Origin of the sequence: Nocardioides pocheonensis (assembly GCF_003725535.1) — a bacterium.
Lineage (GTDB): Bacteria > Actinomycetota > Actinomycetes > Propionibacteriales > Nocardioidaceae > Marmoricola > Marmoricola pocheonensis.
Genome location: NZ_RJSF01000040.1, coordinates 901,178 through 999,069, shown reverse-complemented (window position 1 = coordinate 999,069; position 97,892 = coordinate 901,178). Strand labels below are relative to the sequence as shown.

Genomic DNA, 97,892 nt, shown 5'->3' with positions numbered 1-97,892 from the left:
CCAGACGGACCCGGCGCGCCGGCCTTGTGGTCGGCTGCGCTCGCATCGCTCGTCAGTCCAGACGGACCCGGCGCGCCGGCGGTTGCCGCTCTCGAAACCACTACTCCCCCTCGAGGATCTCGGTGGCCGGGTTGTAGTAGCCCGAGGCCTTGCGGGCCACCCCGTCCAGGCCGCGGCCGGCGTCGGCCGGGCGCTTCATCAGGCCGAAGGTGCCGTCGGCGATCGCGTCGAGGAGGCCGCGCTCGTGGTCGAGGATCTGCTCGAGCAGGTCGATGGTCTCGCGCAGCACCTGCTCGGCCCGCTGGTGGATGAACCCACCGGGCGCGGGCCGGAAGTCCTCGTGCAGGTTGCCGGCGGCGTTCATCACGTAGCGGACGTTCTGCAGGGCCAGGTCGCGGTCGGAGAGCCACGGGGTGACCACGGCCTCCGTCATCATGCCGACCAGCAGGATCCCCTGGCCGGTGAGCGCCCCGACCAGGTTGAAGAAACCGTCGAGCAGGTAGCCACGGAAGACGTCACCGGTCATGTGCCGGGTCGGGGGCATCCACTTGAGCGGCGCGTCGGGGAAGAGCTCGCGGGCCAGCATGGCGTGGGCCAGCTCGAGCCGGAACGAGTCCGGGATCTCGGGGTCGATCTCGAAGGCGTGGCCGAGGCCGAGCTGCCAGTCCTCGAGCCCCGCCTCCTTGGCGAAGTACTCGTTGAGCAGCTGGCTCGTGGTGACCGTGTGCGCGGCCTCCACGGCGTCGTCGGTGGTGAGGTAGTTGTCCTCACCGGTGTTGATGATGATGCCGGCGCGGGCGTGGATCTGGCGGCTGAAGCGCTGGTCGACGAACGTGCGCACCGGGTTGATGTCGCGGAAGAGGATCCCGTACATCGAGTCGTTCAGCATCATGTCGAGCCGCTCGAGGCCCGCGAGCGTCGCGATCTCCGGCATGCACAGTCCGGACGCGTAGTTGGTGAGCCGGACGTAGCGACCGAGCTCGCGGCTGGTCTCGTCCAGCGCAGCGCGCATCAGCCGGAAGTTCTCCTGCGTCGCGTACGTGCCGGCGAAGCCCTCGCGGGTGGCGCCCTCGGGCACGTAGTCGAGCAGGGACTGACCCGTCGACCGGATCACCGCGATCACGTCCGCGCCCTCACGGGCGGCGGCCTGGGCCTGCGGGATGTCCTCGTGGATGTCGCCCGTGGCCACGATCAGGTAGATCCACGGCTTGCTGGGCGCGTCGCCGATCCGCGCGACGAGGCGCTCGCGTTCCTTGCGGCGCGCGTCGATCCGGCGTACGCCGGCCCCGACCTGCTTGCGGGCCGCGGCCCGGGCCCGGACCGCGTCGCGTCCCTCGGGCAGCCGGAAGACGACCGAGCCTGCCGCCGCCTTCTGGGCGAGCGTGAGCAGGTCCTCGCCCTCTCCCCTGACCAGGGCATCCCACACCGGCAGCGCGACGCCGTGCTCGAGCCCCACGTCCGCGCGCACGACGTCGAGCAGCCGGTTGACCCACGGCGTGCCCTCGGAGTCGGCGCCGGCGAGTCCGGCCAGCCGCAGCGTGGCGCGCTCGACGGAGACGGTGGTGTGCTGCCGGGCGAGCTTCACGATCGGTCGCCCGACCTTGCGGGCCAGGCTGCGGGCATGACGGACGTCGGCCGCGGCCAGGCCGAGCTTGTTGTGCGCCGAGCGCGGCATCACAGCCTCCGCTCGAACAGGCCGCGGACACCGGCGTTGCCCCGGACGAGCTCCAGCGCGTAGTCCGCGTGGCCCGGGACGTAGCCGTTGCCGATCAGCATCTGCACGTCGGCAGCCAGGCCCTCGGCGCCGAGAGCCGCAGCGCTGAAGGAGGTCGCCATCGAGAAGAACACGACGGTCCCGCGGGCGGCGGTCGCGAGGATCGCCCCCGGCTCGCACCCGGGCACGTCGACGCACACCACCGTGACGTCCGCGGGCCCGCCGGCCGCCCGGACGGCGTCGTGCAGCGCCAGCGGGTCCCGGGCGTCGGCGACCACGACCTCGTCGGCGAGGCCGGCGTCGCGGAGCAGCGCGGCCTCGGCCTCGTGGGGCACCACTCCGATCGTGCGTGCGGCACCGGCCCTCCGGGCGGCAGCGAGGCTGAGCGCCCCGGACTTGCCGGCGCCGCCGATCACGGCCACGACCGGCTGGGCGTACCCGTCGACCACCCGCCGGGTCAGGGCCGGTGCGCCGCACACGTCCATGACCGCCAGGCCGAGCTCGGCCGGAAGGTCGGCCGGGAGCGGCGCGGCGATGCTGCGCCCGAAGAGGATCGCGTAGCCGTCGGCGGGCACCTGCTCGGAGCCGCCGTCCCAGCTCTGGAGGCCGTCCTCGATCACCAGGGGCGTGAGCGTGAGGGAGACCAGCGTCGCGACGCGGTCGCCGACCCGGAGGCCCAGCGGGGAGGCCGGGCCGACCTCCTCCACGGTGCCGATCAGCATGCCGCCCGAGCCGGTCACCGGGTTGTGCATCTTGCCGCGCTCGCGGACGATCGCGAGCACCTCGGCGCGCACGGCAGCACCGTCGCCGTGGTGCTTCTCGGCCAGCTGGCGGTACGACGCGGCGTCCAGGTTGAGCCGCTCGACCCGGACCCGCACCTCGTCGGGCCAGAGGTCGGCCCGCGTGTCCAGCCGCTCGGCGGTCTGCGGCAGCGCTCCGGCCGGGGCGAGCACCCGGTGGGAGCCCACAGGATCAGCGGCGGTCTGCACGGACGTCACGGGTATTCCTTCCACAAAAGCACCTCTCTGACAGGAAATCGTTTCGTGTCAAGGTGGCATTGCCGAACGGCTTCTCCTACTCTGGCACCAGAGCCGCGGGTCACACAACCGAGACGCGCACGCGACGTACGCCGCCGACCGCGGCCAGGAGGACCAGATGAGCATCGAGACGTCGATCGGCCTCGCGCTGTCGGATCCGGGGGCCTCGGAGGCCTATGCCCAGTCCCACGCGCAGCCGTACCCCTACCGGCGCACCGAGCTGGTCGAGCCCGACTGGCGTCGTTTCCCGGGGTGGCGCGACGTCACCGAGGCGGACTGGGCCAGCGCCCAGTGGCAGCGGGCGCACTGCGTGAAGAACGTCAAGCAGCTGCGCGAGCTGCTCGGCGACCTCGTGGACGACCGCTTCTACGCCGACCTCGAGCGCGACCAGGCCGAGCGGGCGACCATGTCGATGCTGGTGCCGCCGCAGATGCTGAACACCATGGTGCCGACCGCGCCCGCCGGCGGCGCCGGCTCCCTGACCGAGGCGCTGTACGCCGACCCGGTGCGCCGCTACATGCTGCCGGTCTTCTCCGACCGACGCACCGACTGGCCCTCGCACCCGCACGCGACCCGCGACTCCCTGCACGAGCACGACATGTGGGCCGCGGAGGGCCTCACCCACCGCTACCCCACCAAGGTCCTCGCCGAGCTGCTGCCGACCTGCCCGCAGTACTGCGGGCACTGCACCCGGATGGACCTCGTCGGCAACTCGACGCCCCAGGTCGAGAAGCTCAAGTTCGAGCTGAAGCCGGTCGACCGGCTGGACGCCATGCTCGACTACCTGCGCCGCACGCCGCAGGTGCGCGACGTGGTCGTCTCCGGAGGCGACGTCGCCAACATGCCGATCGCGCGGCTCGAGGACTTCCTGACCAAGCTGCTGGAGATCGAGAACATCCGCGACATCCGGCTGGCCACCAAGGCCCTGATGGGGCTGCCGCAGCACTGGCTGCAGGACGACGTCCGCGCCGGCGTCGGACGGGTCGCCCGCCTCGCGCGCTCGCGCGGGGTGTCGCTGGCCATCCACACGCACGTCAACCACGCCAACTCGGTCACCCCGATGGTCGCGAAGGCAACGGCCGCGATGTTCGAGGAGGGTGTCCGCGACGTGCGCAACCAGGGCGTGATCCTCAACGGCGTCAACGCCGACCCGCACGCGCTGCTCGACCTGTGCTTCCGGCTCCTCGACGGCGCGCAGATCATGCCCTACTACTTCTACATGTGCGACCTGATCCCCTACTCCGAGCACTGGCGGATCTCGGTGCGTGACGCGCAGCGGCTGCAGCACCACATCATGGGCTACCTGCCCGGCTTCGCGACGCCGCGGATCGTCTGCGACGTGCCCTTCGTCGGCAAGCGGTGGGTGCACCAGGTCGCGTCGTACGACACCGAGCGTGGCATCTCGTACTGGACGAAGAACTACCGCACCTCGATCGAGGCCGAAGACCCGGACGCGCTGAGCCGGCTCTACGAGTACTACGACCCGATCCACACCCTGCCCGAGGAAGGTCAGGCGTGGTGGCGCGAGCACGGCGCACTCGACGAGTCCGCCCTCAAGGCGGCCGAGATGGCCGAGGCGTCCCGGCGTACGGCGGCCCTGCAGGCGCACTGATCCGCTTGCGCGCGGCGACCGTGGCCGCGCACCACGCCGTGCGCTGACCGCGGGCCGACCCCTCAGGCGTGCAGGTCGGTGAGGGTCTCGACCAGGCGCGCGATCGGGCTGGAGAGCCCCCACTTCGCGGCCAGCGCCTGGAGCGCCTCGGGGTCGACGGGCGTCCGCGGCAGGCGCAGGTCGGGGTCGTCCAGGTCGAGGTCGCGGGCCACCGCGACGACGGTGGGTGCGACCTCGAGGTACTCCGCAGCGTCGAGCAGCTTGCGACGCGGGCCCGGCGCGAGGTCGGCCTCCGGGTCCAGCGCCGCCTCGCGCAGCGCGGCCACCGAGCCGAACCGACCGAGCAGCGTCGCGGCGGTCTTCTCCCCGACGCCGGCCACTCCGGGCAGGCCGTCGGACGTGTCGCCGCGCAGGGTCGCGAAGTCGGCGTACTGGTGGGCCTCGACGCCGTACTTGTCGCGCACCACCTGCTCGGTCACGCGCTCGTGCCGCCCCACGCCGCGCGCGGTGTAGAGCACCCGCACGCCGGCGGCGTCGTCGACGAGCTGGAAGAGGTCACGGTCGCCCGTCACGATCTCCACCGGCATGCCCGCACCGGTCGCGAGCGTGCCGATCACGTCGTCGGCCTCGTAGCCGTCGGCGCCGACGATCGCGATGCCGAAGGCGTCGAGCACGTCGACGATCACCGGGATCTGCGCCTCGAGCGGATCGGGGACGACCTCGACGTCCGGGCCGCCGGGCACGACGTACTCGACCCGGTGCGCCTTGTAGCTCGGGATCAGGTCGACCCGCCACTGCGGCCGCCAGTCGTTGTCCCAGCAGCAGGCGAGGTGGGTGGGGCGGTACTCCTCGGCCAGACGGCTGATGAAGTCCAGCAGGCCGCGCACCGCGTTGACCGGCGTGCCGTCGGGCGCCGTGATCGAGTCGGGGACGCCGTAGTACGCACGGAAGTACAGCGACGCGGTGTCGAGGAGCATCAGGCGGTCCGGGGTCACGGCGCAAGGCTAGTGCGCCGCTCCCCCGGACCCGGGTCACGCGCCGTCGGGCGTCAGTGGCTGAGGTACGTCGCCGCCATGTCGAGGTCGCCGTGCCCGTCGACCATGGCGCGCTCGAAGTGCCGGCGGGCGGCCTCGATGATCGCGAGGTCCACACCGGCCGCACGTCCGGCCTCCTGGATCAGGCGGGCGTCCTTGGCCGCACCCCAGAGCGGGAACTGCGGGTCGAGGTCGCCGCTGAGCATCGCGGCCCCCTTGAGCTGGACGTAGGGAGCATCCATCGCCCCGCCCTTGACCACGTCGAGGAACGACTGCGGGTCCAGGCCGAGCGCCCTGGCGAGCGTGAGCGCCTCGGCGACACCCTCGACGACCGTCAGCACCCACGAGTTGGCGACCAGCTTCAGGCGCGAGCCCTGGCCGGCAGCACCGAGCCACAGCGTGCGGGCGCCGATCGCGTCCAGCACCGGCTGCACGGTCTCGCGCGCGTCGGCGGGCCCGGAGGCGAGGACCGTCAGCTGCCCGGCCTCTGCGGGCCCCTTGGTGCCCAGCACGGGCGCGTCGACGTACACCAGGCCCAGTTCGGCGGCCAGGGCCGCCAGGCGCTCACACCCCTCGACACCGACCGTGGACTGCTGCAGCCACACCGTGCCGCGCGCCGGCTCGGCCTCGCGCACGACCTCCTCCACGACGTGCGCGTCGGAGAGGATCGTGACCACGACGTCTGCGCCCTTCGCGGCCTCCGCCGGGCTCTGCGCGACGTCGGCGCCCAGGTCCGCGGCCTTCTCCGGGCTCCGGTTCCAGACGGTCAGCGGGATGCCGGCCGCGACGATGTTGCGGGCCATCCCGCGACCCATGATCCCGGTGCCGAGCAGAGCGACGTGTGGTGTGTTCATGGCGACCACCCTGCCGCATGGTTCGATGGGATTCAAACCGAGTGCTTCGGGTCTCTCCTCGGGCGGCAGGTCGTCGACGGGCGGCCCTGCGGAACACTGGCTGCATGGACGTTCGCCTGGCCGGCCGACAGGACGTGGAAGACCTCGCCCACCTGCTCTGGCTGCACGCCGCACCCGAGGAGCGGGCCCGCCAGACCGTCGCGGCCTTCGCGGTCGACCTGGCCGCGTGGTGGAGCGAGCACGGCGACTCGCACCATGCCTTCGTCGCCGTGGACGGCGGCTCCGAGGTGGTCGGCATGGCGTGGCTGGCACTCCTGCCACGCGTGCCGAGGCCGGGCGCGCCAGACCGTCGCTTCGGGGACGTCCAGAGCGTCTTCGTGGTGCCGGAGCACCGCGGGAGGGGCCTCGGCTCCACGCTCGTGGAGACCGCGGCGGAGCACGCGGTGCGTCTCGGTGCGGCGCGGGTGACGGTGCACTCGAGCCGCCAGGCCGTGCCCCTCTACGAGAGACTCGGCTTCGCCTCTTCTCAACGGCTCCTGCAGCGACCAGCCGAGTAGCCGGCGGTCGCGGACCGGCTCCGAGTCCCAGGGGTGAGCGTCCGGCCCCTGAATGCTCTCTGCGGCTGGGCGCCGTGGCACTAGGCTCAGCGCCGTGGAGAAGATCGACCGACAGATCCTGAGCCTGCTGGCCGGCGACGGACGGATGTCGTACACGGATCTCGGGAAGGCCACCGGCCTGTCCACCTCCGCGGTGCACCAGCGGGTCAAGCGCCTCGAGGAACGTGGCCTGATCACGGGGTACGGCGCGTCCATCGACCACGCCAAGGCCGGCCGTCCCCTGACCGCGTTCATCTCGATCACCCCGATCGACGCTGCCGCCGCCGACGACTACCCGGAGCGTCTCGCCCCGATCGAGGAGATCGAGAGCTGCTGGTCGGTCGCCGGCGAGGAGTCCTACATCCTGAAGGTCCGGGTCGCGGTGCCGGCCGACCTGGAGGAGCTGCTGTCGCGGATCCGGGCTGCGGCGAACGTCTCGACGCGGACCACGATCGTGCTGTCCACGCCGTACGAGCACCGGCCGATGCCCTGAGCCGACGCGGCAGCAGCACTCAGTCGGTCACCGACGAGTAGGCCACCACGCCCCGGCGGAGGCGGTTCACGGCCTCACGGGCGGTCTCGCGCAGCGGTCCACCCGCGACGTCACCGACCTGGCCGGCGAGGTCGAGGAGCTGCTTCATCCAGCGGACGAAGTCTCCGGCGGCGAGGTCGGTCTCCTCGAGCAGGTCGTCGAGGTCGTCGCCCTCGGCCCACCGGTACGCCGCCCAGCAGAACCCGAGGTCCGGCTCGCGCAGCTGCTCGAGCCGGTGCTCCTTCTCGAGCGCGTCCAGGTCGGCCCACAGCGAGGTCATCGCGCCGAGCACGTCCCGGACCCGGCCCCCGGGGATCCGCGGTGCCGCGGCATCGTCGGCGCGCCGGGTCTCGAAGACCAGGGCGGAGAGCACGCACGCGAGCTGGCTGGCGTCGAGGTCGTCCCACAGCCCGACCCGCAGCGACTCGGCGGTCACCAGGTCCATCTCGTTGTAGATCCGCATGAGCGCGCGCCCGCGCGAGGTGACGGTGTCCCCGTCGAGGTACTCCAGGGTGTCGAGGACCTCGCAGACCCGGTCGAACTGTCGGGCGATGGTGTTCGTGCGCTGCTCGATCCGGCGCCGCAGCGTGCGTGCGTCGCGGTCGAGCTTGAACCAGCGCTCGGCCCAGCGGGCGTGGTCCTCGCGGTCAGGGCACCGGTGGCAGGGGTGGTCGCGCAGCTCGCGACGCAGCTGCTCGATCCGGTCGGAGCCGGACGGCTCGGGCGTGCCGGCCCCGCGGGCGCCCCGCGTCGGGGGCGGCGTCAGGCCGTGCGTGCGCTCGCGCAGGGTGGACGCCAGGTCGCGCCGGGACTGCGGGTTGCGTCCGTTGAAGGTCTTCGGGATCCGGATCCGCGTGATCGAGGCGACCGGGGTCGGGAAGTCCACCAGGCTGAGCCGCCGGGCCTGGCGGTCGGCGGTCAGGACGTAGGGCCGCGGGCCGTCGCGGTCGGCCTTGCCGCCGGGGTCGATCACCACCGCCATCCCGGAGAACCGGCCGGCCGGCACCTCGATCACGTCACCGGGCCGGAGCTGCTCGAGCGAGGTGATCACCTCGGCCCGTCGGTCGACGCGCCGCGCCTTCGCGAGCGCGGTCTCGGTGTCGCTCAGCGTGCGGCGCAGCGCGGCGTACTCCATGAAGTCGCCCAGGTGGCAGGCCGCGGCCTCGGCGTACCCCTGGAGGGCGTCCTCGCTCTTGCGGAGCTGCCGCGCGAGGCCGACGACCGCCTTGTCGGCCTGGAACTGCGCGAACGACGACTCCAGCAGCTCGCGCGCACGTTCGCGGCCGAACTCGTGGACCAGGTTCACCGCCATGTTGTACGTCGGCCGGAAGGACGACTTGAGCGGGTAGGTCCGGGTCGAGGCGAGGCCGGCGACCGACTTCGGGTCGAGCCCGGGCTGCCAGAGCACCACGCCGTGGCCCTCGACGTCGATGCCTCGACGACCCGCCCGGCCGGTCAGCTGGGTGTACTCCCCCGGCGTGATGTCGGCGTGGGTCTCGCCGTTCCACTTGGTGAGCTTCTCGATCACCACCGACCGGGCCGGCATGTTGATGCCGAGCGCCAGCGTCTCGGTGGCGAAGACGACGCGGCACAGGCCCCGCAGGAAGAGCTCCTCCACGCACTCCTTGAAGGTGGGCAGCATCCCGGCGTGGTGCGCGGCGATGCCGCGGGTGAGCCCGTCGAGGAACTCGTGGTAGCCGAGGACCTGCAGGTCCTCGTCCGGGAGGTTGGAGCAGCGCTCCTGGACGAAGGCGAAGATCTCGTCGCGCTCGGCGGGCGTGGTCAGCCGCAGGTTGGCGTTCAGGCACTGCTGGACCGCGGCGTCGCAGCCGACGCGGCTGAAGATGAAGACGATCGCCGGCAGCAGCCCGGCAGCGTCCAGCTGCTCGACGACGTCGGCACGGCTGGGGATCCAGACCCGACGGCCGTTGCCGACCTGGCGGTGCTTGGAGGTCGACCGGGCGTTGCGGTCACGGGGCGAGCGCCGGTCGCGCATCCGGCTGCTGGCGAAGTCGTCGCGGGCGACCCGCAGCAGCTGCGGGTTGACCTTCGCCTCCTGCGGCGCAGCCGGGTCGTCGGCGAACAGGTCGTACATCCGGCGCCCGACCAGCACGTGCTGGTAGAGCGGCACGGGCCGGCGCTCCTCCACGATCGTCACGGTCTCCCCGCGGACGGTCCCGAGCCACTCGCCGAACTCCTCGGCGTTGCTCACCGTGGCCGAGAGGGACACCACCGCGACCGACTCGGGCAGGTGGATGATCACCTCCTCCCAGACCGCGCCGCGGGAGCGGTCGGCGAGGTAGTGGACCTCGTCCATCACGACGAAGCCGAGACCGGAGAGGGTGCGCGACCCGGCGTACAGCATGTTGCGGAGGACCTCGGTGGTCATCACCACGACCGGCGCCTCGCCGTTGATCGTGTTGTCCCCGGTGAGCAGGCCGACCTGCTCCGCGCCGTGGCGGGCCACGAGGTCGTTGAACTTCTGGTTGGAGAGTGCCTTGATCGGCGTGGTGTAGAAGCACTTGCGACCCGTGGTGAGCGCCAGGTGCACGGCGAACTCGCCCACCAGCGTCTTGCCGGACCCGGTCGGTGCCGCCACCAGGACGGAGTGACCGTCCTCGAGCTGCTCGCACGCCCGGACCTGGAAGTCGTCGAGCGGGAAGTCGTAGTGGGAGGTGAACTCCGCGAGGGCAGGGTGGCGACGGCTCCGCTGGAAGCGGGCGTACTGGTCGGCCGGCCCGGTACCGGAGGAGGCGTTCACGGCACCAGCACGCGCAGCGCCTGCGGGACGACCTCGACGGTCAGCGGCAGCGCCCCGATCCGCTCCCCGTCCGCGTAGGCGACGACTCCCGGCGCTGCGATGGTCACGGTGCGGGCCGGGTAGTGGCGGTACTCCGGGTGCAGCACGTGGGTGCCCTTGAACAGCTTCGGGTAGGTCCGCACCAGGGAGGTCTTGCTCATCGGCCGGATCACCACCACGTCGAGCAGCCCGTCGTCGAGCAGGGCGCCCTCGGTGATCCGCAGGCCGCCACCGAAGGACGGACCGTTGCCCACCGCGACCATCATCGCCTCGAACCGCTGCTCGTCGCCGTCGATCTCGAGGACGTACGGGATCGGCCGGAACGTGCGCAGCTCGGCGATCGTCGCCAGGTTGTAGCGCATCTGACCGCGTGGCCAGGTCATCTGGTTGGCGCGCTCGTTGACCTTCGCGTCGAAGCCTGCCGCCAGCACCGTGACGTAGTACCGCGTGCCCACGCGCGCCAGGTCGATCGTGCGCTCCTTGCCCCCGATCAGCACGTCGGTCGCGGCGTGCGCGCTCTTGCGAGGCAGGTCCAGGTAGCGGGCCACGTCGTTGCCGGTGCCGGCCGGGACGAGCCCCAGGCGCGTCTGTGATCCGGCCAGCGCCTGCACCGCGAGGTGCACCATGCCGTCACCACCGACGACGGCGAGCGTCTCGACGCCGTCCTCGACGCACCCGCGGGCGAGGTCCAGGGCCTCGTCGGCGTCCCGACCGGTGAGCTCGCGCACGCTGAACCCGGCGTGGCGCAGCCGCGGGGCCACCTCGCCGGCGACCCGGGCGCCCTTCCCCTTCCCCGAGGTCGGGTTGGTGAGGAGGGCGATCTGCTCGGGCACGTCGCGAGCATATTGCCCCGGCGGGCGAATCCGGCTACCGGACGTTGCGCGCCGCCGAGCACGCGACGGCGCCGTGACAGTCGCGGAGGTCGACCAGCTCGCCGTGGAGCCGGGCGAGCCGTTGCGGAGCGACCCGGTCGGCGATGTTGTCCAGCTCGAGCGGATCACGCCGGAGGTCGTAGAGCTCGACCGCCCCGTCGGCGTACTCGACGTAGGTGTACCGCGTGGTCCGCAGCGCCGTGTACGACGGGGGGTTGGCTCCGCGTGGACCGGGGTAGTCGGGATCGTTGACGTCGGTGTCCGGCCCGTGGTGCTCGACGAGGGCCGCGTTGTTCCAGCCGGGCACCGGCCCATGGAGCAGGTCGACGACGCTGACGCCGTCCATCAGCGGACTCGGCCGCAGGCCGGCGAGCTCCTCGAAGGTGGGCGCGAGGTCGATGTTCTGCACGGCGTCGGCGTTGCTGGCGCCCGCGCGGACGCCCGGACCGGTCACGACGAGCGGGACCAGGATGTCGGTGTCGAACGCGGTCATCTTGCCTGCCTGGAGGCGGTACTCGCCCAGGTGGTAGCCGTTGTCGGAGCTGAAGACTACGACCGTGTCGTCGGCCGCGCCGGTCGCCGCGAGAGCACGCTCGATGCCGCCGAGGAGCCGGTCGATGGACAGGACGTCCTGCGCCCGGCGACGGTACCGGCGGTCGATGTCGCGGATCTCCGTGGAGGTGAGCGGCGGTCGGCCCGCGAGCCACGGGGGCGGGTTGCTCGGCAGCGCGTTGAACGCCACCGTCCTCGGTGCCTGCAGTCCCGGGAAGGCCGCGGCGTCGCGAGGGGCCGGGACCGACGGTGTGTGCGGCGTGAAGGTGGCCACCTCGAGGAGGAACGGGTGGCCGGAGCTCGCGGCCGAGGTGATGAAGCCGCTCGCGCGGTGCCGCAGCACCGTGGTCAGGTAATCACCGGGATCGTGCCCGTAGAACGTCGAGATGCCGTCGTGCGACAGGTGGTAGTCGTACTCCGAGTAGCCGTAGCCGACCCCGTCCCACTCGTCCCATCCGGGTGGCGTCGGGCTGGCGCGACGCGACGGGCTGCCCGGCTGGTAGCCGTTGAGGTACTTGCCCAGGAACGCGGTGCGGTAGCCCGCGTCGTGCAGCGCCGTGGCGAAGGTCGCCTGCTCCTCACCGCGAGCGTGGAAGACGCCGTAGCCACCCCACGGCGGGCTGTTGGTGAAGACCCGGGTGTCATGCGGGTAGTTGCCGCTGAAGATCGAGGACCGCGACGGGCAGCACTGGGAGTCGGTGACGGTGTAGTTCGTGAAGGTCGTGCCGTGCCGCTCCATGGCGAGCACGTGCGGCATGTGCCGGACCAGGTCGGCGGTCAGGTCGTCGGTGAGCACGAAGACGATGTTGGGCCGGTGGGTCTCCTGGGCCGCAGCGGTGGGCGGCGGCTGCTCGGGTGCGCCCGAGACGCCGCAGCCGCTCGCTGCCACGAGGAGCCACGCCAGCATCGGGACGACCGCGCGCACGCGCCGGGGTGACCGCGGCTTCGACGGGCCGCCGCCGGTCGCGGGTTTCTTCATCGTTCGGTCTCCATCGTCTCCAGAGCGCCATCGATCGGGCGGACCGGCCAGAGGCCAACGACCCGAGGAGGCAGGACTACAGGGGTGAGAGCTCGTCGTCGGCGAGTCCGTCCTCGGCCGTGCGCGCGCGGCGGCGGTCGACGAGCCGCGCAATCATCTCGGAGAGCAGGAACAGCAGCGACATCGGTACGGCGAGCATCGTCATCGAGAACGGGTCGGTCGACGGTGTGGCGACGGCGGCGAACACGAACGTGCCGACGATGATCCAGGCCCGGTGCTGCCCGAGCGTCTTGCCGGAGACCACGCCGGCGAGGCTGAGCAGGACGACGAAGAGCGGGATCTCGAAGGACAGGCCGAAGATCAGCAGGGTGCGGAGGATGAACGTGTAGAAGTGGTCGAAGTCGTTCAGGTTCCGGAAGCCGCCGGGGGTGTTCATCGAGATGAGGAACTGCAGGCCCTTCGGCATGATGTAGTACCCGACGGCCACGCCGGCGAAGAACAGCGGCCCGGCGACCGCGACGAACACCCGGGTCCACTTGCGCTCGTGCGCGTGCAGGCCGGGGAGGATGAACGCCCAGATCTGGTACAGCCAGTAGGGGCTGCTGACCACCACCCCCGCAGTGGTGCACAGCTTGAGCTGGAGCATCAGACCGGACGCGATCCCCGACAGCACGATCTCGGAGTTGACCCGCTTCTTGCCGCCGAGAAGCTGGACGGCGTGGTTGTACGGCCCGACGATCAGGTCGATCAGCTGGTGGTAGAAGAAGAACGCCGCGATCGTCGTGACGAGGAGGACGAGCAGAGACCTGAGCAGCCGTCCCCGGAGCTCTCGGAAGTGGTCGCCGAGCGACATCCGGCCCTCGTCACCGACCGGGTGCTCGGGCTTGATCCGGAAGAGCTGGACGACCCCGGCGAGGGACATCGACCCCTGTCCGCGACTAGTCGGCGCTGTCGGGCTTGCGCTCGGCCGGCGGCACCTCGTGGGCGGCGACCGGGCCGGGCGCTGCCTCACCCGGGGGGATGGCGCGAGGTGCAGCGGGCGGTGCGGTCGTCTCGTCGTCGTCGTCGACCAGGCCCTTGGTCTCGGCCTTGAAGATGCGCAGCGCACGCCCGGAGCCCCGGGCGAGCTCGGGAAGCTTCTTGGCGCCGAAGAGCAGCACGACGACCGCGAGGATCAAGATGATCTCGGGTGCTCCGATTTGCCTGAACACTGTGCTCCCCATTCGTCCGGGTTCTCACCGCCGGCCCTCGCCGACCCAGCCATGCTACGCGGTGGCGGTGTGCAGGCGTTGCGCATCCGCCGCGATGGTCGCCACACGGGCGCGCAGGTCGACCGGCTCGAGCACGGTCAGCCCGTGCCCGAACCGGAGGGCCAGGCGCAGCAGCCAGCGCTCGTCGCTCACCGCGAGGGTGACCTCCAGCCCGCCGTCCGCCGTGTCCTGGGTGGTGAGGACGGGGTAGTACTCGGCGAACCAGCGCATCTCCGGGCTCAGCAGCACCCGGGCCCGCAGGTCGGCGGGACCGGGCTCGAACAGCCCCGCCGAGAGGTCCCGCGGCTCGAGGTCGTGGGCGACCCGCGGTGCGTCCAGCACCTCGAGGCCGGTGATCCGGTCGACGCGGAAGAGCCGGCGGTCCTCGGCCAGGTGGCACCAGGCATCCAGGTAGGCCCTGCCGTCGGCCACGGTCACCGCGATCGGGTCGACGACCCGCTGGGTGGTCTCGTCCCGCGTCGGCACGTAGTACTCGAGCCGGACCTGCCGGTTGCGGGAGATCGCGTCGTCCAGGGCCGCCCGGGCGCCCTCGACCGCCGGCCGCAGGCGCGGGAGGTGCACGTCCACCAACGGGGTCGAGCCCGCGGCGGCGGCCTCCTCCAGCTTGGCGAGCGTGCGCTCGACCACGTCGCGCGAGCCTGCGGGGCTGGCGTCGAGGAGCGCGTGCAGCGCGACGATCAGCGCGGACGCCTCGTTGCTGCCCAGCCGGAGGGGGCGGGCCAGGAACTCGGCGTTGTCGACCCGGACGAGGCCGTCGGGGTCGTCCTCGAGCGCCTCCACGTTGATGTCGATCAGGTCGCCGGGCCCGTAGCCGGGCAGCCCGCACATGAACAGCACGCGCAGGTCCTTGAGCATCTGCGCCGGCGTGACCCCGAAGTCGGCCGCCACCTCCTGGAGCGGCACCTCGCCCCGGGTCTGCAGGTAGGGCGCGAGCGCGAGGAGCCGGGTCACCTGCTCCTTGGATCCACCGCTCACGCAGGCACCCCGCTCAGCTGGCTGAGCCGCTCGACCACGAGGTCGCGCAGCTCGGTCGGGTCGATCGCCACGACGTCGCCGAGGTGGGCCAGGACGTCCTCCGCGAGCTCGTCGACCGCGTAGGTGGTGAGGGTGAGACGGTCCCACTCGGTGCGCTCGTCGGGCCCGTCGACCGACTCCGCGACCTCCGAGGCGAGCCGCCGGAGCAGCGCCGCCCTGCCCTTGCGGGCCAGCACGGTCGCGGTGGTCGGCGTACGGCGGGGCTCGAGGCTGGCCGTCAGAGCGCGGACGTCGGTGCCCTCGGGGACCTCGAAGGACCCGGGTCGCCCGTCCGGGAGCACCTCGCCCACGATCCGGCTGAGCCGGAACATCCGGGGCTTCCCGCGGTCGCGGTCGTGGCCGACGACGTACCAGCGATCGCGCGAGGTCACGACGCCCCAGGGCTCGAGGTGGCGCTCGACGACCTCCGAGGCGCCCGCGCGGCGGTAGCCGAAGCGCACCGGGGTGCGGCTGATCGTCATCTCCCACATGTCGTTGAACGCCGGCTCGTCGGCGACCACGCGCGGTTGCAGGGCGTCGATCGCCTCCCGGTCGACGTCGTGGCCCGCGGCGCGGAGCTTCACCAGGGCCGCGGACGTCGCCGAGGCCAGCCCGGCGTGCTGCCACACGCGCGCGGCCAGGCCGAGCACGGCGGCCTCGTCGGGCGTGAAGTCGATGTCCGGCAGCTCGAAGGCGTCCCGGGCGATGCGATAGCCCTGCTCGTCCTCGAAGAACTTGTCGACGTGACCGAGCTCGATCGGGATGCCGAGCGCGCGCAGCTCTTCCTTGTCGCGCTCGAACATCTTCTCGAAGGCCTCGTCGTTGGTCTTGTCGTAGCCCTCGATCACCTCGCGGATGCGGTCCTTGGTCACGTAGGTGCGCGAGACGAGCAGCATGATCACGAGGTTGAGCAGGCGCTCGGACTTCCAGGCCGTCACGGGTCGAGTCTCACATGCCCTCGATCAGGCGCTCCACGCGTTCGTCGTGGGAGCGGAACGGGTCCTTGCACAGCACGGTGCGCTGGGCCTGGTCGTTGAGCTTCAGGTGCACCCAGTCGACGGTGAAGTCGCGGCGGCGCTCCTGCGCCCGCTTGATGAAGTTGCCCCGGAGCCGCGCACGGGTGGTCTGCGGCGGGATCGACTTGGCCTGGAAGATGGCGAGATCGTTGGTGACCCGGGCCACGGCGCCGCGCTTCTCGAGCAGGTAGTAGAGGCCCCGGTCGCGGTGGATGTCGTGGTAGGCCAGGTCGAGCTGGGCGATCCTGGGATGGCCCAGGGACAGGTCGTGCTGGGCGCGGTAGCGCTCGATCAGCTTCCACTTGATCACCCAGTCGATCTCGCGCTCGACCAGGGAGAAGTCCTCGGACTCGACTGCCTTCAGGCCTCGCTCCCACAGGTCGAGCGAGCGGTCGATGATCGGGGTGCGCAGCCCGCGCCGGTCGACGAAGTCGCGGACCCGGCCGAGGTACTCACCCTGGATGTCGAGCACGCTGGCCTCGCGGCCGTTGGCCAGTCGCACCTTGCGACGACCGGTGAGGTCGTGCGCGATCTCGCGGATGGCCCGGATGGGGTTCTCCATCGTGAGGTCGCGCATCACCACGCCCTCCTCGATCATCTGGAGGACGAGGTCGCAGGTGGCCACCTTGAGCATCGTGGTGGTCTCGCTCATGTTCGAGTCGCCGACGATCACGTGCAGGCGGCGGAACCGCTCCGCGTCGGCGTGCGGCTCGTCGCGGGTGTTGATGATCGGCCGCGACCGCGTGGTGGCGCTCGACACGCCCTCCCAGATGTGCTCCGCCCGCTGGCTCAGGGAGTACGACGCACCGCGCGGCGTCTGGATCACCTTGCCGGCCCCGCAGATCACCTGGCGGGTGACCAGGAACGGGATGAGCACGTCGGCGAGCTTGCTGAACTCGCCGTTGCGGCTGACCAGGTAGTTCTCGTGGCAGCCGTAGGAGTTGCCCGCGGAGTCGGTGTTGTTCTTGAACAGGTAGACGTCCCCGGAGATGCCTTCGTCGTGGAGCCGGCGCTCCGCGTCGATCAGCAGGCCCTCGAGGATCCGCTCCCCCGCCTTGTCGTGGGTGACCAGGTCGACGATGTCGTCGCACTCCGGGGTGGCGTACTCCGGGTGGCTGCCGACGTCGAGGTAGAGCCGGGCGCCGTTGCGCAGGAACACGTTGCTGCTGCGGCCCCAGCTGACCACCTTGCGGAACAGGTAGCGGGCGACCTCGTCCGGCGAGAGACGGCGCTGCCCCTTGAAGGTGCACGTGACGCCGTACTCGTTCTCGATCCCGAAGATCCGCCGGTCCACGGACCCACCCTATGACCCGGCGAGAATCCCGGAGAGCGAATCGCTGTCGAGTCGGCGGAACTTCCGCTGCTGCGGGCGCGTGCGGTCCAGCCACGCCACCTCCAGCTCGGTGACCGGAATGGTCCGGTCGCCGCTCTCGGAGTGACCGAGCGCCTGGACTGCGAGCCTGATCGCCTCGTCCCGAGTGAGCTCGGGCCGGTAGTGCTCCTTGAGGTACGTCGCGACCGACTCGGCGTCGCCGCCCATTGCGGCGAACCCGTGCTCGTCGGCCACCTGGCCGTCGTAGGTCAGCCGGTAGATCTGGTCCTCCTCGGACGTGTCACCGACCTCCGCCACGAAGATCTCCACCTCGTAGGGCTTCTCGCCGCCCGAGGAGAAGATCGTGCCGAGGGTCTGCGCGTAGGCGTTGGCCAGGCCGCGCCCCGTGACGTCCCGGCGGTCGTAGGAGTAGCCGCGCAGGTCCGCCAGGCGGACGCCGGCGATCCGCAGGTTCTCGAACTCGTTGTAGCGACCGACGGCGGCGAAGGCGATCCGGTCGTAGATCTCGCTGACCTTGTGCAGCGCCTGGGAGGCGTTCTCGGAGACGAACAGCACCCCGTCGGCGTACTGGACGACGACCACGGAGCGTCCGCGCGCGATCCCCTTGCGCGCGAAGTCCGCCCGGTCCTTCATCAGCTGTTCGGGGCTGACGTAGAACGGCATAGACATCTTGGGTGGGCCCTTTCTAGTTCAGGGCCGCGTGCGGGCCGTCGGGACGCTGCATCCGGCCGCCGATGACCCGGTCGGCGATCTCCGCGACGTCGGACTCGGTCATCCGCCGATGTCCGTCGGCGGTGATCACGCTGACCACGGGGAAGATCCTGCGGGTCAGGTCGGGGCCGCCGGTGGCGGAGTCGTCGTCGGCGGCGTCGTACAGCGCCTGGATGACCACGGTCACGCAGTCGAGCTCGGAGAGGTCCTCGCGGTAGAGCTTCTTCAGCGCCCCCTTGGCGAACATCGAGCCGGAGCCCACCGAGTGGAACGCGGTCTCCTCGTAGCGTCCGCCGGTGACGTCGTAGCTGAAGATCCGGCCCTGGTCGGCGGTGAGGTCGTAGCCCGCGAAGAGCGGGACGACCGCGAGGCCCTGCATCGCCAGGCCGAGGTTGCCCCGGATCAGCGCCGAGAGCCGGTTGGCCTTGCCGTCCATGGACAGCGTGGAGCCCTCGATCTTCTCGTAGTGCTCGAGCTCGGTCTGGAACAGCCGGACCATCTCCACGGCCAGCCCGGCGGTGCCGGCGATCCCGACCGCGGAGTACTCGTCGGCGGGGAAGACCTTCTCGATGTCGCGCTGGGCGATGATGTTGCCCATGGTCGCCCGGCGGTCGCCGGCCATGACCACGCCTCCCGGGAAGGTCGCCGCCACGATCGTGGTGGCGTGCGGGGCGAGCTCGGCGGCAGTGCCCTGCGGCAGGGTGCGGCGGGCAGGCAGGAGCTCCGGTGAGACGGCACCCAGGAAGTCGCTGAACGACGAGGTGCCGGGCGTCAGGAAGACGTCGGGCAGGCGGGCGTCACCGGACGAGCCGCGAGCCTGGCTCACTGTCCACCCTTCTGGATGAACGACTTGACGAAGTCCTCGGCGTTGGTCTCCAGGACGTCGTCGATCTCGTCCAGGATCGCGTCGATGTCCTCGTCGAGCTGCTCCTTGCGCTCGGTCACGGCGTCGGTGGACGCGGTGGCCTCCTCGACCTGCTCCTCGGACTCAGAGGACTTCCGCGGCTGCTTGTGCTCTTGCGCCATCAGCCTCTCCTTCCACTCCCCCAAAGACTTGGGATACCCCGACCCTATCGAGTCAGCGCAGAGAACAAGGCCAGAGCCGTGTCACTCGAGTCGATCAATTCGCCGACGTGCGCCTTGGTGCCCCGGCGGGGGTCGATCGTGGGCACCCGCTGGAGCGAGTCGTGGCCCGGCAGGTCGAAGATCACCGAGTCCCAGGAGGCCGCGGCGATGCTGTCGGGGTACTTGTCCAGGCAGCGCCCGCGGAAGTACGCCCGGGTGTCCTCCGGGGGCTCGTGCATCGCGGCCGTGATGGTCGTCTCGTCGAGGAGTCGCTCCATCCGGCCGAGACGGACGAGCCGGTGGTAGAGGCCCTTCTCGGGACGGAGGTCGGCGTACTGCAGGTCGATCAGGTGGAGCTTGGCGTCGTCCCAGTCGAGCCCGTCGCGGTCGCGGTAGGACTGCAGCAGCTTGAGCTTGGCGACCCAGTCGAGCTCCTGGGCACACTCCATCGGGTCGCGCTCGAGCCGGTTGAGCACGGACTCCCACCGGGCCATGACCTGGAGGGTCTGGTCGTCGGCGTCGTCGCCGTACTTCTGGTCGACGTACTTCTTGGCCAGGTTGAAGTACTCCCACTGCAGCTCGACGGCCGTGAGGGTCTGGCCGTCGGGGCGCTCCAGCAGGTGGGTGAGCGTCGGGTCGTGGGACACCGCCCGCAGCGACGCGACCGCACGCGTCACGGTGAGGTCGCTCTGGATGAACCGGTCCTCGATCATGTCGAGCACCAGGGCCGTCGTGCCGACCTTGAGGAACGTCGAGACCTCCGAGAGGTTGGCGTCGCCGATGATCACGTGCAGGCGGCGGTACTTCTCGGGGTCGGCGTGGGGCTCGTCGCGGGTGTTGATGATCGGCCGCTTCAGGGTCGTCTCGAGCCCGACCTCGACCTCGAAGTAGTCGGCACGCTGCGAGACCTGGAAGCCGTGCTCGCGACCGTCCTGGCCGATGCCGACGCGGCCCGCGCCGCAGACCACCTGGCGGGACACGAAGAACGGCGTCAGGTGGCGGACGATCTCGCCGAACGGCGTCGACCGCTTCATCAGGTAGTTCTCGTGCGCGCCGTACGACGCGCCCTTGTTGTCGGTGTTGTTCTTGTAGAGCACGATGTCCGGCTCTCCGGACACCGAGGCGAACCGGCAGGCGTCCAGGGCGACCTGCTCCCCCGCCTTGTCCCACCGCACCACGTCGAGGGGGTTGGTGCACTCGGGCGTGGAGTACTCGGGGTGGGCGTGGTCGACGTACAAGCGGGCGCCGTTGGTGAGGATCACGTTGGCCAGGCCCATGTCCTCGTCGGTCAGCTGGCTGGCGTCGGCCACGTCGCGGCTCATGTCGAAGCCGCGGGCGTCCCGCAGCGGCGACTCCTCCTCGAAGTCCCAGCGAGCCCGCCGGACGTGGAGGGCCGCGCTGGCGTAGGCGTTGACCAGCCGGGTGCTCGCCACCATGGGGTTCGCGTGGGGCTGACCCTGCACGGAGATACCGAACTCCGTCTCGGTGCCCATGATCCGCCGAACGCTCATGTGGTGAGCGTACGGCGGCTGGCAACGGCGCGTTCCGGCGCGGCCCGGATCCACCCGATGTGCTCAGATCCGCGTGTTATCGTCCTTGCGCTTTCGGGAGGGAACCGCGACCGTTCCAAGGGGGACTCAACTTTGCTGCGCACGCACAAGACTCGGCCTGTCGGCGGAGCGCTTGTCCTCGTCCTGACCCTGGTCGCCTCGCTCTGCGCCGGCGGGCTCGTCACGGCTGCCCAGGCCGACGACTCCACGACCCCCGCGGCGACGACCACGGCCTCGGGTGACCCGACGCCGCAGCACGCCTCGCTGCTGGGCTCCACGGGCACCGAGGCCAGGCAGGGGCTCGGTGCGCAGCTGGTCACGGCGCTCGGAGGGCCCGCGGTCGGCCCGGACGCGACCTGGGTGATCAAGCGCGGTCTCACCGAGTCGACGAACGTCGCGGTGAACGACTCCTGCGGAGGCGGTCCGACCCCCGCACCGTGCACCTACTCCTCGGCGACGCTGCCGGCCGGGTGGGGTGGCGGGATCGACGGCAACGGCGTCCTCACCGTCTGGGTGCCCGGTCGCACCGTGCCCGGCGCCTACACGATCACCTACAACGTCAGCGACCCGAGCGGGCCTCCGACCCCGGTCCAGGCGCAGCTGACCGTGGCCGTGACCCAGGACGACTACAACCCGCCGGCCGGCATGATCTTCAGCCACCCGTACCGCAAGGGCTTCCGCACCCTGATCCGCAACCACGTCCTGCGCACGATCAACAGCGTGCCGTCGGGCGCCTCGATCCAGGTCGCCTCCTGGTCGTTCGCGAGCAGGGACTACCGCCTCGCGCTCAAGTCGGCCATGTCTCGCGGGGTCAAGGTCCAGATCGTGCTCTCGCAGCGCAACACCCGGCGGAACTCCGACTACAAGCTCCTCGCCCGCATCTTCGGCACGTCCGTCACGCCGGACGGCTCCTGGGTCCGTCGCTGCTCGCTGTCCTGCCGCGGCACCAGCGGCACGATGCACTCGAAGATCTTCCTGTTCAGCCAGGCCTACCGCACGCCGTACGTCGACATCAGCGGCTCCGCCAACCTCACCGACTTCGCCGTGACCAACCAGTGGAACCAGATGAACACGGTGACCGGCGACCAGGCGGTGTACGCCGAGGCGGTCCGGATCTTCAACGAGATGGCCGCGGACCGCCCGGCGCCGTACGTCGAGACCCACTACCCGAACCTGTGGACCTACTACTACCCGCGGGGCAGGGCCACGCCGGCGAACGACTTCATGCTCCAGGCGCTCGCGCCGGTCCGCTGCACGGGCGCGGTCAACGCCGGCAAGGGCGGGCGGACGATCATCAAGATCGCGATGTACGCCTGGTACCAGGCGCGTGGTCAGTGGCTGGCCAAGCGCGTCCGGCAGCTGTGGAACCAGGGCTGCCAGGTCCAGATCGTGTTCGCGATCTCCAGCAACCCGGTGAAGACGATCCTCTACTCGCCGTCGGGTCGTGGACGCATCCCGATGCGACAGATCCTGCTGACCAACAAGAAGCACGTCCCGATCTACTACCTGCACGACAAGTGGGTCTCGATCACCGGCAACTACGGTGGCGTGCCGAACAACTCCGTCTCGTTCCAGGGGTCGTTCAACTTCTCCGACCTCGGGTTCGCCTCCGACGAGCAGTTCCAGATGATCCGCGGCCGCGACGCCTACAACCGGTTCTCCCGGGACTTCACGCTGCTGTGGACCGACCGGCAGGCTCGGGCCCCCTCGCCGATCAGCAAGATCCCGACGATCGAGGGTCGCTACAGCCAGAACGACCTTCGCCTCGGCACCGGCGTCTACCGGTACATGGAGGCCGACTGATGCACCCCGGCTCTGCGCCCGTCCGGCGGGCGCACGCGACGCGTGCGCTCGTGGCGGTCGTGCTGCTCGCTCTCGCCGTGACGCTGGTCGCGGCGCAGCCCTCGGGTGCCGCGCGGTCCCACGCGGTGACCTCGACGACGGAGGCGACGGCCGGCGGGGCCGCGAGGCCCGCGCTGCTGCCCCTGCGCGCGCCCGAGCACTACACCCCTCCCCAGGGCGCGAAGTTCAACCACTGGAACATCGCCCGCTACCGCAACGTGATTCGGCGGCACATGCTGCACACGATCAACTCGGTCCCGCGTGGCGCCACGATCCGCTGGATGGTCTTCTCCTTCGGCGACTGGGCCATCGAGAGGGCGCTCGTGCGGGCCCGCAACCGGGGGGTCAGCGTGCAGGTCCTCGGCAACTACAAGAACCGCCAGACCTGGGCGCCGTGGCGCAAGTTCCAGGCGACGCTGGGCACGGCGACCACGAAGAAGGGCCGCGACCCCGAGACCCTCAGCTGGGCGCGCCAGTGCAGGTTCTCCTGCCGCGGCTGGGGCGGCAACCTGCACATGAAGCTGTACCTGTTCAGCCAGGTGGCCAACGTGCCCACGGTGACGATGTACGGGTCCTGGAACCCCACCTGGGTGGCCAACCAGCGCCAGTGGAACCACCTGGATACCCGCTGGGACCCGGACACATACAACCACTGGCTGGGCGTCTTCGCCCAGGCCAAGCGGGATCGCCCGGTGGGCTACGCGCACTGGGAGTCCGGCGGCATGGAGAACTTCGCGTTCCCCAAGCCCGGCACCCACGCCGACACCGACCCGATCTACGCCGAGCTCGGCAAGATCTCGTGCGTGAGCCCTCCGGACGCCACGGGCGCCACGCACGCCACGGTGGTCCGGATCGGGATGTACGTCTTCGGGGGCGGCCGCGGCACCTGGATGGCCCACCGGATCCGCTCGCTGTGGAACCAGGGCTGCGACGTCGCCATCGTCTACGGCTTCACCAGTCCCCGTGCCCTCTCCATCCTGTACTCCCCCTCCGGGCGCGGCCGCATCCCGATGAAGCAGTGCATGAAGATCGAGAACGGCATCCCCTACCGCTACCTGCACGACAAGTACGTCGCGGTGAGTGGCGTGTACGACGGCGTACCGGGCTCCAACGTCGTCTGGGCCGGCTCGACGAACTTCTCGATGCTCGGGTTCTCCGCCGACGACCTGACGGTGCGGACCATGGACGCCGGCAACACCCAGCAGTACTTCCAGGACTTCAAGATCACCTGGAACGGTCCGAACGCCCACAAGCCGCACGCCGGGCTGGCCAACCCCGAGGCCCGCACCGCCGGCGGCAAGCTGTCGCAGCAGCTGCGCGCGCCACTGGGACAGGGCTACTACTCGGCTCTCGAGGCCGACTGACCCACACCCCGGCTGGTTGAGCCTGCCGAAACCACCGTGACGGCTCGACGCACCGGGTTTCGAGGCGGTTGCTGCCGCAACCGCACCTCAACCAGCAACGGTTCGCCAGCCGAAGCCAGGCCGCACCACGGCTGGTTGAGCCTGCCGAAACCACCCGTCGCCCCCCGCCGGAGCTGCAGGTCAGGACGGAGACGCATGAGGTTTCGGCCCGCCGTTGCGGGTTCGCAAGCTCACCCGCAGGCTCGCTCAACCTCTTCGGGTCGAGACCTCGCTCGTTCCTCGCGAGGTCTCGCCTCAGAGGTACTGGCCCGTGTTGGACACCGTGTCGATCGAGCGGCCCGGCTCGGTGCCCTGCTTGCCCGTGATGAGCGTGCGGATGAAGACGATCCGCTCGCCCTTCTTGCCGGAGATGCGAGCCCAGTCGTCGGGGTTCGTGGTGTTCGGGAGGTCCTCGTTCTCCTTGAACTCGTCCACGCAGGCCTGCAGCAGGTGCTGGACGCGCAGGCCCTTCTGGTCGTTGTCGAGGAGGTCCTTGATCGCCATCTTCTTCGCACGGTCCACGATGTTCTGGATCATCGCCCCGGAGTTGAAGTCCTTGAAGTACAGGACCTCCTTGTCACCGTTGGCGTAGGTCACCTCGAGGAAGCGGTTCTCCTCGGACTCGGTGTACATCCGCTCGACGGTCGCGGTGATCATCCCGGCCACCGTGGCGTTCCGGTCGCCGCCGAACTCGGCGACGTCCACGGCGTGCAGCGGCAGGTCGGGGGTGAGGTACTTGGAGAAGATGTCACGGGCGGACTCGGCATCGGGGCGCTCGATCTTGATCTTCACGTCCAGCCGGCCCGGTCGCAGGATCGCCGGGTCGATCATGTCCTCTCGGTTGGAGGCGCCGATCACCAGGACGTTCTCGAGGAGCTCGACGCCGTCGATCTCGCTGAGCAGCTGCGGGACGATGGTGTTCTCGACGTCGGAGGAGACACCCGAGCCGCGGGTGCGGAACAGGGAGTCCATCTCGTCGAAGAACACGATGACGGGGGTGCCCTCGCTGGCCTTCTCCCGGGCGCGCTGGAACACCAGCCGGATGTGGCGCTCGGTCTCCCCGACGTACTTGTTGAGCAGCTCGGGGCCCTTGATGTTCAGGAAGTAGCTCTTGCCCTCCTGACCCGTCTTCGCCGCGACCTTCTTCGCCAGCGAGTTGGCGACGGCCTTGGCGATCAGGGTCTTGCCGCAGCCCGGAGGGCCGTAGAGGAGCACACCCTTGGGCGGCTTCAGCTTGTGCTCCTTGAACAGGTCCGGGTGCAGGTACGGCAGCTCGACCGCGTCGCGGATCTGGTCGATCTGGTTGCCCAGGCCGCCGATGGCGGCGTAGTCGATGTCCGGGACCTCCTCGAGGACGAGCTCCTCGACCTCCGACTTGGGCACCTTCTCGTAGACGTAGCCGGACCGGCCGTCGAGCAGCAGCGAGTCGCCGGCGCGCAGCTTCGCCGCACGCAACGGCTCCGCGAGGCGGACGACGCGTTCCTCGTCGGCGTTCGCGATGATCAGGGCGCGCTCGCCGTCGGCGAGCAGCTCCTTGAACATGACCACCTCGCCGATCTCCTCGAACTCCAGCGCCGCGACGACGTTGAGCGCCTCGTTGAGCATGACCTCCTGGCCACGCGTCAGCGAGTCCAGGTCGACGTTGGGGCTCACGGTGACCCGCAGCTTGCGGCCGCCGGTGAACACGTCGACGGAGTCGTCGTCGTTGCGGGCGAGGAAGGTGCCGAAGCCGGTCGGCGGCTGCGCGAGCCGGTCGACCTCCTCCTTGAGGGTCGTGATCTGGTCACGTGCCTCGCGCAAGGTCGCCGCGAGGCGCTCGTTCTGGGCGGTGACGGCGGCCAGCGAGCGCTGCGTGTCGATCAGGCGCTGCTCGATCTGGTCGGATCCGACCGGGCCCTCGGCGAGTCGGCGTCGCAGCTCGCCCACCTCGGCCTCGAGGAACGCGACCTGGCTCATCAGCTGCGCGGTGTCCTGTCCTTCAGCGCCGGCGCCTGTCATCGGACCTCACCTCCACGGGGTCGAACGTCTGTTTCGACCCTACCTGCGTAGATCACCGGATGCTCAAGAGATACATCACGTGTTGGTCACTGTCTGATCGGCGACTTTTTCCCGAACCTGATGCTTGTCCCTCGCCGGGCGGGGTAAGGGTCCGGACAAGTCTGAGTAAACACCTGTGCACCGAATCGCTCGAGGAGTCCCGCCGATGAGCACGACCGTTCCGTGGCACCGTGTCCGCGAACTGGGCAGCAAGCTGACCACGCCGCTCCACCCGGACGACTACCTGCGCCTGGTGAACCCCTTGTGGACCGCCCGTGAGCTCCGCGGCAGGGTCGAGAAGGTCGTCCCCGAGACCGACGACGCGGCGACACTCGTGATCCGGCCGGGCTGGGGGTGGCAGTACCGCCACCGCCCCGGCCAGTACGTCGGCATCGGCGTCCAGGTCGACGGGAAGTTCCAGTGGCGCTCCTACTCGGTGAGCTCACCGCCGGAGCGCTCCGGGCGGACGATCGCGATCACGGTCCGTGCGATGCCGGAGGGGTTGCTGTCCGCCCACCTGGTGCAGGGGCTGGCCCCCGGCACCATCGTCCGGCTCGCGCTGCCCGAGGGCGACTTCGTGCTCCCCGACCCGCCGCCGCCCCGGATGCTGTTCCTCGTCGGAGGCAGCGGGATCACCCCGGTGATGGCGATGCTGCGCACGCTCGACCGGCGCGCCGGGGAGAACGGGAGGGCGATGCCGGACGTCGTCCTGCACTACTCCTCCCCGACCCCTGACCGGATGATCTTCCGCGACGAGCTGCACGCGATGGCCGAGCGCCACGACGGCCTCGCGCTGCACGAGCTGCACACCGATCTCGACGGCATGCTCGACCTCGCCGACCTCGACCGGATCTGCCCCGACTGGCGCGAGCGCGAGACCTGGGCGTGCGGGCCCGGACCGATGCTCGACGCCGTGGAGGCGCACTACGAGGAGGCCGGCCTCGCCGACCAGCTTCACCTCGAGCGGTTCTCGCTGGACCTGCGCGGTGAGGGCGGCGAGGGCGGCACGATCACCTTCCGCAACTCCGGCAAGTCGATCGAGGCCGACGGCGCCACCACGATCCTGGAGGCGGGCGAGCAGGCGGGCGTGGGCATGCCGTTCGGCTGCCGCATGGGGATCTGCCACACCTGCACGCTGCGGCTGGTCGACGGCACGATCCGCGACCTCCGCAACGGCGACGAGTTCGGCCAGCCGAACGAACCCGTGCAGACCTGCATCACCGCCGCCGTCGGTGACTGCACCTTCGACATCTAGCCCCACCCAGCCAGGCCCGAACACCCCCAGCACATCCCGGCCGACCGTTCCCGACCACGAGGAGACCATCGATGGCCATCGCAGACGTCAAGGAGTACACCCACCTCACCGAGGAGGAGGTCGAGCAGATCGGACGCGAGCTCGACGCGATCCGGACCGAGATCGAGGAGTCACGCGGAGCCGCCGACGCGGCGTACATCAACCGGCTGATCAGGATCCAGCGCGGCCTCGCCGCTGCCGGCCGGGTCACCCTCGCCGTCGGCACCCAGTCGAAGAAGACCCGGAAGCCCGCGTGGGTGGCCGGCGCCGCCCTCCTCGGACTGGCCAAGATCCTCGAGAACATGGAGATCGGGCACAACGTCATGCACGGCCAGTGGGACTGGATGAACGACCCCGAGATCCACTCCAGCAACTGGGAGTGGGACACCGCGCAGCCCGCCGAGCAGTGGAAGCACAGCCACAACTACGTGCACCACCAGTTCACCAACGTGCTCGGCTACGACAACGACATCGGCTACGGCATCCTGCGGATGGCGCGCGAGCAGAAGTGGCACCCCGCGAACATCGGCCAGCCGGTGTACAACGCGATGCTGGCGACGCTCTTCCAGTGGGGCGTGGCCCTGCACGACCTGGACATCGAGCGGATCCGCAAGCGCGAGAAGGACCCCAAGGAGATGAAGCGGCAGCTGCGCCAGATCCTGCGCAAGGGCCGCAACCAGATCCTCAAGGACTACGTGGTCTACCCGGCGCTGTCGGGTCGCAACTGGAAGGCGACGATCACGGCGAACGCCACCGCGAACCTCGCCCGCAACCTCTGGTCCTACGTGATCATCTTCTGCGGCCACTTCCCCGACGGCGCGATGCACTTCACCGAGGAGGAGCTCGAGGACGAGACGCGGTCCGAGTGGTACCTGCGCCAGATCCTCGGCGCGGCGAACTTCGAGGGCGGGCCGCTGCTGCACATCCTCAGCGGCAATCTCGGGTTCCAGATCGAGCACCACCTCTACCCCGACCTCCCGAGCAACCGGTACGCCGAGATCGCGGTCAAGGTCCGCGCTCTCTGCGACAAGTACGACATCCCCTACACGGTCGGCCCGCTGCACCGGCAGTACGGCCAGGCGCTGCGGACGATCATCAAGCTGTCGCTGCCGAACCACATGACCTCCAGCGACGACCCCGCGCCCCCGCAGCGGTCCGACACGGCGAACGAGCCGTCGCTCGACCGGCGGCGCAAGTCCGACGAGGAGCGGCCCCCGCGGCGCGTGGAGCTCGGCGCCTGGACCCGCAGCGCCGGTGAGCGGAGCCACGACTGATGGACCCCGCGCCGCTGCCTTTCGGTGAGCGCGACCCGGACCCTGAGCTCGGGGTCCCGGTCCCGTTCGCCTGCACCACGTCGTACGCCGAAGCGGCGCGGGCCGCGCCGTCGATCCGGCAGCTGGACCACCGCCGGGTGACCCAGTGCGCCCTGAGCCGGGTGTGCGGGGTGTGCGGGTCACCGCTGGGCCGTCCGATCGCGTTCGTCGGCAGCCCCGCCGAGGCGGACCGGAACGCCTTCCACTTCCCGCCGTGCCACCTGGAGTGCGCCCAGGCGCTGCTCGACGCGGTCGCGCCTGTGGACGTCGCTGTGCTGGGTCAGCCGGAGACCGTCGACGCGTGGGTGCTGACCACGACCGCGGCGTTCGAGTACGTCCGGCCGAGCCTCGAGGACGCCGACCGGCGGCCGACCTTCGAGCCGTACGAGGTGCTCACCTCGACCCGGTGAGGCTCAGCGCTCCGGGTCGGGGTCGGCCACGTCGGCCGGCCGGGGACCGCTGTAGTCCTCTCCGTAGGCACCCGGGGCCGGTCGCCGCTTCTTCCGCGGCGCGGCGTTGCCCGGCGCCATCCGCCGCGACGTCACCAGGAAGCCCGTGTGCCCGTTCATCCGGTGGCTCGGCCGGACGGCGAGGCCCTCGACGTGCCACTCGCGCACGAGCGTCTCCCAGGGGTGCGGCTCGGTGAACTCGCCGTGGGCGCGCAGTGTCTCCACGGTGCGCGCCAGCTGGGTGGTGGTGGCGACGTAGGCCACGACCACACCGCCCGGTGCGAGCGCGTCGGCCACGACGTCGATGCACTCCCAGGGAGCCAGCATGTCCAGCACCACCCGGTCGACCGTGCCCGGGTTCTCCCCGTCCGGGAGCGCCTCGACGAGGTCGCCGACGGTGAGCTGCCAGGCGGGGTGGTCACCACCGAAGAACTGGGTGACGTTGCGTCGCGCGACGTCGGCGAACTCCTCGCGCCGCTCGTACGACGACACGCGGCCCGTCGGACCGACCGCCCGCAGCAAGGAGCACGTGAGCGCGCCGGACCCGACGCCCGCCTCGACCACGCGGGCTCCGGGGAAGATGTCGGCCATCGCCACGATCTGGGCGGCGTCCTTGGGGTAGACGACCGCCGCGCCGCGCGGCATCGAGACCACGAACTCGCTGAGCAGCGGGCGGAAGACGAGGTACTCGCCGCCGGAGGTGGACGTCACGGTGAAGCCCTCGTCCCGGCCGATCAGGTCGTCGTGCTGGATCGCGCCACGGTTGGTGTGGAACGCGGCGCCGGCCACCAGGCAGAGGTTGTGGCGCCGGCCCTTCGCGTCGACGAGGCGCACCCACTCGCCGGCGACGAGCGGTCCGCGGCGCACGCCGGAGTAGTCGCCGCTCATCGGCGCGCACCGGCCTCGAACGCGGCATCGACGTCGGCGGTCGAGAGCAGGCCGTAGACGGCGCCGTCGGGCTCGACCAGGACGTACTCCGACGCGGGCGTGTGCCCGAGGGCGCGGACGAGGTCCTCCCCCGCGATCTCCGCCGGGAGCACGAGTCCCTCCGAGAGGGTGCGCGCGATCGCGGACGCGGGCATCCAGGGTCGCCGGTCCTCCGGCGTCGCCAGCAGGGCCGCCTCGCTGACGATGCCGACCAACGCGCCGTCGGGGGCGTGCAGAACGATCCCTCCAGCCTGGGCGTCCTGGGCGCGGCGTACGGCCTCGCTCACGGGCGTCTCCTCCGGTACGACGACCACGCGCCGGGCCAGCGGTCGCGCCTTCAGCGACGGCAGCCGGCGACGGATGCGCGCGCTGATCATCGAGCTCGTCGCGCCGGACCAGAGGAAGCCGGCCACGATCGCCGCGAGCACGAAGTCGAACAGCTGCGGCCGGACGTCGAACACGACCTGCGCGACCACGGGCCACAGCAGCGCGGCCACCGCCACGACACGACCGGTCCAGGCAGCCACCATCGTGCCGCGGTGCATGTTGCCCGCCAGGCGCCACACGACCGCGCGCAGCACGCGCCCGCCGTCGAGGGGCAGCCCGGGCACCAAGTTCAGGATGCCGACGACCAGGTTCGCGTAGGCGAGGCCCTCGACGGCCATCCGGGTGAGCCCGTCGGGCACCACCTGGAGCGCCGCCACGGCGGCGAGACCGACCGCCAGCGAGGTCAGCGGCCCCACGACGGCGATCTTGAACTCCTGGCCCGGCGTGCCCGCCTCGCCCTCGATCTCGGTCATCCCGCCGAGGAAGTGCAGGCTGATCGAGCGCACGGGCAGGCCGAAGTGCTTGGCGACCAGGGCGTGGGACATCTCGTGGAGGAGCACCGAGAGGTAGAGCAGCACCGCGAAGGCGAGCCCGGCGACGTACTTCAGCACTCCCAGGCCCGGCTCCACCTGCTCGACCTGCGGAGCCAGCATCACGGCGATGAGGAGCGCGATCAGCAGCCACGAGGCCCGCACGTAGACGTCGATGCCCCCGATCGAGCCGATCCGGTAGCTGCCCGGCGGACGGCTGGGAGGGGAAGAGTCGTCGTGGGCCACGGAGAAACGCTAGCGCGAGGCTCCGCTGTCGGTGCGCACGCCTAGGGTCGTGGCATGGCGGAGACAGCACCCGACGTGCCCGCGGGCCTCGTGCGGGCCTCGTGGGCCGGGACGGCCACCGTGGTCGACGGTGTCGAGGTGGTCGGTGCGCTGTCGCCCAGCCGTGCCGGTGACTTCAAGGACTGTGCCCTGAAGTTCCGGTTCCGGACGATCGACCGGCTCCCCGAGCTGCCCTCCCCTGCCGCGGTGCGCGGCACGGTCGTCCACCAGGTGCTCGAGGACCTGTTCGACCTGCCCGCGGCGGAGCGCACGCCGGAGCAGGCCGAGCAGATGGTTCCCGCCGCCTGGGCCCGGGTGCTCGAGCTGGAGCCCCGCGTCGGCGGGCTCTTCGACGACGAGGCCGTGCCCGGGTCCGGTGACGGACCGGAGGCCGCCTGGCTCGACTCCTGCCGGTCGGTCCTGCGCCGCTACTTCGAGGTGGAGGATCCCCGTCGGCTGGAACCGGCAGAGCGCGAGCTGTACGTCGAGACGCTGCTCGACTCGCGGCTGCTCCTGCGTGGCGTCATCGACCGGCTCGACGTCGCCGCCGACGGCGCCGTGCGCGTCGTCGACTACAAGACCGCCAGCTCACCGGCTCCCGGTCACGAGGGCCGCGCCCTCTTCCAGATGCGCTTCTACGCGCTGGTGATCTGGCGCAGTCGCGGGCTCCTCCCGGCGATGCTCCGGCTGGTCTACCTCGGCGACGGCACCACGGTCAGCTACCGGCCCGACGAGGACGACCTCCGCGCGCTGGAGCGCCAGCTCGAGGCCCTCTGGCACGCGATCGCGCTCGCCCACGAGACCGGCGAGTGGTTGCCCCGGCGGTCCCCGGGGTGCTCCTGGTGCGACTTCCGCGCGTTCTGCCCGGAGTTCGGCGGCACTCCCCCGCCGCTGCCGACGCCCGCCGACGCGTCAGACCAGTCGGCCGGCGGAGACCTGCTCGACGAGCTGGCCGAGGTCGTCGGGCTCGAGCCCGACCAGTGAGTCGCGGAAGACGCGGCGGTCGCCCTCGAGCACCGGCACGTGGTTCGGGACCACCAGCACGGCGCACCCGGCCGCCTCGGCCGACTTGGCCCCGGTGTTGGAGTCCTCGATCGCCACGCAGGCCGCGGTCTCGACCCCGAGGAGCGCCGCTGCCGTGAGGTAGGGCTCCGGGTGCGGCTTGCCCACCGTGACCGCATCCCCGGTCACGACGGCCGCGAACGAGCCCGGGGGCAGCGCCGCGAGCACCGGCGCGACGAAGCGCTCGTAGGACATCGTCACGAGGGCGCACGGCACCCCGGCGGTCCGTAGCCTCTCGAGCAGCTCGACGGCGCCGGGGCGCCACGGGACGCGCTCCTGGATCCGCTCGATGACGCCGTCGAGGAGCTTCTCGACGATCTGCTCGGGCGGCAGGTCGACCCCGCCGTGGTCGCGGATGTACGCCCCGGAGACGAGCAGGTCGTTGCCGACCAGGTTGAGCGCGTGCTCCTGGCTCCAGGTGCCGCCGTGCTCGGCCACGAGGGCGTACTCCACGTCGATCCAGTACGGCTCGGTGTCGACGAGGGTGCCGTCCATGTCCCAGAGCACCGCGGCGGGTGGCTGGGCGGCTCGCTCAGTCCTCAGGGTTGTAGCCCAGGTTCGGGGACAGCCAGCGCTCGGCCTCCTTCAGGGTCCAGCCCTTGCGTCGCGCGTAGTCGGCCACCTGGTCCTGGCCCAGCCGACCCACCACGAAGTACTGCGACTGCGGGTGGGAGAAGTACCAGCCGCTCACGGCAGCACCGGGCCACATGGCCATCGAGTCGGTGAGCTCGATGCCGGTGGTCTCCTGGACGTCCAGGAGCTCCCACAGGGTGCGCTTCTCGGTGTGCTCGGGGCAGGCCGGGTAGCCCGGCGCCGGCCGGATGCCGACGTACCGCTCCCCGATCAGGGACGCGTTGTCCAGCTCCTCGTCGGCGGCGTACCCCCAGAACTCCTTGCGGACCCGCTCGTGCATGCGCTCGGCGAACGCCTCGGCGAGCCGGTCGGCCAGTGATTCGAGCAGGATCGCGCTGTAGTCGTCGAGATCGGCCTTGAACTCGGTGATCTTGTCCTGGCTGCCGAGCCCGGCCGTGACCGCGAAGGCGCCGACGAAGTCCTCCAGCCCGGTCTCCTTCGGTGCCACGAAGTCGCCGAGCGAGCGGTTCGGGATGCCCTCGCGGTGCTCGCCCTGCTGGCGGAGGTTGCGCAGCGTGACCCGGACCTGCGAGCGGGACTCGTCGCTGTAGACCTCGATGTCGTCGCCGACCGCGTTGGCCGGGAACAGCCCGATCACGCCGTTCGCGGTCAGCCACTTCTCCTTGATCAGCCGGTCGAGCATGTCCTGGGCGTCGTCGTACAGCTTGCGGGCGGCCTCGCCGGACGTCGGGTTGTTGAGGATGTCGGGGAACTTGCCCTTCATCTCCCAGGCGTTGAAGAACGGCTGCCAGTCGATGTACTCGCGCAGCTCGGCGACGTCGTAGTCGGAGAACACCCGGACCCCGGGCTGCTTGGGGGCCGGCGGGACGTAGCCGTCCCACTCGATCGGGGTGCGGTTCTCCCGGGCCTTGGTCAGCGTCAGCAGCGGCCGATCGTGCTTGGCGGCGTGGCGCTCGCGCAGCGCGGCGTAGTCCTCGTCGGTCGCGGCCAGCAGCGCCGGACGCTGCTCGTCGGAGAGCAGGGCGGCCGCGACGGGCACCGACCGGGAGGCGTCCTTGACCCAGATCACCGGGCCCGAGCGGCGGGGCGCGACCTTGACTGCCGTGTGCGCGCGCGAGGTGGTCGCGCCGCCGATCAGCAGCGGGATCTGCAGGCCTTGCCGCTCCATCTCGACCGCGAAGTTGACCATTTCGTCGAGGGACGGCGTGATCAGGCCGGAGAGGCCGATGATGTCGGCGTCGACCTCCTTGGCCTTGTCGAGGATCTTCTGCGCCGGCACCATCACGCCCAGGTCGATCACGTCGTAGTTGTTGCACTGGAGCACGACGCCGACGATGTTCTTGCCGATGTCGTGCACGTCGCCCTTGACCGTGGCCATCACGATCGTGCCGTTCCTGGTCTCGGCGTCGCCGGGCTGCTTCTCGGCCTCGATGAACGGCAGCAGGTACGCAACGGCCTTCTTCATCACGCGCGCGGACTTCACGACCTGCGGGAGGAACATCTTCCCGGAGCCGAACAGGTCGCCGACGACGTTCATGCCGTCCATCAGCGGGCCCTCGATCACCTCGATCGGCCGGCCGCCGGCCGCGGAGATCTCGGCGCGCAGCTCCTCGGTGTCGTCCTCGACCCAGCTGTCGAGACCCTTGACCAGCGCGTGGGTGATCCGCTCGCGCACGGGCAGGCCGCGCCACTCGTCGACGGCGGCGGGGTCCTTCTCCTGGCCGGCGGTGTTGTAGCGCTCGGCGATCTCGAGGAGCCGCTCCGCGGCGTCGGGTCGGCGGTTGAGGACGACGTCCTCGATCCGGTCGCGCAGCTCGGGCTCGATCTCGTCGTACACGACGAGGGCACCGGCGTTGACGATGCCCATGTCGAGCCCGGCCTCGATGGCGTGGAACAGGAACACCGCGTGGATCGCCTCGCGCACCGGGTTGTTGCCGCGGAAGGAGAACGAGACGTTCGAGATCCCGCCCGAGATCAGCGCACCGGGCAGGTTCGCCTTGATCCAGCGGCAGGCCTCGATGAAGTCGATGCCGTACGTCGCGTGCTCCTCGATGCCCGTGGCCAGCGCGAAGCAGTTCGGGTCGAAGATGATGTCCTCGGCCGGGAAGCCGACGTCCTCGGTGAGGATCCGGTAGGCGCGCCCGCAGATCTCCTTGCGTCGCTCGAGGTTGTCGGCCTGGCCGTCCTCGTCGAAGGCCATCACGACCACGGCCGCGCCGTACTTGCGGCACAGGCGCGCCTCGCGCACGAACTTCTCCTCGCCCTCCTTGAGCGAGATGGAGTTCACGATGGGCTTGCCCTGGACGTTCTTCAGGCCGGCCTCGATCACCTCGAACTTCGAGGAGTCGACCATCACGGGCACCCGGCTGATGTCGGGCTCGCTCGCGACCAGCTTGAGGAAGCGGTCCATCGCGGCGACGCCGTCGATCATGCCCTCGTCCATGTTGACGTCGATCACCTGCGCGCCGTTCTCCACCTGCTGCGCGGCGACGGACAGGGCGGTGTCGTAGTCGCCGGCCTTGATCAGGTTGCGGAAGCGGGCGGAGCCGGTGATGTTGGTGCGCTCGCCGACGTTGACGAAGAGGGAGTCGGGGGTGATGTTCAGCGGCTCGAGGCCGGACAGCCTCATCGCCGGGGCGATCTCGGGAACCGGTCGCGGTTCGACGCCGTCGACGATCCGAGCGATCGCGGCGATGTGGTCGGGGGTGGTGCCGCAGCAGCCACCGACGATGTTCACCAGGCCGGCGCCGGTGAACTCCTGGAGCACGGCGGCCATCTGGTCGGCGGTCTCGTCGTACTCGCCGAACGCGTTGGGCAGCCCGGCGTTCGGGTAGCACGAGACGAAAGCGTCGGCGATCCGCGAGAGCTCCGCGAGGTAGGGACGGATCTCGGCGGCCCCGAGCGCGCAGTTCAGCCCGATCGCGAGCGGGCGCGCGTGGCGCATGGAGTTCCAGAACGCCTCGGTGACCTGCCCGGACAGGGTGCGGCCGGAGGCGTCGGTGATCGTGCCGGAGATGATCACCGGCCAGCGGCGGCCCCGCTCCTCGAACAGGGTCTCGAGGGCGAAGATCGCGGCCTTGGCGTTCAGCGTGTCGAAGATGGTCTCGATGAGGAGCAGGTCGGCACCACCGTCGACCAGGCCGTTGGCCTGCTCCAGGTACGCCGTGACCAGCTGGTCGTAGGACACGTTGCGCGCGGCCGGGTCGTTGACGTCCGGCGAGATCGATGCGGTCCGGTTGGTCGGGCCGAGTGCGCCGGCGACGTACCGGGGATGGTCGGGCGTGGCTACGGCGTCGGCGGCCGCCCGCGCCAGTCGGGCGCCCTCGAAGTTCAGCTCGTAGGCCAGCTCCTCCATGCCGAAGTCGGCCTGCGCGATCGTGGTGGCCGAGAAGGTGTTGGTCTCGACGATGTCCGCTCCGGCCCGGAGGTACTCCTCGTGGATCGAGCGGATCATGTCGGGCTGGGTGAGCACGAGCAGGTCGCTGTTGCCCTTGACGTCGCTGGGCCAGTCACGGAACCGCTCGCCGCGGTACTCCGTCTCGCCCGGCGCGTGGCGCTGGATCATCGTGCCCATGGCACCGTCGATCACCAGGATGCGCCTGCGCAGCAGCTCGGTCAGCTCTGCGGTGGCGTCCGGTCGCACCAGGGACTCGGTTGCGCTCACGCCTGCTCCTTCCGTTTCGGAAGGCGTCCTTGGGATCTCGCCGAGCGTGGCGGGCCGCGCGGACCCGTTGCAACGCCTCTCGGCCCGCCAAGTCTAGGGGGTGGACCCGCACGCGGCCGGGTTGTTTCGCCCAGAGGACACCAGGTGGTACCGGCCCGGGCCTAGGCTTGCTGCCGTGATCGAGATCGAGGAGGTGCACCCGCTCACGCGGCCGGTGCTGATCTGCGCCTTCGAGGGGTGGAACGACGCGGCCGGCGCGGCGACCGGGGTGATCGACCACCTCATCGACGTGTGGGGTGCGCAGCTGATCGCCGCGGTCGATCCTGACGACTTCTACGACTTCCAGGTGAACCGGCCGATGGTCGCCACGACCGACGAGGGGATGCGCCGGATCACCTGGCCGTCGACCCAGCTGTTCGTCGCCCGGCCGCCCGGGTCGCACCGCGACGTGGTGCTGCTGCGCGGGATCGAGCCGAACATGCGCTGGCGGCAGTTCTGCGCGGAGCTGCTGGCCGCGGCCGACGAGCTCGAGGTGGAGCTCGTGGTCACCCTCGGGGCCCTGCTCGCCGAGACACCCCACACCCGTCCGATCCCGGTGACCGGCACCGCCACCGAGCTCGACCTCGACGACCGGCTCAAGCTCGAGCCGTCGACCTACGAGGGGCCGACCGGGATCGTCGGCGTGCTCCAGGACGCCTGCTCCCGCGTGGACCTGCCGGCGGTGTCGTTCTGGGCGGCCGTCCCGCACTACCTGCCGCAGCCCCCGTGCCCCAAGGGCACCCTCGCGCTGCTCACCCAGGTCGAGGACGTCCTCGAGCTCTCCGTGCCGCTCGGCGACCTGCCCGAGGAGACCCGCGCGTGGGAGCGAGGCGTGGCCGAGCTCGCCGAGGAGGACGAGGACGTCGCGGAGTACGTCCGCAGCCTCGAGGAGTCCAAGGACACCGCCGAGCTGCCCGAGGCGAGCGGCGAGGCGATCGCGCGGGAGTTCGAGCGCTACCTCAAGCGTCGGGAGAACCCGGGCGACACCGGCGGCGCGGGCTGACGCCTCTGACGCGGGTCCGCGTCAGAGCTGGAGACCCAGCGCCGCGTCGGCCAGCGCCCGTACGACGTCGCCGGCTCCCTGCTCGGTCGCGTCGCCTGCCTCGGTCGCGGTGGCCCAGGTGTTCAGGGTGATCAGGGCACCGGGCGCGTCCAGGTCGGTGGCGAGCGCGGTCAGCACGGACTCCACGACCGGCGCGGTGGGCGCCCCGGCCTCCCGGGCCACGGCTGCGCGCAGCCGCTCCAGCAAGGTCTGCGCCTGCTCGAGCCCGGCCGGCTCCCACTCCCAGTCGCTGCGGTAGTGGTGTGCCAGCAGGGCCAGCCGGATCGCCATCGGATCGACGCCCTGCTGCCGCAGTCGCGAGACCAGCTCGAGGTTGCCCTTGGACTTCGACATCTTCTCGCCGTCCAGGCCGACCATGCCGGCGTGCGCGTAGGCGCGGGCGAACCGGTGAGCGGGGTCGACGACCTGGGCCTCGGCGGCGCTCATCTCGTGGTGCGGGAAGACCAGGTCGCTGCCACCGCCCTGGACCTCGAAGCCCGCACCGAGGTGCTCGCGCGCGATCGCCGAGCACTCGATGTGCCAGCCCGGCCGGCCGCGGCCCAGGCTGGTGGCCCAGGCCGGGTCGTCAGGACGCTCGGCCTGCCAGAGCAGGCAGTCGAGCGGGTCCTTCTTGCCGGGGCGGTCCGGGTCGCCCCCACGCTCCGCGAACACCTCGAGCATCCGGTCGCGCGACCAGCCGGAGACCGTGCCGAACGTCGGGTCGGCGGTCACGGAGAAGTAGAGGTCGGAGCCGTCCTCGGCGGTGCTCGTGGGCACCTCGTAGACCGCCCCGCTCTCCTTGAGCCGCTCGATCATGTCGACGACCAGCGGGATCGACTCGACCGCGCCGACGTACTCGTCGGGCGGGAGCACGCGCAGCGCCTCCATGTCCGTGCGGAAGAGCTCGGTCTCGCGCTCGGCCAGCTCGGTCCAGTCCTCGCCGGTCTCGACAGCGCGCTCCAGCAGCGGGTCGTCGACATCGGTGACGTTCTGCACGTAGCGGACGGCGTGCCCGGCACTGCGCCAGGCGCGGTTGAGCAGGTCGAAGGCGACGTACGTGGCGGCGTGCCCCATGTGCGTCGCGTCGTACGGCGTGATGCCGCAGACGTACATCCGTGCCGTGCCGTCCGCCGGCACCAGCTCCACGAGCTCGCCGGTGGAGGAGTCGTGGACCCGCACCTGCGGGCCGCGCACCGGCACGGTGGGGACGTCGGGAGCAGGCCAGGCGCGCATGCGAGAGAGACTAGCCAACCGCCGCAGCGCGACTCGCGCTGACATCGGTCGACAGCGCCCGATCAGAAGGCCGGCCAGGGGATCGACGGCCAGCCGGGCGACGGCTCGGGGAACCTGCAGGCCCGAAGCAGGCGATCCAGCCGACGGCGCGTGGCGGCGATCTCGTTGCGGGTGAGGAGGCCGGAGAGCCGCTCGCCGAGGTCGGTCGCGAGCAGTTGCGCCAGCGCGGCCAGGTCGGCAGCGTCGGCGTCGTCGAGAGGTTCCCCGTGGAATCCCCAGAGGACCGTGCGGAGCTTGTCGTCGACGTGGAAGCACACGCCGTGGTCCACGCCGTACCGGTGCCCGTCGCGCATCGCCAGGACGTGGCCGCCCTTGCGGTCGGTGTTGTTGACGACGACGTCGAACAGCGCCATCCGGCGCAGGGCCACGGTGTCCTCGTGCACGAGCATCACCGGGCGCTCGTCCTGGTCGAACGCGTCGAGCACGTGCAGCAGACCGGCCGGGACCGGCCCGTCGGGCAGGAGATCGACCGGCGCCTGCTCCGGGTCGGGCTCGCACCAGAGCTGCACCATGCCAGGGCCGGCGCTGCCCTCGCGCAGGACGGTCGGCGGGACGACGTCCCAGCCGAGCGCCTCGGAGACCAGCCAGGCGGCGTACTCGCGGGCAGCGAGGGTTCCGTCCGCGAAGTCCCACAGCGGCCGCTCCCCCGCGACCGGCTTGTACACCGCACGGACACCGGCGTCCTCCGGGCCGAGCCGGCACAGGAAGGTGGTGTTCGAGGCCGGCATGATCCGGCCCAGCACGGTGAGCTCGCCGTTCATCAGCAGGTCGTCGGGACCGACGTTCGCCTCGGCGCTCATGTCGGGTGGCGCCGGAAGCCGTTGGCACGCGGGCAGAGATGGCCGGCCGGGTCCACGGGGCCGCCGCAGAACTGGCACGCCGGGCGGCCCGCCGAGACCACGGACGCCGCACGGGTCGCGAACACCCGCGCCTGGACGGGCGTGAGCCGGACGACGAACAGCTCCTCCGGCTCCGGCTCGTCGATCGGCAGGTCGACGAGGTCCTCCTCGTCGGCCTCGATCGGCACGTCGACCTCGACGACTGGGAACACCTCGATCACCACGCGCTCGTCCTCGGCGTCCCACGAGAGCGTGATCGTGCCGGCCCGGAACTCCTCGGCGATCGGCTGCTCCAGCGGCGCGTTGTCGACCTGCTCGACGGGTGTGATCGCCGGGATCAGGCTCGCCACGCCGCCTGCCGACATCAGCTCGTCGAGCAGCTCGTCGATGCGCTCCCCCAGGATCGCCACCTGCTGCTTCTCGAGCGCCACACTCGTCACCCGGAGGCCCTCGCGCGCTTGCAGGAAGAACGTGCGGTGACCGGGCTCGCCCACGGTCCCCGCGACGAACCGCTCAGGCGGGTCGAACCGGTGCACGACAGGTGGCATGGATCGAGCCTACGGGCTGGAGGTGAGCGGCTGGAGGGTCACGGGCTGGGAACCGTGGGGCCCGCACCGCCGCCGAGCTTCTCCTCGGGCAGCTCCTGCTGCCGGGCGAGATGGGCGAGCGAGCCGTCCGTGGTGTTCATCGCCAGGACGTAGGACCGGTGCGGCGTGTAGCGGACGACCGAGAGGCTCGCGGGATCCACGACGATGCGCTGGAAGGCGTCGAGGTGGACGCCCAACGCGTCCGCCAGGACCGACTTGATCACGTCGCCGTGCGCGACGGCGAGCCACACCGCGTCGTCGCCGGAGGCCTCCGTCACGCGCGCGTCCCAGGCCCGCACGGCCCGGATCGCCCGCGCCGACATCTCGGCCATCGCCTCGCCCCCGGGGAACCGCACTCCCGCCGGGTGTGCCTGGACGACCTTCCACAGGTCCTCCTTGACCAGCTCCTTCATCGGCCGCCCGGTCCAGTCGCCGTAGTCGCACTCGGTCAGGCCGCGCTCGACGCGTGCCCGCACCCCGCTGCCGCGCAGCAGGATCGACGCAGTGTCCTTGCAGCGCTCGAGCGGGCTGGTGACCCCCGCGGCCAGCGGCAGGCCCGCGAGCCGGCGGGCGGCGTCCTCGGCCTGGCGCACCCCGACGTCGTCGAGCCTGACGCCCGCAGAACGGCCGGCGAGCACACCCTGCACGTTCGCGGCGGTGCGGCCGTGCCGCGCAAGGATCACCGTTGCCACGCGGGGAGCCTATCGAGCGCCCGACGAGCATGCCCGTCGTGCCCGAGTGCCTGGTCGAGGCCCGAGTGCGCATGCTCGTCGAGGGCGCGTGGGCGACGTCGCGTCGACGAGCGAAGCGAGGAACATGGAGGCGAGCCTACGCAGGCGCGCCCGCCGACCCGCCTACGCTGGCCGGGTGATCGTCGACAACGCGCTCTACCGCAGTGGCGTCCGGGTCGACTGCGGCACGGAGACCGCCGACCTGGCCGGCGTACGCGCCCTGGCGATCGGTGCCGAGGACTTCGTCTGGATCGGGCTCCACGAGCCCACGCCCGACGAGCTGGCGGCGGTCGCCGACCTCTACGACCTGCACCCGCTCGCGGTCGAGGACGCGTTGTCGGCCCACCAGCGGCCCAAGCTCGAGCGGTACGACGACTCGCTGTTCATGGCACTCAAGACCCTCTGGTACGTCGACGCCGATGACGCCGTCGAGACCGGTGAGATCAACATGTTCGTCGGCCCGAAGTTCGTGGTGACCGTCCGCCACGGCGAGGGTGGCGGCCTCCACCAGGCCCGCCTCCAGCTCGAGGGCATGCAGAAGCTGCTCGCGCACGGACCGTCCGCCGTCGTGTACGCCGTGTGCGACCAGGTGGTCGACCGCTACGAGGAGGTCGCGGCCTCCCTCGTCGAGGACGTCGACGAGGTCGAGTCCTCGGTCTTCGCCCCCGAGCGGACCCGCGACGCCGAGCGGATCTACGTGCTCAAGCGCGAGCTTGCGGAGATGCGCCGCGCGGTGCTGCCTCTCCGCGATCCGGTGCACCGCTTCGCCACCGGCGCAGAACGGCGGATCGACTCCGAGGCGGCGCCGTACTTCCGCGACGTCGCCGACCACCTCTCACGGGTCGCCGAGACCATCGACGAGCTCGAGACCCTGCTCACCGCGGTCTTCGAGGCGCACCTGGCCCAGATCACGGTCCAGCAGAACGACGACATGCGGAAGATCTCGGCGGCCGTCGGCCTGGTCGCGGCGCCGACGCTCATCGCGGGCGTGTACGGCATGAACTTCCAGCACATGCCCGAGCTCGGGTGGATCCTCGGCTACCCGATGTCGCTGCTGATGATGGCCGGCAGCTCGCTGGCGATCTGGATCGTCGCCCGCCGCGCCGGCTGGTTGTGATCCGAGCCGACCGGGACGCGAGGTACGAGCGACCCGGTCGACGCGAGGAGGTCGAGCGAGCCTCGCTCGCGCGAGCGTGCGAGCGCGGGTGAGCTAGCGAACCCGCGACCGCGGGCCGAAACCTGATCCGGACGGGCGAACTGCGTGTCGGACCCCGACCCTCAGGTCGCGGTGATCGCCCCGCCCGCGAGCAGCCCGAGGACCACGAGTCCCAGCACCACGCGGTAGGGCACGAACCAGGCGATCGAGTGGTGCGCGACGAAGCGCAGCAGCCATGCCACGGCGGCGTACGCGACGACGAAGCTGACCGCGGTGCCGACCAGGGTCTGTCCCGCGCCGATGCCCGAACCGGAGACGTCCTTGAGCTCGTAGAGCCCGGCCGCGGTGAGCGCCGGGATCGACAGGAAGAAGCTGAGTCGGGTCGCGGTCACGCGGTCCAGGCCGCGGAAGAGACCGGCCGAGATGGTGGCGCCCGAGCGGGACACGCCCGGGACGAGCGCCATGCACTGCAGGGCGCCGACGACCAGCGCGTCGGTCATGGTGAGGTCGCGCTCCGTCCGGTCCTGACGGGCGCCCCGCTCGGCGAACCACATGACCGCGCTCCACGCGACGAGGCTGCCGCCGACCCACCACAGCGACCGCAGCGGACCCGTCACGACGTCCTTGCCGAGGAAGCCGATGATCCCGATCGGGATCGAGCCGACGATGATGTACCAGCCGAAGCGGTGGTCGAAGGTGCCGCGGTACTCCGGCTTCACCAGGCCCCGCAGCCAGGCGACGGCGATCCGCCCGATGTCGGACCTGAAGTAGAGCAGCACCGCGAGGATCGCGCCCATCTGGATCACCGCCGTGTACGCCGTGATCGCGGGGTCGTCGACCTTGAGGCCGAGGATCTTCTCGGTGATCGTGAGGTGCCCGGTGCTCGAGACCGGAAGGAACTCGGTGAGCCCCTCGACGATGCCGAGGATGACGGCCTGCAGGTAGTCCACGGGCGGTGAGCCTACGGTGCCCACCTGACGCGCGCCTGACGGCCACGCCGCCGCGCGTCGGCCTCGCGTCCGGAGACCGGCGAGCCGACGTGGCCCTGTGCGTGCGGCTGGCTAACCTTTCCGCCATGCAGCAACGCCACGTCGGCCGCACCGGGCTGAAGGTCTCGCGCCTGGGTCTCGGCACCATGACGTGGGGCCGGGACACCGACGAGCACGAGGCACGCGACCAGCTGGTCGCGTTCGTCGAGGCCGGCGGCACGCTCGTGGACACCGCGGCCGGCTACGGCAACGGCGACTCCGAGCGCGTCATCGGCCAGCTGCTCGGTGACGTCGTGCCCCGGGACGAGGTGGTGCTGGCGACCAAGGCCGGGATCAGCCGGGTGCGGGGCGAGCGCGAGACCAACGGGTCACGCGGCTTCCTGCTGCGGTCGTTGGACGCCTCGCTCAGGCGCCTGCAGGTCGACCACGTGGATCTCTGGCAGGTCCACACGTGGGTCGACGACACCCCGCTCGAGGAGACCCTCGGAGCGCTGGACCACGCGGTCACGACGGGGCGGGCGGCGTACGTCGGCATCTCGAACTACAACGGCTGGCAGTCCGCGCAGGCCGCCACCTGGCAGGCCGCGGTGCCCGGCCGGGCCGTGATCGCCTCGAACCAGGTCGAGTACTCCCTGCTCAGCCGCGGGGTGGAGGCCGAGACGATCCCGGCCGCCCTCGCGCTCGGCATGGGTGTGCTGCCGTGGTCGCCGCTCGGGCGCGGCGTGCTGACCGGCAAGTACCGCACCGGCACTCCGGCCGACTCCCGGGCCGCCTCGGCCCATTTCGCGTCGTTCGTGGGCCGCCACCTGACCGAGCGCTCGCACCGCATCGTCGAGGCCGTGGTGCGTGCCGGCGAGGGCCTGGAGTGGAGTCCGCTGGAGGTGGCGCTGGCGTGGGTGCGCGACCGCCCCGGTGTCACCGCCCCGATCGTCGGCGCGCGCACCGCCGAGCAGCTGAAGGCGGCCCTGACCGTCGAGGAGTGCGAGCTGCCCGCCGAGATCGTGACCGCGCTGGACGACGTGTCGCAACCCGAGCCTTGGGGAACGGAGGTGTCATGAGCACGACGAAGGATCGACGCACCCGGGGGCGGGCCCTGAGACCCGGCGTCGAGTACGAGTTCGACAAGCTCGTGATCCCCCGCGACGAGTCGCGCAACGTCGTCACCCGGCTGCTGGTCGACCGCGCCGAGCACGGCGGCTGGGAGCTGGACCGGGTCCGGATCGGCGCCGACGGCACCCGACGCGTCGTCCTGCGCCGGAAGATCATCCGCCAGCCGAGGCTGAGCTTCTACCTGACCTGATCCGCCCTAGAGGAGCCCGAGGAAGCGGTCGAACACCCGGGCGCCGAACTCCAGCGAGTCCACCGGAACCCGCTCGTCCACGCCGTGGAAGAGCGCGGTGAAGTCGAGGTCCTCGGGCAGCCGCAGCGGCGTGAAGCCGAAGCAGCGCATGCCGAGGTCCTCCCAGTACTTCGCGTCGGTCCCGCCGCTCATCAGGTACGGCGCGACCACGGCGTCCGGGTCCTCCGCGAGGATCGCTGCCGTCATCGCGTCGGGCACCTCTCCGTCGTACGACGTCTCGATCGCGGACAGGTGCACGTCGCGGGTGATCTCCACGTCGGGCCCGGCGAGCGTCGCCAGCGTGGCCCAGAACTCGTCCTCGTAGCCGGGCAGGAAACGACCGTCCACGCGCGCGGTCGCCGTGCCGGGCACGACGTTCACCTTGTAGCCGGCGTCGAGCATGGTCGGGTTCGCCGTGTTGCGGATCACCGCACCGAGCATCCGTGCCGCGCTGCCGAACTCCTCGACGAGCGCCTCGGCGTTGTCGGGGGTCGCCTCCGTGCCGGCGAGCTCGGCGACAGCGGCGAGCAGGACCTTCATCGTCGGGGTCAGCCGGACCGGCCAGGCGTGCTGACCGATCCGCGCGACGGCTGCCGCCAGCGCGGTGACGGCATTGTCCGGGTGCCGCATCGACCCGTGGCCGGCATTGCCCCGTGCGGTCAGGCGCACCCACGCCATGCCCTTCTCGGCAGCCTCGACCAGGTACACGCGGCGCCCGCGGACGGTCGTGCTGAAGCCCCCCACCTCGCCGACGGCGATCGTGCAGTCCTCGAGCAGGCCCCGGTGGTGACGGACCAGGTGCCCGGCACCCTTCGCGCCGCCGGCCTCCTCGTCGGCGGTGAAGCACAGGACCAGCGGCCGCGACGGCACCACGCCTGCCCGGGCGCGGGCTCGCACGCTGGAGAGCAGCATCGCGTCGAAGTCCTTCATGTCGACGGCTCCGCGGCCCCAGACCAGCCCGTCGCGGACCTCTCCGGAGAACGGGTGCACGGCCCAGTCGTCCGCGGCAGCGGGCACGACGTCCAGGTGACCGTGGAGCAGCACCGGCTCGCCGACGTCACCGCCCCAGCGGGCGACCAGGGAGGTGCGGCCGGGCTCGGACTCGAAGATCTCGCTCTCGATGCCGACCTCGTCGAGCAGCTGGGCCACGTGCTCCGCGGCCTTGCGCTCGCCCGGTCCGGGCTCGTCGCCGTAGTTGGAGGTGTCGATCCCGATCAGGTCGCTGCAGATCCCGACGACCTCGGCGGCAGGGTCGTAGCCGGGGCTGGGTGCACTCATGCGTCCCATCCTGCCCCAGCCGGCCGAGGAGCCCGAGGCAGGCGCCGAAGGGCCGACCGATCGCCGGAGGGGGACGACGGAGCGGGAGGAGGCGTCTGCTCAGGCGCGCCGGCGCGCGCCGAGGTCGTTGCCGACCTCGTGCGGTGCGCCCCAGGTCACCACGCCCGAGCCGGTGCGGAGCCCGAGCTGGAGCGTCTCGGGGATGTGCCGGCTCGCCGTCGCCTCCCACGCGTGCCGGCGGCCCCACACCTCCTCGGTCACCTGGATCTCCAGCACCGCGGTGCCCTCGGCGGCGCGCGCGATCTTGTCCTCGCACCACGCCCGCGCCGACTGCGCGTCGGGCCAGCGTCGCTCGTAGGTGACCTTCTCGGTGCCGTTCCCGGCCTCGACGAGCAGGATCAGCCGCCCGACGGCCGAACGGGTGTGCCCGCCCGGCGCGCGTTGCGCCTGTGTCGTCTCGGTCATGTTTCGAGCGTACGACCAGCGCTCCTCCCCGGCGGGTCGCCGCGCACTTGGGCCTCCAGCGGTCTAGCCAGGGAGCCAGGGCCGCGTCACGAGGGACGGACCGGTCCCCGGATTCGGTCCGGGGGTCCGGCTTTGCTAGGGTTACGGCGCTCGTCCGGGTGGCGGAATAGGCAGACGCGCTAGCTTGAGGTGCTAGTGCCCGTATAGGGCGTGGGGGTTCAAGTCCCCCCTCGGACACAGAGTGAAGGCCCCGGTCTCCGGGGCCTTCTCGCATTCTCCGGCGCTGTGCCTGCGGACGCTCACGGGCGGCGCGTCCGACGGCTACCAGAGGAACGGGACGAGCCGCGCGCGACCGGCGGCGAAGGCGCGGTAGCGGTCTCCGAGCGCGGCGCTCAGCGCGCGCTCCTCGGTCCGGATCCGGTAGGCCAGGGCTGCCAGCAGGATGACGACGCACGCGGTCGCGCCGAGCCAGTTCCCCACCATGACCCCGCCACCGGCGAACACCAGCAGCAGACCGGTGTAGCTCGGGTGGCGCAGCAGTCGGTACGGACCGTGGTCGACCACCGGCTGGTCCTTGCTGGTCCTCAGCACAGTGGTGAAGTACCGGCCCAGCGTCAGGACGGACCACCAGCGGAGCAGCAGACCCGACCAGCCGACGAGGGCGCCGGCGGCGAAGGCCCACGCGCCACCCGCGACGGTCGCTCCCGGCGCCAGGGCGCGACCCAGCGGCACGGCCAGGATCGCAGCGAGGAACACCACCCGGAACACCAGCTCCGCCGCCACGTCGGAGCGGGCCGCGCCACGCCGACCCCGGACCGCCAGCGCCAGCTCCCCCACGGCGAAGGCCGCCGCACTGGCCTCGAGCACCCGGCGGGCTGCAGCCGAGTGCTGCACGTAGGAGAGGAGAAGCACACCCAGCATCATCGGTCACGACGGGCGTGCCGGGCGCCGAGCACGCGCGTCAGGGCAGAGGAGCGCTCGCCTCGTCGACCGCCGGAGCACCGCCGAGCTCGACGACGACCTCCACGCGAGGTGTCTCCCCCGGCGTCTCGGTCGTCGGGCCGAGCCGGCGCAGCATCGCCAACGACGCTTCGTTGTCGGCCGCGACGGTCGTGATGATCCTGGTGACGCCCGCGGGTCGACGGCGAAGCAGCTCGTCGATGAGCGCCGTGGCGACCCCGCGCCCCTGCCACTCGTCCAGGACCGTGACCGCCAGGTCGGCCGCGTCGGGCTGGTGCGGGTAGCGGATGATCCGGCCGACACCTGCCGGTACGCCGACCCCCTCCTCGTCGAGGACCACCAGCGCGAGCGCCACGTGGTTAACCCCGTCGACCTCGTCGACCAGGTGGTCGAGCAGGGCCGGCGTGAGGTGCGGAACACCCGTGAGGAAGCGGTGGTAGCGGGTCTCCTCCGAGAGCTGTTCGTACCCGGTGCGCAGCGCCTCACGGTCGCTCGGGAGGAGCTCCCAGATCAACGCGTGGGTCCCGTCGCGCAACCGAGCTTCCGCGATCATCCGGCCACCTCCTGCGCCCAACGCTAGGGGACCCCGACGCGGAGTCGTCCACGGCCTCCCCCTCGCGGACCTGCCGGCGACGACCAGGACAGGGACGCGTCGATATCCGGTTCCGGAGGGGGCCTCCGCTGGACTAGCCTCGGGAGCAGCACTCCGGCCGGGAGGGCCGGGATCCCGTTCTGCGACGGAGGGACCTGCATGGCCACCACACCCGCGCCGGCGCCGGCCACGGACTACCCGGACCACATCGACGGCGCCGTCCTCAAGATCGCCGGCGTCGTCGTCCTCGGCGCGATCATGTCGATCCTCGACATCACCGTCGTCAACGTGGCACTGCCGACCTTCCAGGCGGAGTTCGGGTCCACCGGCCACGAGATCGCCTACTCCCACGTGGCCTGGACGGTCACGGCGTACACGCTCTCCCTGGCGACCGTGATCCCGCTGACCGGTTGGGCGGCCGACCGCTTCGGCACGAAGCGGCTCTACATGGGCGCGATCACCCTGTTCACCGCTGGCTCGGCGCTGTGTGCCACGGCCTGGGACATCAACGTGCTGATCGGCTTCCGGGTGCTCCAGGGGCTCGGCGGCGGCATGCTGATGCCGCTCGGGATGACGATCATGACCCGGGCGGCCGGCCCCCATCGGATGGGCCGCCTGATGGCGATCCTCGGCGTCCCGATGCTGCTGGGGCCGATCATGGGCCCGATCATCGGTGGCTGGCTGATCGAGACCGCCAGCTGGCACTGGATCTTCCTGATCAACGTGCCGCTGGGGCTGGCGGCGCTGGTGTACACCTACAACGTGCTCGACAAGGACTCCCCCGAGCCGTCGGAGTCCTTCGACTTCCTCGGGATGGCGCTGATGTCACCCGGGCTGGCGCTGTTCCTGTTCGGGGTGTCCTCGCTCCCCCAGGAGCACGGGGACATCTCCGCCCCTCGCGTCTGGGTCTCGATGGTGATCGGCGTCGTCCTCATGGCGAGCTTCGTCTGGCACTCGTTCCGGCCCGAGCACCCGCTCCTCGACCTGCGCCTGTTCCGCAACCGCAACCTCACCGTCGCGATCATCACGATGTTCATGTTCGCGGCTGCCTTCTTCGGCGGGCTCCTGCTCGTCCCGACGTACTTCCAGCAGATCCGCGGCGAGTCGACGCTCCACGCAGGGCTGCTCGTGGCGCCCCAGGGGCTCGGCGCCATGGTGACCATGCCGATCGCGGGCCGTCTGGTCGACAAGATGCCGATCGGGCGGATCACACCGTTCGGCCTCATCCTCATCGTGATCGGCATGTTCGGCCTCACCCAGGTCGACGAGTCGACGCCGTACAGCCACATCATCCCCATGCTGTTCGTGATGGGGCTCGGCATGGGCGCCACGATGATGCCGCTGTTCACCTCGGCGCTGAAGACGCTCACCGCCCACGAGGTCGCCCGCGGCTCCACGCTGCTCAACATCACCCAGCAGGTGTCCAGCTCGGTGGGTGTCGCGCTCATGTCGGTGCTGCTCACCAACCACCTGAACAACTCGCCGGTGATCCCGGGCACCGACAAGGCGCCCGGGGTCGACGGCGGGATCACGGAGACCGGCGCGGCGATCCTGTCGAACACGCGTCCGCAGGTCTTCGCCCAGCTCCACCTCGACCCCGCCGCGGTCGCCCGCGGTCTCACCGACGCGGCGACCTCGTTCGCGCAGACCTACTGGGTGGCGTGGTCGCTGGTGCTGCTCACCCTGGTGCCGGCGCTGTTCCTGCCGCGCCGGCGCGAGGCCGATCACTACCTCGACGACGAGGGCGTGCCCCCGGTCGTGGTGTCCTGACCGAGCGGAACGGCCCGCTCGAGGGCCCGGCGTGAGGCAGGGTCAGCTCGCCATGAAAAGGATCTCGTCGCGCTCGTAGCTGCGACCGGGGTGCTCGGCCGCGAGGTGGGCCTGCACCAGCCGCACGAGCTCGTCCTCGTCGGGCGCGGTGATGTACTCCCCGCAGGGGCAGTTCAGCCGGGTCTTCATGCACACAGGCTAGACGGGATCAGGCCTCGGCGCTCTGGGCGTCAGCCTCGTCGGCGGGAGGGGCAGCGAGCCGGTTCTCCGCGTCGCTCCGGGCCGTGGTCGCGCGGGGCACCGACGCCATCGGCAGCTCACGGGTCTCCACCAGGCGGTCGGCGACCGTGCGGAGCTTGACGTTGTTGTCCTGGGAGTACCGCAGCAGCACGGCGAACGCCTGGTCGGCGGTGAGGTCGAAGCGTTCCATGAGGATGCCCTGGGCCTGACCGATCCGCTTGCGCGCGTCGACGGCCAGCCAGAGGTTCTCGATCTTGCGCGCGTTGCCGAGCGCCACCGCGGCGTGCCGGGCCAGGATGTGGGCCACCGCCTGGTCGTCGATGTCGAACGCGTCCGGCTTGCGGGAGTAGGCGTTGAGGGTGCCCATGGTCTCGTCGTCGGTGTACATCCGCACGCTGAGCAGGCTGCGGATCCCGGCGTCGTACACGCGTGCGCCCCAGTTGGGCCACCGGCTCTCCACCCGGGTGTCGCTGACGATCACGCTCAGCCGGTTCTCCAGCACGGAGACGTCCGGGCCCTCCCCCAGCTCCATCTGCACGGCGTCGAGCTTGGCGACGATGGGATCGGTGGCCGCCGCGGTCTCGATGAGGTTGCGGCCGTGCACGAAGATCACGCCGGCGAAGTCGCAGCCGATCGCCTTGAGGGTGAACTCGAGGACCTTCTCCACGGTCTCCTCGACCGTGACGTCGTGGAGCGCCAGCGCCAGCTCGGCGAACTCCTCCGCGTAGCGATCACGCTCAGTCCCCACTGAAGGGTCTCCTCCCCATTCTCTGCCATGACCTCGGGGCTGCTTCCCGAGGGAACCGACCGCGTCGACGGCGTGCGTCGCCATCGTGCCTCATTCTAGGACTCCCACGGATGTTTTCGAGTCCGATGGGTATCGCGAGTCCATGAGCCAGGCGCAGCGAGACCTCCCGCGGGCTTGGGCAGAAGCGGACATGGCCCATGTGCTCGGCGTGCTCCGGCATTCCGGGCCCCGCCTCCTCACCGACCTGATGGACGACGAAGAGTTCGACGGCTGGTCGTCCCAGCGGCTCGAGGACGCGGTCGTCTCCGCATGGTCCAGGAACGTCATCTCGATCACCCCCGGCGACCTCGTCGTCGCCCTCTGATCCCAGCGGCAGATCCGTCCTGCCGTCCACGCCGGACCGGCCGGGCGAAACATCTCTGCACTTCGCCCATGGGAGGGCCGCCGGACCACCTGGTCCGGCGGCCCTCCTTGTCAGGCGCCTGCCGCCCGCCTTGGCAGGCGGCCGGGTCAGCTTGCCTGCGCGATCTCGGGCATCTCTCCGACCTCGTCGCGGAGCGTGTTGAAGATCCGCGACAGGATCCGGGAGACCTGCATCTGGGTGACGCCGATCTCCTCCCCGACCTCGCGCTGCGTCAGCCCGTCGACGAAACGGAGCTTGAGCACCGTGCGGTCGCGGTCCTCGAGCCGCGAGAGCAGCGGGCGCAGGACGACCCGAGCCTCGCAGCTGGCGAAGTCCGGATCCTCCGAGCCCAGGACGGACCCGAGCGTGCGACCGCCCGGATCAGCATCGCCCTCGCCACCGACCGGACGGTCGAGGGAGGCTGGCGTGTAGCAGCCGTCCGCGGACAGCGCCTCGATCACCGTCTCCTCGTCCAGGTCGAGCGTGGCAGCGAGCTCGCTCACGCGGGGCTCCCGGCCGAGCTCCTGGAGGAGGTCGGACCGGGTCTGGTTGATCGCCTGCTGCGCCTCCTGGATCCGACGCGGCGGGCGAACCGTCCACCCGCTGTCCCGGAACTGCTTGCGGAGCGCGCCGAGGATGCTGGGCACCGCGTAGGAGAGGAAGTCGTGACCGTACTCCGGCCGGAACGACTCCACGACCCGCACCAGGGCGAGTCGGGCCTCCTGCATCAGGTCCTCGATCGGCAGACCCCGCGCGGAGTAGCGCTGGGCGAGAGAATCGGCCACCGGGAGGTTGATCGTCACGATCTCCTCCGCCAGCTGGCGGCGTTCTTGCGGATCTTCGGAGGCGCTTCGCGCTTCGAACAGATCCTTCGTGCGGGTCGAGCGCGTGCGATCGTCGATGTCCTCGGGATCGAGGACGGACGTGGTGTTCATCGAGAGCATCGTGATGCTCCTGTCGAACCGGGGTCAGAGCGGCCTAGCTTTGTGACCAGTGACCCATCACCCTCAGTTCTACCACGGATGAAGCCGGTTAAACGCCTCAGAGCGGCTGAATCGGACAGCGAGCGCATGGCGCGAACGCTGTTCGGGTATCCGCAGCGGGTGAAGGACGGCGGCTCCGAGGTTCACCCCGACTCCGACGACGACCTCCGGGGCGCGGAGATCGACAAGGTGCTCGACCGGAACTGGAACGAGCTGCTCCAGGAGCTGCGGGTCGCCGAGACCGGCACCCAGATCCTCACCGGCTTCCTGCTGACGTTGCCGTTCACCAACCGGTTCGCCACCCTCAGCCACGGCCAGGAGCGGCTCTACCTGGCGGTCCTCATCGGCTCGGTCGTGGCGACCGGTCTGAACGTGGCGCCGGTGGCCTACCACCGGATCCTCTTCCGACGGCGCAAGCGGCGCTGGCTCGTGTCGGCGGCGAACCTCGCGGCCCGGGCGGCCCTGGTGATGCTCGCCCTCGACAGCGCCGGCGTGGTGCTGCTGGTGTTCGACGTGGTCGTGGACCGTACGGCGGCCCTGGTCGCCGGTGGGGCAGTGCTGGCGTTCCTGCTCTTCCTGTGGGGGGTGGTGCCGCTGGTCGAGCGGGCATCCCACGAAGAGGGCGGTCACGCCGCCGAGGCGCGGCGCAGCCCCGGCAGCACCTCGGCGCCGTAGAAGCCGATCATCTCGGCGTAGTGCGGGCCCATGTTGCCGACGTAGATCTCGTCGAAGCCGGTCTCCAGGAACGGCTCGAAGGCGGACCGATGGGTCTCGGCGTCCGGTCCGCCGGGAACGGCGTCGGCGATCATCTCCCGGGTGACCAGCCGGCTCGCCTGCTCGAAGTGGCGCGGGCTCGGCAGCACCTGCGCGAGCTCGCCCGGCAGGGCGCTGTTGGGCCAGAGCCGGTGCGCCTGCTCCACCCCCTCCTCCTTCGTGGGCGCCCAGGCCACCTTGAACCCGGCGGTGACGGGCTTGTCGCCACTCTCCGTGCGGAAGAGGTCGGGCAGCTCGCGATCGGGGGCCGTGGTGATGTAGCCGTCCGCGACCCGTGCCGCCAGGCGCGTCGCCTCCGGACCGAAGCCGGAGACGTAGATCTCGGGCGCCTGCTCGGGGCGGGTGTAGATCCTGGCCTGCTCGGCGGTGAAGTGGGCGCCGTGGTGGTCGACGAAGTCGCCCTGCCACAGCTCGCGGATCAGGCCCACGGCCTCCTCCAGCATCGCCAGCCGTACGCCGGCCACCGGCCACGGGTCGCCCAGGACGTGCTCGTTCAACGCCTCGCCGCTGCCCAGGCCGAGCCGGAACCGGCCCTCGAGCTGGACCGCTGCCGTGGCCGCGGCCTGGGCGACGATCACCGGGCTGATCCGCATCGTCGGGCAGGTCACCGCCGTCGTGACCGGCAGCCGGCACACCTGCGAGATCGCCCCGATCAGCGACCAGACGAAGGGCGCCTGGCCCTGCTCGTCGTTCCACGGGTGGAAGTGGTCGCTGATCCAGAGGGCCTCGAAGCCGGCCTCCTCGGCCAGCCGGGCCTGCTCGACGATCTCCTGCGGGGTGTACTCCTCGGTGGAGAGGAAGTAGCCGAAGGTCGGTGCGCCTCCCTCTGTGCGGCTCAACGGCCCACCGCCCTCTCGAGCTGGGCCTTGTTCATCTTCGACCGGCCCTTGACGCCCTTGCGCCGGGCCTCCTGGTAGAGCTGGTCGTAGGTCCGGCCGCCCTCGCCCTGGTGCGAGCGGAGTCCGCCGCGGCGACCGGAGGAGATGTCCTCGGTCGACGTCCGGCTGCTCTCACGTGCCTCGCCGTGCCGGGCCCGCTCCTTGTTGACCGTGCGAGCGGCGATCTCCTCGGCCTCGTCCTCGGAGTGCCCGCGGTCCTCCAGGCCGGACTTGATGTGGTCGTACTGGCGCTCGCGCTTCTTGCTCCATGCTCGCTGTGGCATCACGACCTCCTCGCGTCGTCGGTGGCCGTCGGCTGACGGCGTCGCGGCAGGAGTACCCGGCCGCCCGGCCCGCCATGCCGTCGAGCGGCGGCAGGCCGACGCCCGCGAACGGCATGAGCGTCGTCCGGGACGGGTACCGCGCCAAGGTCCCCCTGCCGCGCGCAGGACACGCCTGTACCGAACCCGAGGAGCACGATGAGCACCTCCGCCACCCTCCCGCTCTGGGAGGACGCACCCCGACCCGCGTTCCCGGACCCCTTGCCGGCCACCGGTCACGTCGACACGCTCGTGATCGGGGGCGGCCTGACCGGTCTGACGACCGCGGTGCTGCTGGCGCGGGCCGGCGTCGGGGTGTCGCTGCTCGAGGCGCGCAGCATCGGGTCGGGCACCACCGGCTCGAGCACGGCGAAGGTCAGCCTCGTCCAGGGCACGAAGCTCTCCCGCATCGGCGCCCGGCAGCCGCTGCGGGTGGTGCGCGCGTACATCGAGGCCAACCGCGAGGGGCAGGCGTGGCTGCGTGAGTTCTGCGACGACCACGCCGTTCCCTACGCCCTCCGGCCGGCAGGGACGTACGCCGCGACGCCGTCCGAGGTCTCCGCCGTCCAGGAGGAGCACGACGCGCTCGCCGCGGTCGGCCTCCCCGTGCGCTGGGCCGACTCCCTCGACGTGCCGTTCGAGGTGCACGGGGCCGTCGTGCTCGAGGACCAGGTCCAGCTGGACCCCATGGACGTGCTGCACGCCCTCGCCGACCAGCTCCGCTCGCACGGCGGCACCGTGCACGAGGGCCACCGGGTGCGGTCGGTGAAGCACAGCGACGCGGAGATCGTCGTCCAGCTTGCGGGCGGCAGCACCGTCACCGCCGACCGCCTGGTGATCGCGACCGGCGCGCCGACCCTCAGCGGCTGGCTGTGGGCGGCGAAGATCACCGCGAGCCGGTCGTACCTGATCGCGCTCGAGGGCGCGCAGACCGTGCCGGGCATGTTCCTCTCGGCCGGCCAGCCGGTGCGCTCGGTGCGGACCACGGCGCCTCGATCGGCTCCGGAGCAGCTGCTCGTCGGCGGGTCGGGGCACCACGTCGGCCGGACCCGCTCCGAGGCCGCGCAGCTCGACGACCTGCGGCGCTGGGCCGCCGAGCACTTCCCCGGGTCGGTGGAGACGCACGCGTGGTCGGCGCAGGACTACGGCACCCCGGACGAGCTCCCGATGTTCGGCCCGGTGCCCGGGACCTCCGGGCGGATCCACCTGGCCAGCGGCTACGACAAGTGGGGCATGACCAACGCCGTGGCGGCCGCGCGTGCGATCTCGTCCGACCTCCTGGGCAAGCCGGCGAGCTGGTCGGAAGAGCTGGAGGAACGCTCGATGAACGTGCGGACCATCGCCGGCCTCGCCCGACAGGGGCTGTTCGCCGGGGCGGCCCAGGCGAAGGCGCTGTTCGAGGCGGAGGCCAGGTCGCTGCCCGAGGACGTGCCGGAGGGCACGGGAGCCGTGGGCCGGTCAGGCCTGCGGCCCGCCGGCGTCAGCCACGTCGGCGGTGCCGCCTGCTCGGTGTCCGCCGTGTGCACGCACCTGGGCGGGGTGCTGCGGTGGAACGACCAGGAGCGCAGCTGGGACTGCCCGCTCCACGGCTCCCGCTTCGACCCGGAGGGCGAGGTGATCGAGGGCCCGGCCACGCGGCCGCTGGCGAAGGTGGAGCGGGGGGCTCACCAACCGGCGGGCAGCGGCCTGCCTTCGGCGTAGCCGGCGGCGGACTGGACCCCGATCACGGCACGGTCGGAGAACTCCCCGAGGTCGTGGGCGCCGGCGTACGTGCAGGCGGAGCGGACGCCCGAGCAGATCTCGTCGACGAGGTCCTCCACCCCGGGGCGGGCCGGGTCGAGGAACATCCGGGACGACGAGATGCCCTCCTCGTAGAGGCCCTTGCGGGCGCGTTCGAAGGCGTCGTCGGTCGCGGTCCGGCTCGCCACGGCCCGCGCGGAGGCCATCCCGAAGCTCTCCTTGTAGGCACGGCCGTCGGCGCTGCGCTGGAGGTCACCGGGCGACTCGTAGGTGCCGGCGAACCACGAGCCGATCATCACCTGCGAGGCTCCCGCGGCGAGCGCGAGGGCGACGTCGCGCGGGTGGCGCACTCCCCCGTCGGCCCAGACGTGCTTACCGTGCTCGGCCGCGGCCTCGGCGCACTCCACGACGGCGCTGAACTGCGGCCGGCCGACACCGGTCATCATCCGGGTGGTGCACATCGCCCCGGGACCGACGCCGACCTTCACGATGTCGGCTCCCGCCTCGACGAGGTCGTGGACGCCGTCCGCAGCCACGACGTTGCCCGCCACCACCGGGATCGACGGGTCGACGCTGCGCACCGCCTTCAGCGCCTCCACCATCCGCTCCTGGTGGCCGTGGGCGGTGTCGACCACCAGGGTGTCCACCCCGCTCTCCACCATGCGCTCGACCTTGGCGGCCACGTCGCCGTTCACGCCGATCGCGGCGGCGACCCGCAGGGCGCCGTGTGCGTCGAGGGCCGGCGCGTAGATCGTCGAGCGCAGTGCTCCGATGCGGGTGAGCAGGCCGACCAGCTCGCCCGCCGCGTCGACGACCGGGGCGAGCCGGTGGCGCGAGGCCGACAGCACGTCGAACGCCGCGCGAGCGTCCACGTCGTCGCTCAGCGTGACCATCTCCGTCGTCATCACCTGGCCGACCTGCGTGAACCGGTCGACGCCGAGGCAGTCCGCCTCGGTGATGATCCCGACCGGCGCGCCGCCGTCGACGACCACCGCGGCAAGGTGGGCTCGCTTCGGCAGCAGGGCGAGCGCGTCGCTGACGGTCTCGTGCGGGGTGAGGGTGATCGGGGTCTCGAAGACCGGGTGGCGGCCCTTCACCCACGCGACCACCTCGGCCACGATGTCGAGCGGGATGTCCTGCGGCAGCACAGCCAGGCCTCCGCGCCGGGCCATCGTCTCGGCCATCCGGCGCCCGGAGACCGCAGTCATGTTGGCGACCACGAGCGGGACGGTCGTGCCGGTGCCGTCCTGGCTGGAGAGGTCGACGTCGTACCGGGACGCGACGGCGGACCGTCGCGGCACCATGAAGACGTCGTCGTAGGTCAGGTCGTGGACCGGTCGACGGTCGCTGAGGAAACGCACCGACCGAATCTACTCCGGCGCGCCCTCCCCGGCAGGCACCGGGCATGATGCTCCCCGTGGATCACGTCATCGCCAGCGCCCCCGGCCGGGTGAACCTCATCGGGGAGCACCTCGACTACAACGGCGGCCTGTGCCTGCCGATCGGCCTCCCCCAGCGCACCACGGCCAGGATCGCGCGTGCCGACGGGGGCGTGACCGTGCGCAGCGGCGACCTCGAGTGGACCGGTGGGGTCGGCGAGCGGCCGGCCGGGTGGGCGGCGTACGTCGTCGGCGTGCTCGAGGTGCTCGGCGTCCGTGAGCCGCTCACCGTGGAGATCTCCTCCGACGTGCCCGTCGGTGCCGGCCTGTCGAGCTCGGCCGCGCTCGAGTGCAGCGTGGCCACCGCGATCGACGCCCTGCTGGGGCTCGGGTGCACCCGGGAGGATCTCACCACCGCCTGCATCCGCGCCGAGACCGAGTACGTCGGGGCTCCGACCGGCGGCCTGGACCAGACGGCGTCGATGTTCGCCCGGGCCGGGCACGCGATCCTCCTCGACTTCGCGGACGGCTCGTCGACGCAGGTCGGGTTCGACCCCGCGTCCGCCGGGCTCACCCTGCTCGCGGTCGACACCCGGGTGGCCCACGAGCACGTGGACGGCGGCTACAGCGCCCGTCGGGCCGACTGCGAGCTGGCGGCGCGGACGCTCGGGGTCGACCTCCTCAGCCAGGTGCACGACGCAGCGTCCGCCCTGACCGCCCTGACCGACGAGCGGGTACGCCGGCGCGCCCGGCACGTGTTCTCCGAGCAGCAGCGCGTCGCGGAGTTCGTCCGAGCGCTCGACCTGGGCGACTGGGCCGAGGCCGGCGCCCTGATGACGTCCTCGCACGAGTCGCTCCGTGACGACTTCGAGGTGTCCTGCGCCGAGCTCGACGCCGTGGTCGAGGCCGCGCTGGCCGCCGGGGCGATCGGAGCCCGGATGACCGGCGGCGGCTTCGGCGGCTCGGCGATCGCGCTCGTCGACACGGAACGCGTCGCCGAGGTCCGCCGGGCGATCGACGAGGCGTTCGCCGCCCGTGGCTGGGGCGCGCCCGCACACATCGACGCGCAGCCGTCGGAGGGCGCGCGCGTGGACGCGCCCTCCGCTCAGTAGGTCACTTCAGCTCGGCGCTGCTGAGCCCGAGGATCCGGCGGGCGACGATCAGCTGCTGGATCTGCTGCGTGCCCTCGAAGATGTCGAGGATCTTGGAGTCCCGGCCCCACTTCTCGAGGAGCTCGGCCTCGGAGTAGCCGAGCGTGCCGCAGAGCTCGACGCAGCGCAGCGTGACGTCGGTGCCCATCCGGCCCGCCTTCGCCTTCGCCATGGATGCCTCCATGGAGTTGGGCTTGCGGTTGTCGGCCATCCAGGCCGACTGCAGCGTCAGCAGGTACGCCGCCTCCCAGTCGGCCTCGAGCTGGAGGAACGTCGCGGCCGCGGCCGACTGGCTCAGGGCCGGCCGGTCGTAGTCGATGGCGATCCCGGCCTGCTCGAGGATGTCGCGGGTCAGGTCGAGCGACGCCCGGGCGCAGCCGACCGCCATCGCAGCCACCAGCGGGCGGGTGTTGTCGAAGGTCGCCATCGCGCCGGCGAAGCCCTGCTTGGTGTCGATCTCCGGCGAGCCGAGCAGGTTCGCCGCCGGCACCCGGCAGTCGGTGAACGTGATCACCGCGGTGTCGGACGCACGGATCCCGAGCTTGTGCTCGAGCCGCTCGACGTTCATGCCGGGCGTGCCCTTCTGCACGACGAAGGACTTGATCGCGGCGCGGCCCATCGACTTGTCGAGCGTGGCCCACACGACCACGCTGTCGGCGCGCTCGCCGGAGGTGACGAAGATCTTCTCGCCGTTGAGGACGTACTCGTCGCCGTCCTTGCGGGCGGTCGTGGAGAGGTTGGCCGAGTCCGAGCCGATGCCGGGCTCGGTGATCGCCATGGCGGCCCAGGTGCCCTTGAACCGCTCCAGCTGCTCGTCGTTGGCCACCGAGGCGATCGCGGAGTTGCCGAGGCCCTGGCGGGGCATCGAGAGCAGCAGGCCGACGTCGCCCCAGCACATCTCCATGATCGAGAGCACCGACGCGAGGTTGGCGCCGTTCTTGTTGCCTGCCTTCTCCTCGGCGCTCTCGTCACGGCGTACGCCGGCCGCACCGGCACCGCCGGACGCCCCGGACTCGGAGAGCCCGTCGATCATCGCGGCGAGCATGTCGAGCTCCTTGGGGTACTCGTGCTCGGCCGCGTCGTACTTGCGGGAGATCGGTCGCAGCATGTTCATCGCGACCTGGTGCGCCTGGTCGACGAGCGGGCGGACCTTCTTGGGGGTTTCGAGATTGATCATCGTCTTGTCTCCTGTCTTTGGACTTCCGGGGCTTCGAGGCTCGCTGGCGCTCGCACCTCAACCAGCGGAAGTCAGACCAGGACCGCTCCTTCCATCAGGCCGATCGCACGCAGGTCGCGGTACCACCGCTCCACCGGGTGCTCCTTGACGTAGCCGTGGCCGCCCAGCAGCTGGACGCCGTCCAGGCCGATCTGCATGCCCTTCTCGGCGCAGAGCCGGCGGGCCAGCGCGATCTCGCGCGAGGCGTCCTTGCCCTGCGCCACCCGGCTCGCGGCCTTGTAGGTGAGCAGGCGCATGCCCTGCAGCTCGATCGCGATGTTGGCGACCATGAACGCCACCGACTGGCGGTGCGCGATCGGCTCGCCGAACGCCTGCCGCTCCTTGACGTACGGCGTGACGTAGTCGAGCACCGCCTGCCCGGTGCCGACCGCGAGCGCGCACCAGGCGAGGCGGGAGTTCTGGACCACCTCGCGGTGGACCGCGGCGTCGCCGAGCAGCGCGATCGGCTCGACCTCGACGTCCTCGAGCAGCAGCCGGGTCAGGCCGGCGGCACGCACACCCATCGACGGGTCGGACTCGATCGTGACGCCCGAGGTCTTCGACTCGACGAGGAAGAGCTGCGGCGCACCGTCGAGCTCGGCACCGACGACGAACAGCTCGGCCTCGGCGCCGCGCGCCACGCCGGACTTCACGCCGTTGAGGACGAACCCGTCGCCCTTGCGAGTGGCCTTCGCCGCCGGGGCCAGCGGGTCGAAGAGCGCGGTCGGCTCCGCGAGCACGAGCGCCGCGGCCGGCACCTCGTCGCCGGCGAACGCGGGCAGGTACGTCGACTGCTGCTCGTCGGTGCCGTACAGCGAGAGCGCGGTCGCGACGGCGCCCGAGGAGAGGGCCGCCACGGCCAGACCGAGGTCGCCGTGGGCGAGCGCCTCGTGCACGAGCACGCCGCCGACCGCAGACCGCTCGGTGGCGATGCCACCGAGGTCCTCGGCCACACCGAGGATCGGCAGCCCGATCTCCAGAGAGGCCTTGAGCAGGTCGTCGGGGGCGGTGCAGGTCTCGTTGGCCTCGGCCGCGGCCGGGCGCACGACCTCGGCGGCGAACTCCTTCACGACGTCGACGAGCATCTGCTCGTCCTCGGTCGGGGTGAGGTCGAACAGGCCCTTGCCGGCGGCGGAGGGCACCCTCTTGCCGGCACCGGCCTTGCCGGCGCGGGCGAACGCGCGCCCGGCGGCGCCGGCGGTGCGGAAGCCCGCGCTGGTGACCCGGAAGACGGTCTGCTCGCTGCTCCTGCGGATGCCGAGCCGGTCGATCAGGTCGCTCTGCGCGAACCGGTTCAGCGCCGCGACGGCGAGGCCGATCGGGTCGCGCTTCTCGTTCTCACTGAGTCCGTGCCTGCCTCCGGCGGACAGCACGCTCTTCACGGGTTGGAAAGCCATGCCGCAACTGTAACTCCGAGTTACACATACCGCTACAGGTTCGCGGAGTGGCGCCGGTCACTCGGGTCCCTGCCCGCCCCGGGGCGCGCCTCCGGCATGATCGGAGCCATGGCCGAGTCGACCGCACCCGTCCTGCCCGAGGGGGGCACCGTCCGACCGATGACCCGATGGGGCGATCCAGTCATGCACCGCCCCGCGCGTCCCGTGACCGAGTTCGGCGACGCCCTGCGTGACCTGGCCGCCGACATGGTCGCGACCATGTACGCCGCCGAGGGGGTCGGCCTCGCCGCCTGCCAGATCGGCGTCGACCTGGCCGTCTTCGTCTTCGACTGCCCCGACGAGTCCGGCACGTCGTACCGGGGCGTGGTGTGCAACCCGGTCCTGGACCTGCCCGAGGGCAAGGACCGTCAGCTCGACGACACCGAGGAGGGCTGTCTCTCCTATCCCGGCGCCTTCGTGCCGTGCGCCCGTCCCGACCGGGCGCGCGTGACCGGCCAGGGACTCGACGGCGAGCCGGTGGAGTTCGCGGGCACGGGGCTGCTGGCCCGCTGCCTGCAGCACGAGACCGACCACCTGCACGGCACGGTCTTCGGCGACCGGCTCTCTGACCGGATGCGGAAGAAGCTGCGCAAGCAGATGGAGGCCGCGGCCGAGGAGTACCCGGAGACCTGGCCGGCCTGATCCCCACAACCCGGTGGTCCCACAGGAAAAGCACCGTTCCCGGGACCGAACCGGTGCGTTTCGTGTGGGACTACCCGGCTGGTCCGCTGCGACACTCTGCCCATGCCGGCCGAGACCATGTCCCGCAGCAGGCGCGTCGCGGCCGCGGTGGTCGCCGCGCTGGCCGCGGTCTTCTGGGGGTTCTTCTGGTTCGGGCTGATCGACCTGCTGGTCGTGGTCGTCCAGGACGAGGAGTTCCACCAGGACTACCTGCTGGAGTCGGGTTGGGGGCTGCTCTACCTCGTCCTCTTCGCCGTCCCCCTCGTGCTGCTGGCTTTCCGTCCGGGGCGCTCGGTGGCACTGGCGCAGCTCGCGGTCGTGACGATGGCGGTCCTGGCCGGAGCTGCCTGGGCCGGCGCCCTGCCGCAGCTGTGGAACGGCCTCGGGCTCGCGCTCACTGTGGGCCTCCTCGCGGCGCTGGGCCGTTGGCGTGGGCTGCGACCGCGGCGTCCGGACGTGGTCCTGGCGGCCCTGGCCGCGGTCGCCCTCCCCGCCGCGATCGCGTACGCCGAGCCGCTGGCCCGCAACGCCACGGTGACCGAGGACATCACCAACGGCGTCTCCCACTGGCCGATGCAGGCCTCGCTGGCGCTCGCAGTCCTCGGCCTCGCCGGGCTCGCCGCCGTCACCCGGGGCCGGCTCCCGGCGTGGACGGCCGCGTTCACCGCCGTCTGGCTCGGCGTCGAGTCGATCGTCTACCCCGACCTCCACGGCAGCCTCGGGACCGTCGGCGGCGCACTCGCGGCGCTGTGGGGCGTGCTGGTCGTCGTCGGCGTGGAGCTGGCCCGTCGGCGGGAACCGGCCCAACCCGGTTAGTCCCACACGTTCGGCACCGGTTCGGGCCGGATCACGGTGCTTTTCGTGTGGGACTAACCGCCGGGAGCCGTTCCTGACCGCCGGGCAGCGACGTAGCAGGCCACCGCGGCGGCCGCGGCGACGTTGAGCGAGTCGATGCCGGCCGCCATCGGGATGATCGCGCGGCGGTCGGCTGACTCCTCCCAGCGCGGCGACAGGCCGTGGCCCTCGGAGCCGAGCACGAGCGCCAGGCGGTCGACGCCGGCGACCGCGTCCTCGATCGCGGTCGCGTCGGGAGCGAGGGTGAGCGCAACCGTGGTGAAGCCCGCTCGGGACAGGGCCGGGAGCGCGTCGTACCAGTCCGGCAGACGAGTCCACGGGGTCGTGAAGACCGCGCCCATGCCGACCTTGATCGAGCGCCGGTAGAGCGGATCGGCGCAGCGCGGCGCCACGAGAACCGCGTCGAAGCCGAGGGCCGCGCCGCAGCGGAAGATCGCGCCGACGTTGGTGTGGTCGACGACGTCCTCCAGGACGAGCACCGATCGCGCGCCGGCGACCACCTCCTCGACGCTCGGGAGCGGGCGACGGTGCAGCGAGGCGAGCGCGCCACGGTGGACGTGGAAGCCGGTGACTTCCTCCGCGAGCGCCTCCGGTACGACGTACACGGGGGCGCCCGAGCCGGACAGGACGTCGTCGAGGCCCTCCAGCCACCGCGGCGCCATCAGGAACGACCGCGGCTCGAAGCCCGCCTCGACGGCGCGGCGCACCACCTTCTCGCCCTCGGCGATGAACAGGCCGTGCTCCGCCTCGAGATGCTGGCGCAGCTGCACGTCACGCAGGTCGCGGTAGTCGGCCAGGCGGGGGTCGTCGGCCGCGTCGATCTCGATCAGGCGCGGTTTCGAGGCTGGCACGCTCGCACCTCAACCTCCGAGGCTCGGGTAGGCCTCGGGATGCGCGATCCGGACCACCTCGCCGACGACGATGATCGCCGGCGCGGTCACCGCGTGGCGGGCCAGGTCGTCGGCGAGCGCGCCGAGCGTGCTGAGCACGGTGCGCTGGGTCGGCATGGTGCCGTCGCAGACGACCGCGACGGGCGTGTCCTCGTCGCGACCGCGGACCAGGAGGGCCTTGGCGATCGCCGGAGCGTTCTCGACGGCCATCATCAGCACGAGGGTGCCGCGCAGGCGGGCGACGCCGTCCCAGTCGACGAGCGACTCGGCGTGCTCCGGGGGCAGGTGGCCCGAGATCACCGTGAACTCGTGGGTGACCCCGCGGTGGGTCACCGGGATGCCGGCGATCGCCGGGACGGCGAGCGGGCTGCTGACCCCGGGGATCACCGTGACCGGTACGCCGGCCTCGCGGCAGGCGAGGATCTCCTCGTAGCCGCGGCCGAACACGAAGTTGTCGCCGCCCTTGAACCGTGCGACCCGCTTGCCGGCGAGGGCACGCTCGACGATCACCCGGTTGATCTCGTCCTGCTGGGCCGAGCGGCCGCGGGGCAGCTTGGCGACGTCGATCAGCTCGGTGTCCGCGCTGAGGTCACCGAGCAGCTCGCGCGGGGCGAGCCGGTCGGCGACGACCACGTCCGCGTCCATCAGCGCCTTGCGGCCGGCCACGGTGATCAGGTCGGGGTCCCCCGGTCCGCCGCCGATCAGCACGACCCCGGCAGGACGCGGACCGGTCGCTCCCTCGAGCTCACCGGAGTGCAGCCCGTCGAGGATCCGGTCGCGCAGGGCGGCCGTCCGTCGCGGGTCGCGGGACTCGCGCTGGTCGCCGAGCACGGCGACGGTCACCTCGCCGTGCCGCCCGACCGCCGGGGTCCACGCGCTTCCCCGGTTCGCGTCGTCGGAGCGCACGCAGAACGTGTGGCGCGCTTCGGCCGCCGCGCTCACCGCGTCGTTGACGGCACTGTCGTCGGTCGCGGCGATGACGTACCAGGCCCCGTCGAGGTCGGTGTCCGCGAAACCGCGACGCAGCCAGGTCACCTCGCCCGCGTCCGCGAGCCCCTCGAGCGCGGGGGTGACGTGCGGCGAGACGACGTGCACGTCGGCCCCGGCGGCGATCAGGCCGGGAACCCGCCGCTGAGCGACCTGGCCGCCGCCGACCACCACGACCCTGCGCCCCTCGAGGCGGAGTCCTGACGGGTACGTCGGGCCGGGTCGACCGGGCGGTGTCGCGCTCACCGGTCCATTGTGGTGGCGCCGTGTGTCGGGGGCATGACGTGGGTTCACCCACCGGACTAGGTTGACGCCATGAGCATCGAACGCCCGGTTTCCCCCGATCCCTACCCGCTGCTCCCGACGGTGCCGTCCTTCACGGTCACCAGCGCGGACGTGACCGACGGCCAGCCGCTCAAGGACGACCAGGTGGCCGCCCTGGGCAACACCTCCCCCCAGCTGTCGTGGAGCGACGTGCCGGAGGGCACCAAGAGCTTCACCGTCACCTGCTTCGACCCCGACGCCCCCACGCCCTCCGGCTTCTGGCACTGGGTGCTCGTCGACCTGCCCGCCGACGTGACCTCGCTCGACACCGGCGCCGGCGCGGAGGGCGCGACCCTGCCCGGCAAGGCGTTCATGTGCCGCAACGACGGCGGATCGAAGGCGTTCATGGGTGCCGCTCCGCCCCAGGGAGACCAGGTGCACCGCTACTTCTTCGTCGTGCACGCGGTGAAGGAGGAGACCCTGGGCGTCGACTCCGACGCGTCGCCGGCCGTGGTGAGCTTCAACCTGGCCTTCAAGACGCTCGGTCGCGCGATCATCCATGGCACCTACCAGCACTGAGGAGACGTCCTCGCGGGAGGACCGTCCGGACGTCCTGGGGGCGCCGTACGTCGCGAGGACCCTGCGGCTGGCCGCCGACGACGAGGGTGAGTGCGTCGCCACGCTCGTGCACCGTCCGGCGGACCGTCCGACCGGGCGGGCCGTGCTGCACGTGCACGGCTTCGCGGACTACTTCTTCCAGGTGGCTGCGGCCGACTTCTGGTGCGAGCGCGGCTACGACTTCTACGCGCTCGACCTGCGCAAGTACGGCCGCTCGCTGCTCGCGCACCAGACGCCGAACTTCGTGACCGACCTGTCCGCCTACTACGAGGAGCTCGACCTCGCCCTCGAGGTGGTGTCGCGGGAGCACGAGCACGTCGTGCTCTCCGCGCACTCCACGGGCGGTCTGACCGTGCCGCTGTGGGCCTCGGACCGCGGCCTGGAGGTCGCGGGGATGGTGCTGAACTCCCCGTGGCTGGACATGCACGGCGACGCGATCACCCGCTACCTCGCGATGCCGGTGCTGCACCGGGTCGGCGCTCGGCGGTCGCGCCTGATGGTGCCGCGCAAGGTCAGCGGGATCTATGCCCGCAGCCTTCACCACGAGCACGAGGGCGAGTGGGAGTTCGACCTCGCCTGGAAGCCGCTGGAGTCGTGGCCCGTGTACGCCGGCTGGATCCGGGCCATCCGCACCGGGCAGGCACGCGTTGCGGCGGGCATCGACGTACGGGCGCCGGTGCTCGTGCTGGCCTCGACCCGGTCCGGGCACCCGTCGTCCATCGAGGACCCGGACGTCTCGAGCACCGACATCGTGCTCGACGTGGAGCAGATCCGGCGCCGGTCGACGCTGCTCGGCCGCCACGTCACGCTCGCGCAGGTCGAGGGCGCGATCCACGACGTGACCCTGTCGCGGCCCGAGGTTCGCAAGGTGGTCTTCGACGAGATCGCCCGGTTCCTCACGGCGTACGTCGAGGGTTAGAACACGTTCCTGGCCCGAGCCGCTAACGTCTCGGCCATGAACCCTGTGACCGGACTCGCCCTCGGCCGAATCGTGATCGGCGCCACCGCCCTCGCCTCCCCCGACGTCGCCGCGAAGCTCTTCCGCCTCGACGCCGCGCGCAACCCGCAGCTGCCCTACATGAGCCGCCTGTTCGGCTCCCGCGAGATCGCGCTCGGCGCCGTGACGCTGGTGTCGAAGGGTGCGGCCCGCCGCAAGCTGGTCGCCCTCGGCATGGCGGTCGACGGCGCCGACGCGTTCGCCGGCTACGACGCCATGAGGTCGGGCTCCGTCAACCAGTCGGTCGGCGTCGGCCTCACCGTGCCCGCCGTGGGTGCGGTCCTCGCCGGGGCGATCGGGCTCGTCACGGGGCGCTGAGACTCGCCGTTCCTCAACGCACCACGAACGCCACCAGCGCGACGACACCGACCACGACGATCACACCGCGGAGCAGCGTCGCGGAGAGCCGGCGTCCCACCGAGGCGCCGATCAGACCGCCGATGATCGCGCCCGCCCCGACCAGGACCGCGGCCAGCCAGTCGACGTGGGTCACGAGGATGAACACGACGGCGGCCACGGCGTTGACCAGCGCCGCGAGCACGTTCTTGACCGCGTTGTGGCGCTGCACGTGGTCGTCGACGCCGATGCCGAAGACCGCCATCAGCAGCACGCCCTGTGCGGCGCCGAAGTAGCCGCCGTACACACCGGTCCCGAACACCGCCGGCCACACCCACCACGCGCCGCGCTCGGGCAGCCCGCCACGCTCCTCGTGGTGGGCTGCCACCGCGCGCTGGATCCGGGGACCGAGCACGACCAGCAGCACCCCGAGCCCGATCAGCACAGGCACCACGGCCTCGAACGCCGCCGACGGCAGCCGGAGCAGCAGCACCGCACCGAGGATGCCGCCGAGCGTCGTGGCCGGCATCAGCCAGCGCAGGCGGTGCCCCTGGCCCTGCAGCTCGCGCCGGTAGCCCCAGGCCCCGGTGAGCGAGCCGGGGACCAGGCCCACGGAGTTCGAGACGTTCGCGGTGACGGGCGGCAGCCCGACGGCGACGAGGATCGGGAACGACACCAGCGTGCCGGACCCGACGATCGTGTTGATCGTCCCGGCCCACACCCCGCCCAGGAGGACGAGAACGGCCTCCCAGAACGAGGAGATCATCCGGCGCTGGGCGGTCCCGCCGCGGGCGGTGCTGCGTCGGGTGCGTCGCTGCTCGGCGCATCGGCGGTCGGAGTGCTGATCGGCCCGCCCGCCGCGGAGGCCTCCGCAGCGGCGATCGCGTCCTTGACGTCCTGGTGTGCCTTCGACAGCGACGGGTCGCTGCCGCCGACCTCCACCCGCTCCATGGAGCCCATGTCGACCCTGGTGCGCGGGCCGCCGGTGTGCTTCGGGATCCCGGACACCTCGTGGACCGCCGACCCCAGGCCCTCGAGCGCCTTGGTGATCTCGGACGGCACCACCCACACCTTGTTGGCGTCGCCCTCGGCGATCTTCGGCATCATCTGGAGGTACTGGTAGGCCAGCAGTGCCTGGTCCGGCTGCCCGTCGTGGATCGCCTGGAACACCGTCTGGATCGCCTGCCCCTCGCCCTGGGCCCGGAGGATCGCCGACTCGCGGTCGGCCTGGGCGCGCAGGATCACGGCCTCGCGGTTGCCCTCGGCGTTGAGGATGGCTGCTTGCTTGTTGCCCTCGGCGGTCAGGATCGCCGACTGGCGCTGGCCCTCGGCGGTCAGGATGGCGGCCCGCTTGTCGCGGTCGGCGCGCATCTGCTTCTCCATCGAGTCCTTGATCGACGGCGGCGGGTCGATCCCCTTGATCTCGACGCGTCCGACGCGCACGCCCCAGCGACCGGTGGCCTCGTCGAGCACGCTGGAGAGTCCTCGGTTGATGTCCTCACGCGAGGTCAGCGTCTGCTCGAGGTCCATGCCGCCGACGATGTTGCGCAGCGTGGTCATGGTGAGCTGCTCGATGGCCTGGATGTAGTTGGCGATCTCGTACGTCGCAGCGACCGGGTCGGTCACCTGGAAGTAGATGACCGTGTCGATCGAGACCACGAGGTTGTCCTCGGTGATCACCGGCTGCGGCGGGAACGAGACCACCTGCTCGCGCATGTCGATCACGTACCGCACGCGGTCGACGAACGGGGTCACGATGTTCAGCCCCGGCTGCAGGGTGGCACGGTACTTCCCGAAGCGCTCGACGATGCCGGCCCGCGCCTGCGGCACGATCCGGATGGTCCGGGCGAGCACCAGGGTCGCGAAGAGCACGAGCACCACGAAGAACGCGAACACGAACGGCATGCGGTTTCCTCTGATCGGGAGCCCGGGTGGGCTCGATGGGTGGTCGGTGGTCGCCCCTGGGCTCAGGCTTCCAGCTGATGGGTGCGCAGGACATAGGCGGTGGCGCCCTTGATCGACACCACGTCGACCGTCGTACCGGCTTCGATCTGGTCGTCCTCGTCGTAGGGCTTCGCGGACCAGACCTCTCCGCCGATCTTCACGCGGCCGGGCGCGGCGTGCGACATCGGCTCGAGGACGTAGCCCCGCTGACCGATGAGGGCATCGGCGCCGGTGCGCAGCGTGGGGCCCGCGTGGAGGCGGTGCACCATGCCCGGCCGGATCACGGCGAGCAGTCCGACGGCCGTGGCGAGCGCGAGCACGATCTGCACGCCGACCGGTACGCCGAACAGCGCCACGACCATGCCGACCAGCGCACCGCCGGCGAGCATGATCAGGATCAGGTCGGTGCTGAGCAGCTCCAGGACCCCGAGGGCGACGGCGATCATCAGCCAGGTCTCCCAGAGGTGATCGCGGAACCAGTCCATGGAACGACCCTATCCAAGCCGCCCAGTGGCCGGAGCGGTTCGGCACACGGCCTCAGCCGACGTGGCGACGGGTGCGGCGGCGGGCGGCGTACCGGCCGTCCTCGTAGGTGAGCATCAGGCTCATGCCGAACGTCAGGGTGAGGTTCTGCGCCGTCATCACCTCGGCCATCGGGCCCTGCGCCATGACCCGTCCCTCGCGGAGCATCAGGGCGTGGGTGAACCCGGGCGGGATCTCCTCGACGTGGTGGGAGACCAGGACGATCGCGGGCGAAAGTGCGTCGTTGGCCAGGACGGTCATCGTCGACACGAGGTCCTCGCGACCGCCGAGGTCGAGACCCGCGGCCGGCTCGTCGAGGATGAGCAGCTCGGGGTCGGTCATCAGCGAGCGCGCGATCTGCACCCGCTTGCGTTCGCCCTCGCTGAGGGTGCCGAAGGTGCGGTCGAGCAGCTTGCCGGCGCCGACCTCGACGAGCAGCGCCCGGGCGCGGTCGTGGTCCAGCTCGTCGTAGTGCTCGCGCCAGCGCCCCACCACGCCGTACGACGCGGACACGACCACGTCACGCACGAGCTCGTCACGCGGGATCCGCTCGGCCACCGCGGCACTGGTGTAGCCGATCCGGGGCCGCAGGTCGAAGACGTCGACGGTTCCGAGCACCTCGCCCAGGATGCCGGCGACGCCGCTGGTCGGGTGGATCTGCGCCGAGCACAGCTGGACCAGGGTGGTCTTGCCGGCACCGTTGGGGCCGAGGATCACCCAGCGCTCGTCCTCCTGGACCGTCCAGCTGACCTGGTCCAGCAACGTCGCCTGACCTCGCCGCACGGTGACATCGGCAAGTTCGAGAACGGTGCTCATGGATCCCTCGGTGCATGGCGGCTGCGGGCAAGGTGTCGGGCGACGGACGGCCGCCCGGGCGGTTCCGTGACAACCTAGCGTGACTACCCTCGACGCGTGTCCCTTCCCCGGAGCGCCGCGCTCGCGCTGTGGCTGAACGCGTGCCTGCGGGGCTCCGTCGGACCCGACGACTTCGCCGAGGCGGTCCGCGGCAGCGACCCGCAGCACCTCGTGGTCGACTGGCCGCATCCCGGCGACGCGACGACGCTCGTCGAGCTGCCTGCGGCCGTCCTGCGGGCCTCCGGCACGAGGGCGGCGCTCGCCCTGCCCGTCGCCGGCGACCTGCTCGGGTTGCGCGGGCCGAGTGCGTTCAACGCGCTCGCCCTCGAGGCCGGCGAGGCCGTCGCGCTGGCCGGTACCGGGCGCGGGCTCGTGCCCACGCTCGACGCTCGCACCGTGCTCTGGCAGTCGGCGGCGGCGGAGCCCGCTCCTCCGCCGGACCCCTCGGAGGAGGGCCGCCAGCTGCGCCAGGCCCTGGTCACGACCACGGCCGAGCTCACCCGCCTCGACGTCGCCTCCTGGCAGCCGGAGATCCCCGACCTGCTGATGAACGTGCGCCACCGCCCGCCGCTGACCCTCCCGCCGGGCGTCCCCCCACGGGCGGCGGAGGACCTCGACCGGGCGGTGCTCTGCCTGCAGATCGCCGAGCTGGCGCTGGACGACGACGGGGGTGCCGCGTCGGCGTACGAGATCGCGGAGCGGCGGCGCTGTCTCACCGATCTGGACCGCGCGGCCCGCCGGGCGATCGTGGCCGTCTGCTCCGATAGCCTCACTGCGTCATGACCGAGCGCAGCGATCCGACGCCTCAGCACCGCGCCCCGGAGGGCACGTCCCGGCCCAAGACGGTGCTGATCACGCTGACCGGCAAGGACCGGCCCGGCGTGACCTCCACGGTCTTCAGCACCCTCGCCGGCTTCAACGTCGAGGTCCTCGACATCGAGCAGATCGTGCTGCGGCGGCGTCTCGTCCTGGGTCTGCTGGTCAGCGAGCCCCGCGACTGGAAGGCGCTGCGCGACGCGGTCCAGCAGGTGGCCGCCGGGCTCGACATGAGCGTCGAGGTCGAGAAGGGCGCCGGCGACAACCGCTCACGTCCCGAGGGACGCAGCCACGTGACCGTGCTCGGGTCCCCGCTGCGCTCGAGCGCGGTGGCCGCCATCGCCGGACGGATCGCGGACACGGGCGCCAACATCGACCGGATCGAGCGGATGGCGCGCTACCCCGTCACCGCGATCGACCTGCACGTCTCCGGGGCAGCACCCGAGCGGCTGCGCGCGATCCTCTCGGCCGAGGCGGCACTCCAGGGCGTCGACGTCGCGGTGCAGTCCGCCGACCTGCTCCGTCGCGGGATGCGGCTGATCGTCATGGACGTCGACTCCACGCTGATCCAGGGCGAGGTGATCGAGATGCTCGCCGCGCACGCCGGGTGCGAGGCCGAGGTCGCCCGGGTCACCGAGGCGGCGATGCGCGGTGAGCTCGACTTCGCCGAGAGCCTGCGCGAGCGGGTGGCGCTGCTCGAGGGCGTCGACGCGTCCTGCCTGGACCAGGTGTACGACGACCTGGTGCTCTCCCCCGGCGCCCGCACCACGGTGCGCACCCTCAAGCGGCTCGGCTACCGGTTCGCGATCGTCTCCGGCGGCTTCAGCCAGATCACCGACCGGCTGGCGGCCGACCTCGGCATCGACTTCTCGGCCGCCAACGAGCTGGAGATCGTCGACGGCAAGCTCACCGGTCGGGTCGTCGGCGAGGTCGTCGACCGGGCCGGCAAGGCGCGCGCCCTGCGGCGGTTCGCCGCCGAGGCCGGCGTACCGGAGGCGGCGACGATCGCGATCGGCGACGGCGCCAACGACCTGGACATGCTCAGCGCCGCGGGTCTCGGGATCGCCTTCAACGCCAAGCCGGTGGTGCAGCAGGCGGCACACACCGCGGTGAACGTGCCCTACCTGGACACCGTCATGTACCTGCTCGGGATCAGCCGCGAGGAGATCGAGGCCGCGGACGCCGCCGCCGGGATCGTCACGCCCGCGCCGCCGCTCGACTGACTCAGTCGCGGGCCGAGCCGCTGCGTCCGATGTGGACCAGGGCGATCCGTGCCGCCGCCACTTCCAGGTCGGCCCAGTCGCCGGCGACCTCCAGGACGGCCACGGCAGAGGTCGGGAAGCCCGCGCCGATCTGCGCGAAGGCAGTCGGCTCCGCGCGCCCGTCGTCGAGGAGGTGCACCAGGTGCGCCATCGTCGGGTTGTGCCCCACGACCATCACGGTCGCGGCCGAGGGCGGCGCGCTGCGGAGCACCTCGAGCGCGGAGTCGGGGCCGGCGGAGTAGAGCCCGGCGTCCAGCTCGGGCTCGAGGTCGAGCGCCGCCCCGGAGCTGAAGGACATCCAGGTCTCGTGGGCCCGGGCGGCGGTCGAGACGAAGGCGTGGTCGGGGAGCACTCCCTGCGCACGCGCCCACTGGCCGGCCTCTGCGGCATCCTGGCGGCCACGCTCGACGAGCCGGCGAGCGTGGTCCGACGCAGCGACCGGCTCGGCCTTGGCGTGGCGCATCACCATCAGCCGGCGTACGTCCTCCCTCACAGTGGCAACTCTGGCAGGGCGTCGAAGCCGTTGTCATGGCACCGACGGGTGATCTGCGTCAACCGGACGGCTGAGTCGTCGATCGCAGGCCGTACCACGAGACGATCCCGCCGGCGGCCAGCAGCGCGGCGCAGACGAGCAGCCCGGACCGGAAGCCGTCGGTGAGCACGCTCGGCCGACGGTAGTCCTCGCCGCTCAGGCCGACCAGGGCAGGGATCGCCGCCACGGCGAGCAGCGAACCGGCGCGGGCGACCGCGTTGTTGATCCCGCTCGCGACGCCGGCGTGCCGGTCCGGAGCAGCGTCGAGGACGGCCGCGGTGAGGGGCGAGACCAGCATCGTCAGCCCGACGGCGAACACCACCATGCCCGGCAGCACGTGGACGACGTACGACGCGTGCGGGCCGATGAAGGCCAGCGGCACCGCCCCGGCCGCGCCGACGAGCGGTCCGACGGTCATCGGCAGTCGCGGGCCCGTGCGCGCGGCGACCACGGCCGCCCGGGAGGAGAACAGGAGCATCACCACGGTCGTCGGCAGCGTCGCCAGACCGGCCTCGAGCGGGCTGTAGCCGGAGGTGACCTGCAGCTGCAGGACGAGCAGGAAGATCATCACCCCGAGGGCGCCGTACACCAGGAACGTCATCAGGTTGGCGGCGGAGAAGACGCGCGAGGCGAACAGCTCCACCGGCGCCATCGCACCGGGTCGTCGCTCGAGCACGACGAACGCTGCGACGAGACCGGCGACCACGACCGCCGCGGCGACCACCACCGGCGCCGACCAGTCCCGCCAGAACGTGAGCGCGGCCGTGAGGGAGGCGAGGGCCGCCGCCCCGACCACGGCGCCGAGCACGTCGAACCTGCCGGCTTCCTCGTCGTCGCGCGACTCGGGCACCTGGCGGCCGAGCACCAGCACCAAGAGGCAGAGCGGCACGTTGATCGCGAAGATCCAGCGCCAGCCCCCGTGCTCGAGCAGGAACCCGCCGACCAGCGGCCCGACCGCGAACGCGACCCCGGACAGGCCGGCCCAGGTGCCGATCGCGGCCGGCCGGTCCTCGCGGCGGAACCCGGACTCGATGATCGCCAGGGAGCCCGGTGTGAGCAGGGCCGCGGCCACGCCCTGGAGCACCCGACCCGCGATCAGCTGGCTCGGCGACTGGGCGAAGGCGCACAGTGCACTGGTGACCCCGAAGGCCGCCACGCCGATCAGGTAGACCTTGCGCCGTCCCAGGCGGTCTCCCAGCGAGCCGCCCACGAGGATCAGGGAGGCCAGCGCCAGCAGGTAGCCGTTGAGCACCCACTGGAGGTCGGCGAGCGAGGCGTCGAGGTCGGTGCCGATCGTGCGGGCCGCGATGTTGACCACGCTGCCGTCCAGGCCGGCGATGCCCGACCCGAGGATCACGGTCGCGAGCGTCAGCCGACCCCGTCGGGACCGGAGCACGAGGAGGTCGTCCGGGTCCGTCACCGCTGCAACCTACCGACCACGCTCATGGCCCGACCAGCGGAATACGTCAGCCGGCGAGCTCAGGCACCCATCGCGTGGTAGCCGCCGTCGACGTGCACGATCTCGCCGGTCGTGGCCGGGAAGAAGTCCGAGAGCAGCGCCACGACCGCCTTGGCGGTCGGCTCCTGGTCGTTCTCGTCCCAGCCGAGCGGTGACCGCGCCGACCAGTTCTCCTCGATGGCCTCGAAGCCGTCGATCGCCTTCGCCGCGAGGGTCTTCAGGGGCCCGGCGCTGACCAGGTTGACCCGCACGCCCTGCGGGCCGAGGTCGCGGGCCAGGTAGCGCGAGCACGACTCGAGGGCCGCCTTCGCCACGCCCATCCAGTCGTACGCCGGCCACGCGACCGTGGCGTCGAAGGTCAGCCCGACGACCGAGCCACCCGACGGCATCAGCGGGAGGCAGGCCTTGCTCAGCGAGGCGAGGGAGTACGCCGAGACCTGCACGGCCTGGGCGACGTCGGGCCAGGGCCCCGTCATGAACTTGCCCCCGAGCAGCGTCTCCGGGTTGCCGTAGGCGATCGAGTGCACCACCCCGTCGAGGCCGTCGACGTGCTCGCGCACCTGGTCGGGCAGCTGCGCCAGGTGCTCGTCGTCGGTGACGTCCAGCTCGAGCACGGGCGGCTGCTGCGGCAGCCGGGCGGCGATCCGGCGCGTGATGCCCAGCGCCCGGCCGAAGTTCGAGATCAGCACGGTGGCGCCCTGCTCCTGGGCCACCTTCGCCACCGCGAAGCCGATCGAGCTGTCCATGGTCACGCCGGTGACCAGGATCCGCTTGCCGTCGAGAATTCCCATGTCAGTGCCCCATTCCGAGTCCGCCGTCGACCGGGATGACCGCCCCGGTGACGTAGCCGGCATCGTCCGAGGCCAGCCAGGTCACCGCGTTGGCGATCTCCGCGGTGGTGCCCATCCTGCCGAGCGGGATCTGGTCGCGGTACGCCGCCTGCTGCTCCTCGGGCAGGACCGCGGTCATGTCGGTCTCGATGAAGCCCGGAGCGACCACGTTCGCGGTGATCGAGCGGCTGCCGAGCTCCCGGGCGATCGAGCGGGCCATGCCCACCAGCCCCGACTTCGAGGCTGCGTAGTTGACCTGACCCGGCGACCCGAGCAGCCCGACCACGCTGGAGACGAACACGATCCGGCCGCGCCGCAGCCTGAGCATGCCCTTCGCCGCCCGCTTGGCCACCCGGAAGGAGCCGGTGAGGTTCGTGTCGATCACCTGCGACCAGTCGTCGTCGGTCATCCGCAGCAGCAGGGTGTCACGGGTGATTCCGGCGTTCGCGACCAGCACCTCGACCGGGCCCTGGTGCTCCTCGACCGCCGCGAACGCCGCGTCGACGGACGCGCTGTCGGTGATCTCGCAGGGCACCGCGAAGGCACCCTCGGGCGCGTCGCCGTTGCGGCTGGTCACGGCGACCTTGTCGCCCTGGGCGACGAACGCCTCCGCGATGGCGCGCCCGATGCCGCGGTTCCCGCCCGTGACGAGGACTGATCTGCTCATGGGCCGACCCTAGCGATCCGCTGTCGGCTACCTCCAAACGGTGCTCGACGCGCGCACGCAACGCACAAGCAATCGACGATCCCGTTGTCGAGGTCCGACAAAGTGAGGGGTCAGTCGTCCTCGAGGCGGAAACCGACCTTGATGCCGACCTGGAAGTGCTCGACCGCGCCGTCCTTGACCTGGCCGCGGACCTGGGTCACCTCGAACCAGTCGATGTGGCGCAGGGTCCTGGCCGCGCGCTCGATGCCGTTGCGGACGGCCTGGTCGATGCCCTCCGGGGAGGTTCCGACGATCTCGGTGACGCGATAGGTGCGATTCGACATGGGCCAAGGATGCCACGCGTGGCCGCTCGCCGAACCCGACGTAGGATCGACAGATGGCCGTGGCACATCGGAAGCGCGATCCGGAGGTCGTCCGGATCACCAGCGCGCCCGAGAGCCCGGACGTCGAGCGCGGCAGCCGCGAGCGGCGCTACATCATCTCGATGGCGATCCGCACCGCGTGCTTCGTCGCCGCGGTCGCGGTCGGCCCCGGCTGGCTGCGCTGGGTGCTCGTCGCGGCGGCGTTCGTGCTGCCCTACGTCGCGGTCGTGATGGCGAACAGCGCCAGCCCGCGCGTCGAGGGCACCGACCCCTTCCTGCCGGGCTTCGCACACCCCGAGCTGGGCGAGGGATCCGCGCCCGCCGAACGCGAAGAGCCGCCATCGGCCGGTGAACGTGGGACAATCTGATCGCGACCGGCATGCCGACCCCCGGGCTGCCGGTTCAGGTGCCGGGCGATTCACCCCCAAGGTCGTCCGGCACCGCCCATGTCCGGACGCTGGAGGCCTGAGGTGACCGCGATCTGCTCGGCGAAGGGCTGCACGGCCCCGGCGACCTGGGACCTGCTCTGGAACAACCCCAAGCTGCACACGCCCGACCGCCGCAAGATCTGGCTCGCCTGCGACCAGCACAAGGAGTCGCTCGGCGACTTCCTCGGCGCCCGCAGCTTCCTGCGCGAGGTCGTCCCGCACACGGACTGAGCCCCGCCGACAGGGCACTGCTGCTTCGTGTCCGTACGCCGAGCGGGCACTGCTGCTGCGCGGGGGTACGGCGACAGGGCACTGCTGCTGCGCGGGGGTACGGCGACAGGGCACTAATGCTGCGGATCGGTAGGCCGAGCGGGCACACCCGCTGGCCACGACGTGCAGCAGCGCTGCCCGCTCGCCGTACCTACACGAAGCAGCGCTGCCCGCTCGGCGTACCTCCAGAAAGCCGCGCTGCCCGCTCGCCGTGCGCCGGTCAGCCGCCGATCGCGGACATCGGGCGGGTCGGCTGCAGGAAGCTCGGGTCGTCGATGCCGTGGCCGGGGAGCTTCCCGGCCATCGCGGCGACCCAGCGGCGGGCGATCTCGTCGTCGTCCGCCCCGTTGCGCAGCGGGGTGCGCAGGTCGGACTCCTCGCGGGCGAAGAGGCAGTTGCGGACCTGACCGTCCGCGGTGAGCCGCACCCGGTCGCAGTCGCCGCAGAACGGCCGGGTCACCGAGGCGATCACGCCGACCGTGAACGGGCCGCCGTCGACCAGGAACTCCTCGGCCGGCTGGCTCCCCCGCGGCCGGCGCGCCTCGGTGAGCACGAACTCGCGCTGGAGCGACTCCAGGATCTCGTCGGCGGTCACCATCGTGCTGCGCATCCAGCCGTGCTGGGGGTCGAGCGGCATCTGCTCGATGAAGCGCAGGTGGTAGCCGTGGTCGAGGCACCAGCGGAGCAGCTCGGGAGCCTGGTCGTCGTTGATGCCGCGCAGCAGCACGGCGTTGACCTTCACGGGCTCCAGCCCGGCTGCCCGAGCGGCCTCCAAACCGGTGATGACGTCGTCGAACCGGTCGCGCAGGGTGATCCGGGCGAAGTCCTCGCGGCGGACGGTGTCCAGGCTCACGTTGACCCGGTCCAGCCCCGCGTCGCGCAGCGCGCCGGCGACCCGGCCGAGGCCGAGGGCGTTCGTGGTCAGCGAGGTCTCCGGGGTCGGCCGCAGCTGCTTGGTGCGGCGTACGACGTCCACGAGGCCCTTGCGCAGCAGCGGCTCGCCGCCGGTGAAGCGCACCGCGGTGATGCCGAGGCGCTCGACGCCGATCCGGATCAGCCGGACCACCTCGTCGTCGGTGAGCACGTCCTCGTTCGGCAGCCAGTCCAGGCCCTCCGCGGGCATGCAGTAGGTGCAGCGCAGGTTGCACCGGTCGATCAGCGAGACGCGCAGGTCGGTGGCGACGCGACCGTGCCGGTCGGCCAGAGGCTGCACGCGCTGCTTGCTCACCCTGCACAGCCTACGTTGCACCCGCGCGCGTACCCTCGCCGCGTGATCCTCGCTTCGCTCGTCAACGCATCTCGGCCACTCGACCTCGAGCAAGCTCGGGCGCTCGATAACCTCGACGCGTGAGGTTCCTGCTCAGCCGTCGGTGGCTGCTGTTCGCGCTCACGGTCGCGGCTCTGGCGTGGCTCGCGAGCCAGCTGGGCGACTGGCAGTTCCACCGCCTCGACGAGCGCAGGGCCGAGAACCGCCTGGTCGCGCACAACCTGGCCGAGCCGCCGGTGCCGATCGACGAGCTGATGAAGGTCGGCGCGGCCCCGTCTGGCCGGCACGAGTGGCGCGAGGTGGTCGCGCACGGCACCTGGGACGACGCCCACACGATCGTGGTGAAGTACCAGACCCGCGACGCCGGGCCCGGGGTCGACGTGGTGACGCCCCTGCGCACCGACCAGGGCGCCGTGCTCGTCGACCGCGGGTGGATGGCGAGCGAGAACAACGGCGGGACGCGGCCCAAGCTCCCCGCCGCCCAGGCCGGAGACGTGACCGTGCTCGGCTGGGTGCGGGTCGACGGCACCGGCAGCTCCACGCAGGTGCACGACCTCGCCACCCGGGCGATCTCCAGCCGCGCGGCGGCACGGGTGCTGCCCTACCCGCTGTACGGCGGATTCCTGGACCTGCACAGCGAGAGCCCGGCGCCGGCCACGCGCCTCGGTGCGACGGAGATGCCCGACGACAAGAGCGAGGGGCCGCACTTCTTCTACGGCCTGCAGTGGTGGTTCTTCGGGGTGCTGGCGGTCGTCGGCTTCGGCTACCTCGCGTACGACGAGTGGCAGCGAGCCCGCGAGGAGCGGGAGACCCGGGACGGTTCGGGGGACGGTCCCGACGACGACGCCGAACCGGACGAGGAACCGGACGAGGATCCCTCAGAGGGCGCGCAGCATGCCGCCGTCGACGGGCAGCATCACGCCGCTCACGAATGACGACGCGGGGCTGAGCAGGAACACGGCGGCGGCCGCGAACTCCTCCGGCTCGCCGTAGCGACCCAGGGGGATGGTCTCGATCGCCCGGGCCCGCGCGCCGGCAGGGTCGCCGGTGGAGGCGTCCAGCTCGGCGACGCGCTCGGTGCCGATCCTGCCGGGCAGCAGGCCGTTGACCCGGATGCCGCGGGGACCGAGCTCGTCGGCCATCGTCTTCGCGGCCATGGCCAGTCCCGGCCGGAGGCCGTTGGACACGGCCAGGTTGGCGAGTGGCGCGCGCACGGAGCTGGACAGCACGAACGCGATCGAGCCGCCGGGCCCCTCGGGCACCGGCTGGATCGTCTCGGCGACGGCGCGGGCGACCCGGAGTGCGCCGACGAACACCGACTCGAACGACGACGTCCAGACCTCGTCGGGCGTGTCCATCACGGTGCCGGTGGGCGGACCCCCGACGGAGATCAGGGCGCCGTCGACCCGGCCCCAGCGGTGCAGGGCGGCCGCGACGACCGCGTCGCCGACGTCGGGGTCGGCGTTGTCGGCGAGCACGCCGAGAGCACCCTCGCCGAGGGCGGCGACGGCGTCGTCGAGGCGTCCGCGGTCGCGGCCCGAGACGACCACGTGCGCCCCGCACGCGACCAGCAGCTCCGCGGTGGCACGGCCGAGACCTCGGGTGCCGCCGGTGAGGACGTAGACCTTGCCGTCGAGCTGCCAGTGGTCGCGTGTGCTGTCCATGGGCCCCAACCTAAGCCGATCAGAGCGCCTCGAGCGCGGGTCCGGGGCCGGTGTCGGCGTGCACCGGCTTGAACTGCGTCGCGTAGAGGTCGGCGTAGGTGCCGCCCTCGGCGAGCAGCTGCTCGTGGGTGCCGCGCTGCACGATCCGGCCGTCCTCGACCACGAGGATCTGGTCGGCGTTGCGCACCGTGGACAGCCGGTGGGCGATCACGAGCGAGGTGCGGCCCTCCAGCGCGGTGTCGAGCGCCCGCTGGACGGCGTACTCGGACTCCGAGTCGAGGTGGGCGGTGGCCTCGTCCAGCACGACGATTCGGGGCGCCTTCAGGAGCAGCCGGGCGATCGCCAGCCGCTGCCGCTCACCGCCGGAGAGGCGGTAGCCACGGTCGCCGACGACCGTGTCGAGCCCGTCGGGCATGCCGTGGACGAGCGCGGCGATCTGCGCCGACTCCAGTGCCGCCCAGATGTCCTCGTCGGACGCCTCCGGACGTGCGTAGCGGAGGTTCTCGCGGATGGTGTCGTGGAACATGTGCGCGTCCTGCGTGACGTAGCCGACGGCGTCCTCGAGGGACTGCAGGGTCACGTCGCGCACGTCCCAGAGCTGGGCGTCGTCGCCCACGCGGACCGTGCCGGAGGTCGCGTCGTAGAGCCGGGCGACGAGGTGGGTGATCGTGGTCTTGCCGGCGCCGGACGGCCCGACGAGCGCGACCATCTGACCGGGCTCGGCGACGAACGAGATGTCGTGGAGCACCTCTCCGTGGTCGCGGCTCTCGAGCCGCGCGACCGTCTCCAGGCTGGCCAGCGAGACGTCCTCGGCGCGGGGGTAGGTGAACGCGACGTGGTCGAACTCGAGGCGCGCGGAGTGCGGGTCGAGAGCGACCGCGTCAGGGCGCTCCTGGATCGTCGAGGGCAGGTCGAGCACCTCGAAGACCCGGTCGAAGCTCACCAGTGCGGTCATCACGTCGACGCGGACGTTGGACAGGCCCTGCAGCGGCCCGAGCAGCCGGAGCAGCAGGGTCGCGAGCGCCGTCAGCGTGCCGATCGTGAGCGTGGAGCTGATCACGAGGTGCCCGCCGATCCCCCAGACCAGCGCGGTGGCGAGCGCCGGGATCAGCATCATGGTCGCGGCGAAGATGCGGGTCACGAGCGCGATCCGGACCCCGAGGTCACGCACGACACCGGCCTTGTCGGCGTACCGCGCGTCCTCGTCGTCGCGCCGGCCGAAGAGCTTCAGCAGCAGGGCACCGCCGACGTTGAAGCGCTCGGTCATCATGTTGCCGAGGTCGGCGTTGCCGTTCATCTGCGCCCGCGTCAGGCCGCTGATCTGGCCGCCGACCCAGCGGGACGCGAGCAGCAGGAGCGGGAAGAGCGCGAGGCAGGCCAGGGTGATCTGCCAGGACAGGACCACCATCGCGACCCCGACGACCACCACGGAGATCGTGTTCGACACCGTGCTGGACAGGGTCGACGTGAACGCGCGCTGGGCGCCGATCACGTCGTTGTTGAGGCGGGAGACCAGCGCACCGGTCTGGGTGCGGGTGAAGAAGGCCAGCGACATCCGCTGCACGTGGCCGAAGACCTTCGTGCGCAGGTCGAAGATGAGGTTCTCGCCGATGCGCGAGGACAGGTAGCCACTGCCGACCCCGAGGGCCGCGTCGAGCAACGACACACCCACCATGCCGAACGCCAGGAGCGTGACGAGGCCACCGTCGCCCTTCCTGATGCCGTCGTCGAGGAGGGCCTTCACCAGGAGCGGGTTGACCACCACGAGCGCGGCGTCGACCACCACGAACCCGATGAACGCGGTGAGGAGGCGGCTGTGCGGGCGGGCGAACCCGAAGACGCGGCGCATCGTGCGCCGGGTCAGCTTCTGGTCGACCACGGACCGGTCGGTGCGCAGCGACCGCATCGCCGCGCCCATGGGGTGCATCGTGCTCATCGGCGCCCCCTCTCCCTTCCGTGGTCAGTGCTCAAGCGACCAGCTCCCTGAACCGGCGCAGCTGCGCCTCGCGCTCGAGCCTCCGCTGGTCGTCCAGGTCGTGCTCGGCGGCGCCACGCAGCAGCGCCTTGGTCTCGCGGACAGCCCCTGCGGCGTTGGCCAGGACCGCCTGGACCAGGTCTGCAGTTGTCGCGTCGAGCTCGGAGACCGGTACGACGGCCGTCGCCAGCCCGAGCTCGCGCGCCTCGTCCGCCTGGACGGTGCGTGCCGTGGCGCAGATCTCCAACGCCCGCGAGTAGCCAACAAGCTCGACGAGTGGTTTTGTTCCCGTCAGGTCGGGGACCAGGCCGAGGGCCGGCTCCTTCATGCAGAACTTCACGTCGTCGGCGACCACCCGCAGGTCGCACGCGAGCGCGAGCTGGAAGCCCGCGCCGATCGCGTGGCCCTGGACCTGGGCGACCGAGACGAAGCGCGGGTCGCGCAGCCAGGTGAAGCCGTGCTGGTAGCCGTCGATCGCGTCGAGCACGGCCTCGTCGCTGCCGTGCATCAGCGCGGCCACGGACTCCTCCCCCGGCAGGCCGTCGGGCGACAACAGACCGATGTCCAGCCCCGCGGAGAACGAGGCGCCGGCGCCCTTCAGCACGACCACGCGGATCTCGTCGGGCAGGTGCTCCCCGATCTGCGCGAGGGCGTGCCACATCGACGGCGTCTGCGAGTTGCGACGCTCGGGGGAGCTCAGCGTGATGGTCGCGACCGCGCCGTCGAGGGTGAGGGCGAGGCGGGCGTGCTCGAGTGCCGCCGCGTCGGGAAGTCCGGTCATGGCCTGAGGCTATCTCCGGGGGCCGACGTCGTTCCGGCAACCTGGACCACCGACGGACTCGACGACCGGCTGGCTCGGGCGGCGTGGCGTCAGGCCAGGCTGACGAGGTCGGCGTACCCCTCGTTCCAGAGGTCCTCGACGCCGTCGGGCAGGATCAGCACGCGGTCGGGCTCGAGCGCGAGCACGGCGCCCTCGTCGTGGGTGACCAGGACGATCGCCCCGGTGTAGGAGCGGATCGCGCCGAGCACCTCCTCGCGCGACGCGGGGTCGAGGTTGTTCGTCGGCTCGTCCAGCAGCAGCACGTTGGCCGAGGACACCACCAGGATCGCCAGCGCGAGCCGGGTCTTCTCGCCACCGGAGAGCACGCCGGCCGGCTTGTTGGCGTCGTCGCCGCTGAAGAGGAAGGACCCGAGGACCGAGCGGGCCTCCGAGTCGGTCAGCTGCGGCGCCGACGTACGCATGTTCTCCAGGACGGTGCGGGAGACGTCGAGGGTCTCGTGCTCCTGCGCGTAGTAGCCGAGCTTGAGCCCGTGACCCGGTACGACGCTGCCGGTGTCGGGCCGGTCGATGCCCGCGAGGATCCGCAGCATGGTGGTCTTGCCCGCGCCGTTGAGGCCGAGGATGACGACCCGGCTGCCCTTGTCGATCGCGAGGTCGACGTCGGTGAACACCTCGAGGGAGCCGTAGGACTTCGAGAGCTCCTCGGCCATGAGGGGCGTCTTGCCGCACGGAGCCGGCTCGGGGAACTTGATCCGGGCCACCTTGTCGGCCGCACGCTCGCCCTCGAGGCCGCCGAGCATCTTCTCGGCGCGCTTGATCATCGACTGCGCAGCCTTCGCCTTGGTGGCCTTGGCACGCATCTTGTTCGCCTGGGTGAGCAGCGCCTCGGCGGTCTTCTCGGCGTTCGCGCGCTCGCGCCGGCGACGGTGCTCGTCGTTCTCGCGCTGCTGCAGGTAGTTCTTCCAGGTCATGTTGTAGACGTCGACCTCGGCGCGGTTGGCGTCGAGGTGCAGCACCTTGTTGACGCAGGCCTCGAGCAGCTCGACGTCGTGGCTGATCACGACCAGCCCGCCGCTGAAGGTGCGCAGGAACTCGCGCAGCCAGACGACGGAGTCTGCGTCGAGGTGGTTGGTCGGCTCGTCGAGCAGGAGGATGTCGGCCCCGGAGAAGATGATCCGCGCCAGCTCGACGCGTCGTCTCTGGCCCCCGGACAGGGTCTTCAGCGGCTGGGCGAGGAGCCGGTCGTCGATCCCGAGGCCCGACGCGATCTGCGCGGCCTCGGCCTCGGCGGCGTACCCGCCCGCCGCGTGCAGCGCCGCGTCCGCCGACTCGTAGCGCCGCATCCCCCGGTCCCGTACGGCGGGGTCCTCGGAGGCCATCTCCTTCTCCGCGACGCGCAGCCGCTGGACCGCCTCGTCCAGGCCGCGTGCCGAGAGGATCCGGTCGCGGGCCAGCACCTCGGGATCGCCGGTGCGGGGGTCCTGCGGCAGGTAGCCCAGCGAGCCGGAGTTAGTGACGCTGCCCGAGGCGGGCAGACCCTCCCCGGCCAGGATCCGGGTCAGCGTGGTCTTGCCGGCGCCGTTGCGTCCCACCAGCCCGACCTTGTCGCCCTTGGCGACCCGGAACGACACGTCCTGCATCAGCAGACGGGCGCCGGCACGGACTTCGAGGCGGGAGGCGGTGATCACGGAGCGATTAGTGTACGAGGCGCTGGGCACCTGAGTGCACCGAGGGGAAGGTGGCGGCATGCGGTTCAATCCGAGGGCGCGGATCGACGAGAGCCAGATCGAGAACCGTGGCGGGGGCGGCGGCTTCGGCGGCGGACTGGGCAGCGGTGGCATGCGGCTGCCGATCCCGTCGGGCGGCGGGGGCCGGATCGGCCTCGGCACGGTCGTCGTGATCCTCCTGTACGTCGTGATCTCCGCCCTGTCCGGCAACAACCCGGTGCCCGGAGCGGGCGGGAGCAGCGACCAGGGCTCGACCGCGACGAGCAACTGCCGCACCGGCGCCGACGCGAACAAGTCCCAGGACTGCGCGATCGACCTGATCACCAACTCGGTGCAGGCCTACTGGAGCACGGCGTACCAGGAGCAGAGCGGTCAGGCCTACCAGCAGATCCGCACCGTGAAGTACTCCGGCCAGACCTCGTCGGGCTGCGGTACGGCGAGCTCGGCGATGGGGCCCTTCTACTGCCCCAACGACAAGCGGGTGTACATCGACAAGAGCTTCATGGACGACATGCTCAAGGGCCAGCTCGGCGCCAAGGGCGGCCCGTTCGCGCTCGCCTACGTGATCGCCCACGAGTACGGCCACCACATCGAGGACCAGCTCGGCCTGCTCGCCAGGATGCGCACGCAGCAGGGGCCGAAGAGCGACTCGGTGCGGATCGAGCTGATGGCCGACTGCCTCGGCGGCGCGTGGGCCAAGAACGCACAGACCACGAAGGACGCCCAGGGCACCCAGATCATCGAGGACCTCACCCAGGACGACATCGCCCGGGCGATCGACGCGGCCCAGGCGGTCGGGGACGACCGCATCCAGAAGGAGTCCTCCGGCCGCGTGAATCCTGAGTCGTGGACCCACGGGTCATCGGCGGAGCGGGTGCACTGGTTCAATGTGGGCCTGAAGGACGGCACGATCGACGCGTGCAACACCTTCGCGCCCGGGGCCCTCTGAGCAACCAGGGGCCCTCGACACCTGAGGAGACCCATGTCCGCCACCGCTGAGGAACAGCACGGAACCACGCCCCCGGCCAGCGACATCCTGGCGATCGCCCGGGAGCAGGTGCTCGAGCGGGGAGTGCCGCTGGACGAGGCCCAGATCCTCCAGGTGCTGCGCACCGGTGACGACCTGCTTCCCGAGCTGCTGGAGCTGGCGCACGAGGTGCGGATGAAGTGGTGCGGCCCCGAGGTCGAGGTCGAGGGGATCGTCTCGATCAAGACCGGCGGTTGCCCGGAGGACTGCCACTTCTGCTCCCAGTCGGGCCAGTTCACCTCCCCGGTCCGCTCGGTGTGGCTGAACATCCCCGAGCTGGTCAAGGCGGCCGAGCAGACCGCGGCGACCGGAGCCACCGAGTTCTGCATCGTCGCGGCGGTCCGCGGGCCGGACGAGCGGCTGATGAGCCAGATGCGTGACGGCGTACGGGCGATCAAGGAGTCGGTGCCGGGCATCGAGGTCGCCGCGTCGATCGGGATGCTGACGCAGGAGCAGGTCGACGACCTGGTCGACATGGGCATCCACCGCTACAACCACAACCTCGAGGCGGCCCGCTCCTACTTCCCGCAGGTGGTGTCGACGCACTCCTGGGAGGAGCGCTGGGACACCTGCCTGATGGTGCGCGAGTCCGGCATGGAGCTGTGCTGCGGGTGCCTGGTCGGCATGGGCGAGACCGTCGAGCAGCGGGCCGAGCTGGCCGCGCAGCTGGGCGAGCTGCAGCCCGACGAGGTGCCGCTGAACTTCCTGAACCCGCGCCCGGGCACGCCCTTCGGAGACCTTCCCCTGATGGAGAGCTCGGAGGCGCTGCGCACGATCGCGGCGTTCCGGCTGGCGCTCCCCCGCACGATCCTGCGGTACGCCGGGGGCCGCGAGCTGACCCTCGGCGACCTGGGCACTCGCGAGGGCCTGCTCGGCGGCATCAACGCGGTGATCGTCGGCAACTACCTGACCACGCTGGGCCGCGACCCGCAGGAGGACCTCGACCTGCTCGCCGACCTGAAGATGCCGATCAAGGCGCTCAGCAGCAGCCTGTGAGCACGATGTCCGAGGCACAGGTCTACTGCGGGCACTGTGGTGAGGCGCTGGACGCTTCCGGCCACGACGCCTGCCGCGAGCGGCTCCGGATGGAGCCGCCGCGGTTCTGCGTGCACTGCCGGCGGCGGATGCAGGTCCAGGTGACTCCGACCTCCTGGACCGCGCGGTGCGTGGAGCACGGCGAGCTGTCGTCCCCATGAGTCCGGAGGTTTCGAGGCTCGCTGCGCTCGCACCTCAACCACCTGAGGCGCGAGACCTGCTCGCCTTCGACCGCGAGCACCTGTGGCACCCGTACTCCTCGATGACGGCTCCCGGCGCCGTCCGGCAGGTCGAGTCGGCGTCCGGCGTACGGCTGCGGATGCGGGTGGACGGCGAGCCGGTCGAGGTCGTGGACGCGATGTCGTCGTGGTGGTGCGCGATCCACGGGTACGCCGTGCCGGAGCTGGACGCCGCGGCGGTCGAGCAGCTGGGGCGGATGAGCCACGTGATGTTCGGCGGCCTGACGCACGAGCCGGCGGTCCGGTTGGGTCGCCAGCTGGTCGACCTCGCGCCCGGTCCCGCGGCGGGTGAGCCCGGCGCCCTCGAGAAGGTGTTCTTCGCCGACTCCGGGTCGGTGTCGGTCGAGGTCGCGATGAAGATGGCGTGGCAGGCCCACGCGGCCGGCGGGCTCACGCGTACGAAGTTCTTCACGATCCGCGGCGGCTACCACGGCGACACCTTCTCGCCGATGAGCGTCACCGACCCCGAGGGCGGCATGCACGCGATGTACGCCGGCTTCCTCCCCCGCCACGTCTTCGCCGACAGGCCGCCGGCCGCCGGCGAGCCGCTGGACGCGTGGACCACCGCCACCACGGCGCTGTTCGAGGAGCACGCGGACGAGATCGCCGCGGTGATCGTCGAGCCGGTGCTGCAGGGCGCCGGCGGCATGCACGTCTACGGCCCGGAGGCGGTTCGGCACCTCGCCGCCCTGGCCCGTGCGCACGGTGCGCTGGTGATCTTCGACGAGATCGCCACCGGGCTGTGGCGCACCGGGGCGCCCTGGGCGGCCGACCACGCGGGCGTCACGCCGGACATCCTCTGCACGGGCAAGGCCCTCACCGGCGGCTACCTGACGCTCGCGGCGGTGCTCACCACCGCCGAGGTCGCCGCCCGCGTCGATGCGAGCCCCGCGGGCGCGATGATGCACGGGCCCACGTTCATGGCCAACCCCCTGGCCTGCGCGATCGCCTCGGCGAACCTCGACCTGCTCGCGTCGTACGACGTCGCCGGCACGATCGAGCGGCTGAGCGCCGGGCTCAGGACGGGGCTCGCCCCGGCCGCAGGCTTCCGGTCGGTCGCCGACGTCCGGGTGCTCGGCGCGGTGGGCGTGATCGAGCTGCAGGACGCGGTGGACGTCGCCCGCGTCACCGCCGCCGCGCTCGACCGCGGCGTGTGGGTGCGGCCGTTCCGCAACCTCGTCTACACGATGCCGCCCTACGTGACGTCCGACGACGACCTGGACACGATCACCCGCGCCCTGGTCGGCGCGGTCGAGGAGGTGCACGGAGCATGAGCCGGTTCACCGACTGGCTGGCCGAGCGGGCCGCCGCCCGCGAGGAGGCCGGCCTCACCCGGCGGCTCTTCGCCAGCGACACCGCCGGGCCGATGATCGACCTCGCCGGGAACGACTACCTCGGGCTGTCGAGGCACCCGCGCGTGGTCGCCGGTGCGGTCGCGGCGGCCGAGCGGTACGGCGCCGGCGCGGGTGCCTCGCGCCTGGTGACCGGCACGCTGACCGTCCACGAGCGCCTGGAGCGCGACCTCGCCGCGTTCACCGGCTTCCCCACGGCCCTCGTGCTGTCCACCGGCTACCACGCCAACCTCGCCGCGGTGTCGGCGCTGGCCGACGCGGAGACCCTGATCGTCTCCGACGCGCACGTGCACGCCTCGATGATCGACGCGTGCCGGCTCTCCCGCGGCCAGGTCGCCGTGGCACCCCACAACGACGTCGCGGCCGTGGAGCGGTTCCTGGCCGCCCGGACCCAGCCGCGCGCGATCGTGCTGGTGGAGACGATCTACTCGGTGCTCGGCGACGCCGCCCCGGTCGAGGAGCTCGCGGCGGTCTGCGCCCGCCACGACGCGGTGCTGGTCGCCGACGAGGCGCACGCGCTCGGCGTGTGCGGCAGCGGAGGTCGCGGCCTGCTCCACGAGGCCGGCCTCTCCGGCCAGGACCACGTGGTGGCCACGCTCACCTTGAGCAAGTCGCTCGGCGCGCAGGGTGGCGCGGTGCTCGCCACGGCGGCCGTCCGCGACCACCTCGTGAACACCGCGCGCCCGTTCATCTACGACACCGGTCTGGCTCCCGCGGCCGCCGGCGCGGCGTCGGTCGCGCTCAGGGTCGTGCGCGAGGAGCCCGAGCGGGTCGAGCGCGTGCGCGCCGTGGCCCGGGCCCTCGCCAAGGGCGGCGGGGTCCCCGAGGCCGACGGTGCCGTGCTCGCCGTCGCGATGCCAGGTCCCCGCGAGGCCGTCGCCGCGGTCGCCGCCGCGGCCGAGCAGGGCGTGCGGATCGGCTGCTTCCGGCCGCCCTCCACGCCCGACGGCATCTCCCGCCTGAGGCTCACCGCGCACGCCCACCTGGGCGACGAGGAGCTCGAGCACGCCGTGCGCGTGCTCGAGGGCCTCGTGGGATGAGGCCCGTCCTCTTCGTCACCGGCACCGACACCGGGGTCGGCAAGACGGTCGCCACCGCGGCACTGGCCGTGGCGCGGCGTACCGCGGGCGGATCGCCGTACGTCGTGAAGCCGGCGCAGACCGGGGTCTCCCCCGACGAGCCCGGCGACCTCGACGAGGTGCGCCGGCTCGCCGGCGACCTGCCCGGCCACGAGGGCGTCCGGCTGCGCGAGCCGCTCGCGCCCGACACCGCCGCCCGGCTCGAGGGCGTGACGCTCCCCGGTCTGGCCGAGCAGCGCGACGCCGTGCTCGCCGCCGCCGAGGAGCACGACGTGATCGTCGAGGGCGCCGGCGGCGTGCTGGTCTGCGTGGGCGAGCACTGGAACCTGCTCGACCTCGCCGAGACCGTCGTCTACCACCGGGCGCCCGTCGGCTTCGTGGTGGTCGCCCGCGCCGGCCTCGGCACCCTCAACCACGCGGCCCTCACGGTGTGGGCGATCCAGCAGCGCGGGCTGCACGTGCACGGCGTCGTGATCGGCTCCTGGCCGGAGAAGCCGGACCTCGCCGCCGAGCAGAACCGCTTCGACCTCCCGACGATGACCGGGGTCCCCGTCATCGGACGCATCCCGGAGGGTGCCGGAGCGTTCTCGGCGGAGGAGTTCGCGGCCGGCGTACCGGGCTGGCTGCTGCTCCCCTCCGACTAGCGCAGCCAGGGGCTGGGTCGCCGGCAGCACCGGCGGTTCTGGCAGAGTTCCGGCCATGGCGACGACCTCGGCGAGCCCCGTGCTGATCCGCTCCGACAAGCTGCTCCTCGGCGGTGCGGCCGCGCTCTGTGTCCTCTCCGGGGTCGCGCACTACGGCAGCTGGACAGCGGTCCTGGCCTTCGTGGTCTCGGCCGCTGCGGTCGCGGTGCTGGCGAGCGTGGTCGGCCTGAGCGTCGAGCAGCTCGGTGACCGGTTCGGGCCCGGCGCCACCGGCGTGCTGCAGTCGGCGCTGGGCAACCTGCCCGAGCTGTTCATCTGCATCTTCGCCCTGAAGGCCGGGTTGGTCGACGTGGTGCGGGCGGCGCTGGTGGGCTCGATCCTCGCCAACCTGCTGCTCGTGCTGGGCCTGGCCTTCCTCGTCGGCGGGCTGCGCAACGGCACCCAGCAGCTCGGCTCGGAGCGGGCGCGGACCATCGTGGTGCTGATGCTGCTGTCGGTGACGGCGATGGCGATCCCGTCGATCGCCCACGAGGTGCACAGCCCGGCCGGCGCGCACGAGGTCCCGTTCTCGGTGATCGTCTCGGTGGTGCTGCTCGTGCTCTTCGGGCTCTCGCTCCCGTTCTCGCTGCGTCGGGAGCCGGGTGGCGCGACCGACTTCGAGGGCGAACCGCCACGCTGGCCGGTCGCGCTGGCGATCGGGATGCTGGCACTGGCCGGCGTGCTCGCCGCCTTCGTGTCGGACTGGTTCGTCTCCGCACTCGAGCCCGCGATGTCGTCGCTGAACATCTCCCAGGCCTTCGCCGGCCTGGTGATCGTCGCGATCGCCGGCAACGCGGTGGAGAACGTGGTCGGCGTGCAGCTCGCCGCCCGCGGACAGTCGGAGTACGCGTTCTCGGTGATCCTGAACAGCCCGCTGCAGATCGCCCTGGTCCTGGCTCCGGTGCTCGTCCTGGTCAGCCAGGTCTTCGGGCTGGCCTCCCTCACGCTGGTGTTCGGGCCGATGCTCGTCGTCGCGCTGGTCCTCTCCATCCTGCTGGCCGCACTGATCGCGATCGACGGAGAGTCCACCTGGCTGGAGGGCGCCACCCTCATCGCCCTGTACGCCGTGATCGCCACGTCGTTCTGGTGGGGCTGAGCCGCGCCGCCGGTCGAGAACCGCAGGAGCCCTGAGCGCGGGCGCGAAAGTGCGGACCGTGTGCCCGCCGGGTTCAGGGCTTTCGCCCCCGGCCGATGAGGCAACCCTCGGCTTACGTTGGGCTCATGGAGCACGTCATCGAGATCTCCGGCCTGGTCAAGACCTTCGGTTCGGTGCGCGCCCTCGACGGCCTGGACCTCGAGGTGCACCCCGGCGAGGTGCACGGCTTCCTGGGACCCAACGGAGCCGGCAAGTCCACGACGATCCGGATCCTGCTCGGCCTGCTGCGCGCCGACGGCGGCCATGTCGCGCTGCTCGACGGCGACCCCTGGCGGGACGCGGCCGCGCTGCACCGCCGGCTCGCGTACGTGCCGGGCGAGGTGAACCTCTGGCCGGGCCTCACGGGCGGCGAGGTGATCGACCTGCTCGGCCGCCTCCGCGGCGGCCTGGACGAGCGGAAGCGGGCCGACCTGCTCGAACGGTTCCAGCTGGACCCGACCAAGAAGGGGCGCGCGTACTCGAAGGGCAACCGTCAGAAGGTCGCGCTCGTGGCCGCGCTGAGCGCCGACGTCGAGCTGTTGCTGCTCGACGAGCCGACCGCCGGCCTCGACCCGATCATGGAGTCGCAGTTCCAGCAGTGCATCGACGACTTCCGCGACGGCGGCGGGACCGTGCTGCTCTCCAGTCACATCCTCGCCGAGGTCGAACGGCTCTGCGACCGGGTCAGCATCCTGCGCGAGGGCAGGGTCGTCGAGTGCGGCACGCTCGCGGAGCTGCGCCACCTGACCCGTACGTCGATCCACGCCGAGCTGGCCACGACCGCCGCCGACCTCGCCACCCACGAGGGGATCCATGACTTCGTCGCCGAGGGGCACCGGGTCGACTTCGACGTCGACACCGAGCTGCTCGGTGACGTCCTCGCACACCTCGGCACCTTCGGCATCCGCAGCCTGACCAGCCAGCCGCCCACGCTCGAGGAGCTCTTCCTGCGCCACTACGGCGACGAGGTGGTGGCCGAGCCGCAGCCTGCGGGAGCGACGTCGTGACGGCGACCGGCACCTTCCTGCGCGCGTTCCTGAGACGGGACCGGTGGCTGGTGCTCTGGTTCCTGCTCGGAACCCCGACGCTCTACTGGACCCAGGCCTACAGCGTCGACGGCATCTACCGGAGCCAGGCCGAGTTCGACCGGGCCGCTGCGGCGATGGGCGACAACGCCGCGTTCGTGGCGATGGCCGGCCCCGCGCGGGCGCTGAACACGACCGGTGGGCAGGTGGCCTGGCAGGCCTCGGCGTTCGGCGCGATCGTCGTCGGGCTGATGGCGATGTTCATCGTGGGCCGGCACACCCGCTCGGAGGAGGAGACCGGTCGCGAGGAGCTGCTCAGGTCGGGGGTCGTCGCGCGCACCGCGCCGATGACCGCCGCGCTCCTGGCCGCCACCGTCGCGAGCGCCGTCGTCGCGGCCGGCGTGACCGGCTCGCTGCTCCTCTACGGGCTGCCCGCCGCCGGCAGCTGGGTGCTCGGCGTCGGCGTGCTGGGCTGCGGCGTCGCGTTCGGCGGCGTGGCGCTGCTGGCCGCGCAGGTGACCACCACCGCCCGGGCGACGTACGGGCTCACGGGCGCGGTGATCGGGGTGTCCTACGGGCTGCGCGCGATCGGCGACGTCAGTGGCGGCGGGCTCTCCTGGCTCTCGCCCATCGGCTGGTACCAGGCGATGCACGCCTACTCGGGCGAGCGCTGGTGGCCCGTGGTCCTGCTCGTCGTGCTCGGCGCGCTGACCACGGCGGCGGCGTACCTGGTCTTCGAGCGGCGCGACCTGGGTGCGGGGATCTGGGCGACGCGCGTGGGCCCGGACCGGGCCTCGCCGCGGCTGCTCAGCGGACTGGGCCTCGCCTGGCGGATGCAGCGCTCCTCGGTGTTCTGGTGGTCGGTCGGGATGCTCGTGGGTGGGTACGCCTACGGGGCCATGGGCGACGACGTCACGACGATGATGGGCGACTCGCAGTTCAGCAAGGACATCTTCGCCGCCGGTGGCGGCGCCGACCTGCTGGACTCCTTCTACGCGGTCGCCACCCTGATGCTCGTGCTCATCGCCGCGGGGTTCACCGTCTCCTCCGCACTGCGCCCGCACAGCGAGGAGCAGGCCGGCCGGGTCGAGGCGCTCCTCGCCACCGGGCTGAGCCGCGCGCGCTGGTACGCCGGGCAGGCGCTCGTCACCGTCGCCGGCAGCGTCGTCGTGCTGCTCGCCGCGGGCCTGGGCATCGGCGTCGGCTACGCAGCGGTGACCGGGGACTGGTCGGCCGTGCAGCGCCTCACCGGCGCCACCTTCTCGCAGCTCGCCGGCCTGCTCGTCCTCGGCGCCCTCGCCCGGCTCCTGCACGCGGTCGCGCCGCGCTGGGCGCCGCTGGCCTGGCTCGGGGTCCTCTACTGCTGGGTGATCCTGATGTTCGGCGAGCTCCTCGAGTTCCCGCAGTGGGTGATCGACGTGTCCCCGTTCAGCCACCTGGCGGCCGTGCCCGCCGTCGACATGCGCTGGACGCCGTTCCTGACGGTGCTCGCCCTCGCCGCGGCGATGAGCACGGCCGGGCTGCTCGCGTTCCGCCATCGCGACGTGCACTGAGCCGGCCTCAGGCCAGCAGCGCCTCCACCTGCGGCAGCTGGCGCTGGAGCGCGCGGAGGTAGGGCGCGACGGCCGGGTGGTTGAACTTCCCGTGCAGGGCGCCCTCCCCCGGGGCCACCCGCGACAGCGCCCACTCTGCGCGGCTGATCGCGGAGTAGATGCAGATCACGGTCGCCGCGAGCCGGACCCGCTCGGGCTCGACGTCGTCGCGCACGGCCCGGACCCCGTCGAGGAAGGCCTGGACGAGCACGTCGAAGTCCTCGCGCGTCGACAGCGCGTAGTAGCCGACGTCGGTCCCGACCGGACCGATGCCGAAGCCCTGCCAGTCCACCGCGACCACGTCCTCGCCCCTGCTCGCCGGGAAGTTCGCCGGCACGGCGTCTCCGTGGACCCGGCCGGCGGGCACGGCGGCGTACTCGGCGAGCCAGTGGCTGCGGCGCCTCCAGAGGTGGTCCGCGACGTCGGCGAGCTGGGTCCGGGCGAGGGTCGGCCAGCCGCCGCGTTCCTCGGCCATCGCGAGCCGGTCGACCAGCGTCCGGCGCGCGGCCCACGGGACCTCGGCGTACGGCGCCGCGGCGAACCGGCCGAGGGCGTGCGCCACCTGCAGCGCGGGCGGCGGCTCGGCCAGGACCTCCACCGACCACAGCGTCAGTCCCTCGTCGTCCTCGTCGACCCGGAGGTACGCCGGCGGGACGAGCCCGGGACCGTCGACCACCGTCGCCGAGAGCGCGACCTCCGCCTCGCGACGCCAGTAGCCCGCGTGCGTCGGGTCCGACAGCACCGCGGGGTCGTCGGCCGCGGGTCGGCGGAGCCGCTTGATCACGACGGTCGCACCGGCGTGCTCGGTCCGCCACAGGCCCACGGTGGACGCGCCGCCGCCCGGACGCAGCGGCGTCCAGCCGGGTTCGGGCTGCCACATGGCGCCTCCGGTCGTCGTCGGGGGCGGGTCGTGTCGATCCTGACAGAGCGAAGCGGGCCGGAGGGCGACCGACACTAGAGGTGCAGCGCCGGACCGGACTAGACGGTTCCGGGAAATTTCGCGTGGCGCGACGTACGTGACTCGTCGGCCCGTGCTCTTCCCAGCAGAGTGTGGCTCACTCTCTCGGGCGGCTCAGCATGCCCGTTCACATCGAGGAGCAAGTATGAAGAAATTCGGCAGGGCAGGTTCGACCTTCGGCACCGTCGTCGCTGCGGCGGTCGTCATCGCGGTCGCGAGCACCGGCGGCGCCGTCGCGGGTGGCCTCATCACCAGCAAGCAGATCAAGAACAACACCATCAAGAGCATCGACGTCCGGGACGGCAACCTGACCGGCACGGACATCGCCGACGGCTCGGTCAAGGGAGCGGACGTCGGTGACGGGTCGCTCGCCACGGCTGATCTCGCGGACGGCGCCGTCACGAACGGCAAGCTCGCGAGTAGCAGCGTCAACGCGGCCAAGCTCGCGAACGGCGCGGTCACGGCTTCGAAGCTCGGCACGGTCGTCACGCGCACGAACTCGACCAGCATCGGCAACGGCGCCGGCGGATTCGCGCAGGTTTCCTGCTTGGCCGGCGAGACGGCGATCGGCGGAGGTGCCACCACCTCGGGCGTCGGGATCGCGGCCGGCTGGACCATGATCCGGTCCAGCAAGCTCACCAACGGGTGGGACGCAGCCGCCTGGAACACGACCGGAAGCAGCGGAAGCCTCATCGTCGAGGTCTACTGCCTCCAGTGACGTCTTGATGCGGTGGGGGCTGGCCCGGGCCTGTCCCCACCGCGTCGGCTGTCAGGCGTTCTCGACCGTGATCCGCACCGAGGACGCCGCCACCACCGCGTCCTCCAGCACCGACCGCCGCGGGTCCGGCACCGGCAGGAACTCGCCGACCACGTGCGCCGCCACCGTACGCAGCCGGCGGTCCTCGAGCACCTCGCCGACCGCCGTGTGGTCGCCGCCGACCACGAGGATCGCGACGTCCGCGACGATCCGGGCCGCGTGGTCCGCCGCCGCCTCGTACGCCGCCCGCGCCTGGTTGTCCCGGCGCCGGGCGAACCGCTGCTGGCTCTGACCGCCGGCCTTCGTGCGCCCCTGCACGTGCCGCTGGCCGACCTTGGACTCGACGATCGTCTCCCCGGTCAGCCGCGCGACGGCGAACCCGCCCTTGCGGACCAGCAGGACCCCCCAGTCCTCCGGGGGCACACACGTGTGGACCAGCGCTCCGGTCTCGGCCCCGTCCACGCGCCGGTCGAAGGGCGCCTGCGCCGAGAACCACGACCCGTCGGCCGCGTCGCCGTGGAGCCGTCCGTCACGCACCTCCAGCGTCGTGGCTCCGTGCCGGTCCTCGAAGTTCGCCACCCAGCGCTCGATCCGCGCGGCGGGCACCAGCACGTCCACGCACCCATGCTGTCAGCAACGCCGCCGCCAGTGAGAACGGGCGTCGGTTGCGACCCCAGAGCTGTCGGCAGAGCGTGTCGCGAGCTCTGCGGTGGCAAAGCGGTGAGTCAACCCGTCGCGGTGGCGATGGCGCCGAGCAGCGTCGCATGAGTCGCCGCGTCGGCCACGGCGATCAGGCCGTTCCCGGCCGACTCCACGGGCTCTCCGGCGAGGTCGGTCACGACGCAACCGGCGGCGCGGCAGAGCGCGATCCCGGCGGCGAAGTGCACGCTGTCGCGCACGTCGCCGGCGATGACGTACGCCGCCCGGCGACCGCTTGCGACCCAGGCGAGGGCCAGACTGGTCGAGGAGACCCGCAGTCCGAACGAGTCCGTGAACTCCGGCGCGGAGACCACCTGCGCTGCCCACACCGGGTGTCCGTCGAAGTCGACGTCGACCAGCCGCGAGCTGGCATCAGGTGTGAGGGGCGTGTCGATCGTGGTGCGGCCCCAGGCCGTGTCGCCGTCGGTCCAGCAGACCTCGGCCGCGAACGGGTCCGCGATGGCGGCGGCCGTCACCCCGCCACCCTCGCGGAGGGCCACGTTGACCGCGACCAGCGGGGTGCGCGCGGCGAAGTTCAGGGTGCCGCAGAGCGGGTCGACGAGCCAGGTCCGGGCCGCGTCAGCAGCCCCGTGCAGGCCACCTTCCTCGCCGAGGAAGGCGTCGCCGGGGAACGCCTCGGCGATCGCGTCGCGGACGGCTCGTTCGGCCTCGAGGTCGGCCTCCGTGGCGAAGTCGCGTTCGGACTTGGCGAGGCGGGTCAGCGGACCGCCGTACCGGCGACGCAGCGCCTCGGCTCCGGCCAGGGCAGCCGAGATCGCCACCTCGGCGTCGGACGTGGGGCTCGAAGGTCTCGACCCGCCGTTCGCGGTTCGCGAGCTCACCGCGAGGCTCGCTCGACCTCTTCGCGTCGAGCGTGAGCTCGTTCCTCGCTCACGCTCGGCTCAGACGTTGAAGCCGAGCGCCCTCAACTGCTCGCGACCGTCGTCAGTGATCTTGTCCGGGCCCCACGGCGGCATCCAGACCCAGTTGATCGTGACGTCGTTGACCAGGCCCTCGAGCGCGGAGTTGGTCTGGTCCTCGATGACGTCGGTCAACGGGCACGCGGCCGAGGTCAGGGTCATGTCGAGGACGACGTTCGACGACGCGTCGGTGTGCACGTCGTAGACCAGGCCGAGGTCGACGACGTTGATGCCGAGCTCCGGGTCGACGACGTCCTTCATCGCCTCGAGGATGTCGTCCTGCGTGGCGGTCGCGGTGCCGCCGCCGGCGGGCACGTCGGGCAGGTCGCTGTGGTCGGGGGTCACGTCAGGCATCGAGTGCTCCTTGGTGGGTGTCGGCGGGTTCGACCGCCGCGTTCGTGGCTTGCAGGGCGGCGTCCTTGAACGCCATCCAGGAGAGCAGGGCGCACTTGATCCGTGCGGGGAACTTCGCGACGCCGGCGAAGGCGATCCCGTCCTCGAGCACGTCCTCGTCGGGCTCCACCTGGCCCTTGCCCTGCATCAGCTCCAGGAAGGCGTCCTGGGTGCCGAGTGCGTCGGCGAGCGGCTTGCCGATCACGAGGTCGGTCATCACGGACGCCGCGGCCTGGCTGATCGAGCAACCCTCCGCGTCGTACGAGACGTCCTCGACGCGGTCACCGTCGAGGTGCACGCGCAGGGTGACCTCGTCACCGCAGGTCGGGTTGACGTGGTGCACCTCGGCCTCGAACGGCTCCCGCAGCCCCGCGTGGTGGGGGTTGCGGTAGTGGTCGAGGATGATCTCCTGGTACAGGGCGTCGAGGTCCATGGCGGTGTAACGTCACCCGACCTTGAAGTAGTTCTTGGTGTGCTCGAGGCCGTCGATCAGCGCGTCGATCTCGGCCGGCGTCGTGTAGAGGTACGACGAGGCGCGGGTCGAGCTCTGCACGCCGTACCGCTTGTGCGCCGGCTTCGCGCAGTGGTGCCCCGCGCGTACGGCGATGCCCCGGCTGTCGAGCAGCTGGGCCACGTCGTGCGGGTGCACGCCGTCGAGCTCGAAGGCGACCGCGCCGCCTCGGGCGGTGGGATCGGTCGGGCCGAGCACCTTCACTCCGGAGACCGAAGCGAGCCCGTCGAGGAGGTAGCCCGTGATCGCCTGCTCGTGGGCGTGGATCCGTTCCAGGCCGATGTGGCTGATGTAGTCGAGCGCGGCGCCCAGCCCGATCGCCTCGACGATCGGCGGGGTGCCCGCCTCGAACTTGTGCGGGATCGGCGCCCAGGTCGACTTCGCCATGCTGACGGTGGCGATCATCTCGCCGCCCCCGAGGAACGGCGGCAGCTGGTCGAGCAGCTCCGTGCGGCCCCAGAGCACGCCGATGCCGGTCGGCCCGGTCACCTTGTGGCCGGTGAAGGCGAGGAAGTCGGCGCCGACCGCCTGCACGTCCACGGGCAGCTGCGGTGCGGCCTGGGAGGCGTCGAGGACGACCACCGCGCCCACCTCGTGGGCCCGGCGCGCGATCTCGGCGACCGGGTTGATCGTGCCGAGCATGTTGGAGACCCAGGTCAGCGCGACCACCTTGGTCTGCGGGGTGAGCAGCTCGTCGATGTTCGAGAGGTCCAGCTGCCCGTCGTCGGTCAGGCCGAACCAGCGCAGCTCGGCACCGCTGCGCTCCGTGGCCAGCTGCCACGGGACGATGTTCGAGTGGTGCTCCATCTCGGTGATCACCACGCGGTCACCCGCCGTGAGCGGGAACGTGCGGGCGACCAGGTTGAGCGCCTCGGACGCGT

At 71.6% G+C, this 97,892-nt stretch carries 98 protein-coding genes, 1 tRNA gene and 1 riboswitch (1 of these 100 cut by a window edge); of the genes, 39 read left to right on the top strand and 60 right to left on the bottom strand.

The window, feature by feature from the left end; all coding sequences use genetic code 11:
* Positions 1–100: 100 nt before the first annotated feature.
* Together kamD and kdd are read right to left on the bottom strand one after the other, a co-directional pair.
* Positions 101–1,675, bottom strand: coding sequence for a lysine 5,6-aminomutase subunit alpha (gene kamD, locus EFL26_RS15620; protein WP_123223744.1), 1,575 nt, complete (start codon positions 1,673–1,675; stop codon positions 101–103).
* Positions 1,675–2,712 carry an L-erythro-3,5-diaminohexanoate dehydrogenase gene (gene kdd / locus EFL26_RS15615; RefSeq protein WP_246000216.1) on the bottom strand — a complete coding sequence of 346 codons (1,038 nt, stop codon included), beginning with the start codon at positions 2,710–2,712 and terminating at the stop codon, positions 1,675–1,677. The genes kamD and kdd overlap by 1 nt, the downstream gene beginning before the upstream one ends.
* A 157-nt stretch (positions 2,713–2,869) precedes the next feature.
* On the opposite strand from kdd, the gene EFL26_RS15610 reads away from it, so the two are divergent.
* The gene (locus EFL26_RS15610) at positions 2,870–4,363 is read left to right on the top strand and encodes a KamA family radical SAM protein (RefSeq protein WP_246000215.1); all 1,494 of its coding nucleotides are present in this window, start codon (positions 2,870–2,872) and stop codon (positions 4,361–4,363) included.
* Positions 4,364–4,425: 62 nt separating this feature from the next.
* On the opposite strand, the gene EFL26_RS15605 is transcribed toward EFL26_RS15610, so the two are convergent.
* Together EFL26_RS15605 and EFL26_RS15600 are read right to left on the bottom strand one after the other, a co-directional pair.
* Positions 4,426–5,358 carry a 5'-3' exonuclease gene (locus tag EFL26_RS15605; RefSeq protein WP_342773534.1) on the bottom strand — a complete coding sequence of 311 codons (933 nt, stop codon included), beginning with the start codon at positions 5,356–5,358 and terminating at the stop codon, positions 4,426–4,428.
* 53 nt (positions 5,359–5,411) lie between these two features.
* Positions 5,412–6,251 carry an NAD(P)-dependent oxidoreductase gene (locus tag EFL26_RS15600; protein WP_123223743.1) on the bottom strand — a complete coding sequence of 280 codons (840 nt, stop codon included), beginning with the start codon at positions 6,249–6,251 and terminating at the stop codon, positions 5,412–5,414.
* Between the two features lie 104 nt (positions 6,252–6,355).
* Between EFL26_RS15600 and EFL26_RS15595 the strand changes: the two genes are divergently transcribed.
* Together EFL26_RS15595 and EFL26_RS15590 are read left to right on the top strand one after the other, a co-directional pair.
* The gene (locus EFL26_RS15595) at positions 6,356–6,808 is read left to right on the top strand and encodes a GNAT family N-acetyltransferase (protein ID WP_123223742.1); all 453 of its coding nucleotides are present in this window, start codon (positions 6,356–6,358) and stop codon (positions 6,806–6,808) included.
* A 94-nt stretch (positions 6,809–6,902) separates the two neighbouring features.
* Positions 6,903–7,340, top strand: coding sequence for an Lrp/AsnC family transcriptional regulator (locus EFL26_RS15590; protein ID WP_183408201.1), 438 nt, complete (start codon positions 6,903–6,905; stop codon positions 7,338–7,340).
* A gap of 19 nt (positions 7,341–7,359) precedes the next feature.
* Here the strand turns inward: EFL26_RS15590 and EFL26_RS15585 are convergent, their stop codons facing one another.
* The 12 genes from EFL26_RS15585 to dop form a co-directional block, all read right to left on the bottom strand.
* Positions 7,360–10,140 (bottom strand): DEAD/DEAH box helicase, encoded by a 2,781-nt coding sequence (locus EFL26_RS15585; protein WP_123223740.1) that lies wholly within the window; start codon positions 10,138–10,140, stop codon positions 7,360–7,362.
* Positions 10,137–11,012 carry a diacylglycerol kinase gene (locus EFL26_RS15580; RefSeq protein ID WP_123223739.1) on the bottom strand — a complete coding sequence of 292 codons (876 nt, stop codon included), beginning with the start codon at positions 11,010–11,012 and terminating at the stop codon, positions 10,137–10,139. The genes EFL26_RS15585 and EFL26_RS15580 overlap by 4 nt, the downstream gene beginning before the upstream one ends.
* A 34-nt stretch (positions 11,013–11,046) precedes the next feature.
* A complete protein-coding gene (locus tag EFL26_RS24775) occupies positions 11,047–12,582 on the bottom strand; it encodes a sulfatase family protein (protein ID WP_246000214.1) in 1,536 nt (511 codons plus the stop codon).
* A 76-nt stretch (positions 12,583–12,658) separates the two neighbouring features.
* The gene (tatC, locus tag EFL26_RS15570) at positions 12,659–13,504 is read right to left on the bottom strand and encodes a twin-arginine translocase subunit TatC (protein WP_123223738.1); all 846 of its coding nucleotides are present in this window, start codon (positions 13,502–13,504) and stop codon (positions 12,659–12,661) included.
* A 16-nt stretch (positions 13,505–13,520) separates the two neighbouring features.
* A complete protein-coding gene (gene tatA / locus EFL26_RS15565; RefSeq protein ID WP_221176966.1) occupies positions 13,521–13,793 on the bottom strand; it encodes a Sec-independent protein translocase subunit TatA in 273 nt (90 codons plus the stop codon).
* Between the two features lie 54 nt (positions 13,794–13,847).
* Positions 13,848–14,828 carry a helix-turn-helix transcriptional regulator gene (locus tag EFL26_RS15560; RefSeq protein WP_123223736.1) on the bottom strand — a complete coding sequence of 327 codons (981 nt, stop codon included), beginning with the start codon at positions 14,826–14,828 and terminating at the stop codon, positions 13,848–13,850.
* The gene (locus EFL26_RS15555) at positions 14,825–15,805 is read right to left on the bottom strand and encodes a helix-turn-helix transcriptional regulator (protein WP_123223735.1); all 981 of its coding nucleotides are present in this window, start codon (positions 15,803–15,805) and stop codon (positions 14,825–14,827) included. The genes EFL26_RS15560 and EFL26_RS15555 overlap by 4 nt, the downstream gene beginning before the upstream one ends.
* Before the next feature lie 10 nt (positions 15,806–15,815).
* On the bottom strand, positions 15,816–17,177 hold the full coding sequence (gene pafA, locus EFL26_RS15550; protein ID WP_123223734.1) for a Pup--protein ligase: 1,362 nt from the start codon (positions 17,175–17,177) through the stop codon (positions 15,816–15,818).
* A 9-nt stretch (positions 17,178–17,186) separates the two neighbouring features.
* Positions 17,187–17,885, bottom strand: coding sequence for a proteasome subunit alpha (gene prcA / locus EFL26_RS15545; RefSeq protein ID WP_123223733.1), 699 nt, complete (start codon positions 17,883–17,885; stop codon positions 17,187–17,189).
* A 16-nt stretch (positions 17,886–17,901) separates the two neighbouring features.
* Positions 17,902–18,753 carry a proteasome subunit beta gene (prcB, locus tag EFL26_RS15540; RefSeq protein ID WP_123223732.1) on the bottom strand — a complete coding sequence of 284 codons (852 nt, stop codon included), beginning with the start codon at positions 18,751–18,753 and terminating at the stop codon, positions 17,902–17,904.
* On the bottom strand, positions 18,750–18,953 hold the full coding sequence (locus tag EFL26_RS15535) for a ubiquitin-like protein Pup (RefSeq protein WP_123223731.1): 204 nt from the start codon (positions 18,951–18,953) through the stop codon (positions 18,750–18,752). The genes prcB and EFL26_RS15535 overlap by 4 nt, the downstream gene beginning before the upstream one ends.
* A 44-nt stretch (positions 18,954–18,997) precedes the next feature.
* Positions 18,998–20,503, bottom strand: coding sequence for a depupylase/deamidase Dop (gene dop, locus EFL26_RS15530; RefSeq protein WP_123223730.1), 1,506 nt, complete (start codon positions 20,501–20,503; stop codon positions 18,998–19,000).
* A gap of 132 nt (positions 20,504–20,635) precedes the next feature.
* Between dop and EFL26_RS15525 the strand changes: the two genes are divergently transcribed.
* Positions 20,636–22,345, top strand: a complete 1,710-nt coding sequence (locus tag EFL26_RS15525; protein ID WP_123223729.1) for a phospholipase D-like domain-containing protein — start codon at positions 20,636–20,638, stop codon at positions 22,343–22,345.
* A complete protein-coding gene (locus EFL26_RS15520) occupies positions 22,345–23,748 on the top strand; it encodes a phospholipase D-like domain-containing protein (RefSeq protein ID WP_123223728.1) in 1,404 nt (467 codons plus the stop codon). Before EFL26_RS15525 ends, EFL26_RS15520 begins: the two co-directional genes overlap by 1 nt.
* A 294-nt stretch (positions 23,749–24,042) precedes the next feature.
* Here EFL26_RS15520 and arc read toward each other — a convergent pair whose 3' ends face one another.
* Positions 24,043–25,785 (bottom strand): proteasome ATPase, encoded by a 1,743-nt coding sequence (gene arc / locus EFL26_RS15515; RefSeq protein WP_123223727.1) that lies wholly within the window; start codon positions 25,783–25,785, stop codon positions 24,043–24,045.
* A gap of 205 nt (positions 25,786–25,990) precedes the next feature.
* On the opposite strand from arc, the gene EFL26_RS15510 reads away from it, so the two are divergent.
* The 3 genes from EFL26_RS15510 to EFL26_RS15500 all read left to right on the top strand — a co-directional run bounded on the left by EFL26_RS15510 (position 25,991) and on the right by EFL26_RS15500 (position 28,841).
* Positions 25,991–27,079 (top strand): ferredoxin reductase, encoded by a 1,089-nt coding sequence (locus EFL26_RS15510; RefSeq protein WP_123223726.1) that lies wholly within the window; start codon positions 25,991–25,993, stop codon positions 27,077–27,079.
* Positions 27,080–27,150: 71 nt separating this feature from the next.
* Positions 27,151–28,392, top strand: coding sequence for a fatty acid desaturase family protein (locus EFL26_RS15505; protein WP_123223725.1), 1,242 nt, complete (start codon positions 27,151–27,153; stop codon positions 28,390–28,392).
* A complete protein-coding gene (locus tag EFL26_RS15500) occupies positions 28,392–28,841 on the top strand; it encodes a hypothetical protein (protein WP_123223724.1) in 450 nt (149 codons plus the stop codon). Before EFL26_RS15505 ends, EFL26_RS15500 begins: the two co-directional genes overlap by 1 nt.
* Positions 28,842–28,844: 3 nt before the next feature.
* On the opposite strand, the gene EFL26_RS15495 is transcribed toward EFL26_RS15500, so the two are convergent.
* Together EFL26_RS15495 and EFL26_RS15490 are read right to left on the bottom strand one after the other, a co-directional pair.
* Positions 28,845–29,768, bottom strand: coding sequence for a tRNA (adenine-N1)-methyltransferase (locus EFL26_RS15495; protein ID WP_123223723.1), 924 nt, complete (start codon positions 29,766–29,768; stop codon positions 28,845–28,847).
* Positions 29,765–30,910, bottom strand: coding sequence for a site-2 protease family protein (locus tag EFL26_RS15490; protein WP_246000213.1), 1,146 nt, complete (start codon positions 30,908–30,910; stop codon positions 29,765–29,767). The genes EFL26_RS15495 and EFL26_RS15490 overlap by 4 nt, the downstream gene beginning before the upstream one ends.
* 54 nt (positions 30,911–30,964) lie before the next feature.
* On the opposite strand from EFL26_RS15490, the gene EFL26_RS15485 reads away from it, so the two are divergent.
* Positions 30,965–31,933, top strand: coding sequence for a RecB family exonuclease (locus EFL26_RS15485; RefSeq protein WP_123223722.1), 969 nt, complete (start codon positions 30,965–30,967; stop codon positions 31,931–31,933).
* On the opposite strand, the gene EFL26_RS15480 is transcribed toward EFL26_RS15485, so the two are convergent.
* Complete coding sequence (locus EFL26_RS15480; protein WP_281273757.1) at positions 31,862–32,518, bottom strand: HAD family hydrolase; 657 nt, start codon at positions 32,516–32,518, stop codon at positions 31,862–31,864. The genes EFL26_RS15485 and EFL26_RS15480 overlap by 72 nt on opposite strands.
* 25 nt (positions 32,519–32,543) lie before the next feature.
* The gene (metH, locus tag EFL26_RS15475) at positions 32,544–36,269 is read right to left on the bottom strand and encodes a methionine synthase (protein ID WP_123223721.1); all 3,726 of its coding nucleotides are present in this window, start codon (positions 36,267–36,269) and stop codon (positions 32,544–32,546) included.
* Positions 36,270–36,283: 14 nt separating this feature from the next.
* Positions 36,284–36,356: riboswitch (S-adenosyl-L-homocysteine riboswitch) on the bottom strand.
* 88 nt (positions 36,357–36,444) lie between these two features.
* Between metH and EFL26_RS15470 the strand changes: the two genes are divergently transcribed.
* The gene (locus EFL26_RS15470; RefSeq protein ID WP_123223720.1) at positions 36,445–37,311 is read left to right on the top strand and encodes a PAC2 family protein; all 867 of its coding nucleotides are present in this window, start codon (positions 36,445–36,447) and stop codon (positions 37,309–37,311) included.
* 21 nt (positions 37,312–37,332) lie between these two features.
* On the opposite strand, the gene mshC is transcribed toward EFL26_RS15470, so the two are convergent.
* The 4 genes from mshC to EFL26_RS15450 all read right to left on the bottom strand — a co-directional run bounded on the left by mshC (position 37,333) and on the right by EFL26_RS15450 (position 40,761).
* Positions 37,333–38,583, bottom strand: a complete 1,251-nt coding sequence (mshC, locus tag EFL26_RS15465; RefSeq protein ID WP_123223719.1) for a cysteine--1-D-myo-inosityl 2-amino-2-deoxy-alpha-D-glucopyranoside ligase — start codon at positions 38,581–38,583, stop codon at positions 37,333–37,335.
* Between the two features lie 62 nt (positions 38,584–38,645).
* On the bottom strand, positions 38,646–39,443 hold the full coding sequence (locus EFL26_RS15460; RefSeq protein ID WP_123223718.1) for an SCO1664 family protein: 798 nt from the start codon (positions 39,441–39,443) through the stop codon (positions 38,646–38,648).
* Positions 39,440–40,030 (bottom strand): DUF3090 domain-containing protein, encoded by a 591-nt coding sequence (locus EFL26_RS15455; RefSeq protein ID WP_123223717.1) that lies wholly within the window; start codon positions 40,028–40,030, stop codon positions 39,440–39,442. The genes EFL26_RS15460 and EFL26_RS15455 overlap by 4 nt, the downstream gene beginning before the upstream one ends.
* 38 nt (positions 40,031–40,068) lie before the next feature.
* Positions 40,069–40,761: a histidine phosphatase family protein gene (locus EFL26_RS15450; RefSeq protein WP_123223716.1), complete on the bottom strand. Its 693-nt coding sequence runs from the start codon at positions 40,759–40,761 to the stop codon at positions 40,069–40,071.
* Positions 40,762–40,936: 175 nt separating this feature from the next.
* Between EFL26_RS15450 and corA the strand changes: the two genes are divergently transcribed.
* Entirely contained in the window at positions 40,937–41,917 is a 981-nt protein-coding gene (gene corA, locus EFL26_RS15445) for a magnesium/cobalt transporter CorA (protein WP_123223715.1), read from the top strand.
* Positions 41,918–42,078: 161 nt separating this feature from the next.
* On the opposite strand, the gene EFL26_RS15440 is transcribed toward corA, so the two are convergent.
* A complete protein-coding gene (locus tag EFL26_RS15440) occupies positions 42,079–42,906 on the bottom strand; it encodes an undecaprenyl-diphosphate phosphatase (protein ID WP_123223714.1) in 828 nt (275 codons plus the stop codon).
* 125 nt (positions 42,907–43,031) lie between these two features.
* Here EFL26_RS15440 and EFL26_RS15435 point away from each other — a divergent pair, with 125 nt between their 5' ends.
* Together EFL26_RS15435 and EFL26_RS15430 are read left to right on the top strand one after the other, a co-directional pair.
* Positions 43,032–44,003: an aldo/keto reductase gene (locus tag EFL26_RS15435; RefSeq protein WP_123223713.1), complete on the top strand. Its 972-nt coding sequence runs from the start codon at positions 43,032–43,034 to the stop codon at positions 44,001–44,003.
* Positions 44,000–44,245, top strand: a complete 246-nt coding sequence (locus tag EFL26_RS15430; protein WP_123223712.1) for a DUF5703 family protein — start codon at positions 44,000–44,002, stop codon at positions 44,243–44,245. Before EFL26_RS15435 ends, EFL26_RS15430 begins: the two co-directional genes overlap by 4 nt.
* Before the next feature lie 6 nt (positions 44,246–44,251).
* Here the strand turns inward: EFL26_RS15430 and EFL26_RS15425 are convergent, their stop codons facing one another.
* On the bottom strand, positions 44,252–45,562 hold the full coding sequence (locus EFL26_RS15425; RefSeq protein ID WP_123223711.1) for a M20/M25/M40 family metallo-hydrolase: 1,311 nt from the start codon (positions 45,560–45,562) through the stop codon (positions 44,252–44,254).
* Between the two features lie 99 nt (positions 45,563–45,661).
* Positions 45,662–46,027: a hypothetical protein gene (locus tag EFL26_RS15420; RefSeq protein ID WP_123223710.1), complete on the bottom strand. Its 366-nt coding sequence runs from the start codon at positions 46,025–46,027 to the stop codon at positions 45,662–45,664.
* Positions 46,028–46,179: 152 nt separating this feature from the next.
* Here EFL26_RS15420 and EFL26_RS15415 point away from each other — a divergent pair.
* Positions 46,180–46,264, top strand: a tRNA-Leu gene (locus tag EFL26_RS15415).
* An 84-nt stretch (positions 46,265–46,348) separates the two neighbouring features.
* Here the strand turns inward: EFL26_RS15415 and EFL26_RS15410 are convergent.
* Together EFL26_RS15410 and EFL26_RS15405 are read right to left on the bottom strand one after the other, a co-directional pair.
* Complete coding sequence (locus tag EFL26_RS15410) at positions 46,349–46,939, bottom strand: methyltransferase family protein (RefSeq protein ID WP_246000212.1); 591 nt, start codon at positions 46,937–46,939, stop codon at positions 46,349–46,351.
* A 49-nt stretch (positions 46,940–46,988) separates the two neighbouring features.
* A complete protein-coding gene (locus tag EFL26_RS15405; RefSeq protein ID WP_123223709.1) occupies positions 46,989–47,540 on the bottom strand; it encodes a GNAT family N-acetyltransferase in 552 nt (183 codons plus the stop codon).
* Positions 47,541–47,738: 198 nt separating this feature from the next.
* Here EFL26_RS15405 and EFL26_RS15400 point away from each other — a divergent pair, with 198 nt between their 5' ends.
* Entirely contained in the window at positions 47,739–49,349 is a 1,611-nt protein-coding gene (locus EFL26_RS15400; RefSeq protein WP_123223708.1) for a DHA2 family efflux MFS transporter permease subunit, read from the top strand.
* A 42-nt stretch (positions 49,350–49,391) separates the two neighbouring features.
* Here EFL26_RS15400 and EFL26_RS15395 read toward each other — a convergent pair whose 3' ends face one another.
* Positions 49,392–49,538: a DUF1059 domain-containing protein gene (locus EFL26_RS15395; RefSeq protein WP_123223707.1), complete on the bottom strand. Its 147-nt coding sequence runs from the start codon at positions 49,536–49,538 to the stop codon at positions 49,392–49,394.
* Positions 49,539–49,557: 19 nt separating this feature from the next.
* The gene (locus EFL26_RS15390; RefSeq protein WP_246000211.1) at positions 49,558–50,337 is read right to left on the bottom strand and encodes a GAF and ANTAR domain-containing protein; all 780 of its coding nucleotides are present in this window, start codon (positions 50,335–50,337) and stop codon (positions 49,558–49,560) included.
* 190 nt (positions 50,338–50,527) lie between these two features.
* Here EFL26_RS15390 and EFL26_RS24265 point away from each other — a divergent pair, with 190 nt between their 5' ends.
* The gene (locus tag EFL26_RS24265) at positions 50,528–50,701 is read left to right on the top strand and encodes a hypothetical protein (protein ID WP_183408200.1); all 174 of its coding nucleotides are present in this window, start codon (positions 50,528–50,530) and stop codon (positions 50,699–50,701) included.
* A gap of 146 nt (positions 50,702–50,847) precedes the next feature.
* On the opposite strand, the gene EFL26_RS15385 is transcribed toward EFL26_RS24265, so the two are convergent.
* Complete coding sequence (locus EFL26_RS15385) at positions 50,848–51,675, bottom strand: sigma-70 family RNA polymerase sigma factor (protein ID WP_123223847.1); 828 nt, start codon at positions 51,673–51,675, stop codon at positions 50,848–50,850.
* Positions 51,676–51,810: 135 nt separating this feature from the next.
* Between EFL26_RS15385 and EFL26_RS15380 the strand changes: the two genes are divergently transcribed.
* Positions 51,811–52,398, top strand: a complete 588-nt coding sequence (locus EFL26_RS15380) for a DUF6328 family protein (RefSeq protein ID WP_183408199.1) — start codon at positions 51,811–51,813, stop codon at positions 52,396–52,398.
* Here the strand turns inward: EFL26_RS15380 and EFL26_RS15375 are convergent.
* Together EFL26_RS15375 and EFL26_RS15370 are read right to left on the bottom strand one after the other, a co-directional pair.
* The gene (locus tag EFL26_RS15375; protein ID WP_123223705.1) at positions 52,350–53,336 is read right to left on the bottom strand and encodes a TIGR03557 family F420-dependent LLM class oxidoreductase; all 987 of its coding nucleotides are present in this window, start codon (positions 53,334–53,336) and stop codon (positions 52,350–52,352) included. The genes EFL26_RS15380 and EFL26_RS15375 overlap by 49 nt on opposite strands.
* Complete coding sequence (locus EFL26_RS15370) at positions 53,333–53,659, bottom strand: plasmid stabilization protein (protein ID WP_123223704.1); 327 nt, start codon at positions 53,657–53,659, stop codon at positions 53,333–53,335. The genes EFL26_RS15375 and EFL26_RS15370 overlap by 4 nt, the downstream gene beginning before the upstream one ends.
* A 195-nt stretch (positions 53,660–53,854) precedes the next feature.
* Between EFL26_RS15370 and EFL26_RS15365 the strand changes: the two genes are divergently transcribed.
* Positions 53,855–55,396 (top strand): FAD-dependent oxidoreductase, encoded by a 1,542-nt coding sequence (locus EFL26_RS15365; RefSeq protein ID WP_123223703.1) that lies wholly within the window; start codon positions 53,855–53,857, stop codon positions 55,394–55,396.
* On the opposite strand, the gene EFL26_RS15360 is transcribed toward EFL26_RS15365, so the two are convergent.
* Entirely contained in the window at positions 55,360–56,796 is a 1,437-nt protein-coding gene (locus EFL26_RS15360; RefSeq protein ID WP_183408198.1) for a GuaB1 family IMP dehydrogenase-related protein, read from the bottom strand. The genes EFL26_RS15365 and EFL26_RS15360 overlap by 37 nt on opposite strands.
* A 56-nt stretch (positions 56,797–56,852) precedes the next feature.
* On the opposite strand from EFL26_RS15360, the gene galK reads away from it, so the two are divergent.
* On the top strand, positions 56,853–57,926 hold the full coding sequence (gene galK, locus EFL26_RS15355) for a galactokinase (protein WP_246000210.1): 1,074 nt from the start codon (positions 56,853–56,855) through the stop codon (positions 57,924–57,926).
* 1 nt (position 57,927) lies between these two features.
* On the opposite strand, the gene EFL26_RS15350 is transcribed toward galK, so the two are convergent.
* The gene (locus EFL26_RS15350) at positions 57,928–59,142 is read right to left on the bottom strand and encodes an acyl-CoA dehydrogenase family protein (RefSeq protein ID WP_123223700.1); all 1,215 of its coding nucleotides are present in this window, start codon (positions 59,140–59,142) and stop codon (positions 57,928–57,930) included.
* Between the two features lie 71 nt (positions 59,143–59,213).
* A complete protein-coding gene (locus tag EFL26_RS15345; protein WP_123223699.1) occupies positions 59,214–60,578 on the bottom strand; it encodes an acyl-CoA dehydrogenase family protein in 1,365 nt (454 codons plus the stop codon).
* A gap of 108 nt (positions 60,579–60,686) precedes the next feature.
* Between EFL26_RS15345 and def the strand changes: the two genes are divergently transcribed.
* Together def and EFL26_RS15335 are read left to right on the top strand one after the other, a co-directional pair.
* The gene (def, locus tag EFL26_RS15340; protein ID WP_246000209.1) at positions 60,687–61,259 is read left to right on the top strand and encodes a peptide deformylase; all 573 of its coding nucleotides are present in this window, start codon (positions 60,687–60,689) and stop codon (positions 61,257–61,259) included.
* Positions 61,260–61,361: 102 nt separating this feature from the next.
* A complete protein-coding gene (locus EFL26_RS15335) occupies positions 61,362–62,114 on the top strand; it encodes a hypothetical protein (protein ID WP_123223697.1) in 753 nt (250 codons plus the stop codon).
* 53 nt (positions 62,115–62,167) lie between these two features.
* On the opposite strand, the gene EFL26_RS15330 is transcribed toward EFL26_RS15335, so the two are convergent.
* Positions 62,168–63,004, bottom strand: a complete 837-nt coding sequence (locus EFL26_RS15330) for a TrmH family RNA methyltransferase (RefSeq protein WP_246000208.1) — start codon at positions 63,002–63,004, stop codon at positions 62,168–62,170.
* 9 nt (positions 63,005–63,013) lie between these two features.
* Positions 63,014–64,276, bottom strand: coding sequence for a uroporphyrinogen-III C-methyltransferase (gene cobA, locus EFL26_RS15325; protein WP_123223696.1), 1,263 nt, complete (start codon positions 64,274–64,276; stop codon positions 63,014–63,016).
* A 69-nt stretch (positions 64,277–64,345) separates the two neighbouring features.
* On the opposite strand from cobA, the gene EFL26_RS15320 reads away from it, so the two are divergent.
* The 3 genes from EFL26_RS15320 to EFL26_RS15310 are packed head-to-tail and all read left to right on the top strand — an operon-like array spanning position 64,346 to position 66,227.
* Positions 64,346–64,873, top strand: coding sequence for a YbhB/YbcL family Raf kinase inhibitor-like protein (locus tag EFL26_RS15320; protein WP_123223695.1), 528 nt, complete (start codon positions 64,346–64,348; stop codon positions 64,871–64,873).
* The gene (locus EFL26_RS15315) at positions 64,854–65,831 is read left to right on the top strand and encodes an alpha/beta hydrolase (protein ID WP_123223694.1); all 978 of its coding nucleotides are present in this window, start codon (positions 64,854–64,856) and stop codon (positions 65,829–65,831) included. Before EFL26_RS15320 ends, EFL26_RS15315 begins: the two co-directional genes overlap by 20 nt.
* Positions 65,832–65,867: 36 nt before the next feature.
* Positions 65,868–66,227: a DUF4267 domain-containing protein gene (locus EFL26_RS15310; protein ID WP_148046727.1), complete on the top strand. Its 360-nt coding sequence runs from the start codon at positions 65,868–65,870 to the stop codon at positions 66,225–66,227.
* 13 nt (positions 66,228–66,240) lie between these two features.
* Here EFL26_RS15310 and EFL26_RS15305 read toward each other — a convergent pair whose 3' ends face one another.
* The 4 genes from EFL26_RS15305 to EFL26_RS15290 form a co-directional block, all read right to left on the bottom strand.
* Positions 66,241–67,011 (bottom strand): sulfite exporter TauE/SafE family protein, encoded by a 771-nt coding sequence (locus EFL26_RS15305; protein WP_123223692.1) that lies wholly within the window; start codon positions 67,009–67,011, stop codon positions 66,241–66,243.
* On the bottom strand, positions 67,008–68,150 hold the full coding sequence (locus EFL26_RS15300; protein ID WP_123223691.1) for an SPFH domain-containing protein: 1,143 nt from the start codon (positions 68,148–68,150) through the stop codon (positions 67,008–67,010). The genes EFL26_RS15305 and EFL26_RS15300 overlap by 4 nt, the downstream gene beginning before the upstream one ends.
* 62 nt (positions 68,151–68,212) lie before the next feature.
* Positions 68,213–68,674 (bottom strand): NfeD family protein, encoded by a 462-nt coding sequence (locus tag EFL26_RS15295; protein WP_123223690.1) that lies wholly within the window; start codon positions 68,672–68,674, stop codon positions 68,213–68,215.
* 52 nt (positions 68,675–68,726) lie between these two features.
* Positions 68,727–69,527, bottom strand: coding sequence for an ABC transporter ATP-binding protein (locus EFL26_RS15290; RefSeq protein WP_123223689.1), 801 nt, complete (start codon positions 69,525–69,527; stop codon positions 68,727–68,729).
* A gap of 96 nt (positions 69,528–69,623) precedes the next feature.
* Between EFL26_RS15290 and EFL26_RS15285 the strand changes: the two genes are divergently transcribed.
* Both EFL26_RS15285 and serB read left to right on the top strand, forming a co-directional pair.
* The gene (locus EFL26_RS15285; protein WP_123223688.1) at positions 69,624–70,349 is read left to right on the top strand and encodes a hypothetical protein; all 726 of its coding nucleotides are present in this window, start codon (positions 69,624–69,626) and stop codon (positions 70,347–70,349) included.
* Complete coding sequence (serB, locus tag EFL26_RS15280) at positions 70,346–71,605, top strand: phosphoserine phosphatase SerB (RefSeq protein WP_123223687.1); 1,260 nt, start codon at positions 70,346–70,348, stop codon at positions 71,603–71,605. The genes EFL26_RS15285 and serB overlap by 4 nt, the downstream gene beginning before the upstream one ends.
* 1 nt (position 71,606) lies before the next feature.
* Here the strand turns inward: serB and EFL26_RS15275 are convergent, their stop codons facing one another.
* From EFL26_RS15275 to EFL26_RS15255, 5 genes are all read right to left on the bottom strand, one after another.
* The gene (locus EFL26_RS15275; protein WP_148046726.1) at positions 71,607–72,137 is read right to left on the bottom strand and encodes a SixA phosphatase family protein; all 531 of its coding nucleotides are present in this window, start codon (positions 72,135–72,137) and stop codon (positions 71,607–71,609) included.
* A 58-nt stretch (positions 72,138–72,195) separates the two neighbouring features.
* Positions 72,196–73,596 (bottom strand): MFS transporter, encoded by a 1,401-nt coding sequence (locus EFL26_RS15270; RefSeq protein ID WP_123223685.1) that lies wholly within the window; start codon positions 73,594–73,596, stop codon positions 72,196–72,198.
* Positions 73,597–73,655: 59 nt separating this feature from the next.
* Positions 73,656–74,426 carry an enoyl-ACP reductase FabI gene (gene fabI / locus EFL26_RS15265; RefSeq protein ID WP_123223684.1) on the bottom strand — a complete coding sequence of 257 codons (771 nt, stop codon included), beginning with the start codon at positions 74,424–74,426 and terminating at the stop codon, positions 73,656–73,658.
* Position 74,427: 1 nt separating this feature from the next.
* A complete protein-coding gene (gene fabG / locus EFL26_RS15260; RefSeq protein ID WP_123223683.1) occupies positions 74,428–75,132 on the bottom strand; it encodes a 3-oxoacyl-[acyl-carrier-protein] reductase in 705 nt (234 codons plus the stop codon).
* Positions 75,133–75,242: 110 nt separating this feature from the next.
* A complete protein-coding gene (locus EFL26_RS15255; protein ID WP_123223682.1) occupies positions 75,243–75,455 on the bottom strand; it encodes a dodecin in 213 nt (70 codons plus the stop codon).
* 53 nt (positions 75,456–75,508) lie between these two features.
* Here EFL26_RS15255 and EFL26_RS15250 point away from each other — a divergent pair, with 53 nt between their 5' ends.
* Both EFL26_RS15250 and EFL26_RS15245 read left to right on the top strand, forming a co-directional pair.
* The gene (locus EFL26_RS15250; RefSeq protein WP_123223681.1) at positions 75,509–75,862 is read left to right on the top strand and encodes a DUF3099 domain-containing protein; all 354 of its coding nucleotides are present in this window, start codon (positions 75,509–75,511) and stop codon (positions 75,860–75,862) included.
* Between the two features lie 78 nt (positions 75,863–75,940).
* A complete protein-coding gene (locus tag EFL26_RS15245) occupies positions 75,941–76,153 on the top strand; it encodes an acetone carboxylase (RefSeq protein WP_123223680.1) in 213 nt (70 codons plus the stop codon).
* 259 nt (positions 76,154–76,412) lie between these two features.
* Here the strand turns inward: EFL26_RS15245 and moaA are convergent, their stop codons facing one another.
* Complete coding sequence (gene moaA / locus EFL26_RS15240) at positions 76,413–77,420, bottom strand: GTP 3',8-cyclase MoaA (RefSeq protein ID WP_246000207.1); 1,008 nt, start codon at positions 77,418–77,420, stop codon at positions 76,413–76,415.
* Between the two features lie 119 nt (positions 77,421–77,539).
* Here moaA and EFL26_RS15235 point away from each other — a divergent pair, with 119 nt between their 5' ends.
* Positions 77,540–78,394 (top strand): SURF1 family cytochrome oxidase biogenesis protein, encoded by an 855-nt coding sequence (locus tag EFL26_RS15235; RefSeq protein ID WP_123223679.1) that lies wholly within the window; start codon positions 77,540–77,542, stop codon positions 78,392–78,394.
* Here the strand turns inward: EFL26_RS15235 and EFL26_RS15230 are convergent.
* The 4 genes from EFL26_RS15230 to EFL26_RS15215 all read right to left on the bottom strand — a co-directional run bounded on the left by EFL26_RS15230 (position 78,338) and on the right by EFL26_RS15215 (position 83,519).
* Positions 78,338–79,123, bottom strand: coding sequence for an SDR family oxidoreductase (locus EFL26_RS15230; RefSeq protein ID WP_123223678.1), 786 nt, complete (start codon positions 79,121–79,123; stop codon positions 78,338–78,340). The two genes, EFL26_RS15235 and EFL26_RS15230, sit on opposite strands and share 57 nt — an antisense overlap.
* Positions 79,124–79,142: 19 nt before the next feature.
* Entirely contained in the window at positions 79,143–81,059 is a 1,917-nt protein-coding gene (locus EFL26_RS15225; protein WP_123223677.1) for an ABC transporter ATP-binding protein, read from the bottom strand.
* A 31-nt stretch (positions 81,060–81,090) separates the two neighbouring features.
* Complete coding sequence (locus tag EFL26_RS15220) at positions 81,091–81,879, bottom strand: enoyl-CoA hydratase/isomerase family protein (protein WP_123223676.1); 789 nt, start codon at positions 81,877–81,879, stop codon at positions 81,091–81,093.
* Positions 81,880–81,968: 89 nt separating this feature from the next.
* A complete protein-coding gene (locus tag EFL26_RS15215; RefSeq protein ID WP_281273765.1) occupies positions 81,969–83,519 on the bottom strand; it encodes an ABC-F family ATP-binding cassette domain-containing protein in 1,551 nt (516 codons plus the stop codon).
* A 106-nt stretch (positions 83,520–83,625) separates the two neighbouring features.
* Here EFL26_RS15215 and ypfJ point away from each other — a divergent pair, with 106 nt between their 5' ends.
* The 9 genes from ypfJ (at position 83,626) to EFL26_RS15170 (ending at position 92,734) form a co-directional block, all read left to right on the top strand.
* Positions 83,626–84,555 (top strand): KPN_02809 family neutral zinc metallopeptidase, encoded by a 930-nt coding sequence (ypfJ, locus tag EFL26_RS15210; protein WP_123223674.1) that lies wholly within the window; start codon positions 83,626–83,628, stop codon positions 84,553–84,555.
* Between the two features lie 33 nt (positions 84,556–84,588).
* Positions 84,589–85,629: a biotin synthase BioB gene (gene bioB / locus EFL26_RS15205; RefSeq protein WP_123223673.1), complete on the top strand. Its 1,041-nt coding sequence runs from the start codon at positions 84,589–84,591 to the stop codon at positions 85,627–85,629.
* Positions 85,630–85,634: 5 nt separating this feature from the next.
* Positions 85,635–85,829, top strand: a complete 195-nt coding sequence (gene bsaP, locus EFL26_RS15200) for a biotin synthase auxiliary protein BsaP (RefSeq protein ID WP_123223844.1) — start codon at positions 85,635–85,637, stop codon at positions 85,827–85,829.
* Entirely contained in the window at positions 85,826–87,181 is a 1,356-nt protein-coding gene (locus tag EFL26_RS15195) for an adenosylmethionine--8-amino-7-oxononanoate transaminase (RefSeq protein WP_123223672.1), read from the top strand. Before bsaP ends, EFL26_RS15195 begins: the two co-directional genes overlap by 4 nt.
* Entirely contained in the window at positions 87,178–88,299 is a 1,122-nt protein-coding gene (locus EFL26_RS15190) for an 8-amino-7-oxononanoate synthase (RefSeq protein WP_123223671.1), read from the top strand. Before EFL26_RS15195 ends, EFL26_RS15190 begins: the two co-directional genes overlap by 4 nt.
* Complete coding sequence (gene bioD, locus EFL26_RS15185; protein WP_123223670.1) at positions 88,296–88,982, top strand: dethiobiotin synthase; 687 nt, start codon at positions 88,296–88,298, stop codon at positions 88,980–88,982. The genes EFL26_RS15190 and bioD overlap by 4 nt, the downstream gene beginning before the upstream one ends.
* A gap of 55 nt (positions 88,983–89,037) precedes the next feature.
* On the top strand, positions 89,038–90,117 hold the full coding sequence (cax, locus tag EFL26_RS15180; protein ID WP_123223669.1) for a calcium/proton exchanger: 1,080 nt from the start codon (positions 89,038–89,040) through the stop codon (positions 90,115–90,117).
* A gap of 125 nt (positions 90,118–90,242) precedes the next feature.
* Positions 90,243–91,163, top strand: a complete 921-nt coding sequence (locus tag EFL26_RS15175) for an ABC transporter ATP-binding protein (RefSeq protein WP_123223668.1) — start codon at positions 90,243–90,245, stop codon at positions 91,161–91,163.
* Complete coding sequence (locus tag EFL26_RS15170; RefSeq protein ID WP_123223667.1) at positions 91,160–92,734, top strand: ABC transporter permease; 1,575 nt, start codon at positions 91,160–91,162, stop codon at positions 92,732–92,734. The genes EFL26_RS15175 and EFL26_RS15170 overlap by 4 nt, the downstream gene beginning before the upstream one ends.
* Before the next feature lie 7 nt (positions 92,735–92,741).
* On the opposite strand, the gene EFL26_RS15165 is transcribed toward EFL26_RS15170, so the two are convergent.
* Positions 92,742–93,653, bottom strand: coding sequence for a phosphotransferase (locus tag EFL26_RS15165; protein ID WP_123223666.1), 912 nt, complete (start codon positions 93,651–93,653; stop codon positions 92,742–92,744).
* Between the two features lie 223 nt (positions 93,654–93,876).
* On the opposite strand from EFL26_RS15165, the gene EFL26_RS15160 reads away from it, so the two are divergent.
* A complete protein-coding gene (locus EFL26_RS15160; RefSeq protein WP_123223665.1) occupies positions 93,877–94,449 on the top strand; it encodes a hypothetical protein in 573 nt (190 codons plus the stop codon).
* A gap of 51 nt (positions 94,450–94,500) precedes the next feature.
* Here the strand turns inward: EFL26_RS15160 and EFL26_RS15155 are convergent, their stop codons facing one another.
* The 5 genes from EFL26_RS15155 to EFL26_RS15135 all read right to left on the bottom strand — a co-directional run.
* A complete protein-coding gene (locus tag EFL26_RS15155) occupies positions 94,501–95,106 on the bottom strand; it encodes an acVLRF1 family peptidyl-tRNA hydrolase (protein ID WP_123223664.1) in 606 nt (201 codons plus the stop codon).
* Between the two features lie 107 nt (positions 95,107–95,213).
* Positions 95,214–96,029, bottom strand: a complete 816-nt coding sequence (locus EFL26_RS15150) for an inositol monophosphatase family protein (protein WP_123223663.1) — start codon at positions 96,027–96,029, stop codon at positions 95,214–95,216.
* A gap of 60 nt (positions 96,030–96,089) precedes the next feature.
* Positions 96,090–96,461 carry a metal-sulfur cluster assembly factor gene (locus tag EFL26_RS15145; protein ID WP_123223662.1) on the bottom strand — a complete coding sequence of 124 codons (372 nt, stop codon included), beginning with the start codon at positions 96,459–96,461 and terminating at the stop codon, positions 96,090–96,092.
* The gene (gene sufU / locus EFL26_RS15140; RefSeq protein ID WP_123223661.1) at positions 96,454–96,933 is read right to left on the bottom strand and encodes a Fe-S cluster assembly sulfur transfer protein SufU; all 480 of its coding nucleotides are present in this window, start codon (positions 96,931–96,933) and stop codon (positions 96,454–96,456) included. The genes EFL26_RS15145 and sufU overlap by 8 nt, the downstream gene beginning before the upstream one ends.
* Before the next feature lie 12 nt (positions 96,934–96,945).
* Positions 96,946–97,892, bottom strand: partial view of an aminotransferase class V-fold PLP-dependent enzyme gene (locus tag EFL26_RS15135; RefSeq protein WP_123223660.1) — the 3' portion only. Its footprint extends 304 nt past the window's final position; 947 of the gene's 1,251 nt are visible here — the last part of the coding sequence; its start codon lies beyond the right edge, outside the window; it ends in the stop codon at positions 96,946–96,948.

Excerpts from the sequence above, each read along its gene's own strand:
- EFL26_RS15500 (WP_123223724.1), top strand. The coding sequence starts at position 28,392 with ATGGACCCCGCGCCGCTGCCTTTCGGTGAGCGCGACCCGGACCCTGAG.
- EFL26_RS15380 (WP_183408199.1), top strand. The coding sequence starts at position 51,811 with ATGGCGCGAACGCTGTTCGGGTATCCGCAGCGGGTGAAGGACGGCGGC.
- EFL26_RS15295 (WP_123223690.1), bottom strand. The coding sequence starts at position 68,674 with ATGGACTGGTTCCGCGATCACCTCTGGGAGACCTGGCTGATGATCGCC.
- kamD (WP_123223744.1), bottom strand. The coding sequence starts at position 1,675 with ATGCCGCGCTCGGCGCACAACAAGCTCGGCCTGGCCGCGGCCGACGTC.
- EFL26_RS15175 (WP_123223668.1), top strand. The coding sequence starts at position 90,243 with ATGGAGCACGTCATCGAGATCTCCGGCCTGGTCAAGACCTTCGGTTCG.
- EFL26_RS15365 (WP_123223703.1), top strand. The coding sequence starts at position 53,855 with ATGAGCACCTCCGCCACCCTCCCGCTCTGGGAGGACGCACCCCGACCC.
- EFL26_RS24265 (WP_183408200.1), top strand. The coding sequence starts at position 50,528 with ATGGCCCATGTGCTCGGCGTGCTCCGGCATTCCGGGCCCCGCCTCCTC.
- EFL26_RS15610 (WP_246000215.1), top strand. The coding sequence starts at position 2,870 with ATGAGCATCGAGACGTCGATCGGCCTCGCGCTGTCGGATCCGGGGGCC.
- EFL26_RS15495 (WP_123223723.1), bottom strand. The coding sequence starts at position 29,768 with ATGAGCGGCGACTACTCCGGCGTGCGCCGCGGACCGCTCGTCGCCGGC.
- fabG (WP_123223683.1), bottom strand. The coding sequence starts at position 75,132 with ATGAGCAGATCAGTCCTCGTCACGGGCGGGAACCGCGGCATCGGGCGC.
- EFL26_RS15335 (WP_123223697.1), top strand. The coding sequence starts at position 61,362 with ATGCCGGCCGAGACCATGTCCCGCAGCAGGCGCGTCGCGGCCGCGGTG.
- arc (WP_123223727.1), bottom strand. The coding sequence starts at position 25,785 with ATGACAGGCGCCGGCGCTGAAGGACAGGACACCGCGCAGCTGATGAGC.
- mshC (WP_123223719.1), bottom strand. The coding sequence starts at position 38,583 with ATGCGCGCCTGGCCTGCTCCCGACGTCCCCACCGTGCCGGTGCGCGGC.
- EFL26_RS15165 (WP_123223666.1), bottom strand. The coding sequence starts at position 93,653 with ATGTGGCAGCCCGAACCCGGCTGGACGCCGCTGCGTCCGGGCGGCGGC.
- EFL26_RS15370 (WP_123223704.1), bottom strand. The coding sequence starts at position 53,659 with ATGCCACAGCGAGCATGGAGCAAGAAGCGCGAGCGCCAGTACGACCAC.
- EFL26_RS15190 (WP_123223671.1), top strand. The coding sequence starts at position 87,178 with ATGAGCCGGTTCACCGACTGGCTGGCCGAGCGGGCCGCCGCCCGCGAG.
- EFL26_RS15595 (WP_123223742.1), top strand. The coding sequence starts at position 6,356 with ATGGACGTTCGCCTGGCCGGCCGACAGGACGTGGAAGACCTCGCCCAC.
- EFL26_RS15345 (WP_123223699.1), bottom strand. The coding sequence starts at position 60,578 with ATGGCTTTCCAACCCGTGAAGAGCGTGCTGTCCGCCGGAGGCAGGCAC.
- prcA (WP_123223733.1), bottom strand. The coding sequence starts at position 17,885 with ATGTCTATGCCGTTCTACGTCAGCCCCGAACAGCTGATGAAGGACCGG.
- EFL26_RS15315 (WP_123223694.1), top strand. The coding sequence starts at position 64,854 with ATGGCACCTACCAGCACTGAGGAGACGTCCTCGCGGGAGGACCGTCCG.
- tatC (WP_123223738.1), bottom strand. The coding sequence starts at position 13,504 with ATGTCCCTCGCCGGGGTCGTCCAGCTCTTCCGGATCAAGCCCGAGCAC.
- EFL26_RS15145 (WP_123223662.1), bottom strand. The coding sequence starts at position 96,461 with ATGCCTGACGTGACCCCCGACCACAGCGACCTGCCCGACGTGCCCGCC.
- EFL26_RS15460 (WP_123223718.1), bottom strand. The coding sequence starts at position 39,443 with ATGAGCGCCGAGGCGAACGTCGGTCCCGACGACCTGCTGATGAACGGC.
- EFL26_RS15225 (WP_123223677.1), bottom strand. The coding sequence starts at position 81,059 with ATGAGCACGATGCACCCCATGGGCGCGGCGATGCGGTCGCTGCGCACC.
- EFL26_RS15385 (WP_123223847.1), bottom strand. The coding sequence starts at position 51,675 with ATGAACACCACGTCCGTCCTCGATCCCGAGGACATCGACGATCGCACG.
- bioB (WP_123223673.1), top strand. The coding sequence starts at position 84,589 with ATGTCCGCCACCGCTGAGGAACAGCACGGAACCACGCCCCCGGCCAGC.
- EFL26_RS15400 (WP_123223708.1), top strand. The coding sequence starts at position 47,739 with ATGGCCACCACACCCGCGCCGGCGCCGGCCACGGACTACCCGGACCAC.
- def (WP_246000209.1), top strand. The coding sequence starts at position 60,687 with ATGGCCGAGTCGACCGCACCCGTCCTGCCCGAGGGGGGCACCGTCCGA.
- EFL26_RS15220 (WP_123223676.1), bottom strand. The coding sequence starts at position 81,879 with ATGACCGGACTTCCCGACGCGGCGGCACTCGAGCACGCCCGCCTCGCC.
- serB (WP_123223687.1), top strand. The coding sequence starts at position 70,346 with ATGACCGAGCGCAGCGATCCGACGCCTCAGCACCGCGCCCCGGAGGGC.
- bioD (WP_123223670.1), top strand. The coding sequence starts at position 88,296 with ATGAGGCCCGTCCTCTTCGTCACCGGCACCGACACCGGGGTCGGCAAG.
- EFL26_RS15405 (WP_123223709.1), bottom strand. The coding sequence starts at position 47,540 with ATGATCGCGGAAGCTCGGTTGCGCGACGGGACCCACGCGTTGATCTGG.
- EFL26_RS15395 (WP_123223707.1), bottom strand. The coding sequence starts at position 49,538 with ATGAAGACCCGGCTGAACTGCCCCTGCGGGGAGTACATCACCGCGCCC.
- EFL26_RS15455 (WP_123223717.1), bottom strand. The coding sequence starts at position 40,030 with ATGCCACCTGTCGTGCACCGGTTCGACCCGCCTGAGCGGTTCGTCGCG.
- EFL26_RS15195 (WP_123223672.1), top strand. The coding sequence starts at position 85,826 with ATGAGTCCGGAGGTTTCGAGGCTCGCTGCGCTCGCACCTCAACCACCT.
- EFL26_RS15600 (WP_123223743.1), bottom strand. The coding sequence starts at position 6,251 with ATGAACACACCACACGTCGCTCTGCTCGGCACCGGGATCATGGGTCGC.
- EFL26_RS15430 (WP_123223712.1), top strand. The coding sequence starts at position 44,000 with ATGAGCACGACGAAGGATCGACGCACCCGGGGGCGGGCCCTGAGACCC.
- EFL26_RS15230 (WP_123223678.1), bottom strand. The coding sequence starts at position 79,123 with ATGGACAGCACACGCGACCACTGGCAGCTCGACGGCAAGGTCTACGTC.
- EFL26_RS15420 (WP_123223710.1), bottom strand. The coding sequence starts at position 46,027 with ATGACCGAGACGACACAGGCGCAACGCGCGCCGGGCGGGCACACCCGT.
- EFL26_RS15505 (WP_123223725.1), top strand. The coding sequence starts at position 27,151 with ATGGCCATCGCAGACGTCAAGGAGTACACCCACCTCACCGAGGAGGAG.
- EFL26_RS15245 (WP_123223680.1), top strand. The coding sequence starts at position 75,941 with ATGTCCGGACGCTGGAGGCCTGAGGTGACCGCGATCTGCTCGGCGAAG.
- EFL26_RS15520 (WP_123223728.1), top strand. The coding sequence starts at position 22,345 with ATGCACCCCGGCTCTGCGCCCGTCCGGCGGGCGCACGCGACGCGTGCG.
- bsaP (WP_123223844.1), top strand. The coding sequence starts at position 85,635 with ATGTCCGAGGCACAGGTCTACTGCGGGCACTGTGGTGAGGCGCTGGAC.
- EFL26_RS15535 (WP_123223731.1), bottom strand. The coding sequence starts at position 18,953 with ATGGCGCAAGAGCACAAGCAGCCGCGGAAGTCCTCTGAGTCCGAGGAG.
- EFL26_RS15255 (WP_123223682.1), bottom strand. The coding sequence starts at position 75,455 with ATGTCGAATCGCACCTATCGCGTCACCGAGATCGTCGGAACCTCCCCG.
- EFL26_RS24775 (WP_246000214.1), bottom strand. The coding sequence starts at position 12,582 with ATGAAGAAACCCGCGACCGGCGGCGGCCCGTCGAAGCCGCGGTCACCC.
- EFL26_RS15350 (WP_123223700.1), bottom strand. The coding sequence starts at position 59,142 with ATGATCAATCTCGAAACCCCCAAGAAGGTCCGCCCGCTCGTCGACCAG.
- EFL26_RS15215 (WP_281273765.1), bottom strand. The coding sequence starts at position 83,519 with ATGCAGGACGTGTCGTTCCGGGTCGCCAAGGGCGACAAGGTCGGGCTG.
- EFL26_RS15290 (WP_123223689.1), bottom strand. The coding sequence starts at position 69,527 with ATGAGCACCGTTCTCGAACTTGCCGATGTCACCGTGCGGCGAGGTCAG.
- fabI (WP_123223684.1), bottom strand. The coding sequence starts at position 74,426 with ATGGGAATTCTCGACGGCAAGCGGATCCTGGTCACCGGCGTGACCATG.
- EFL26_RS15310 (WP_148046727.1), top strand. The coding sequence starts at position 65,868 with ATGAACCCTGTGACCGGACTCGCCCTCGGCCGAATCGTGATCGGCGCC.
- EFL26_RS15510 (WP_123223726.1), top strand. The coding sequence starts at position 25,991 with ATGAGCACGACCGTTCCGTGGCACCGTGTCCGCGAACTGGGCAGCAAG.
- cax (WP_123223669.1), top strand. The coding sequence starts at position 89,038 with ATGGCGACGACCTCGGCGAGCCCCGTGCTGATCCGCTCCGACAAGCTG.
- dop (WP_123223730.1), bottom strand. The coding sequence starts at position 20,503 with ATGAGCGTTCGGCGGATCATGGGCACCGAGACGGAGTTCGGTATCTCC.
- ypfJ (WP_123223674.1), top strand. The coding sequence starts at position 83,626 with ATGCGGTTCAATCCGAGGGCGCGGATCGACGAGAGCCAGATCGAGAAC.
- EFL26_RS15485 (WP_123223722.1), top strand. The coding sequence starts at position 30,965 with ATGGCGGAGACAGCACCCGACGTGCCCGCGGGCCTCGTGCGGGCCTCG.
- EFL26_RS15435 (WP_123223713.1), top strand. The coding sequence starts at position 43,032 with ATGCAGCAACGCCACGTCGGCCGCACCGGGCTGAAGGTCTCGCGCCTG.
- EFL26_RS15160 (WP_123223665.1), top strand. The coding sequence starts at position 93,877 with ATGAAGAAATTCGGCAGGGCAGGTTCGACCTTCGGCACCGTCGTCGCT.
- sufU (WP_123223661.1), bottom strand. The coding sequence starts at position 96,933 with ATGGACCTCGACGCCCTGTACCAGGAGATCATCCTCGACCACTACCGC.
- EFL26_RS15250 (WP_123223681.1), top strand. The coding sequence starts at position 75,509 with ATGGCCGTGGCACATCGGAAGCGCGATCCGGAGGTCGTCCGGATCACC.
- EFL26_RS15305 (WP_123223692.1), bottom strand. The coding sequence starts at position 67,011 with ATGATCTCCTCGTTCTGGGAGGCCGTTCTCGTCCTCCTGGGCGGGGTG.
- EFL26_RS15320 (WP_123223695.1), top strand. The coding sequence starts at position 64,346 with ATGAGCATCGAACGCCCGGTTTCCCCCGATCCCTACCCGCTGCTCCCG.
- EFL26_RS15300 (WP_123223691.1), bottom strand. The coding sequence starts at position 68,150 with ATGCCGTTCGTGTTCGCGTTCTTCGTGGTGCTCGTGCTCTTCGCGACC.
- EFL26_RS15425 (WP_123223711.1), bottom strand. The coding sequence starts at position 45,562 with ATGAGTGCACCCAGCCCCGGCTACGACCCTGCCGCCGAGGTCGTCGGG.